The following is a 112919-nucleotide window of genomic DNA, read 5'->3' as shown; positions in this document are numbered from 1 at the left end:
CGCGTGACCGCGCTCGGGGTGGGTTTTGTCGGTTTCGCGCTGATTTCGTCCATTCTGGATATGTATCCGTCCATTTCAGAAAAGTCCAATTGCGCCGTTGCCGTCAGGCTGGACTGAACGCGAGCAATGGGATTCATGCCAATGCGCTACTCCGCTTTCCGCATCCTCCGCGAGGGGCTGACCGGCAACAAGGGCTGGAAACCCGTCTGGCGCGAGCCCGATCCGAAGCCCGAATACGACATCGTCATCGTCGGCGGCGGCGGGCACGGGCTGGCCACGGCCTATTACCTCGCGAAGGAATTCGGCCTGACCAATGTGGCGGTGCTGGAAAAGGGCTGGCTCGGCTCGGGCAATATCGGGCGCAACACCACGATCATCCGCTCGAACTATCTCCTGCCCGGCAACGAACCCTTTTATGAACTTTCGCTCAAGCTCTGGGAGGGGCTCGAGCAGGATTTCAACTACAATGCGATGGTCAGCCAGCGGTCGATCCTGAACCTGTTTCACTCCGACGCGCAGCGCGACGCCTATGTGCGGCGCGGCAACGCGATGATCCTCGCCGGGGCGGATGCCGAACTTGCCGATGCCGAGCAGCTGCGCGCCGAACTGCCCTTCCTCGATTTCGACAATGCCCGCTTTCCGATCAAGGGCGGGCTCTACCAGCGTCGCGGCGGCACCGTGCGCCATGATGCCGTGGCCTGGGGCTATGCCCGCGGCGCCGATTCCCGCGGCGTCGACATCATCCAGAACTGCGAGGTGACGGGCTTCGATATCGAGAACGGCACCTGCACCGGCGTCCAGACCAGCCGCGGCGCGATCCGCGCGCGCAAGGTCGCGGTCTGCGTCGCCGGCTCTTCGGGGCGGGTGATGGCACAGGCCGGTATGCGCCTGCCGATCGAATCCCATGTGCTCCAGGCCTTCGTCACCGAAGGGCTGAAACCCGTTCTGCCCGGCGTCGTCACCTTTGGCGCGGGGCATTTCTATGTCAGCCAGTCCGACAAGGGCGGGCTGGTCTTCGGCGGCGATATCGACGGCTACAACACCTATGCGCAGCGCGGCAACCTGCCCGTGGTCGAGGACGTGGCCGAAGGCGGCATGGCGATCATGCCGATGATCGGCCGCGCCCGCCTCCTGCGCAGCTGGGGCGGCGTCATGGACATGTCGATGGACGGCTCCCCTTTCATCGACAAGACCCATATCGACGGGCTCTATTTCAACGGCGGCTGGTGCTATGGCGGCTTCAAGGCCACGCCGGCCAGCGGCTTCTGCTACGCGCATCTGCTGGCGCGCGACGTGCCGCATCCCACCGCCAGCCAGATGCGCCTCGACCGGTTCATGACCGGCAACCTGATCGACGAGAAGGGGCAGGGCAACCAGCCCAACCTGCATTGAGAAGGCATCACCGATGATCATTCCCCACCCTCTTCTTGGCCCCCGCGACGCCGCCGAATTCGTCTATCTCGGCGATGCCGCGCTGATCGACCGCCCCGACTGGCAGGCCGAGGACGCGCTCACCGCCTTCCACGATTACGGCTACCTGCGCGACAACCCCGCAGGGCCTCACAAGGAGCTCTGGTATCACGAGCAGGGCGACAGATCGTGGCTGGTCGTGACCCGCGACACCACCACGCATGAAATCACCGCCGTCGAACTGGCCCGTGACGTGGCCCGCAGCCGGGGGCGCAGCGCATGACCCAGCAACACCGAATCAAGGACGGCGGCCAGATCGACCGCGGCACCGACATCACCTTCACCTTCAACGGCAAGGCGATGAAGGGCCACCCCGGCGACACGCTCGCCTCGGCGCTCCTGGCCAATGGTCAGCGCCTTGTCGGGCGCTCGTTCAAATACCACCGCCCGCGCGGCATCCTGACGGCGGGGTCCGAGGAACCCAACGCGCTCGTGCAACTGCGCTCGGGCGCCCATCAGGAGCCCAACACCCGCGCCACCACGGCCGAGCTTTTCGAGGGTCTCTCCGCCACCAGCCAGAACCACCGCGGTTCGCTCGAATTCGACCTGATGGCCGCCACCGACCTTCTGTCGCCCTTCCTTGCGGCGGGCTTCTATTACAAGACCTTCATGTGGCCGCGCGCCTTCTGGGAAAAGCTGTATGAGCCGGTGATCCGCGCCTCGGCGGGGCTTGGCCGCCTCTCGATGCAGGAAGATCCCGACCGCTACGACAAGGGCTTTCTCCATTGCGACCTCTTGGTGATCGGCGCCGGGCCTGCCGGGCTCGAAGCGGCGCTGGCGGCGGGGCGCGCGGGCGCGCGGGTGATCCTCGCGGACGAGGATTTCACCCCCGGCGGCAGGCTCAACGCCGAAACGCTCTCCATTGACGACAAGCCCGGCGCAGACTGGGCGGCCGAGGCCGTCGCCCGACTCGGCGCGATGGACAACGTGCGCCTGATGACGCGCAGCACGGTCTATGGCGCCTATGATCACGGGGTCTATGGCGTGCTGGAACGCTGCACCGATCACCTGTTCGATCCGGGCGGCAAACCGCGCCAGGTGCTCTGGCGGATCTATTCGCGCCGTGCCGTGCTGACCGCCGGATCCACCGAACGCCCCATCGCTTTTGGCAACAATGACCGCCCCGGCATCATGCTGGCGGGGGCCGTGCGCGCCTATGTCAACCGCTTCGCCGTGGCGCCCGGCCAGCGGATCGCGGTCTTCACCAATAACGACGATGGCTGGCGCACCGCCGCCGACCTGTCCGCCGCCGGTATCGACGTGCCCGCCGTGATCGACAGCCGCGATGCCCTTCCCCCGATCGACCTGCCTGGTATCCGCCACATCCGCGCCGCGGGCGTTGTCGATACGGCGGGGCGCAAGGGGGTCAGATCCGTCACCCTGACCGACGGCCAGATGATCCCGGTCGATGGCCTTGCGGTCTCGGGCGGCTGGAACCCCAATGTCCACCTCACCTGCCATCAGCGCGGCCGCCCCGCATGGCGCGACGACATCAACGCTTTCGTGCCCGGCGGCACGCTGCCCCCCGGCATGGCCGTGGCCGGCGCCGCCAATGGCGCGCTGACACTGGCGGCCGCATTGGCCGAGGGCCGCGCCACCGCCAATGCGCAGATCAAGGAACTGGGCTTCAAGCCCGTCCGGGCCGCCGCCCCGCGCGCCGAGGACGAACCGCGCGAAAGCGCCCCGTTCTGGTATGTGCGCGAAAGCACCAAGCGCGCCTGGCTCGACCAGCAGAACGACGTGACCGTGAAGGACGTGAAACTCTCCCATCAGGAGGGCTTCCGCTCGGTCGAGCATCTCAAGCGCTACACCACTCTCGGCATGGCCACCGATCAGGGCAAGACCGCCAATATCCCGGCGCTTGCGATCATGGCTGAATGCACCGGCAAGACGATCCCGGAAACCGGCACCACGATCTTTCGCCCGCCCTATACCCCCGTGCCGCTCGGGGCGCTGGCAGGGCGCGCGCGCGGGCGCGATTTCCGCCCCTTCCGCCTCACCCCCTCGCATGAATGGGCCAGGTCCAACGGCGCCACCTTCGTCGAGGCGGGCAACTGGCTGCGCGCCCAGTGGTATGCGCGCCCCGGCGAACAGGGCTGGCGCGACAGCGTCGACCGCGAAGTGCTGATGACCCGGCAATCGGTCGGTATCTGCGACGTGACCACCCTCGGCAAGATCGACATCCAGGGCCGCGACGCGGGCGCATTCCTCAACAAGGTCTATTGCAACGGCTTTGCGACGCTCGCCGTGGGCAAGGTGCGCTATGGCCTCATGCTGCGCGAAGACGGCATCGCATATGACGATGGCACCACGGCGCGGCTTGCGGAAAACCACTATGTCATGACCACCACCACCGCCAACGCGGTGCTGGTCTTCCGCCGACTCGAATTCGCGCGCCAGTGCCTCTGGCCGGACATGGATGTGCATCTCATCTCGACCACCGACGGCTGGGCGCAATTCGCCGTCGCCGGGCCGAACTCGCGCGCCCTCCTGCGCAAGGTGGTGGATAGCGATCACGACATCTCGAACGAGGCATTCCCCTTCATGGGCTGCGCCGAGATCACCGTCTGCGGCGGTACGCCCGCGCGGCTGTTCCGCATATCCTTTTCCGGGGAACTGGCCTTTGAAATCGCCGTGCCCGCACGCTTTGGCCATTCCATGATGGATGTGCTGATGGAGGCGGGCCGCGAATTCGACGCCGTGCCATACGGCACCGAGGCGCTGGGCGTCATGCGCATCGAAAAGGGCCACGCGGCGGGCAATGAACTCAACGGCCAGACAACGGCGCATAACCTCGGCATGGGCCGCATGGTCAGCCAGAAAAAGGAATGCATCGGCAACGTCCTCAGCCAGCGCCCCGAAATGATCCGCGACGACGCGGTTAAGCTCGTGGGCCTGCGCCCGGTGAACAGCGCCGACAAGCTGATTGCGGGGTCGCATTTCATCAATCGCGGCGATGATGCCACCATGGATAACGATCAGGGCTGGATGACCTCCGTCGCCTATTCGCCCTCGCTCGGTCATTCCATCGGCCTCGGCTTCGTAAAAAGCGGCGACACCCGGCAGGGCGAGATCATCCGCGCCGTCAATCCCCTCAAGACCGGCGAGATCGAGGTCGAGATCGTCTCCGCCCACTTCATCGACCCCGAAGGAGAGCGTCTGCGTGCCTGATTTCACCCTCACATCCGCCCCGCCGCTGGCAGGCCACGACAAGACCTTCGGCGATCTGCGCCTGACCTCGCCCGCCGATCTTGCGCTGGTGTCGCTGGCGCTCCCGCTCGGCGGCGAGGACGCCGCGCAAAAGGCGATCAAATCCGCTTATGGTGCGGCACTGCCCGCACCGGGCAAATCGGTTTGCACCAAGGACGGCGCGCGGCTGGTGCGCCTTGGCCCGGATGCGGGGATGGTGATCTTCACCCACGCCACACCCGATGCCGAGCGCGTCGTCGCCGACCGCTTGAATGGCGCGGCCTATACCACCGACCAGACCGATGTCTGGACCGGGCTGGAACTGACCGGCCCGCCCGCCCGCGCCGCGCTCGAGCGCATCTGCCCGCTTGACCTCCATGACAGCGCCTTCGCCGTCGATGATGCGGCGCGCACCGCGATGGAGCATCTGGGCGTTCTCATCATCCGCACGGGGCAGGACAGCTTCCTGCTCCTGTCGGCCAGTTCCTCGGCAGGATCGTTCCTCCATGCCGTCGAAACCTCGATCGAAAACACGATCTGAACAGGAAACCACGCGGATTCAGGGCTCCGTGTCATATAAGGGAAAGGAAGATCATCCATGTATCTTGAAAACCTTGAGACCGCCCAGCCTGCCGTTTCCGGCCCGCTCAATGCCCGCCGCAGCCTGTCGGGTGAATTCGTGTTCCTCAGTCAGGATTCCTCGGTCGCCTTCGCCGCCGAGGCCTGTATCGACGTGCTGCGCTCCGCCAACCGGCTTCTCGGGCAGGACAGCTATGGCTGGTCCCATATCTGCGCCAGCGAGCGCAGCCCGATGGACGGCCCGATCTGCGGCCCCGATCAGACGCTCGTGCTGATCGGCGGCACCGAAACCCCCTGGCGCCCCGATACGCTCCGCCTCGATGCGCTGCGCGCCTGCATCCGCAACGCCGCGCGTGTCTGCGTCGTCGGCTCCGCCGTCTTCGTGCCCCTTGCCGCCGGTGTCCTCGGTGCGCGCCGCCTTGTCGTGCATCCCAATTTCCGCCCCGGTGTCGAGGAACTGGGCCGCGGCCTGGACCTCAGCAGCAGCGCCACCTGCCATCACAAGGCCCTCTCCAGCGCCATCAGCCCGGCGGCCGCGATCCGCATGATGGTCGAACTGGTGGGCGCGCGCGACGGCGAATTCACCCGCGCCGCCCTCTCGCGCTATCTCGGCCTTAGCGAACCCGAGGCCGAGGCCCTTGTCGGCGAACACTGGCGCTACAAGCGCATGGCCCAGGGCGACGAGGTGATCTCGGACGCGCTCCAGATCATGCTCGACCACCTCGAAGACACCCTGACCGTCGGCCAGATCGCCGATATCCTCGCGGTCTCGCCCCGCAAGCTCGAGCGCGGCTTCAGCGACCTCTTGCGCCAGACGCCGCTCAAGGTCTATCGCGACCTGCGCCTTGACCGGGCTCACAGCCTGCTGGCGCAGACCTCGTTGCCGATGAACGAAGTCTCGGTCGCCTGCGGCTTCTCCAACGTCACGCTGATGAAAAAGTGGTTCCACCGCAAATACGGCCAGATGCCCGATCAGGTCCGCCGCCACGCCTTTTCCGGCTGCGCCGCCGCCTGATCCGGCACCGGCCACGGGGCGCGCGGTCACCCGCCGCCCCTTGCCAGCCCTCCCCCCCTTTGCTTTAACCCCCCGGAACCCTTTTGCCCCGGAGGCCGGCATGGTCGACATCGCCACCCGCGTCTATAACCACCGCTGGAAGATGGACCCGATCGTCCGCTCCCTGATCGACACCGATTTCTACAAGCTGCTGATGTGCCAGTCGGTGTTTCGCAACAAGCCCGACACGCAGGTCACCTTCAGCCTCATCAACCGCAGCAAATCGGTCCGCCTCGCCGAGCTGGTGGACGAGGGCGAACTGCGCGAACAGCTCGACCATATCCGCTCGCTCTCGCTCACGCGCGGCGAATCCACCTGGCTCAGGGGCAACACCTTCTATGGCAAGCGCCAGATGTTCACGCCCGAATTCATGGAATGGTTCGAGGCCCTCCGCCTGCCGCCCTATCATCTCGAAACCCGCGATGGCCAATACGAGCTGACCTTCGAGGGCGCCTGGCCCGAGGTCATGCTCTGGGAAATTCCAGCCCTCGCCGTGCTGATGGAACTGCGCGCCCGCGCCGTGCTGGGCGACATGAAGAAATTCGAGCTTCAGGTGCTCTATGCCCGCGCCATGACCAAGCTCTGGGAAAAGGTCGAACGCCTGCGCCCGCTCGACGGGCTGCGCATCGCCGATTTCGGCACGCGGCGGCGGCATTCCTTCCTCTGGCAGGACTGGTGCGTGCAGGCCATGCGCGAGGGGCTGGGCAAGGGCTTCGTCGGCACCTCCAACTGCCTCATCGCCAAGAACCGCGACCTCGAGGCGATCGGCACCAACGCCCATGAACTGCCCATGATCTACGCCGCACTGGCCCAGGACGACGCCGAACTGGCCGAGGCCCCCTACAAGGTGCTGGCCGACTGGCAGGACGAGCATTCGGGCAACCTGCGCATCATCCTCCCCGACACCTACGGCACCGAAGGCTTCCTGCGGAACGCCCCCGACTGGCTGGCCGGCTGGACAGGGATCCGCATCGATTCAGGCGACCCGGCCACCGGCGCCGAGGTGGCGATCCGCTGGTGGCAGGACCGCGGCGAGGATCCGCGCGAGAAACTGATCATCTTCTCCGACGGGCTTGATGAGGAAAAGATCATCGACCTCCACCGCCAGTTCCACGGCCGCGTCAAACTCAGCTTCGGCTGGGGGACGCTGCTGACCAACGATTTCCGCGGCCTCACGACCGGCGACGCGCTCGCGCCCTTCTCCCTCGTCTGCAAGGCCGTCGCCGCCGAAGGCCGCCCCACCGTCAAACTCTCCGACAACCCGCGCAAGGCCATGGGACCAGAGGACGAGATCGCCCGCTACAAACGTGTGTTCGGGGTAGGGGAGCAGGAAGCGATGGAGGTTGTGGTTTAGGCAGGGGCCGCCTCTCACCAACTGTCACGCGCAGCGCGGGGGCGTAGGCGGCGCACCCCTGCCCCATCACCCCAACCCATCCGCGAACCGAAGCGCCGCCCAGTTCCGCGCCTCATGGACGATCCGCAGGATCACGACGCCCTGTTCCGTTTGCCGATAGAATACCAGGTGCCCCCCTGATTGCATGGATCACACCCCCGGCACGAAACCCGACCGATCACGCCCCGCCTCGGGCGTTTCAACCGCCCGCGCGAAACAGGCGAACAGATTGCCGACATACCTGTCGGCCTGGTCCGGCCCCCATCGTGCGCTGGAATAATCCCAAATCCCGTCCAGATCCGCCTTCGCCTGTCGCGTCAGGCGATACCGTGTCACGTCGGCTTGTCGCGCCTGGACGCAAGGAAGCCTTCAAGCTCGACATCCACCGTTTCACCGGCCCCGGCCTGTCGGTCCGCCTCTTCGAGGCTGGCTTTCAGCCGGTTGAACTCAAGCTCCATTTCCTGCCGCTCCAACATCCGCAACCCCGCGCGCACAACATCACTGGCCGAACTGTAACGGCCACTCTCCACCGCCTTGGTTATGAATTCGTTAAAATGATCGCTCAGCACGACCGAGGTGTTGCGCGCCATGGGCAGTCTCCTTTGCGCGGGAATATACCAATCCTTGGTATCTCGTTCAATCTGCCCATCACACCCTAAGGGCGGACTTCAGCCCGACACCCCGCAACCTCACTCCTCGCCATCCACCTTGCCGCGCAGCGCTTTCACCTCGCCGCGCACCTTCTTGGCCTTGAGCCGCCGTTTCTTCGACCCGAGAGTCGGGCGCGTCGGCACCCGCCGCTTGGGTTTCTCCAGCGCCTTGCGGATCAGCTCGGCCAGCCGCTCGCGGGCGATCTCGCGGTTGCGTGCCTGGCTGCGCGTCTCCTCGACCTGGATCACCAAGGCGCCATCCTTGGTCCATCGCCGTCCCGCGATCCGTCTTAACCGCCGTTTGACAGCATCCGGTAAATGCGGCGAACGCTCCGCCTCGAAACGCAGCTCCACCGCCGTGGACACCTTGTTCACGTTCTGCCCGCCGGGGCCGCTGGCCCGGACGAACTGTTCGGTCAGTTCCCAGTCCTCGATCTCGATCTGGTCGGTGACTTTCATCGCGCTTTTGGCCCTCGATTCCGGGGTTTGTACAGATTATCTGCCCGTTGCCCCGAAAAGGGTACAAAACCAGCGTACAAAACGGACAAATCGTACACAACTCAAAGGGCCGTTCCGATCCCGGAACGGCCCCCTAAAGGCTAGCGGAGGTGGGCCGGTTAGACTCACCAATTCGTGGGGTCATCTCCCCAGGGTCTGCCCTAGGTCGCAACCTCCCGAACTGTCCCGGCACCTCGCTCCAATCCCTTTATAGACACTGGACCACCTCCTTTCGCTTTGTTGAACTCACCTTCAGCGTGACACAGATTTTTTGTTTGTCAAAACAAAATGAAGTGGTCCGCGCGGATTTTTCCGCAGCATATGGTTACTCTGCCTGCAAGACCGCCACGCATTGCGCGGGCAGGTCCTTCATGGTCAGTTCCCGGCGCGGTTTGGGCTTGGGGGCGTTCGGATCGGGCGGCGGCGGGTTCAGGATATTGTCCACCCATTCCTGCGCATCGGCACAGCCATCGCCCGGCGGCGGCGGGTCCTGATTGACGCAACCCCTTGCATTGTCGGGACATTTCAGCCTGACATGGAAATGATAGTGATGCCCGTACCAGGGGCGAACCTTGCGCAGCCAGCTCTTGTCGCCGGTCTCGTCCTTGCACATCCTGACCTTTGCGCCGGGGAAAACGAAGATCCGCGCCGTGCGCGGATCCTGCGCCGCCGCCTTCAGGATCTCATGATGCGCGCGGGTCCAGCTGTCATTGGTGAAGGCCCCCTTCGCCCGCCGCATCGAGATCGACGAGATCGATTCCCGCTCCGCCCGGCTCAGGTTCAACCGTTTGGCCGGAAGCATCCAGATATCCACATCCATCCCGATCTGGTGGCTGGCATGCCCGGTCAGCATCGGCCCGCCCCGCGGCTGGCTCATATCGCCCACGTATAGCCCGCTCCAGCCCGGTTGTGCGGCTGCGGCGCGCGATAGTTTTTCAATGAAATCAATTGTTTCAGGATGCCCCCAGTTGCGGTTCCGGCTAAGGCGCATCGCCTGCCAGGTGGGGCCGCTCTCGGCCAGCTGGGCGCCCCCTGCAAGGCAGCCGTTGGCATAGGTTCCGAAGGGTTCCGCCCCCTGGCGCGAGGACCGGCCCTGCTTGCCGAACAGCTGCTTGGCGTGGACGCCGATCATGGCGGGCGGGATGTTCTGGGTGGACACGACCTGCCGGGTGGCGCCGGTCTGTTGCTGTGCGGGCGGCGCGCTGCACCCGGCAAGAACCAGCCCCGCGGCGATCAGTCTGAGGTAACGGACCATGTTTCCTTGTCCCCTTCCGATTTCACCCAGATTAACAACACAAGGCCGATCAGGAAAAGCCCGATCACCGGAGACACTCCGATGCGCGCACTTCCACTCATGGCCGTCACCGTCCCGATCAGCGCCGGCGCGACAAAGGCCGTGGCGCGCCCCGACAATCCATAAAGCCCGAAACTCTCGGTCGGGGCGGCGGGGTCAGTATGGCGCACCATCAATGATCTGCTGGCCGCCTGAAGCGTGCCGCCGAAACCGCCGATCAGCACGCCACAGCCAAAGAACACCATGTCAGGCAGGCGTGATCCCGCCTCCAGCGAGAGTCCGAAGATCTGGCTGCGATCCATGCCCACCACGGTGACGCACACCGCGATCAGGGCCCAGATGGCGGTGATGATCACCGGCTTGGGGCCAAAGGCGCGGTCCGCCAGCCCGCCGACCCAGCTGAACAGCGCCGCCGAGATTGCCCCGACGATCCCGAATATCCCGACCGAAACGATATTCCAGTTCAACACCAGCACCGCATAGGTGCCGCCAAAGCCGTACAGCCCGTTCAGCGCATCGCGATACATCATCGACGATCCCAGATAGGCCGAAAGGCTCACCCGCTTGCGCAGCGCCTTCACCGACTTGACCAGCAGGCGCACCGCGTCGCCCACGCCCTTGCCCTGCGCGGGCGGGCCGACATCGCGTACCCAGAGGAAATAGGGGATCATGAACAGCGCATACCACAGCGCCACGAAGGGGCCGACGAAGCGCGTGCCCTCCTTCTGCGCGGCGTCAAAGCCAAAGGCCGGATCCAGCCCGATCAGCGTCTTGCCCGAGGGCTGCTCGACTAACAGAAGCAGCATGATCGCCAGCGACAGGACGCCCCCGGCATAGCCGAATGCAAAGCCCGAACCCGACAGCGCGCCGACCTCCTCGTCCGACCCCAGCGACGGCAATTGCGAGTTGATGAAGATCAGCGCGTATTCCGCCCCGATGAAGCCGATCCCGAAAGCGGTAAGCGCCCACCACATGTTCGACCCGTCCGGCAGCGTCCACCAAAGCCCCGTGGCTCCGATCACGTAAAGCCCCGAGAATGCGACGATCCAGGGCAGGCGCCGACCGGTGGTATCCGCAAGCGCCCCCATCATCGGTGCGCCAAGCCCGATCACCAGCCCCGTTATCGTCAGGCAAAGCGACCAGAGACTTTGCGCGCGGGCATCCGCGATGTTCTCGCTCAGCCCCGTATTCATGAAATACTCGGCCGCTGTCGCGGCAAAGAACGGTCCGAAGATGAAGGTCACAAGCAGGGTGTGATAAGGCTGGCTGGCCCAATCGAAAAAGAACCACCCCCAGATACGCTTACGCTGTGAAATGCCCGGCATACTCAACCCTCGTTGGTGCCGATATGACAGGCTGGCGCGCGGGCTTGCAAGCTATTCCTGCATCGGCGGCCAGGGCCGCGTGTTGTCCGCCTCGATCCAGGCGCGCACCCAGTCCGGCACTTCGGGACAGGCGGCCTCCTGACCGGTTTCGGCCATGACGTCCTGCGGTGGAACGATCCCGTCACGACCGGTCACGGCGGTGCGCAGCAGGATGTGGTTCGCGCATTCCCCCGAGGCTTTCCACATGGATTGCTCGATATAGATGAACTTGTCGTCCCACCAAACGGCGCGCGATCGCATGTCGATCGTCTCGAACGCGCGGATGCGGCGCCGGTAACGCACCGATCCGCCCGCCACCACCAGCCCCCAGGCCTTGCGTCTGAGCGCCGGGATCAGCCCGACGCGTTGCGCGAGTGGAATGCGCCCCAGATCGAACAGCGTCAGGGTGCGCCCGTTGTTCAGCTCCATCCACAGGTCGATATCCCAGGGCATGCAGATATGGCGCGACTCGTGGGTGCCGGTCAGCGGAAGCGGCGGGTCGTTGCGATGTTTGAACATCTGCCAGACCATGCGCAGAAACGGATACATGAAAGCTCTCCTTGCTGATCGGGGTTTTCATCGTCACGGGCGGCGGCGTCAACCGCAACCCCGCGTCAGACTTGCGCTTTCGGGCGGGCGCGCTTACGTCTTGGGCGTTTCGTGACGAAGGGCAAGCCGATGCAATCCATTTTCCAGATCCTGATGCTGATCCTCGACGTGCTGTGGTTCTTCATCATCGCGCATGTGATCATGAGCTGGCTGATCAATTTCCAGGTGCTCAACCTGCATCAGGAATTCGTGGCGCGCATCTGGGACATGCTTAACCGCCTGCTCGAGCCCCTCTACCGGCCCATCCGGCGCATCCTGCCGCCTATGTCGGGGATCGACCTTGCGCCGCTGGTCGCGCTGATCGCGGTCTATGCCCTGCGCATCATCCTGACGAACAACATGATGGCGTTTTACTGACAGAACCCTTGTTCCCCGAATCCGACTGTGAAAAAGTCCTGCCCAGAGCAGATTGACAAGAATTGCAGGACTTAAATGCCAGGCGCTGCCACGCTTTTGCGCGACGTGTTCGGATTCGATGCCTTCCGCCCCGGGCAGGAAGACATCGTGACGGCCGTGGCGCGCGGTGAAAACGTGCTGGCGATCATGCCCACGGGCGGCGGCAAATCTCTGTGTTTCCAGCTTCCGGCGCTTTTGCGCGACGGTGTGACCGTGGTGATATCGCCGCTGATCGCGCTGATGCGCGACCAGGTGCGCGCCCTGCGCGAGGCCGGGGTCGAGGCCGGCGCGCTCACCTCGGGCAATACCGAAGAGGAAACCGCCGCGGTCTGGGAGGCGCTGGAGGCAGGCCGGCTCAAGCTGCTCTACATCGCGCCCGAACGCCTGGCCGCCGGGTCCGCGATGGGGATGCTCCGCCGGATCGGCGTCAGCCTCATTGCTGTGGACGAGGCGCATTGCGTCAGCCAATGGGGCCATGATTTCCGCCCCGATTACCTCAGGATCGGCGAGTTGCGCCGCGCGCTCGATGTGCCGCTGGCGGCCTTCACCGCCACTGCCGATGCCGAAACCCAGGTCGAGATCGTCGAAAAGCTGTTCGATGGCCAGCCGCCCCAGAGCTTCCTGCGCGGGTTCGACCGCCCCAACATCCACCTTGCCTTCGCGCCCAAGGACAGCCCCCGCAAGCAGATCATGGATTTCGCCGCCGCCCGCAAGGGCCAGTCCGGCATTGTCTATTGCGGCACCCGCGCGCGCACCGAAAGCCTTGCAACCGCACTGCGCCAATCCGGCCACAACGCCTGCCACTATCACGGCGGGATGGAGCCGCAGGACAGGCGCGACGTGGAAACCCGGTTCAACACCGATGACGGGCTGATCGTGGTTGCTACGGTTGCCTTCGGTATGGGCGTGGACAAGCCCGATATCCGCTGGGTGGCCCATGCCGACCTGCCCAAATCGATCGAGGCTTATTACCAGGAAATCGGCCGCGCCGGGCGCGATGGCGCACCGGCCGAAACCCTGACGCTGTTCGGCCCCGACGATATCCGCCTGCGCCGCGCCCAGATCGACGAGGGGCTGGCGCCCCCCGAACGCCGTATGGCCGATCATGGCCGCCTCAACGCGCTTCTGGGTCTGGCCGAGGCGCTGGAATGCCGCCGCGCCACGTTGCTGCGCTATTTCGGCGAAACAGCCACGCCCTGTGGCAATTGCGATCTGTGTGACACCCCGCCCGAAACCTTCGACGGCACGCTGGCGGTGCGCAAGGCGCTTTCGGCGATCCTGCGCACCGAGGAACGTTTCGGCGCCGGGCACCTGATCGACATCCTGACCGGCAACGAGACCGACAAGGTGCGTGACCGGGGCCATGATTCACTGCCCACCTTCGGGGTCGGGCGCGATCTGGACCGGCGCACATGGCAGGGCGTGTTCCGCCAGATGATGGGCCATGATCTCGTGCGCCCCGACCCAGAACGCCACGGCGCGCTGCGGATGACCGACCGCGCCCGCCCGATCCTGCGTGACGAAGACTCCATCACCTTGCGCCGCGACACGCTGGTGTCGAAATCGCAGCGCCCTGCCGCCAAGGCGCTTGTCTCGGACGAGGACGCGCCGCTTCTTTCGGCGCTCAAGGCCAAGCGCCGCGCTTTGGCCGAGGCCGCCAAGGTGCCCGCCTACGTGGTCTTCAACGACCGCACTCTGATCGAGATGGCCGAAACCCGCCCCGCCAGCCTTGACGAGATGGCCCGCATCAGCGGCGTGGGCGCCAAGAAGCTCGAACGCTATGGCGATGCCTTCCTCACGGTCATCAATGGCGAGGCCGCCGCCATGCACCCGACCCGCCGCAAGCTGGCAGGTCGCGCCGCGGGCTCGCTCTATGATCGCCTGCTGGAAGTGCAGGCCGATCTGTCGCGTGGCGAGGCGGGCATCGACAAGCCGCTCAGCTGCTCGGCCTCGGTGCTGGCGCGTGTCGCCTCCTCGCGCCCAAGCGATCTCGAAGGGCTGGCCCGCATCCTTGGAGAACGGCGCGCCGAACGTTTCGGCCCCGCCTTTCTGGACGTTCTCCACGGGGCGGACTAAATCAGCCCCGAACCGAAACACAGGAAACCCCAACATGCTGGTCGTCGTCTCGCCTGCCAAGAAGATGAACACCGATCCCGTTCCGGGGATCGAACCCACGCGCCCCGCCTTTCAGGCGCAGGCCGATGAACTGGCCGAGGTGGCGCAAGGGCTATCGGTCGATGACCTGCGAAAGCTGATGAAGATCAGCGAGAACCTCGCCCGTCTCAACCGTGACAGGTTCTGCGGCTTTGAGGACCTGCCCGAGAAACCCGCCGCTCTGACCTTTGCGGGCGACACCTATCTGGGGCTCGAGGCCTCCTCGCTCGATGCCGATGAACTTGCCTGGGCGCAGGATCATTTCCGCATCCTGTCGGGCCTCTACGGCATTCTTCGCCCGCTTGACGCGATCCGCCCCTACCGGCTGGAAATGGGCAGCCGCCTGAAAACCGAAAAGGGCAGGACGCTCTATGATTACTGGGGCGACAGGATTGCCGGGGCGCTCAATGAACAGGCCCAAGCGGTGCGCTCGGACGTGCTCGTGAACTGCGCCAGCCAGGAATATTTCGGCGCCGTCGATCTGGATGCGCTGAAGCTGCGCGTGATCACCCCGGTCTTCATGGAGGAAAAACCGGGCGGCCCCAAGATCGTCAGCTTCTATGCCAAGCGCGCCCGCGGCGCGATGGCCCGCTTCATCATCCAGCACCGCCTGACGGACCCCGAGGCGCTTTGCGATTTCGACACTGGCGGTTATCGCTACGTCGCCGCCATGTCCTCACCCGCAAGGCCGGTATTCCTGCGCGCCCCGTCGGATTGATCCGGCATCTCGGGCGGGCGTGCCGCCTTCGGGCGCGCCTCGCGGATCTGGCCCAGGATCGCTTCCTTGCGCAGCGGCTTCGTCAGGTAATGATCGAGTCCGGCACCGATGATCCCGGCCTCGTCCCCGTCCATCGCATGCGCCGTCATCGCCACGATGGGCACATGCCCGCCGCCACGTTCCTCGATGGCGCGGATATGCGCGGTTGCCTCCTTGCCGTCCATCCCCGGCATCGAGATGTCCATGAAAACGATATCGGGCCGGAACGACTGGAAAAGCGCCACCGCCTGCGCCCCGTCCTCGGCGAATTCCAGCTCGATATCCAGCGCCTGCACCATCTTTGAAAAGACCAGTCGGTTGGTGCGGTTGTCCTCGGCAGCCAGCACCCGCATCGCGCGCGACGCTTCGGCCTCCTCCGCCACCTCGGGTGCCACCGATTGCAGCGCCGCCAACAGGTCCGGGCGCGAAACCGGTTTTTGCACCACGGCCTGCACGAACCGCCGCGCGGGGTCCTGCTCGGCGCTGCCGATGGATGCGCTCAGCACGATGACCGGCATGTCGTGACCGCCCTCGCGCAGCGCCTCGGCCAGTTCCATCCCGTCCATCTCCCGCATGTGATGATCGCTCAGCACCAGGTCGACCTCTTCCAGCCGCTCCAGCGCCGCTGCGGCACTGGCGCAGGCGACCGTCTCAAGCCCGAGCACCCCAAGCTGCTTTTCCAGAACTGCCCGGCTGGTCTCGTTCGGCTCCACGATCAGCACCCGCCTGATTCCCGGCGGGACGCGCAGCAATTCGGTATCGAGCGGCGTCTCGACGGGCAGGGTCAGCGCGATACCAAAGCTCGATCCGCACCCCTCGGTCGATTCCACCCAGATATCGCCGCCCATCAACGCCACCAGCTTCTTCGAGATCGAAAGACCCAGCCCCGTGCCCTCGAACTTGCGGTTCTGGGCATCCTCGACCTGGTTGAATTCGCCGAATATGTGCTGGACCTTGTCGGGCGCGATCCCGATGCCGGTATCCTCGACCGTGATGTGCAGCTTCGCCTGTCCGTCCGCCTCGAAGGGCATGCCGACCACCCGGACCAGAACATGACCCTCGCTGGTGAACTTCATCGCGTTGCCCATGAGGTTGGTCAGCACCTGCCGGATACGCCCCGGATCGCCGGTAAAGCGCGAGGGCAGGAACATGTCGTAATCCACCAGCAGGTCCAGCCCCTTGCTTCGCGCATTGGCCTGCATCAGCATCACCAGTTCCAGCACCGCGCGTTCCAGGTCGAACGCTTCCTGGTGCAGAACCAGCTTGCCGGCCTCGATCTTGGAGTAATCCAGCACATCGTTGATGATCACCAACAGCGCTTCGCCCGAATTGCGGATCGTGTCGGCGTAAAGCCGTTGTTCCGCCGTCAGTCCGGTTTCCATCAGCAGTTCGGCCATGCCCACCACGCCATTCATCGGCGTGCGGATCTCATGGCTCATATTCGCCAGGAACGAGGATTTCGCCCGGCTCGAATCCTCGGCCCTGCGCCGTGCTTCCTTCAGTTCCTTTTCGTAGCGGATCGTGTCGGTGATGTTCAGCGCCAGGTTCACCACGTCGCCATCCTGCCCGCGCTCGTCGATCAGCTTGATATAGGCGCCGTTCCACAAGCGGATCACCTCGGGCGCGGGGTCGTTGCCTTGCCAGCGGTCCAGCATCCTTTCGCGCCACTCTGCCGGGTCGGTCTTGCCGATATCGACAATACCTTCCTCGGTCAGGATCTGAAGGATCTCGACATAGCGGATGCCGGGGCGCACCGCCTCGAGACCGTCGAACACCGACAGCCAGGCGTGGTTGGCCGCGATCAGCAGGCTTTCGGCATCGAACACGGCGAACCCGTCCTGGAACGCCTGGATCGAATGCCACAGACGGCGCTCGGCGATCTCGACCTTCTGGTTGGCGGCGGTCAGGTCGGATTTCACGCGGCGGTTCTCGTCGCGCACGGTTTCGACCTCTGCACGGGTCGAGACGATCTCGTCCGAAAGCCGCATCGCATGCTTGCCAAGTTTGCGGTTGGCGGCCTGGAGCTCGGCCTGCTTCTGCTCCAGAAGCCGCTGCGCCGCCAGCCGCGCGCGGCGCTCTTCCGCCAGTTTGTTGGCAAGGCTCATGCCTTATCTCCGTCAACCCTGTCACCCGAGAACAGGCAGAGCATCTGCCACTATGGTGAAAATCCTGTTAAATCGCGCCCTCCGCGCGGGCTTGATGCCGCCCCCTCTCGCGGCCTAACCTGTGGTGCAACCAATCATTCGCAGGAGGCGCGCAAGCAATGACAGGTCAGCAGGTGGCCACCGCCCATTGGCGCGCGCTCGATGGCGAGGGCGAGGACAAATGCACCCTCTCGCAGACCGATCACGGCTGGGTTCTTCTGGGCCATGCGCGGTTTCGCGATGAATCCGGCTTTGCGGCTCTCGATTACATCCTGCGCTGCGATCGCGGCTGGCAGACCCAGAGCGCCGATATCGCCGGGGTCCATGAAGGTCGCGAAATCCGCATTCAGCTGGAATGCGACAAGGGCCACTGGCTCATGAACGGCGAAGCCCAGCCCCAGGTAGGGCAGGCCTGGGACCTCGACCTGTCCTTTACTCCGGCCACGAACCTCATGCCCCTGCGGCGCCTCGCCGAGCAAAGCGCGCCCAGCCTGACGACCCGCGCCGCATGGCTGCTCTATCCCGGAACCCGGCTCGAACCGCTCGATCAGACCTATTCCGCGGGCGGCACGCTGGCGCATGTGCTCTACCAGGCAGAGCAGACCGGCAGTTCATTCCACCTCGATGTGGACTCATCGGGCTTTGTCACGCTCTATCCCGGCCTTTGGGAAGGCACGGTCGAACCCGCCTGAACCGGCCCTCAGATCCGCTCCAGCGCCAGCGCGATCCCCTGACCGCCGCCAATGCACATGGTCACAAGCGCCCGCTTGCCGCCGATGCGCTCAAGCTCGTAAAGCGCCTTGATGGTGATGATCGCGCCGGTCGCGCCGACCGGATGGCCAAGCGCGATGGCACCGCCATTGGGATTGACCCGCGCGCCATCGAGACCAAGCGCCTTGTTCACCGCCAATGCCTGCGCCGCGAAAGCCTCGTTCGATTCGATCACGTCGAAATCCCCGGCGCTCAGTCCGGTGCGTTCCAGTAGCTTCTCGACCGCAGGCACGGGGCCGATGCCCATTACCTCAGGGCGCACGCCGGCCGTGGCATAACCCAGGATTCGCGCGCGCGGTTTCAACCCGGAGGCCTCGGCCGCCTCGGCGCGGGCCAGCACCATCGCCGCCGCGCCGTCATTGATGCCGCTGGCATTGCCCGCCGTGACCGTGCCGTCCTTCTGAAAGGCGGGACGCAGCCCGGCCAGAGCCTCGGCGGTGGTCGACTTGGGGTGTTCGTCGGTGTCAAAAGCGACGGTGTCGCGCTTCACGCGCACCTCGATCGGGACGATCTGGTCCTTGAAATGACCCGCCTCGATAGCCGCCGCCGCGCGCGTCTGGCTTTCCAGCGCAAACGCGTCCTGCGCCGCGCGGTCGATGTCATGCTCGGCGGCGACATTCTCGGCGGTGACGCCCATATGCCCGGTGCCGAACGGACAGTTGAGCGCGCCCAGCATCATGTCGAGCGTGCGCACATCGCCCATCTTGGCGCCCCAGCGTTGGTCGGGGACGATGAAAGGCGATCGGCTCATGTTCTCGGCGCCCCCCGCCAGTGCGAAATCCGCATCACCCAGCATCAGCGACTGCGCCGCCGAGACGATGGCCTGCGCGCCTGACCCGCACAGCCGGTTCACGTTCATCGCCGGTGTCGTGTCGGGGATGCCCGCGTCGATGGCGGCGACCCGGCTCAGATACATGTCTTTGGGCTCGGTGTTGATCACATGGCCAAAGACCACATGGCCGATCTGGTCCGGCTCGACGCCCGCGCGCTCCATTGCCGCGCGGACCACGGTTGCGCCCAATTGGCTGGGCGGGGTGCCCGCCAGCGATCCGCCGAATGTGCCTATCGCGCTGCGCGCACCATCCAGAATCACGATCTCGGTCATGGTGTCGTCCCTGCTGTGATGAAATCCTGTCCCGACCCTATCGGTGCGGGCGCGCGAATGGCAACCGGGACGTCCCGTCAGACCTCGGGATTGGCGGGCAGGCGCATCCGCCCGCCGCCGCTCAGAAGGCAGCATTCGCGCCCCTCGAACACCGCCGGAAACAAAGGGCGGCCCCACCCGGCACCGCCGTCAAGATTGACACGGTTGCCGTAGTGATGCGGGAAATCCAGCGCGGTGTGACCGTGCACCACCAGCCACGGGTGGCGCTCTGGCCAGCTCAGAAAGGGCTCGCGGATCCACATCAGGTCCTCGGTGCTCTGCTTGGCCAGCGGCACGCCGGGGCGGATGCCCGCATGCACGAACAACAACCCGCCCGACTCATGCCAGAGCGGCAGCCCGGCGATGAACTCGCGATGCGCCCTTGGCACCGCCGCGCAGGCATCCTCTAGAATGTCGGCGATCTTGCGCTCCGCGGTCGCGACACCATAGCTCGCCATCGTTGCATCGCCGCCCAGCCGCGGGTCGAACCACGGCAGTCCGGGATGACCCTTGCTGGCATGGGCATCCCCCTGATCGAGAAACCGGCTCACGTAATCATCGTGATTGCCCTTGAGCACGATCCAGTCCCGGCCCTGCGCGATCCCTTCGATGATGATGTCGATCACACCCCGGCTGTCGGGCCCGCGATCCACCAGGTCGCCCAGGAACACCACCTTCGCTCCCGCGCCGCCATCGGCGTCGATACGGGTCAGGGCCTCTTCCAGCATGGCCCTCTGACCGTGAATGTCTCCGATGACGTAAACCGCTGCGTTCATCGGTCGAGCATCGCGCAGCCACTGCCGGGTTGCAAAGGAAAAACGGCCCGGACCAAGCGGGCCGGGCCGTCTTCAATCGGGTTCCGAAAGGCCTCAGCCCACGTCGAATTCCAGCGGGCGTACCTGTTGGAACTTGCCGGTATCTTCCAGCGTCTTGATGATCGTCGCGTCAATCGGCGCATCGACATACAGCAGCGCGATCGCCTCGCCGCCCGCATTCGAGCGCCCAAGCGTGAAGTTCGCGATGTTCACGCCGCGCTCGCCCATCAACTGGCCAAGCGTGCCGATGATCCCCGGCTCGTCGCGGTTGGTGGTATAAAGCATATGCGCCCCGATCTCGGCATCGATGTTGATGCCCTTGATCTGGATGAAGCGCGGCTTGCCGTCGCTGAACACCGTGCCACCGATCGAGCGCTCGCGCTTGTCGGTCACGACCGTGAGCTTGATATAGCCCTCGAAGGCGCCCGACTTGTCCTGCTTGGTGGTGCTGATCTTGACGCCGCGCTCCTTGGCGACGACCGGGGCCGACACCATGTTCACGTCCGGGTTGACCGATTTCATGATCCCGGCAATGGCGGAACAGGTCAGCGCCTCAAGGTTCATCTCCGAAACGACACCGTCATAAAGGATGTTGATCGCCTTGATCGGCTCGTCCGTCATCTGACCGATGAAATTGCCCAGATGATCTGAAAGCTTGATCCAGGGGCCCATCACCTTGGCCTCTTCGGCGGTGACCGAGGGCATGTTGAGGGCATTGGTCACGGCGCCGGTCAGCAGGTAATCCGACATCTGCTCGGCCACCTGCAGCGCGACGTTCTCCTGCGCCTCCGTGGTGGCCGCGCCCAGATGCGGGGTGCAGACCACGTTGGGCAAGCCGAAAAGCGGGTTCTCGGTGGCGGGTTCCACGGCGAAGACGTCGAAACCGGCCCCGGCCACATGGCCGGATTTCAGCAGATCGGCCAGCGCCTCTTCATCGACCAGTCCGCCACGTGCGCAGTTGATGATCCGCACGCCCTTCTTGGTCTTTTCAAGGTTCTCACGGCTCAGGATGTTGCGGGTCTGATCGGTCAGCGGCACATGCAGCGTGATGAAATCGGCGCGCGCCAGCAGTTCGTCCAGCTCCACCTTTTCCACGCCCATCTTGTCGGCCTTCTCCTGCCCGAGGAAGGGATCATAGGCCACGACCTTCATCTTGAGACCGCGCGCGCGATCACAGACGATGCCGCCGATATTGCCCGCACCGATCACGCCCAGGGTCTTGCCGGTCAGCTCGGTGCCCATGAACTTGGATTTCTCCCACTTGCCGGCCTGAGTCGAGACGCTGGCCTCGGGGATCTGGCGCGCCACGGCGAACATCATCGCGATGGCATGTTCTGCGGTGGTGATCATGTTGCCGAAAGGCGTGTTCATCACGATCACGCCCTTCTTGCTGGCCGCGTCCTTGTCCACGTTGTCGGTGCCGATCCCGGCGCGGCCCACCACCTTGAGATTGGTCGCAGCCTCGAGGATGGTCGGCGTGACCTTGGTGGCCGAGCGGATGGCAAGGCCGTCATACTGGCCGATCACCTCGGCCAGCTTTTCCTTGTCCTTGCCCAGATCGGGCATGAAATCCACGTCGATGCCACGGTCACGAAAGATCTGGACGGCGGTTTCGGAGAGTTTGTCGGAGACGAGTACCTTGGGAGCCATTTTCCTGGTCCTTTGAAAATTTGGGAGGGGGGTGGCGCGCGGAACAACCGCGCGCCCTGAAGTCTGATCACGTCCGAAGAGCCCTTCGGCTGCGCCTCACGCGGCGTCGGCCAAAGCCTCGATCTCGGTCTCGAAGGCCCATTTGATCCAGGGCATCAGCGCCGCGACATCGCTGGCTTCCACCGTGCCGCCGCACCAGATCCGCAGACCCGGAGGCGCATCGCGATAGGCACCGATGTCATATGCCACGCCTTCGGCGTCCAGCCGCTTGACCACGGCCTTGGCGAAAGCCGCGCCATCGGTGATCCGATCATCGGTGAACTTGAGGCAGACGCTGGTGTTCGAGCGGTATTCCGGCTGTTCGACCAGGAAGGCCAGCCACTCGTTTTCCGCAACGAAGGCCTGCACGGCGGCCAGGTTGGCATAGGCGCGTTCGCGCAGCCCCTCAAGCCCGCCGACCTCGCGCGCCCAGTCCAGCGCGAGCAGGTAATCCTCGACCGCCAGCATCGACGGCGTGTTGATCGTCTCGCCCACGAAAATCCCCTCGATCAGCTTGCCGCCCTTGGTCAGGCGGAAGATCTTGGGCAGGGGCCATGCCGGGGTGTAGGTCTCCAGCCGCTCGACCGCGCGGGGGCTGAGCACCAGCATCCCATGCGCCGCTTCGCCGCCCAGAACCTTCTGCCAGCTGAAGGTGGTCACATCCAGCTTGTCCCAGGGCAGGCGCTGGGCGAAGGCCGCCGAGGTGGCGTCGCAGATCGTCAGCCCCTCGCGGTCGGGTTTGATCCAGTCGCCATTGGGCACGCGCGCGCCGCTGGTGGTGCCGTTCCAGGTGAACACCACGTCATTATCCGTATCGACCCCGTCAAGATCGACGATCTCGCCATAGGGGGCCTCTTTTACCTCGGCATCGAGCTTCAGCTGCTTGACCACGTCGGTGACCCAGCCCGCGCCGAAACTTTCCCAGGCCAGCATCTCGGCCTTGCGTGCGCCCAGCAGGTTCCACATCGCCATTTCCATGGCGCCCGTATCCGAAGCCGGAACGATTGCGATCCGGTAGTCGTCGGGAATGCCGAGGACTTCGCGCGTGCCCTCGATGGCGGCCTTCAGCTTGGCCTTGCCGACGGCGGCGCGGTGGCTGCGGCCCAGGGGCGCGTCTGCCAGCTTGTCCAGTGCGAATGCGGGGGGTTTGGCGCAGGGGCCAGAGGAAAAACGCGGATTGGCCGGCCGCGTCGCCGGTTGTTGCATAGCCATTTGTGCTATCCTTCCAGATAAGCGCCCCTCGTTGGGGAGGGGTGTCCCACGCACGGAGATACGGCCAGGGGGGGCGCTTCGCAAGTGCAGAAATGACGCATCCGCGCCGCTTGGGCGATTAAATGCGACGCGTGCGGCTATTATCGGAAACCTGTGCTCCGGGCCGAGGCCGGGGGGCCAGCCCCCCGGGACCCCCCGAGGTATTTGAGGCCAGATGAAGGGGCGGGCGGGCACGTCGTCTTCTTTGAAGCTGGAACCTTGGGCGGCGCTGCGCTATGCCAAAGCCGCATCGCAATCCAGAGGCCGCCATGTATATCGCCACGCTGATCGCGCCCGCGGGCGCGCTTGATCCCGCCCTTGTCGACTCGCTGCGCAACGCATGGGGCGGGGGGGATGCGCAATGGCTTGCGCCCGACGAGGCGGCGGAATTCGCGATGGCGGTGATCCCTGCGAACCGCTGGGATGTCTGGTCCGACCTTCAGCAGCAACAGGTCGACCTGGTGGTCCAGCCCGCCGAGGGGCGGCGCAAATCCATGCTGCTGGCGGATATGGACAGCACCATGATCGAGCAGGAATGCATCGACGAGCTGGCCGAGGTCGCCGGTGCCGGCACGCATGTCAGGGAGATCACCGCGCGCGCCATGAATGGCGAGCTTGATTTCGAGGGCGCGCTGATCGAACGCGTGGCGCTTCTGAAGGGGCTGGATGCGGGCATGATCGACGAGGTCCTGGCGTCGCGCATCTCCTACATGCCCGGCGGCAAGGCCCTGGTGGCGACGATGCAGGCCAATGGCGCGCATTGCGTTCTGGTGTCGGGCGGGTTCACGGCGTTTACCGCAAAGGTCGCCGCCGATCTCGGGTTTGACGAGAACCGCGCCAACACATTGCTGATCGAAGCGGGCCGCCTGACCGGCGAGGTCGCGAGGCCGATCCTCGGGCGCGAGGCCAAGATCGACGCATTGCGCGCCATCAGCGCGCGGCGCGGCATCGGCCATGCCGATGTGATCGCGGTGGGGGACGGGGCGAACGACCTGGGGATGCTGGGCCTGGCGGGCACCGGGGTCGCGCTGCATGCGAAACCCTCGGTCGCGGCGCAATGCGACATCCGCATCAATCACGGCGATCTGACGGCGCTGCTCTATCTTCAGGGCTATGCGCGCGACGGCTTTGTCGGCATCTGACGGGCGCGCCGCTTGCGGCGGGCCGCGCGCCGCCCCATATGGGCGACAACCGGAACTCAGGCAGGCAGTCAGGCAACCATGACATCACGACAGAAGATCGGCGCCCTGATCGACAAGCGCGGCGTCCAGAATTTCATCCTTGCCGTGATCCTGTTCAACGCCGCCATCCTGGGGATGGAGACCTCGGACGAGATCATGGCCGTCGCCGGACCGCTGATCGTCACCCTGGACACGATCTGCCTTGCCATCTTCGTGATCGAGATCGCCGCCAAGATCTATGCCCGCGGCGCCGGTTTCTTCCGCAGCGGCTGGGGCATCTTCGATTTCGTGATCGTCGGCATCTCGCTCATACCCGCGGCACAGGGCCTCAGCGTCTTGCGCGCCCTGCGCATCCTGCGTCTTTTGCGGGTGCTGTCGGTCACGCCCTCGCTGCGGCGCGTGGTCGAGGGGCTGATGAGCGCATTGCCCGGCATGGGCTCGGTTTTCCTTCTGATGGGGATCATCTTCTATATCGCCTCGGTCATGGCGACCAAGCTGTTCGGCGCGACCTTCCCCGAATGGTTCGGCACGCTGGGGCGTTCGGGCTACTCGCTGTTTCAGATCATGACGCTGGAAAGCTGGTCGATGGGCATCGTGCGCCCGGTGATGGAGGTCTACCCCCACGCCTGGCTGTTCTTCGTGCCGTTCATCCTCGTGACGACCTTTGCGGTGGTGAACCTTGTTGTCGGCCTGATCGTCAATTCGATGCAGGATGCCCACCACGCGGAAGACGCCGAGAAAACCGACAGCTATCGCGATGAGGTCTTCGCCCGCCTCGAGCGGATCGAGACGCTGCTCCAGGATCGCGGCAAGCGCTGAAACAGGCCGGGTTGCTGCGCCTACTCGCCCAGTTTCGCGTGTACCTCGTCAAGGTCGATCTCGCCGATCGGCATCTTGTTGGAGGGGTCGTCGAAATCGTATTTGAACAGGTTGAAATCGCGGTGATAGATCTCGCGCATGAGGTGCATCGAGAGATCGTCGAAATAATCCTCGACCGGGTGCGCGCGCTTGGGGCCGTGGCCTTCGGATTCGTTGAAACGCGGGATCTTCTTCAGGTCGACCTTGTGCGGGGTGTTGAGCGCATCGAGAACCTGCTGCATGCCGTCGTTGAAACTCTCGGTCCAGACGATCCGGTCATACTTGCCGCCATTCACGATGAAGGTCGACACATGGCCCGACATGGCTGACCAATGGATATCGGGCTCCATCGGGCGACGCCAGCGGATGGTGTCGCGCGTGAACAGCAGGAAGCGGCGGAAGCTCTTGATCTGGTCGAATTCCTGCTTGCCGTCATCTCCGCCAACCTCGATCCCGTATTTCTGGATCAACAGCGGCACCAGCTTGCCGCGATAGCGTTTGCCGTTGCGCTGAATCCCGCAGATCTTGTCGAAAAAGCTGGACAGGATGCGGGTATAGGGATTGCGCACGCAGGTGAACGCATAGGAACTGTGGGTCTTCACATTGGCGCTTATCAGCGGCTGGCTTTCGTCGCGCGACCACTTGTGCAGCCCCTCGGTGGCGTCATGGATGTCGCCGTCGAAGAATGCCCCGTGATCCGAATAATACATGATCTGACCGATGGTTGAGCAGGCGCATTTGGGCACCACTCGGTAGACCACGCTTTCGCTTTCGGTCATCCATGTTCCGGGAAATCCCATGCCAGCCGTCTCCAAACCATGCGGCCAACGTATCGCCGCGCCTGTTACTAACCCGTTCAAAAAAGCAGAGAAAGCCTGTTTATTCAATTCCCGTTCACGTCTATCAATGTAAACGGTTCTGGCAGCTTTCGGTAATCTGTTTTCAATATGGCAAAAATCGCGTTCATACTTCTGTGTCACAAGGATCCGGACGCGATCATTGGACAGGCCCGGATGCTGACGGCGGCCGGGGACTACATGTCGATCCATTTCGACGCCCGCGCCAAACCCGAGCATTTCGCCCGCATCAAGGCGGCGCTTGCCGACAATCCCAACGTGACCTTTGCCCGCAAGCGTATCCGCTGCGGCTGGGGCGAGTGGTCGCTCGTGCAGGCCACGCTGAACGCGCTCGAGGCGGCGATCGACGCCTTTCCGCGCGCCACCCATTTCTACATGCTCTCGGGCGATTGCGCGGCGATCAAATCGGCCGCCTATACCCATGATTTCCTTGATTCACACGATGTCGACTACATCGAGAGCTTCGATTACTTCGAAAGCGACTGGATCAAGACCGGGATCAAGGAAGAGCGGCTGATCTACCGGCATTTCTTCAACGAACGCCGGCAGCCCAAACGATACTACGCCACGTTCGCGCTGCAGAAATGGCTGGGCCTGACGCGGGCGATCCCGCATGACATACAGGTGCAGATCGGCAGCCAATGGTGGTGCCTGCGCCGCCGCACGGTGGAATGGATCCTCAATTTCACCCGCACCCGGCGCGACGTGATGCGGTTTTTCCGCACCACATGGATTCCCGACGAGACATTCTTTCAGACCGTGGTGCGCCACCTTGTCCCCGAGAACGAGATTCGCACCCGCACGCTGACCTTTCTCATGTTCACCGATTACGGGATGCCGGTGAATTTCTATAACGACCATTACGATCTGCTGCTCAGCCAGGACGCGCTCTTTGCCCGCAAGATCAGCCCCGAGGCAGTCGAGCTCAAATCGCGCCTCGGCGCGCTCTATGCAGACGACACCGCGCGTTTCCAGATATCGGACGAGGGGCGCAGCCTGTTCAAGTTCCTGACCGGGCGCGGCCGGATCGGACGGCGCTTCGCCAGCCGCTTCTGGGAAACCGAAAGCACCCTTGGGCGCGATCGTGAACTGATGATCGTGGTGTGCAAGAAATGGCATGTCGCCAAGCGGCTGGTCGACCGGATGCGCAAGGTCACCAATGTCCCCGCCATCGAATACCTGTTCAACGAGGAGAACACCGCCTTGCCCGATCTCGGCGGCATTCAGGCCAGCCTTGAAAAGCGCACGCGCCACCGCCGGGCGCTGATGCGGATGCTGTTCGACTATTACGATACCGACCGGCTGATCGTCTGCATCGACCCGGCCAGCCTCGATCTGCTGCATGATTTCGCCAGCGACCGCTCGACCACGAAGATGCTCGAGGTGCAGTGCAATTTCTCGGATGAATTCCTGACCGGCCATGCCACGCGCGTCGGCCTTGCCGGTGAACAGACCCCGGCCGAGACGCTGGAACGCCTGTTGCCCACCATCCGCGGCGACATCAATTTCGAAAGCGACCGCATCCGCGACGCCGAATTCGACAACCTGATGATCCTGCGCGAGGGCGATCAGCCCGAACAGCATGCCAGCCTGATCGCGCGCTTTCTTGATATCTCCCCCGACAAGGCGCTAGAGGTTGCCCGAAGCGAGCATCTCTTTGCCGACTGAGGAACCGACGCCATGCCCTATGCCTATGACGACCAGAACATCTTTGCCAGGATCCTGCGTGGCGAGATCCCCAACGATACCGTCCTTGAAACCGAGCACAGCCTTGCCTTCAACGACATCGAGCCCCAGGCGCCGGTGCATGTGCTGGTGATCCCGCGCGGGCCCTATGTCTGCTACGATCATTTCGCGCAAGAGGCCTCGGATGCCGAGATCCTCGATTTCACCCGCGCCATCGGCGAGGTGTGCCGGATGAAGGGCGTGGCCGAAGGCGGCTTTCGCATGATCGCGAACGCGGGCGAGGCCGGTGTTCAGGAAGTGCCGCACCTGCATGTCCATATCCTTGCGGGCCGCCCTCTGGGACGGATGCTCCAGAAACCGGACTGACCCGCAAAGTCAGGGGCAGGCCTCAGGCGGCGTTCAGCGCCGCGCGGGTGCGCCCGATCGCCAGCGCCGCCTCGGCGGCCTCTCGTCCCTTCTGGGCGAAATGCGCGGCGAAGACGGCGTTGTGATGCGCCGTATCCTGGTATTGATGCGGCGTCAGCGACACCGACAAGACCGGCACGCCACTGTCCAGCCCCGCGCGCATCAGCCCGTCCACCACGGCCTGCGCCACGAAGTCATGGCGATAAATGCCGCCATCCACGACCAGCGCCGCCGCCACCACCGCGCCATAGCGCCCGGTTGACGCCAGATCCCGCGCCAGCAGCGGCATCTCGAACGCGCCGGGCACATCGAAGACATCCACCTGTTCGGGCGCGATGAGGTCATGAAACCCCTCAAGCGCGCGGTCCACGATATCGGCATGCCAATTGGCCTTGATGAATGCATAGCGGGTGTGTGTCATGGCAGGTCCCTTTCCTTGTCGACACGTCTCACCCAAGGCGCAGCACGACAGGAAGGCGCGGGGCGCGCATGATTGCCCCGCCGGTCCTGACGTTCTCTTCCATCCGGACTGTAACCGTCGGCTCTGGAGTCACACCAGATCTGCTGACCCCCGGACATGATCCATGATACCGGGGCGCTCGCGGGCTCGGGATGCGCCGGTTGGCGCGCCTCTTACCGCCGGTGGGGAATTTCACCCCGCCCTGAGAACAGCACCGATCATTTCAGCAAAGCCACGCGCTGGCAAGGCGCATGACGTGAAACGCCCGCGTCACCAGGGGCGACACGGGCGCGGGGGATCGTCGAAGCGGCGCGCGCGCGGAAGGGATGCGCGCGCGCCCTTCTCGGGCGGGCCGGGGATTACCCGCCCGATTTCTCGGGCAGCTTGCCTGCTTCCATGGCGGCGGTCAGCTCTTCTTCGGTCAGGCTGCCATCGGCATTCGTGTCGACCGCCGAGAACGTGCCGGCCTCCGCATCGGGATAGGCCTGCTGGAATTCCGACATGGTCACGGCACCGTCGCCATCGGCATCCATGTCGGCCATGTTGGCCAGTGCGGCGCCCGGCAGTGCGAGAGCGAGAGCGAAGGTTGCTGCGGTCGTTGTCTTGAACATGGGAAATGTCCTTCTTTCACGTTGTCATTGACGAGGGCGCGATTGCCCTCTGCCATGCAACGTGGGGCCGGGCGGGCCATATGTCTGCGTGCTGCGTGCTTCGCCCCCGAAATCTGCGGAAACAGGCCGGAATCATCGCTTGCGATCAGCACCTTACCGCCACTGACCATGCCGTCGCACGGCAGCGGCGGGAACCCGCCCGGCGCAAGGGCGCTTTTGCGCAAGGACCCGCAGACTCTCCGCCGCGGCGTGACAGGCGGGAACCTGCCGCGCGCCGCGCGCCGACTCAGAACAGGCCGGCGACGGGCCTGATCGTGCCGGTTTCGATTCCCCGGCAGTTGAGGATCGGCGCATTCATGAATGTGCGTGCCGCCGGATGGTCGGCGTCCAGAACCCCGAGCCGCGACAGGATCGCCGTGATCGTGCATTCCGCCGCGCGGGTGCCGCCATCGGCGCATTTCATCGCCACGCCCAGCTTGCGCCCCGGTATGATCGCGATAAAGAATCCCTCGGCCCCGGTCTTGAGCGCGACCGGCTCCTTGCAGGCGCGCATCAATTCGGTGCAGGCGCGGGCTTCTCCCGCCACCAGCTCGGGATGCTTCACCATCGCCTGCCACAGCTGCACCGCCGCGTTCTCGCGCGAGCCGCCATCCTCTTGTGCACTGGCGAACCACGCCATCGCGCGGGCCATACCCTTGAGCGAGGTCGCGAAATTGGGCGCCGAACAGCCGTCGATCCCGAAACAGGGGCTGGTCTCGGCGGTCACATCCTCGAAGGCCTCGAGGCAGGCACGCTGCATCGGGTGGTCGGGCTCCACGTAATCCGGCCCCCAGCCCATATGCTGCGTCAGCGTCAGGAACCCGGCATGTTTGCCCGAACAGTTGTTATGCACCTGGCAGGGTTGCGCATAAGCGCGGATCAGGGCGTCCCGCGCCGGTTCGTCCTTGGGCATATGCGCGCCGCAGCGGAAATCATCATCGCTCAGGCCCAGGTCCGCCAGCCACGCATTCACCCGGTCGGTATGGATCGCCGCGCCGTTATGCGACGCGCAGGCCAGCGCCAGATGCTCCGATGTCAGACCGCGCGCCTTCGCCGCGCCGCTTTCCACCAGCGGCAGCGCCTGTATCATCTTGGCCGAACTGCGCGGATAGATCACCGCATCCGGGTCGCCCCAGGCCTCCACGACCTCGCCCGCAGCGTCGCAGATCACCGCATGGCCGCGATGGATGCTTTCCACCAACGGACCGCGCAGAACTTCGGTCATTTCAACTGGGTCGGTCATCTGGGCCTCCGGTCGCTTGGTCTGTGCGGTTTTCCGCCAATTGCGTCTTTCATGTCTCGCCTGTTTCAGGCTAATATTGCTATGTCGAGTAGGAAAGGGCGGTGCAAGGCACAACTCCACCAACGGAGGGTCGCACGTCCGCAATTTGAGGCTAGGACAGCTTGGAGGCTGGACATATGGTATCACGTATCGCATGCGGCTGCGCTGGCGCATTTCTCACGCTGGCGGCAACCGGCGTATGGGCGCAGCAGGAAAGCACCAATCAGGTCGCCGCCGAAACGGCCTGGAGCGTGTTTGAAGATAACGATCCGCGCGAATGCTGGGCGGTCTCGTCCCCCACTGAAACGGTGAACACCAAGGACGGCCGCGTCGTTGCGGTCCGGCGTGGCGACATCCTTCTGATGACCTTCTTTCGCCCCGAGGCAGGGGTGAACGGCCAGGTGGCCTTCACCGGCGGTTATCCCTTCGCGGGCGGCTCCACCGTCACCGTCACCGTGGACGGCGCCGAATTCGAGATGTTCACCGAGGGCGAATGGGCCTGGCCCGCCAACACCTCCGATGACGCCAAGATCATCGCCGCAATGAAACGTGGCGCGGATGCGGTGCTTACGGCGCGCTCATCGCGCGGGACGACCACCAAGGATACGTTCTCGCTTCTGGGATATACCGCCGCGATGGAAGAAGCCCAGAAACGCTGTCAGTAGCGTTCTGCCGTCATTCCGGCCCGCTCAGTCCCGCGGTGCGGCCGCGCGGCTGAGCCGGTCATTGATCGCGGCACCGAGCCCGGTCTGCGGGATCGGCGACACCGCGATCACCGTCGCGCCGCGCGCATCGAGCGCGTGCAGGTGATGAAACAGGTTCGCCGCCGCCTCGCGCAGATCGCCGGTTTCCGACAGGTTCAGATCACACTCGACCGGGCCGAAACCCAACAGCAGCTCGCCCTCGCGCCTGTCGTCTGCATTGAGCCGCACCCCGGCTCCCGGCGCATAATGCGATGCCAACTGTCCCGGCGCGCTGATCTTGCCGTCGGCTTCGCCCCGCAGCACCGGCGCGCCCAGAACCGCTTCGATCTCCTCGCTGGCGATGCCGCCGGGACGCAGCACCACGGCCTGCGTCGTGCCATCCGGCCCGTCCCTGAACCCCAGGATCGTCGATTCCACGCCGACCCCGCAGGCCCCGCCATCCATGATCGCCTCGATCCGCCCGCTCAGCCCCTCGGCCACATGCCGCGCACAGGTCGGGCTGATCCGCCCCGACGGATTGGCCGAAGGCGCGGCCACCGGCCCGCCGAAAGCCTTCAGCAGATCGCGCGCCACCGGATGCGCGGGCACCCTGATCGCCAGCGTCGCAAGCTCCGCCGTCACCAGCGGCGACAACCCGGAACCCGCCCTGAGCGGCAACACCAGCGTCAGCGGCCCCGGCCAGAACGCCTTTGCCAGCCGCGCCGCGTGTTCGGGCCATTCCACATAGGTCCGCGCGGTCTCGGCGCTGTTCACATGCACGATCAGCGGATTGAACCGTGGCCGCCCCTTTGCCTCGAAGATACCGGCCACGGCGCGGTCGTTGCGCGCATCCCCGCCCAGCCCGTAAACCGTCTCGGTCGGAAACGCGACCAGCCCGCCATCGCGCAGAATCTCGGCGGCGCGCGCATGGCCGGTCTCGTCGGGGGCAAGGAGTTCGGTGATCGGGCTCATGCGATTTTCTGACGTGGCGTTCGGGTTGCTGGCAGAGGCGGCGCGGGTAGGCTAGGCTCGGACGCAATGCATATAGGGGCGCAGCATTTATGCCAAGCCGCCCCAACGCACAAGGACAGGAGGAAGGGTGATGCCATATCGCGCACCCGTTCAGGATTACCAGTTCATTCTCGATCACGTCGTCGGCCTCTCGCGGGTCGCCGCCACGGACCGCTTTGCCGAGGCCACACCTGACATGACCGCCGCCATTCTGACCGAGGCGGGCCGCATGTGCGATACCGTTCTCGCGCCACTGCAGCGCGCAGGCGATCTTCACCCGGCGCGGCTCGAGAACGGCGTCCTGCGCAGCTCGCCGGGTTTCGCCGAGGGCTACAAGGCCATCGCCGAAGGCGGCTGGGTGTCGATCGCCGCCGACCCTGAATATGGCGGCATGGGCCTGCCGATGGCCCTCACCGCCTCGGTCAACGAAATGATGAGCGCCGCCTGCCTGTCGCTGCAACTTCACCCGCTGATGACCCAGGGCCAGATCGAGGCGCTGGAGCATCACGCCAGCGACGAGTTGAAGGCGCTCTACCTGCCCAAACTGGTCAGCGGCGAATGGGCCGGCACCATGAACCTGACCGAATCTCAGGCCGGGTCGGATGTCGGCGCGCTCGCCACGCGGGCCGAACCGAATGGCGATGGCAGCCACGCGATCACCGGGCAGAAAATCTATATCAGCTGGGGCGACAACGACTTTTGCGAGAATGTCTGCCACCTCGTGCTGGCCCGCCTTCCGGGGGGCGCGCCTGGAACCAAGGGGATCAGCCTCTTTCTGGTGCCCAAGTTCATTCCCGATGAAAACGGCGCGCCGGGGCGCGCCAATGACCTTTCGGTCGTCAGCCTCGAACACAAGATGGGCCTGCATGGCAGCCCGACCTGCGTGATGCAGTATGACGGCGCGACCGGCTGGCTGGTGGGGCGCGAACATGACGGGATGCGCGCCATGTTCACCATGATGAACAACGCCCGCCTTGGGGTGGGCGGGCAGGGCATCGGCGTCGCCGAAGCCGCCTTCCAGCACGCCCTGGCCTATGCGCAGGAGCGCAGGCAGGGCCGCAGCCCGATCGAGGACGGCACCGGCACGATCATCGACCACGCCGATATCCGCCGGATGCTGACGGTGATGAAGGCCGAAACCTTCGCCGCGCGCGCCATTGCGCTCGATTGCGCCGTCGCCATCGACATGGAAACCGCTACCGAGGCGCCCGAATGGGCGGCGCGCGCGGCGCTTCTCACCCCCATCGCCAAGGCCTTCGGTACCGATACCGGCATCAAGGTCGCCGATCTTGGCGTGCAGGTGCATGGCGGCATGGGCTATATCGAGGAAACCGGCGCCGCGCAGTATCTGCGCGATGTGCGCGTCACCGCGATCTACGAGGGCACCAACGGGATTCAGGCGATGGACCTTGTCGCCCGCAAGCTGATGGACGATGGCGAGGCCGCGCATGCGCTTCTCGACGAGATCGAAGCGCGCGCAGAAGCCGCCCGCGCCCGCCTTCCCGACCTTGCCGAGCCGGTTTGGCAGGCCTCCGAAACCCTGCGCGAGGCGCTCGACTGGATGCTTGCGGCCACCGATCCCAACCAGCGTTTCGCCGGGGCCACGCCCTTCCTTGCCGGTTTCGCCCGGGTGCTCGGCGGGCATTACCACCTTGCCGCCGCGATGGCCGAGGACAGCGCCGGCGCACGAACGCATCTCGCGCGATTCTACATCACCCGCCTCCTGCCCGAACATCAGGGCCTGCTGGCCCATGCCACCTCCGGCGCCGACGGGCTCTATGCGCTTTCGCCAGAGGATCTTTCGGCCTGATGGATGGCGCCGCGGAACCCCTGCGCTACCCCTGGCGCGAGTCCCCGGACGAGGGCGAGGCGATCACCGTCGCCCCCGGCGTGCTGTGGATTCGCCTGCCGTTGCCGATGGCGCTCGATCACGTCAATGTCTACGCCCTCGACGAGGGCGACAGCTGGACCGTCGTCGATACCGGAATCCAGTCCGCCCGCAGCACCGCTCTCTGGGAAAAACTGCTGACCGGCCCGCTTCAGGGGCGGCCCGTGTCGCGCGTGATCCTGACCCACCACCACCCCGACCATATCGGCATGGCGGGCTGGCTGATGGAGCGTTTCGGCGCCGAACTCGTAGCCACCCGCACCGCCTGGCTTCTGGCGCGGATGCTCATCCTCGATGTCGAGCAACGCCCCAGCGATCAGGCGCTGGCCTACTGGCGCCGCGCCGGAATGGACCCCGCGATCTACGAGGCGCGCAAATCCGCGCGACCGTTCAATTTCGCCGATAGCTGCCACCCGATCCCGGTGGGCTATACCCGCGTGAAACAGGGCGACACCCTGCGCGCGGGCGGGCGCGCCTGGGATGTTCACATCGGTCACGGCCACGCGCCAGAGCACCTGACCCTCTGGAGTCGGGATGACAATCTCGTGATCGCCGGCGATCAGATCATCGCCTCGATCAGTCCCAATCTGGGTGTCTATCCGACCGAGCCCGATGCCGACCCGGTGGGCGAATGGCTCGAATCCTGTGGCCGGCTGGCGGCGCTCGCGCATGAGGATCACCTCGTGCTCTCGGGCCATAAACTGCCGTTCACCGGCCTTCCCGTGCGGATGCGCCAGCTGATCGAAAACCACCACGGCGCGCTGGATCGCCTGCGCCTGCATCTCGCCAGCCCCAAAACCGCCGCCGAATGCTTCGCGCCCCTCTTCAAGCGCCGAATCGACGAAGGCACCTACGGGCTGGCGCTGGTCGAGTCGGTTGCGCATCTCAATCACCTGTATCACGCTGGCGAAGTGACACGCAGCACGCGCGCCGCCGATGGCGCGTGGCTCTGGCAGGCGAAAGGATAGGCGCATATGGATGACGAGATCCGAACCTCGGCGGAATATCACGAAAGCGACGCGCTGCCGCGCCGTCACGAGGTCCATTCCGACCCGGACACCCCGCCCTGCGAAGACCTGCCCGAAGGTATGCGCCGCAAATCCCTCGAACAGAAAAGCCCCGCCGAATGGGCCTATGAGCGCCTGATTCTCTACATCAAGAATTTCGAGGAACAGCTCGACAACGCGCATGAGGTGGCAATGGGCTTCACCGGCGGCGACGCGGGCGTGCTGCGCATCGAGGGGATGGGCTATTTTGAGCCCGATATCGTGACCTTCTACGGCACCGATGCCAGCGGTGCGCGCAACCAGCTTGTGCAGCATGTCAGCCAACTCAATGTGATGCTGCGCGCCCTGCCCAAACGGGTGGAGCAGGATCCACCGCGCCGCATCGGTTTCCGCCTTTTCGAGGATCTCGCATAAGGCCTCTCGCCCGCGTCAGCTTGGAGGGTGACAGCCCTCAAGAAATGCAGTATCCAACTTGCTGATTTTCATCGCAACGGCGAACATGAAGGACACGGGAAACATGGCTGAACACAAGCATGGCGATATGAACATCGAAGTGCAGGAAAAAACCTTCGACGGTTTCGTCAGGATTGTTGCCTGGTCCTGCGTCGGGATCATCGGCTTCCTGGTCTTCCTGGCCCTCGTCAACGGCTGATGAAACCGCCGGTGCCGTCACCGGCACTGGTAAGGGCACCGTGACCGGCGCGGGCAAGGGGATAGTGATGCGTGGTTGGGTTTTTGCGGTTTGTGCTGCGCTGGGGTTGTCGGGCTGCACCGCGGCCGAAGTCTGGGCACCTGACGAGGCCGTGGCGAAAGCCAGCTACCAGCACGACGGGCCGCCGCGCCTGACCCTCTACACGATGATCAACAACCGCACCGGCGCCGGAGCGCACAGCTCGCTGATGGTCAACGCCTCCGAGCGGGTGATCTTCGATCCCGCCGGGTCGTTCAAGCATGAAACACTGCCCGAACGGAACGACGTGGTCTATGGCATCACCCCCCAGGTCGAGGATGTCTATACCCGCTATCACGCGCGTGAGACCTTCCGCGTCCATGTCCAGAAGCTCGATGTCAGTCCCGCCACCGCCGAACGCGTGTTGCAGCTGGCCAAGACTAACGGCCCGGTCCCTTCGGCGCATTGCGCGCGCGCCACCTCGACCCTGCTCGCACAGATTTACCCCGAGTCGATATCGACCACATGGTCACCGATCCGCCTGTCGGAATCCTTCGCCACCCTGCCCGGCGTCACCGGACGGGTGCTGCGTGAATATGACAGCGACGATAACAGCAAGGTGCTGGACGACTGGGATCCGAACCGCGTCGCCAAGGCGGCAGCAGCGGGCGGCTGATCTCCCGGCCCGCGCGGCCCCGGTCAACGCTTCGGCCCTATCCCAGCAGGTAAAGCCCGCCATAAAGCGTGGATGCGCCCAGAAAGATCGCCAGCAGCATGTTGCGCGTCAGAACGCCCGCGGTGATGGTGACCAGCGCTGCCGCAAGGCGCGGCGCATCGGGCGCGCCGCCTGTCGCCTGCGGCCAGACCACCAGCGGTGCCACCAGCCCCGGCAGGACCGCCACCGCCGTATAGCGCAGGTGCCGCAGGATCCAGGAGGGCAAGGGCCGGTCCCCGATCAACCCGGTGAACACGAAGCGCAGCCCGAAACTGCCCAGCCCCAGCACGATCATCACCAGCCACAATTCGCCCTTGTCGATCATGCCGCGCGCCTTTCCGCCCTGCGCTTGTCGATCAGCTCGACCTGCGCGCCCGTCATCATGCCCAGCACCCCCGCCACCAGCAGGCCAAGGTTGAACGGCAGGAACGCGAAAACCAGCGCGCTCAGAACCGAAACGAAGCCCGCCGCCACATGGGCGCGGGTGCGCATCATCGGCCCGATCAGCGCAAGGAATGTGATCGGAATCGCGAAATCCAGCGCCAGCCCCTCGGGAATGGCCGTGCCGATCATCGCGCCGACCCCGGTGAACAGGTACCAGGGCGGGCAGATCGGTGCCGCCACCCCGAAGAAATAGGTCAGCCGCTGCCCGATGGTCCAGTCGCGCCGCTCGTCGAATTTCAGCACCGAACAGGCATAGGTCTGATCGACTGTGAAATAGGCCGCCCAGGCCCGCTGCGCCAATGTCGCCTCGCCCAGATAGGGCGTCAGCGAGGCCGAATACATCGCCATGCGAAGATTGACCGCCAGCGCCGAGACCATCACGATCAGGGTCGGGGCATCGTTGCGCATCAGCTCGATCGCCGTGAACTGCGCCGCCCCCGCGATCACCAGGAACGAGAACGCCACCGTCTCGAACACATTGAGCCCCGCCTCGGTCGCCACCACCCCGAACAGGGTCGAGAACGGCACGATCACGAGGATGAAGGGCGAGCCGTCCCGCACACCCTGCCAGAAGATGGATTTCGAGGTTTCCGTCGCCACGTCTACGTCCTAGATTGCCCGCATGACACCCGCCTAGACCGAACCCAAGGGAGATGCAATTGACGAGATCCGGCGACATGATCGCGCCCGATCCGTCGGGCCGCCGGGCCATGCGTGGCCGCGCATGATCCAGCCGCCTGGTGTGATCCTGGCCGGTGGGCGGGCCAGCCGCATGGGCGGCGGCGACAAGGGGCTTCTGCCCCTTGGCGGGCAGACCATCCTCGATCATGTGATCGAGCGGCTCGAACCGCAGGTGGCGGGCATGGCGCTCAATGCCAATGGCGATCCGGCGCGCCTTTCGCGCTTTGCCCTGCCAATCCTGCCCGACAGCATCGCCGGTCATCCCGGCCCACTGGCGGGTGTCCTGGCCGGGCTCGACTGGGCGGCGGGGCAGGGGGCCGAAACCATCGTCACCGTCGCTGCCGACACGCCCTTCTTTCCCTGCGATCTCGTCGCGCGCCTGCTGCTCGCCGCCGAGGGCATGACCCATCCGCTCGCGCTGGCCGCCACGCCCCGCCCCGAGGGCGAAAGCACCCGCTCCATGACCCGCTCGGGCCTCCTGCGTCACCCGACCTTCGGGCTCTGGCCCGTGGCGCTGCGCGACGATCTGCGCGCGGCGCTTGCGGGCGGGCTGCGCAAGGTGGCTCTCTGGGCCGACACCCATGACGCCCGCCTGGCGCTGTTCGATACGCCGGGCGATCCCTTCTTCAACGTCAACACACCCGAGGACCTTGCCCTTGCACAGGCCATGACGGAGACCGGCACATGAATATCTACGGTGTCGTCGGCTGGAAGAACGCGGGCAAGACCGGGCTGATGGAACGGCTCGTCACCGAGATCGCTGGTCGTGGCTTCAGCGTCTCCACCGTCAAGCACGCCCATCACACCTTCGACGTGGACCACCCCGGCAAGGACAGCCACCGCCACCGCGTCGCCGGGGCGACCGAGGTGCTTCTGGCCTCGCGCAACCGCTTCGCCTTGATGCATGAATTGCGCGATACGCCCGAGCCGCCGCTTGCCGCGCTGCTCGACAGGCTGTCGCCGGTCGATCTGGTCCTGATCGAAGGCTACAAGCGCGATGCCCATCCCAAGATCGAGGCCCATCGCGCGATCAACGGCAATCCCCTGATCGCGCCGGACGATCCCACCATCCGCGCGGTGGCCAGTGATACGCCGCTGATGCTTGACCGCCCGGTCTTCGACCTCGACGACACCGGCGCAATCGCCGATTTCATCCTGTCCGAGGTCGGGCTTTAAGCGCCGCCTAATCCCTGTTCAGAAACTCGCGTCGACACCGGGCAGGTTCAGCGCCCGGATCAGGTCGCGCAGCTCCTGGCGGGCGGCGACATTCGAGATGTTGAGCTGCTTAACGCCCACGTCCTTGAGATCCAGAAGGGTCAGCCCCCTCGGAAACAGCTCGCGGAAAATCACCCGCTCGTTGAACCCCGGCGCGGTGCGGAATCCGATGCGCTTCGCCAGATTGTCCAGCGCATCGCCCATCTTCTTCTTGTTGACCATCTGCTGCGCCCCAAGCCGGTTGCGCACGACGACCCAGTCGATCGGCTTCAGCCCCGCCTGGGCGCGCAGCTGGCGGGCATTCCAGACCATCTCGGAATAGACCGAGGGGCCAAGGATGCGCTTCCCGTCGCTGTCCACATGCGCCAACAGGTCGAAATCCACGAAACTGTCATTGAGCGGCGTAATCAGCGTATCGGCCAGGCTGTGCGCCACCTGGCTCAGCCTCGTATGCGATCCGGGGCAGTCGATCACGATGAAATCGCTGTCCGGCTCCAGCTCGGCCACCGCCGCCGACAGGCGCCGGTCATAGACGTTCTCGCCGGGCTTCAGGCTGTCCTGATCGACCTCGGGCAGATCGTGGTAATAGGGGCTGGGCAGGGACAGGCCGGACTTTTCCAGGAACCGCTTGCGGTTCGCCGCATAGCTGCCGAATGTCTTCTGGCGCAGGTCCAGGTCCAGCGCGCTGACCTTGTGGCCCATCCGTGCCAGTGCCGTGGCGACATGCATCGAAACGGTGGATTTGCCTGCGCCGCCCTTCTCGTTGCCGACGACGATGATATGGGCCATGTGTCCTGGTTCCTCTGTCCCTGCTCGGGGCCGTTTTTGATTGAACGCACTCTATCCGCGAGGGACGGTTTTGCAAAGACTGTGTTGCCGCGCCGCCGCGTGTTGCGGCCCTTGTGGCATAGCTGCCGCGCCTTTGTCCCGCGGAACGAAAAACGCCGTCCCGGTGCGGGACGGCGTCCGATCTTGCAACGGATTCTCCGGCTTCAGAAGCCGAGGCCCGAATACTTGTTCTTGAACTTCGACACGCGGCCGCCGGTGTCCATCAGGCGCGAGGTGCCGCCCGTCCAGGCCGGGTGTACCGACGGGTCGATGTCCAGCGACAGGGTGTCGCCTTCCGCGCCATAGGTCGAGCGCATCTGCACAACGGTGCCATCGGTCAGCTTGACGTCGATGAGGTGATAATCGGGATGGATGTCGTTTTTCATCGTGCCACTCCTTATGCCGACTTGTCGGTTTTCTTGGGCTTGTAAGTGCTGTCCTCGGCGATCCGGGCCGACTTGCCCCGGCGCGAGCGCAGGTAATACAGCTTGGCACGGCGGACGCGGCCACGGCGCACCACCTCGATGCTGTCGATATTCGTCGAATAGAGCGGGAACACGCGTTCCACGCCTTCACCGAAGGAAATCTTGCGCACGGTAAAGCTGCCGGCGATGCCGGCGCCGTTCTTGCGGCTGATGCAGACGCCTTCAAAGTTCTGCACGCGCGAACGTGTGCCTTCCGTGACTTTGTAACCGACACGGATCGTGTCACCGGCCTTGAAATCCGGGATGGTCTTGCCAAGCTCTGCGATTTGCTCGGCATCCAGTTGAGCGATCAGGTCCATCGCCATGTCTCCTATCTGCTTGCGGTTTTATCCGCAAAGTTTGGTGCCGCCTCAGAGCTCTCGGTCTTCGTCCGGGTCCCTACCATGTGTATCACGATAAGCCCGCCAGAGATCAGGTCGTCGTTCCTTTGTCAGCCTTTCGGCCATTGCGCGCCGCCAGGAGGTGATATGCCCGTGATGACCCGAAAGAAGAATCTCGGGGATCGGCAGGCCCTTCCAGACGGCTGGTCGCGTATACTGGGGATGTTCAAGCAGACCTTCGGAAAAGGACTCCTCTTCCGTCGATGCCTGATTCCCAAGCACGCGCGGTATAAGTCGGACTGTCGCATCAATCAAGGCCTGAGCGGCGATCTCGCCCCCCGTAAGGACGAAATCGCCCAATGAGACCTCCTCGATGCCGTAATGTTCGATCACGCGTTCGTCCATGCCCTCGAAACGCCCGCAGATCAGCGTGACGCCGGGGGCCTCGGAAAGGCGCTGCGCCATCGCCTGATCGAACCGCCGCCCGCGCGGGCTCAGATACAGGATCGGCGCGCCCTCGGGTGCCTCGCTCATCGCCTTCTCGATCGCGCGCCCCATCACGTCGGGGCGCAGCACCATGCCCGCGCCGCCGCCTGCGGGCGTGTCGTCGACATTGCGGTGCCGGCCTTCGCCGAACTGGCGCAGATCGGTCGTTTCAAGCTGCCACAGCCCGTCCTTCAGCGCCCTCCCGGTCAGGCTTTCGCCCAGCACACCGGGAAAGGCCTGCGGAAACAGGGTGATCACCTGCGCGCGCCACGCCCGCGCAAGGCGCGGGTTGTGGTCCATCAGCTCCTGCGGCTGCAGGCTGGCGCGGATGGATTTGCGGCCGTGGGATCTGGATGCATCGCTCATGGCGCATGGGCTTAGCCCCCGCGCGTGTCCAAGGCAAGGCCGCGTCGCGCGCCCGCGTTGCTCACGCCGACCCGCGCGGCATCGGCAGCCGCGCCTTGTTATAGGGTGCCCAGTCGGTGATCTCGGGATAATAGGTCTTGCGCCACTCGCGCACCCTCGGGTTCATCACCCGCCGCCAGACCGGCGGGATCATCGCCGCCATCGTCATGATCGGATAGCCATAGGGCAGTTGCGGGGCTTCGCTCTCGTCATAGTTCTGCAACAGCGGAAAGCGGCGGTCGGGCTTGTAATGGTGGTCCGAGTGGCGCTGCAGGTTGATCAGCAGCCAGTTCGACGCCTTATGCGCCGCGTTCCAGCTGTGATGCGGTTTGACATGCTCGTATTTGCCATCCCCCAGATGCTTGCGCGTCAGCGCGTAATGCTCGACGTAATTGACCAGCTCAAGCTGCCAGATCGCAGCGCCCGCCTGCCACAGGAACAGCAGCAGCCCCGTCCAGCCCCCCACCAGCAGCGCCAGCAGCAGCATGAAGGCCTGCAGGCCCAGGTAGCGCCAGAACGGGTTTTCAGGCGCGCTCCAATGCTTGCCCTTGCGCGCCAGCATCGCCTTTTCCGAGCGGAACGCCGAGATCGGCGACTCGCGCAGCACACGCAGGAAATAGCGGTGGAACCCCTCGTTATAGCGCGCCGTCACCGCATCGCGGGAGGTGCCCACATAGGGATGATGCACCCTCAGATGTTCCGAACGGAAATGCGAATAGAGCACCATCGACAGCAGCGCATCGCCCAGGAACCGCTCGCCCCGGTCCTTCTGATGCATCAGTTCGTGGCTGTAGACGATCCCGACCGTCCCGGTGATCACCCCGACGCCGAAGAACAGCACGATGGTTTCCAGCGGCGACAGATGCGCATCCCCCGGCCCGGTCACATACCAGATCATCCAGAACAGCAGCGCGAACTGCACCGGCGCCCAGATGATCGTGATCGCCTTGTACCAGCTCAACTGGTCCTCGCCGGTCTCGAGGTCCGCATTCTCCAGGTTCAGCCCCAGGAACGCATCGAGGATCGAGAACAGGTACCACGTAACCACCGGCAACAGGATCACCGTCCAGCCCCCGTAGAGCGCGGCGAAGATCGCCACGGGCACAAGGATCAGCGACATCCAGAACGGCGCGGCATTGCGGAACTTGGCAACTTGATCGGACGGAATCATGCACTGGTCTCCCGTGAGGCATTGACACATCTGGCGCACGTTTCAGCGCGCATTCTCCAACCTTCCTCGGGCAAGGTCAAATACCTTGCGCATCACCGTCGGCAGATCCGAGGGGCGAAACGCCGCAGCCGGGTGGAATTCGCCGCGCACCGCCGTCCGCCCCTCGGGCACATCCGCCACGCAGACCTTCAGCCGCAGCTCGAAATGGGTGAACACATGGCGCGCCTCCTCGGGCAGCTCCTGCCAGTCCGCGTCCAGCGGCGGCGCGGGTTCGGGCGCGTCGTTCCACTCGCTTCCCGGCCAGCCCAGCATCCCCCCGAGCAACCCCTTGTCGGGCCGCCGCTCCAGCAGCAACGCTCCATCCGCCCGCCGCGCCACATAGGCGATCCCGTGGCGCACCGGCCTTGGCTTCTTTGCCGCCTTGCGCGGCAGGTCCCCCTGCACCCCGGCCGCGCGGGCCGCACAGGGCGCGCGCCAGGGACAGATCCCGCAGGCCGGCGTGCGCGGGGTGCAGATCGTCGCCCCCAGATCCATCACCGCCTGCGCATAGCAGCCAGGCCGCGCCTCGGGCGTCATCGCCGCCGCGGCCGCCCTGATCTCGGGCTTGGCGGCGGGCAGCGGCGTGCGGATGTCGTGCACCCGCGCCATCACCCGTTCCACATTGCCATCCACCACCACCTCGGGCGCATCAAAGGCGATCGCCGCGATCGCCGCCCCCGTATAGGGGCCGATCCCCGGCAAACCCTCCAGCGCTGCGCGCTCCTGCGGGAACACCCCGCCCAGCTCATGCGCCACCACGCGGGCGCATTTCACGAGGTTGCGGGCGCGCGCGTAATATCCAAGCCCCGCCCATTCCCCCATCACCTGCGCCTCGGGCGCATCCGCCAGGGCCCGCACATCGGGCCAAAGCGCGGTGAACCTCTCGAAATATCCGATCACGGCGGCCACGGTGGTCTGTTGCAGCATCACCTCGGACAACCACACGCGATACGGGTCGGGCCGCACACCGGCCGCACGCGCGCCCGGCCCCACCCGCCAGGGCAGGTCGCGTGCATGCCTGTCATACCATTCCAGGATCTCCGCCGCCCCGGCCTGCTCACACATTCTTTATCCCCCTCGGACGGTTTTCGCTCTGGCATGGCCCGCCACATGCCCTAAGATAGGCGCCAATTCGAGGATGCCACCATGCCAAAGCGCGAAAGCACCACACGGGGTTTCAAGCGCACCGCCCAGCTTGTGCAGGGCCGGGTGCGCCGCGCCTCTGAATCGCGTGGCTTCGCGCAATCGCGCCTTCTCACCCATTGGCCCGAAATCGTCGGCGACGATATCGCCGCCATCGCCCGGCCCGTCAACATATCCTACGGGCGGCAGGGGCTTGGCGCGGTGCTGACCGTGCTGACCACCGGCGCCCAGGCGCCGATGCTGGAAATGCAGAAACAGACCCTGCGCGACAAGGTGAACACGGTTTACGGCTACAACGCCATCTCCCGCATCCGTGTGACGCAGACCGCGCCCACCGGATTTTCCGAAGGCCAGGCCAGCTTCGACCACCGCCCGAAATCCGCCGCGCCGCCCGCGCCCGACCCCGAAACGCAGACCCGCGCGCATTCGCTTGTCGCCCCGATCGGCGACACGGGCCTCAGAACGGCGCTTGAAGCCCTCGGGCGGAACGTTCTATCCAAGACGAAACGCTGACACTCAAAAGGGGATCACCATGACCCGACTGACCGCAATCGCGGCCCTCTGCCTTGTTCTTGTCGCCGGTGGCGCCTACTGGCTCACCGCAGGTTCCGCCAAGGCGCCCGACCTGCCCTTCGCCGCCAATGCGCAGGACGCCGATGTCGACACCTCCTCTATCGTCGAGATGAATCTCGGCAATCCCGACGCGCCGGTCACGGTGATCGAATACGCTTCCTTCACCTGTCCGCACTGCGCCGACTTCCACGCCAACCAGTTCAAGCAGCTCAAGGCGAACTATATCGACAGCGGCAAGATCAACTTCATCCACCGCGATGTCTATTTCGACCGCTTCGGCCTCTGGGCCTCGATGGTCGCGCGCTGCGGCGGCAAGGACCGCTTTTTCGGGATCATCTCGATGATCTACGACCAGCAGAAGGACTGGATCGGCTCGGGCGACGCCGTCGGCATCGCCGAACGCCTGCGCAAGATCGGCAAGGTCGCGGGGCTTGACGCCGCGCAGGTCGATGCCTGCCTCGCGGATCAGGACAAGGCCAAGACCCTTGTCGCATGGTTCCAGCAACATGCCGATGCGGACAATATCGATTCGACCCCCTCGCTGGTGATCAATGGCGAGAAATACTCGAACATGCCTTACGCAGAGCTGAGCGCGATCATCGACGAGAAGCTGGCCGAGTAATGACGTCGCCTCTCTCCGGCCTCAAGGTGGTCGAGCTCGCCCGCATCCTGGCCGGCCCCTGGGCCGGTCAGACCCTCGCCGATCTGGGGGCCGAAATCATCAAGGTCGAAAGCCCCGCTGGTGATGACACCCGCCAGTGGGGGCCGCCCTTCATCGAGCGCGAGGGCGACCGTTCCGCCGCCTATTTCCATTCCACCAATCGCGGCAAGGCCAGCATCGCCATCGACTTCCGCACGCCCGAAGGGCAGGCGCAGGTGCGCGACCTGATCCGCGACGCCGATATCGTGATCGAGAATTTCAAGGTCGGGGGCCTTGCGAAATACGGGCTCGATTACGACAGCCTTGCCGCCATCAATCCCGGCCTCATCTATTGCTCGATCACCGGTTTCGGGCAGGACGGGCCTTATGCCCATCGCGCCGGCTACGACTACATCATTCAGGGCATGTCCGGGCTGATGTCGATCACCGGCCACCCCGAGGGCCAGCCGACCAAGGTCGGCGTCGCCGTGACCGATGTGTTCACCGGCGTCTATGCCGCCACCGCGATCCTGGCCGCTCTCCATCAGCGCACCAGCACCGGTCGCGGCCAGCATATCGACATGGCGCTGCTCGACGTGGCGGTTTCGGTCACTGCCAACCAGGCGATGAACTACCTTTCCACTGGCACGCCGCCGGGGCGCCTTGGCAATTTCCATCCCAACCTCTCTCCCTACCAGGTGTTCGACTGCTCTGACGGCTACATCATCGTCGCGGTCGGCAATGACGCGCAGTTCGCGCGCTTCTGCGATCTTCTGGGATGTCCCGATCTGGCCGCCAATCCGGATTACGCGACAAATCCCGCACGGGTATCCAACCGCAAACAGCTTGACGAAATCCTGACAGACCGTTCGCGGACCTTTTCCAAGGCCGACCTCCTCGCCACCTGCGAGGCGCATGGCGTGCCTGCCGGGCCGATCAACGACCTCGCCGAGGTCTTCGATGATCCCCAGGTTCAGGCCCGCGGGATGCGGGTCGATCTCGACGGGGTGCCCGGCGTGCGCTCCCCCTTCCGGTTCTCGGATGCCGAACTGTCGCTGAACCGTCCCTCACCCCGCCTGAACGAGGACGGCTGAGGCGCGGATTTCGGGCGTCGGAATCCGGGGGGTTTCGGGTTCTGTACGGAATCTCCGGCGCGATCTCGGATTTCTGTGCAAAACCGCCGTACAAAACGGACGTTTCGTACATAAGTCGGGCCCGCTCAGCCGCGCTTCAGCCCGGCGCGTTCCAGCGCGCTGTCAAGCGCTGACCAATCGTCGATCTGCAACCTCACGGGCAGGGTCAGGACCTTCTGCCTGAACCCCTGCGGCAGGCGCACAGCATCCTTTTCTGTGGTCACCAACTGCGCCTTCAGCAGCTTCGCCTCCGCCTCCAGCCGCCCCATCAGGGCCTGCGTCAGCGGCTGGTGATCCTCCAGCGCCTCCGCTCGCGCAAGTTCGGCCCCAAGCCCTTGTAATGTCGCAAAGAATTTCGCCGGATGGCCAATGCCCGCAAAGGCCAGAAACCGTGTTCCGGCCCAGTCCATCCCGGTCTCCAGAGGCGCAAGATGGCCGGTCATATGCGGCACTTCGATGGCCTCGCCCCAGCTCTCGCGGAAGCTCTGCTGCTGCGCGCTGCCTCCGATCGACAGCACCATGTCGGCACGCTTGAGACCCGCCCCGACCGGCTCTCTCAGCGGTCCCGCCGGAATGCAGCGGCCATTGCCGAACCCCGTCGCGGCATCCACGACCACGATTGAAATATCTTTTCGGATCAATGGGTTCTGGTGCCCGTCGTCCATCACAAGTACATCCGCCCCGGCCGCGACCGCCTGTTTTGCCGCCTTCGCCCGATCCTTGGCAATCCAGACCCGCGTGAACGCCGCGAGCAGCAATGGCTCGTCGCCAACATCTTGAGATGTATGGGTTTTTTCCAGAACTTCGACCGGCCCTTCCAGCGCGCCGCCATGCCCGCGCGACACGACATGCACGGTTTTGCCCATGTTCTGCAGGTATTGCACCAAGGCAATCACCGTCGGCGTCTTGCCCGTGCCCCCCGCATTGATGTTGCCCACACAAATCACTGGAATATCAGGGGCATAGACCGGATTCTGTGCGACCCGTCTCGCCGTTGCGGCACCGTAAAGCGCCCCCAGCGGCGCCAGGATCCGCGCCATCAGCGCCGGTTTCCCGGCTGGCGTGAACCAAAACCCCGGCGCCCGCATCACCGCGCCTCCATGATGTCGAGCGTATCCTGGACGAGATCAAGAATTTTGTCAGTGACTCCAGCACTTTGCGAGGCCACGTCCCACGCGGCATGCGCCATCGCGGCCGACTGATCCGCCGGGATCAACCGCTTCACCGCCGTCCCCAACGTCTCCGCATCCCGCACGATCCGCGCCGCCCCGGCCTCTGCAAACCTTGTGTAGCTCGACAAATACCGCCGCACATACGGCCCGTAAAGAATGGCCGACCCATGCGCCGCAGGTTCATTGGGGTCGCGCCCCCACTGCCCCGACTGCAGCGAACTGCCCATGAACGTGATCGGTGCCAGGCGATACCAGAGTCCCATTTCACCATAGGTATCCGCCAGCAGAACCTGTGTGGTCTCCTCGGGCATCGCGCCCTGGGACCATACCACATGGCGTCGTCCGTCTTGTTCCAGACGGTCCCTGAAGGCCGGGCCGTCATCCGGCTCGTCCGGCACGACCACCAGAAGCGCCCGATGCGCCAGACGGCTGACCGCCTGATGCGCCTCGAGCACGGCGTCCAGCTCAGGTAGCTGCAACATCGCTGCCAGCCACACCGGCCGCCCCCGCAGCAGCGTGGCCAGCTCCTCACGGTCGGATTCGCTGTAAGGCAAGGCCAGTGCGCCTTCCTGGAAAGGGCCGGTCACCGAGATTTCGGCATCCTTCACGCCAAGGCGGCGCAGGAACCGAGCCGTGTTCGCCGAGCGCGACAGGATCAGCGCAAAGCGCCCAAGCAGCGCGCGAGGCATGTCTGGAAACCAGCGCCACGACGACTTTTCCAACAGCGTTTCCTCGGCGTCGATCAGGTAAAGCGGCACATCGCGGGCGTCCGCCTCGGTGATGAAGGCCGGTTGCAGGTCCCCCCCGGTCCACAGGCAGATATCGGGCCGCCAGTGATCCAGAAACGCCTTCGCGGCGGGCACCGTATCAGGCGGAAGGGCCTCGTGCATGACGATCTTCGACTTCAGAGGCTCGGCACTGAAGTCGCGCGACGTGATCAGCATGTGCAGGCCAGGGCGATGCATCGCCAACCGTTCGGCAAGCTGTTGGAGCGCGTCCAGATGCGCCGGTTCGGTGGCATGCGCCCAGACAAGCTCGCCGTCGGGGCGCGTGGTCGCGGGGGGGGCGGGTTCATGAGCCGCTCGGCGCGCAAGCGCGAGATATGCCGCAAGGCTGAGCGACCGCCGCATCGTGGTTTACCCCAGTTCTTCGGTCGACGAGGCCTCGGAATCTTCTTCGCGCAGGCGGTGCAGATGCGCGATGTAATAGCGCATATGTGCGTTATCGACGGTACGCTGCGCCTCGGCCTTCCATGCATGATAGGCTGATTCATAATCCGGGAAGATCCCGACAATATGCAGGTCGTCGACATCCTTGAAGACATTGCGGCTGGGATCGACCAGCTCTCCTCCGAAGACGAGGTGCAGGCGTTGGGCCATGAGAATATCCTTGTCCGGGTTGCGCTGCGGCGCAGGGTATTCGATTGCAGGTCAGGGTCAAGCGAATGGCGCGCTCGGCGCGGGTGCCTTGACGGGGCGGGGAAAACCCGCCACCAGACACCATCGCCAACCGGATGCCGCCCATGCCCAAGCCCTTTCTGATCCTGCAACTGCGTCCCGAAGCCGAGGCCGCCGACGATGAATTCGCGGCGATCCTGCGCAAGGGTGGGATGACCGAGACCGAGACCCGACGGATCCGTCTCGATCAGGAACGCCTGCCCGATGCGCTGTCGCTGGATGATTTCTCCGGTGTGATCGTGGGCGGCGGACCGGGCTGCGTCAGTGACGCTCCGGCTGACAAATCCGAGATCGAAGCCCGGATCGAGGCCGATGTCCTGTCCCTAATGCCGCGCGTGACCGAGCGGGACTTCCCTTTTCTGGGCTGTTGTTACGGCATCGGGATCATGGGCAAGCACCTGAAGGGCGATGTCGGCAAGGCGCGCTACGGCGAGCCGGTCGGTACCTCTGATTGCACCGTCACCGAAGCAGGCCGCGCCGATCCTTTGCTCGATGGGATTCCCGACCGGTTCGAGGCGTTCGTCGGCCACAAGGAGGCCCTTCAGGCGCTGCCGGAGTCCTGCGCGCATCTGGTGGCCTCGCCTGCGTGTCCCTTCCAGATGGTGCGCCACGGTCAGAACGTCTATGCCACGCAGTTTCACCCCGAGGCGGACGCCGCCGGTTTCGAGACCCGCATCAGGATTTACCGGCACCGGGGTTATTTTCCGCCCGAAACCGCAGATGACCTCGTGGCCATGTGCCGCGCTGCGGATGTGCACGCGCCCGAGCGCATACTGCGCAATTTCGTCGATCGTTACCGCGCCGAGGTCTGAAACCTGTTGGCGTCATAGGGCTTCATATCAAGGTTCGGGCGCTGCCCGCCGATCAGTCCCGCCACGATGCGCCCGGTCTTTGGCCCGGCGGTCAGACCCACATGCTGATGCCCGAAGGCGGCAAAGACGCCCGTGCCGCCCAACTCACCCATCAGCGGCAGGCTGTCGGGGGTTGTCGGGCGAAAGCCCATCCACTCCTTGATGCTGTCATAGCGGAGATCGGGAAACACCGCCTTGGCATGTTTGCGGATCAGTTCGATCGGTCCACGCGACGGCCCTTTCTCGATCCCGCCCAGTTCCACAGTTCCGGCACAGCGCAGCCCCGTCGCCATCGGGTTCACCGCGAACTTCCCCTGCGAGATCATCAGCGGGTTGCGCGGCATTTGCGACGGGTTCCTGAAATGCAGGTGATAACCGCGCTCGGCCTCCAGATGCACCTTGATCCCGAGCTTTCGCATCAGTGGTTTCGACCAGATCCCTGCCGCCAGAACCGCGTGATCGCAGGCAATCGGCCCCTGATCCGTTTCCACGGCCCGGATGCGCCCATCCGAAAGCGTAATGTCCATGACCTCGGCCTGCCGGTATGTCCCGCCCTCGTCGCAGAGCACCTTGGCAAGGTCCGCCATATATGCGCCCGGGTCGGTGATATGCCCGTGCCCCTTCAGTACCGCAAGGCATTGGGTTGCCGGCCCCAGCATCGGTTCGATCTCGCGCACCGCATCGCCCTCGAAAATGTCGGGTTCCATGCCGCAGCTGCGCTTGAAGCCCCAGGCGTAGTCGTCATCGTCAAACGCGGCGCGCGTCGGGTAGGCGTAGCCGAAATCGCTGCCCGCCACCCATTTTTCGGCGCGCGTGCCTTTGGTCAGTGCGACGTGCTGGTCGACGCTGTCGGTCACCAGCGGGATCAAGGCTTCAATAGCGCGTCGGCAATCGCGGGCATTGGCCTTGGCGACAAAGCGCGCCAACCAGGGGGCAAGCCTTGGAAGATAACTCCACTGCATGAACAGGGGCGATCCCGGATTTACCAGGTATTTCAAGCCAGTGGTCAACAGATCGGGCGTATTGACCGGCACCATCGCCCATTGCGCCAGCAAGCCGGCATTGCCATAGGACGCCCCCGCCCCCGGACCTTCGCGATCCACGAGCGTCACTTCATGTCCCGCGCGACGCAACCAGATCGCCGCGCTGAGCCCGCAGATTCCTGCGCCGATAACGATGATCTTGGTGGGTGCGGTCATTTCGGTCCGTGTCCAACTGGCTGCCTGATGCGCCACTTAAACTCGCCGCCGGATGACGGGCAAGCAGAAGTCGCTTGCCGCGCGGGTTCGTCCCAAAACGAAAGACCCCGCCTGATGGCGGGGCCTTGATACTGTCACTGCTGAGCGCGGTTCAGCCCTGGCGGGCTTTGAAGCGACGCTGCGTCTTGTTGATGACGTAGACGCGGCCTTTGCGGCGCACGACACGGCAATCGCGGTGCCGGTTCTTCAGCGAGCGGAGCGAATTGCGAACCTTCATGGTCGTCTCCTGTCTGTCGCGGCGCGGGCCAGCGCCTGTGGTTGCGGGTGCCTTGCGCCGTGGCGCCGGGCGATGAATTCATGGTGGGCGATACAAGGTTCGAACTTGTGACCCCTTCGATGTCAACGAAGTGCTCTACCGCTGAGCTAATCGCCCATGAATGCCGAAACGGTCCAATGCCCCAAGGAAAAGGGGCGCGGGAGTCCGCGCCGGTGAGACGCGTCTATAAAAGGAGTCGGAAAGGGGATCAAGGGCTTTTAGAACGCTAATTTCGCTCTATGATGGCCGCGACAGGAGAAACGATGCCGAAAGCCGCCTATCATCTGAGTCATCCCCAACGGCGAACGACCTCGGTGGTGTTTGCATCGCCTCACAGCGGCCGCGATTATCCCTGGTCGTTCCTGCGCCGCACGAATCTCGACGAACACTCCGTGCGCAGCTCCGAGGACGCCTTCGTCGATCAGCTGTTCGAGCCCGCACCGCGCTATGGCGCACCGTTGATCCGGGCCGGGGCGCCGCGGGCATTCGTCGATCTCAATCGTAGCGCTGACGAGCTGGACCCCGCCCTGATCGAAGGCGTGCGCCGCACCGGCCATAACCCGCGTGTGGCCTCTGGCCTCGGGGTGATTCCGCGCGTGGTGGCGAACGGACAGGCGATCTACACCGGCAAGATCAGCATGGCCGAAGCGACGCGCCGCATCGACACCTATTGGCGACCCTATCATGAGGCCCTCGCGGCACAGCTGGATCAGGCGCATCTGATGTTCGGTCAGGCGATCCTGGTCGATTGTCACTCCATGCCGCATGAGGCGATGGATTCGGTCGCCCGGAGCGGTGTGCGACGCCCCGAAGTGGTGCTCGGCGACCGTTTCGGTGCCGCTGCCGCGCCCGAGATCGTGGACCGCGTCGAAGCCGCGTTCAGCGCGGCAGGCCTCGTGGTGACGCGCAACACGCCCTTCGCGGGCGCTTTCGTGACCCAGCATTACGGCCGCCCGTCGCGCGGCCGCCACGCCGTTCAGATCGAGATCGACCGCGCGCTCTACATGAACGAACAGCTGATCCGCCCCAACGGCCATTTCGACACGTTCCGCAAGATTCTGGACGGGATCGTCGCAGAGATCGCCGCGATCGGACGCCCTGCGGCTCAGCAACCGCTCGCTGCCGAGTAGCCTCGCGCGCGGCACCTAGCGAAGTGATCGCCCCTTCAGGATCGCCTGCGCACCGAACCTTGCGCGAATCCGATCCGTCGCCCGTTCGGCCTGCCCGCGACGCACCGCCTCGGGGTCCAGCAGGTCCCCCGAGAGATCCGCGCCAGCCTCATTGACCAGCTCCGACAGGCCCACCCCGATCAACCGGTAAGGCGCCTGGCTTTCAACCTGATCGAGCAAGGCGCGCACGCTGCGATAGATCATGTCCGCCATCTGCGTTGCGTCCCGCAACGCGATGCGCCGGGTTAACAATGCATGGTCCGCGCGCTTCAGCTTGAGCGTCACCACACGACCCGCGAGGGCGCGCGCCTTGGCGCGGTCCGAGACCTTCTCGGAGAGCCGCCACAGATGCCCGTCAAGGATATCGCAATCGCCGGTATCCTCAGGAAAAGTAGTCTCGTTCGAGATCGACTTGACCGGTGTGTTGGCCGCGATGCGGCGCGGGTCCTGGCCGCGGGCGAGATGCCATAACCGCTCGCCCGTCGCGCCGAAACGCGCGCTCAGGTCGCGGCGGTCCCATCGCAGAAGATCGGCGAATATGCGGATGCCCGCGCTTTCCAATGCGGTTCGGGTCGCGTCTCCGACTCCCCAGATCAGGCTGACGGGACGGTCGCGAAGAAAGGCGTCGGTCTCGGCCTTGCCGATCAGTGAGAAGCCGTTCGGCTTATCCAGATCCGAGGCCACCTTTGCCAAAAACTTGTTATAAGACAAACCGATAGACCCGGTTACGCCCAACTCGTCGCGCATGCGTTTGACCAGTCTGGCCAGCATTACGGCGGGTGGGGCGCCGTGCAGGCGGGCGGTGCCGGAGAGGTCCATGAACGCTTCGTCCAGCGACAGCGGCTCGACCATCGGCGTGAGCTCTTCCATCAGGGCGCGGATCTGGCGCGAGACCTCTGAATATAGCTCCATCCGGGGTTTCAGAACCACCGCATCGGGGCACAGATCAAGCGCCTTGAACATCGGCATGGCCGAGCGAACGCCGCGAATTCTTGCTATATAACAAGCAGTTGACACCACGCCACGCCGTCCGCCGCCGATGATCACAGGCAATCCCGCCAGCGCCGGGTTCTCGCGTTTCTCGACGCTGGCATAAAAGGCGTCGCAATCCATGTGGGCGATGGAAAGTTCGCCAAGTTCGGCATGGGAAACCGTGCGCGGGCTGCGGCAGTCAGGGCAGCGCGCGCCGCTTTCGAATGTGGTCATGCAGTCGCGACAGAGAGCAGGCATCCGGGCCTCTGGATCTGTACGAAACGGACGTTTTGTACGCCGCTATTGTACGCAATTCGGGCGCGCCGGAAAGAGTTTGGTACAGATACCCTTCCTGCCCGCTTCATCTTGCCTCAAATACTCATGCGAGCGGGTTCAGCCGGGCAGTTCGTCAAGGATCGCGCGGGCGGCGCGGGCGGGGTCGGGGTCGGCCCAGATCGGACGTCCGACGACGATGTGATCGGCGCCATCCGCGATTGCCTGCGCCGGGGTCGCCACGCGTTTCTGGTCGCCGAGGTCGGACCCGGCGGGGCGCACGCCCGGCGTCACGATCAGGCGGCTCTCCGATTCGGGCAGGGCGCGGATCATGGCGGCCTCTTGCGGCGAGGCGATGACACCATCGGCCCCGGCCTCGAAAGCGCGCGCGGCGCGTTCGGCGACAAGGTCGGGGACGAGGCCCGGACGCATCAGGCCGGCATCGAGATCGTCGCGGTCGAGCGATGTGAGGATCGTCACTGCCAGAATCTTCATGTTGCTGCCCGACGCGCCCTCTCGCGCGGCGCGCACGACATGCGGGTCGCCATGCACGGTCAGGAAATCGAGATCGAACTGCGCCAGCCCGCGCACCGCCTTTTCCACTGTCGCGCCGATATCAAAGAGCTTCATGTCCAAAAAGATGCGCTTGCCATGTTCCTGCTTGAGCTCATTGGCCAGTCCCAGACCGCCACCGGTCAGCATCCCGAGGCCGATCTTGTAGAAGGACACGTCCTGCCCCAGCATCTCGCTGAGCTTGAGCGCCTGAAGCGCGTCGGGAACATCGAGGGCGACAATCAGGCGGTCATCGGACATGGTGCGGGCCTCTGGTTGTTGGGTCATGGGCGTGGATAGCGCCCTTGTCGCGGCGCTTTGTGCTGTCGTCAAGTCCGGCGGAGGTTTTGGCGCAAAGCACTTGAAGATCGCGCGCGCGTTACCCATTTCGATTAGCGAGGTTCCCGACAGCCGTATGCCTGCAAGAGGGTGCGCAACCGGGGTAACGCTTGTGAAAAAAGGAGACAGACCATGGACTTGAACAAGTTCACGGAGCGGTCGCGCGGATTCATCCAGGCCGCGCAGACGATCGCGATGCGGGAGAGCCACCAGAAACTGGCGCCCGAACATATTCTCAAGGCATTGATGGACGACAGCGAGGGGCTGGCAAGCAACCTCATCAAGCGCGCCGGGGGCGAACCCGCGCGTGTCGTGCAGGCGCTTGACCTGGCGCTGGGAAAGATCCCGCAGGTGAGCGGCGATGCCGGGCAGACCTATATGGACCAGCAGACCGGCAAGGTTCTGGCCGAGGCCGAGAAGCTGGCCCAGAAGGCGGGTGACAGTTTCGTGCCTGTCGAGCGGATGCTGACCGCGCTGGCGATCGTCAAGTCGCCCGCCAAGGACGCGCTGGAGCAGGGCAAGATCACCGCGCAGAAGCTGAACGAGGCGATCAACGACCTGCGCAAGGGTCGCACCGCCGACAGCGCCAGCGCCGAGGACACCTATGAGGCGCTGGAGAAATACGCCCATGACCTGACCAAGGCCGCCGAAGAGGGCAAGATCGACCCGATCATCGGGCGCGACGACGAAATCCGCCGCGCCATGCAGGTGTTGAGCCGCCGGACCAAGAACAACCCGGTGCTGATCGGCGAACCCGGCGTCGGCAAGACCGCCATCGCCGAGGGTCTGGCCCTGCGTATCGTCAATGGCGACGTACCCGAGAGCCTTCAGAACAAGCGCCTGCTGGCGCTGGACATGGGCGCGCTGATTGCCGGTGCGAAATACCGGGGCGAGTTCGAGGAACGCCTGAAGGCGGTTCTGAACGAGGTGACATCGGCCGCCGGTGAAATCATCCTGTTCATCGACGAGATGCACACGCTGGTGGGCGCGGGCAAGGCCGATGGCGCGATGGATGCCGCGAACCTGATCAAGCCCGCGCTGGCGCGCGGTGAATTGCACTGCATCGGGGCGACCACGCTGGATGAATACCGCAAGCATGTGGAAAAGGACGCCGCGCTGGCGCGCCGTTTCCAGCCGCTGGTGATTTCCGAACCCACGGTCGACGACACGATCTCGATCCTGCGGGGCATCAAGGAAAAATACGAGCTGCACCACGGTGTGCGGATCTCGGACTCGGCGCTGGTGGCGGCGGCGACGCTGTCCAACCGCTATATCACCGACCGGTTCCTGCCCGACAAGGCGATCGACCTGATGGACGAGGCCGCGAGCCGCCTGCGCATGGAAGTGGATTCCAAGCCCGAGGAGCTGGACGCGCTGGATCGTGACATCCTGCAAAAGCAGATCGAGGCCGAGGCGCTGCGCAAGGAAGATGACAGCGCCAGCAAGGATCGCCTGGAGAAGCTGGAAAAAGAGCTGGCCGATTTGCAGGAGAAATCCGCCGAGATGACCGCGCAATGGCAGGCCGAGCGTGACAAGCTGGCCAGCGCGCGCGATCTCAAGGAGCAGCTGGACCGCGCCCGCATCGAGCTGGACCATGCCAAGCGCGAAGGCAACCTGACTCGCGCGGGCGAGCTTTCCTACGGTGTCATTCCGCAGCTTGAAAAGCAGCTGTCCGAGGCCGAGAAGGCCGAGGACGAAAGCGGCGTGATGGTCGAAGAAGCGGTGCGCCCCGAGCAGATCGCACAGGTGGTCGAGCGCTGGACCGGGATTCCCACGGCCAAGATGCTGGAAGGCGAGCGCGAGAAGCTGTTGTCGATGGAAGACAACCTGCATGCCCGCGTGATCGGTCAGGATCAGGCCGTCAAGGCCGTGGCCAATGCCGTGCGCCGCGCGCGTGCCGGCCTGAACGACGAGAACCGCCCGCTGGGGTCGTTCCTGTTCCTCGGGCCGACGGGCGTCGGCAAGACCGAGCTGACCAAGGCTGTTGCCGAGTTCCTGTTCGACGATGACAGCGCGATGGTGCGCATCGACATGTCGGAGTTCATGGAGAAGCATTCGGTCGCCCGCCTGATCGGCGCGCCTCCGGGTTACGTGGGCTATGACGAAGGCGGCGTGCTGACCGAGGCTGTGCGCCGGCGCCCGTATCAGGTGGTGCTGTTCGATGAGGTCGAAAAGGCGCATCCCGAGGTGTTCAACGTGCTGTTGCAGGTGCTTGACGACGGTGTGCTGACCGATGGTCAGGGCCGCACCGTGGATTTCAAGCAGACGCTGATCATCCTGACGTCGAACCTCGGCAGCCAGGCATTGAGCCAGATGCCCGAGGGCGCGGATGCCGCCGATGCCAAGCGCGACGTGATGGACGCGGTGCGTGCGCATTTCCGGCCCGAGTTCCTGAACCGTCTCGACGAGATCGTGATCTTCGACAGGCTGACGCGCGACCAGATGGACGGCATCGTGGATATCCAGATGCGCCGGTTGCTCAAGCGGCTGGCCGGGCGCAAGATCTCGCTGGAGCTGGACGAGGCGGCGCATAAATGGCTGGCCGATCAGGGTTATGACCCGGTCTATGGCGCGCGCCCGCTCAAGCGGGTGATCCAGAAGGCGTTGCAGGACCCGCTGGCCGAGGCGCTTTTGGCCGGCGAGATCAAGGACGGCGAGACGGTGCCGGTCAGTGCCGGCGCCGATGGCCTGATCATCGGGCAGCGGCTTGGCAGTTCCGACCGCCAGCCGCCCGAGGATGCGGTCGTTCACTGATCGCGACGCCCTGCACGGGCATAGCGGCCCCCGGAGCGATCCGGGGGCCGTATTGTTTCCTGAGGACGGGCAATCTGGTTGCTTTCTTGACCAATGACGCAAGAATGTCCAATGGTCGGGCAGTGATCGAGAGGGTGGTATGAGTGAACAGAACCTGGAGCGTCCCGAGCTGACCTTCTCGCCCGAGGTGGCCGACTGGGTGCGCGAGCATTACGCGGCGGCGCGGGTCATTCTGGAATATGGCAGCGGCGGGTCGACGGTGCTGGCCTCGGAAATGCCGGGCAAGACGATCTTTTCGGTCGAGAACGACCGGCGCTGGCTGCGCGCGATGCAGGCCTATCTTGATCAGGCGGGAACGCAGTCGCCGGTGCATCTGCACCTAGCGGGGGTCGGCAAGACCCGCAAATGGGGTCATCCCGTCGATAATTCGCGTTTCCGGCGCTATCATCTCTATCCGCTCGAGATCTGGGATCATCCCGATTTCGTCCATCCCGACCTTGTGCTCATCGACGGGCGGTTTCGCGAGGCGTGTTTCTATGCCGCCATGCTGCGCTGCACCAAGAATACGGTCGTGCTGTTCGACGACTATGTGAACCGGCCGAAATACCACCGCGTCGAGACGTTCATCGAGCCGGTCGAGACGCGCGGGCGCATGGCGAAGTTCGAGCTGCGCAAGAAGGCGTTGCCGCGCGAGGGGCTGACGCAGATCGTCGGGGCGTTTTCGAATGCGTTCTGAGGGTGCGCGGCGGCTGGATAGGATGCGCCAAACTGTGCTAATGGCAACGGCGCCGCAAGGTAGGGTAGCGAGGAGAGGTGGCCCGGAATGATGATTTCGCACAGCCGCAAGTTTGTTTTCGTCAAGACGAAGAAGACCGCGGGTACCTCGATCGAATGTGCGCTGGCGCCGTTTCTCGAACCGGGCGACCTGACCTCGCCGCTGGTGGAACACGAGCCCGGCATACGGAGATATTCAAAGGAATTCGTCCGTATCCTGCGCGAAAAGGACGCCACATTGAGGGCGCGAAATCCGCATCTGCCCTACAGTGTCGTGGCGGATCATTTCGCAAAGGAGACCAAGGGATATTTCCGCTTCTGCGTGGAGCGCAACCCGTGGGACAAGGCGATTTCGGCCTTCTTCTTCTGGATTTCGCGGCATGGCCACGACACGAGCAAGACCGAGGAGGAGAACTTCCTGGCCTTCGCCGAGAGCGAAAGGCTGGGTTTCTTCTCGGACTACGATCTCTACATGAAAAAGGACAAGCCCCAGGTCGACCGCGTTCTGCGCTATGAGAACCTGGCAGAGGAGTTTTCGCAGGTCACGGACAAACTGGGCCTGCCCGAGATTTCCATCGGCAGCGTCCGCGCCAAAGGCGATATCCGGCCCAGGGAATCGCGCAAGCTGCAGCGCTTCTATGGTGCCGATCTGGACAATGGCGCCGCCAAGCGGGTGGAGGCGGTCTTTGCGCGCGAGATCGCGTATTTCGGATACACCACCCCCGAACCGGCCTGAACGCGCGGGGAAAGGGCCGCGCGCTGGCGAAAAGGTTGCAGGCAGATTGACAGATGTAGTGGCCTATCGGCTATACCGACGCAACAAAATGCCCCGCGCGCCGCTGTCCTCTTGCGCAGGCCGCCGGAAACCAGAGGGTGCAAGGGATCAGTATGAAGCGCCACGGCCCTCTCTTTGCCGGGTGGAACGCGGCGTGGGTAAATGTAGCATTCAAGGCAGGGGCAACCGGTGTCGAAGCCAGTCATTTATGAATTGAACGGCGTGAGCCTGCCGCATGACGACGCGATCATCACGCCGCAGGTCGCGGCATCACTGAAGCGCGGCAATTATGAGCGGGCCGAGGTTCTGGCCACGCCGAAATTCCTGGAACCCGAGGATCGCGTTCTGGAGCTTGGGGCGGGGCTTGGTTACATCTCGTCCTATGCGGCCAAGGTCATCGGCGTGTCGCATGTGACCTGCGTCGAGGCGAATCCGAAACTGGCGGACTATATCCGCGGCGTTCATGAAATGCAGGGGCTCGAGAATACCGAGGTGCGCAATTGCGTCGCCCTTCCGGGGGGTGCGAAACTGAACCCCGATAAAACGATGCCCTTCTATATCCGCGAGCCGTTCTGGTCCTCCTCTCTGGATCCGGGCCGGGATGCCATTGCCGTGGAAAACATCGCGCAGGAATACCTTTCGGACCTGATCAAGGATGCCGGCGCCACGGCGCTGATCGTGGATATCGAAGGCGGCGAACGCGATCTTTTCAAGGGCGGCGATCTGGGCAGCGTGCGCAAGATCTATGTCGAGCTGCACACCCGCTATATCCGGCCCAAGGGGATCAAGGCCTGCTTTGACGCCCTGTCCGAACATGGGTTCTATTACGACCAGCGCGTGTCGCATGGCGGTGTCGTCCTGTTCCGCAAGCTGTGAACGGCGCGGCACCCGAAAAAAGGAAGACCACGATGGCGCTTTACGATGTCGCAAGCCTCTGGATCGGGGACGAGCTGAGCTGGATGGAGCAGATCTGCCTGATGTCCTTTCTGGAGCATGGGCATCGCACTGTGCTTTATGTCTATGACGACGTGAAATCCGTGCCCGAAGGCGTCGAAATCCGCGATGCGCGCGAAGTCATGCCGACCGATCAGATCATCTATCACGTCAACACCGGCAGCCCCGCGTTTCATTCGGACGTGTTTCGCCTCAGAATGCTGGCGCAGACGGATTTCCTGTGGATCGATACCGATGCCTATTGCCTCAAGCCATTCGAGAAACAGCCGCACGGGTTCTTTTACGGATGGGGCACCGACAAGCGGCGCATTATCTGTTCCGGGGTTCTGGGCCTGCCCGACGGGTCCGAGACCCTGCGGGCGATGCTGGACCTGACGAAGGACGAATATCCCATTCCCCCCTGGCTACCGGAGGCGCGGCAGGCAGAGCTGCGCGCGCTGAAAGCGGCCGGAAAAGGCGTGCATATGTCGCTCATGCAATGGGGCGTTTGCGGACCCGAGGCGCTGCATTTCTTCGCGCATGAAACGGGCGAGGTGAAACATGCGTTCGACGGGCCGGTGCTGTATCCGGTGCCTTTTGCAGGTACACGCGCGTTTCACCGCCGTCACCTGAAGCAGAGCGTGCTGAATTCGATCACCGACGAGACGCTGTCGGTGCATTTCTATGGCCGGCGCTTTCGCAACATATTCGCACAGAGCGGCGGGCTGCCGCCCGAAGGATCCTATGCTGACGATCTTTGCAAGCGCCACGGGGTGGACCCGGCGCAAACCGCGCACCTTTTCAAGCTGAAGGTGCCCGGACAACCCGGAGCGGAGCAGGACGCCGGGTGATCCACTGAGCGCGTCGCGCGATCACGGCTTTGAAGGCCCGCGGGGATGGGGTAGGCTTTCAGGGACGTTTGGTAAATCAAGCTGCCATCGACCCGACGGCGGCCAGGAGCGGATGTACGATTACCCATGAACAAGAACAGTCTGGCCGAGGTCAAGAACGGTCTGCGCGCAGTGGAAATCGTGAAGTCGCGGTTCAAGAGGCTTCCGCGCGGAGTCATCCAGGTCGGGGCCCATAACGGCCGCGAAGTCCCCAGAATGGCACGTTCGGGTGTAGAGAAGGCGGTGTTGATCGACCCGCTGGACGAGACGTTCGGCACGCTGAGCGATCGGGTTGCGGAAGTGGACGGCTATGTCGCGATCCAGGCGCTGATCGGCGACGAGGACGGCAAGCAGGTCACGTTCAACGTGTCCAGCAATACCGGGGAATCCTCGAGTTTCCTGGAACCCAGCGGCCATACCGAGATCAAGCCCGATATTCATTTCGAGGAAAAGCGCGAGATGACATTGCGCTCTCTGGACAGTCTGCTGCCGGAGCACGAGATCGAGTCCGATGGCTATGACATGATGTTTATCGACACGCAGGGCGCGGAAAAACATGTCATTGCCGGAGCGCTGAACAGCTTGAAGTCAATTGATTTCATCTGGGTCGAGGTCAGCATCGGCGGAATATATGATGGTGATATGCCGCTGTCGCGCTTCGTGGTCTTCCTCGAGGCGCTGGGGTTCGAGCTGGGCTTTTGCGAATTGAAGCGTTTCGGCTGGGGCGATGCGCTTTTCGTGCGCCGGTCGGTCTTCATCAATCAGGATGACGACAGCTCTCAGGGCTGATTTTCGAGGCTGTCGAGGGATCTCTCGACGCGGGCGCGAAAATCGGTGCGGGTCGGGAAACGTTCGGCGTGAAGCGCCAGGAGGGCGCGGGCCTTGTCGGCGCTGTCCGGGATCCTGACGACGGCGGAAATCAGGCGTTGCAACAGCCGCGGGCGCAGGGGGGCGAGCGAGACCATTTCGCCCAGCACATCGGCCTCGCCTTCGGGCAGGTCGGCATGTTGAAGCACATCGGCGATGCGGGCGAGCAGCTTCTCGTCAGACCGAAGGATGTTGCGGTTCTGCGCGAACAGCGCGGCCAGTTCCGGCCCCTCGTTCAGCTTGGCCAGCATCCGGGCGGTGGCGAAGACGGCATCCTCGGTCATCGGTCTGCCGTGATATGTGCCAGTGGCCTCGAAATCGGGGATGTAGCTGACCAGCACGTTGGACATGATCCGGGTCACGATGTCGGGCGAGATGTGGCGGTAATCATTGCGGGCCCAGCAGACATCCGGGTTGGTCAGGGTCACGGTCTCGTAGGACGGGAAATAATCCACGTCGGGCTTGCCGGCGACAAAGGCTTCGGCGGCGGCGCGCTGGACGGATTTGGAATAGGTGTTGGCGAGCATCACATCCATGTCCCGGAAGGTGGAGGCCAGAGGCACGGGCGAGACGGTCAGCAGCATCTTGAGCGGCTTTTCGCGATGCGCCTTGAGAAGTGCGTAGATTCCTTCGAGCGCGTCCAGGATATCGTCATAGCCGAGCACGCGGAATTCAAAGCGTTCGGGCTCGGCTTTGCAGATCCGGGGCGGGGGCGCGATGTTGAGGTAGAGATCCAGTTCCCGGTCATACCAGGCCTCGACATAGCCCAGGGTGACGATGACCACATCCGCCAGTGCCACCTCGGCAATCGCATCGAGGTAGCGCGCGCGCATGTCCATGATGTCGGCCAGCGGGAAGGGCAGGCGGACAAGCCCCAGCTGCGGGTCGCAATAGAGGCCGTCGCCGACCGGGTAGATGATCTTGTCGCCGGGGAAGCTGTCGCGCTCGAGCGCCCATTTCAGCTCGTTCAGGATCGAGTGGGCGGTGTATTTGTTGAGAAAGGTGGATGCCTTGCCGACCGACTCGCCGATCGGTCCGAGGTCGGGCTCGCGGCTGAGCACGGTCATGCCGGCGCGGTGCAGCGCCCCTTCGATATTGCGCGCAAAACAGGAGCCGATGGCGAACACGCTGTCCTGCCGGCCGATGGAGAAGCCGGGAGAGACGGCGGGATCGGCCAGCGGGTAGAGCCGTGTGCCGTCGATTTCGGGCGAGGGGTAGCGGCGCAGGTCGTTTTTGCGCGCGGTCGCGAAGGCATCGTCGGAGGTGGCGCTGTGGATCGCGCTGCTTCGGGCCGGACGGGACGATTTCCTTTTCGCCATTGGTAGCCCCTGAGCCTTTCTGCCATGCGCGCCGTCTTGTCGGTAGAGCCGGGGCGCGGCCCTACCGTTTGTCCATCAGGACGAGGGACGATTTGGGGCGGCTGTTGTCGAGAATGGTGATCCGGCCCAGGCGAGCCAGTTCGGCAAGTTCGTCGAACCGCTCGCGCAGGGTGAGGATGACAGCGCCGGTCTTCGTTACCTGCTCTTCAAAGAATGCGCTGTAGGTCGCCACGGGAAAATGGAAGCCGCAGGACAGCAGGCTGACCGCGAGATTGACCTTGCGCAGGTCCGAGAGCGAATCCTTGTGCGGGTTGAGCGTGGTGATCGCCGCGCTGCCCACGCCGTTTGCCTCGAGAAAGGCGCGTGCCTTGGCGAGGTCGGCATATGCTGCGCCTTCGGGCTGAAATCCGAAATGCCGGTGATCGTTCTCTTCGGTGTCGATCAGCACCATGTCGGCGCCGGTGGCCCGGTGGAACAACAGGTCGACGAGCCCGTAGCCGCAGCCGATATCCGCGATACGCTTGGGCGCGAGACGATCCAGAACCGGGCGCATCGCCTCGAATTCGGTTTCGATGACGGAGAATGCACGTTGGGCGATTTCGGGGCCAAGCCGGTCCACCTGCGCTTCGAGAGGGGCGCTGTTGCCGCGCATCCAGGCCTGAATGAGACGCCCCGGACGCGGGATGTCGTAAAGCACCTCGGATCGTTGCAGGATGAGATTGAGTAAATCGCCCCGGGAGAACATCGAGAAATCCAGCGTCTCGTTGCTGTCCGCTTTCGCCTTCGCTTTTCTAACTGCCACGCGCCCACAAACTCCAAACACAGCACCTGTTCTCGTGCCGATCGATGCACGCCCGGTACTTTCTGGGAAAACAGTATGCCCCGCCCTCGATCCCGTCAACGATCCGGGCCGCCTTGCGCCCGTGGTTGCGCCCGAGTGGTGAAAGCCTGCCACATCCGTGCAGGGCGCGGCGGTGGCGCGACCGCGTCAGTGGTCTGTCTGGGCGACCCGTTCGAGGGTTTTGAACCTGTTCTCGTGCAGCCAGGCGCGAAAGCCGGTCCAGTCGGGGCGGGCCTTCAGGTCTTCGATCTTGGCGCGGTGCCAGTCGCAGGCGCGGGCATGAAGCATCGACAGCACCGGATCGGCCAACAGCGCCTCGAGCATCGGGCGCGCACGCTCGGTATGGGGCAGGATGGTCTCGTCGCGGTCGCGATTGACGTTCATGTCCGACCAGTAATGCTCGGCCTGTTCGAGCGCGATATGATTGGTGCGGCCGCGATCGCGTTTCACGAGGAAGCTTTCCAGCGAGCGGACGGAATAGTGGTGCAGCCGCGCGTATTCATGGCTGAATCCGTCCCAGGCGCGCCATCCCACCTGCTCCATCGGCCGCAGGTTGCCGCCGCAATCGGACCAGCGGACATTCCGGGCCGCATCCTCGGGAATGACCTTGGGGCGGTGGGGGTTGAAGCGGTTGAAGGTGCCGTTGTTGCGAAACAGGGTCTTGAAGCCGATGGCGCGGCCATTGGCGGGGTCGTCCTCGGCGTCAGCCAGGAGGAACTGGCGCGTCACCGGCGTGTCGCTATAGGCCTCGACGCCGCCGCAGCCGAACAGCTTCCAGGTCAGGGAAATCGCATCGCAATCGCCGATCCGCGCGAACAGGTCATCAAGCGTTTCAAGCCCGCCGCGCAGGTTGATGAATTCATCAACGTCCATGCATATCAGCCAATCGGCCTGGCGCACCCAAGGGTGAAAGACCGAGCGGCGCAGCGCCTTGTGCTGGGGGGGCGAGCCATCCGAGACCGGGTTGGGCCGGTGGCTGCAGTAGCCCAGCTCATCCAGCCGGTCCGCCATGAGGTCTGTGCCGTCGTCGCAGTCATTGGTGAAGATCACCGCCCCCGTAAAGCCGATGGTCAGGTTGTGGGCGATCCATTCCAGCAGGAACGGCCCCTCGTTCTTCATCGTGGTCATTATGACATGCGGCCCGCCACAGGCGGGGGCGATGGGAAAGGGCGACGGCGCGGTGCTCATTCGGCGGCCTCTCGTTTGAGTTTGCGGAAGGCCGGGGCGACACGGCGCGCGAGCGCCTCATGCCCGCGTTCGATCAGGCTTGTTTCCAGCGATTTGCGATACCAGGGCAGGAGCCGGCGGTCACGAAACATGCTATAGAAGACAGCGGGTGTCAGCGTGCCGTCGATCGCGTGTTGCATCACCGGCTTGAGCAGGTTGGAGCGGCGCAGGAAGACCGGCGAGAAATGCCCGGCAAACCAGGTCTTGAGGAGGATCACGTTATCGCCCTCGAGCCGCTCTACATGGCGGCGGTCGGGTGCGAAGAACGGATCGTAGAACACGTAGGCCTTTTCGATGTCGTCGATCTCGAAGGCGCAGTCGCTATGGGGCAGCGACCAGTCACGCCGCCGCCCTGTCAGGAAGCGTTCTTCCCAGGGCACCAGATTCTCATCAAGTGTGGTCTGGGGGTTGAAGCTGATGACGGTCGCGCCGGGGGCGAGCGAGGCGAATGCCAGCGCCGCGAAACCGCCCATCGAGGTGCCTGTCAGGAATACCTTGCCGAACTGGCGGAAGAACCCGTCGGCTGACAGTTTCTCGAGATAGGCGATCAGCTGCGGGTCGCGATACCAGTCCTTGCGGCGGGCCATGACCGACAGGTGCGAGCAGTCGTTTGCGCGCAGGAACCGATAGGCCCAGGGTTCGCGCTCGGGCGACAGGTCGTTGACGTTCGAGAGGTTATCGAAGGTCACGACAAGGCGGGCGTCGTCGCGGCGGATGCAGGCGACAGCGTGGTGTTTGAGCCGCGTATAGAAGCCTTCCCTGTCGCCGCCGGTGTGGATCTCGGCGAACCAGGGCGGCAGGGACAAGGCGCCCCCGGCGGGCTTGTCGGCCTTGGGATCGGGGGTAGGGGCGTCAGCCTCGGGCGGCGTTTCCGCCTGTGGCGCGGACTGGGATTGCGCCGTGTCCTCGCCGCTGACGGCTGCCAGCAGGCGACCGATTCCGGTGGATTCGGCGCGCAGCGCGTCCAGCCGGGCGATTTCGCGGGCGCAGAGATCGGCCTGTGCCTCTGCGACGCCGGGCAGGTCCAGCAGGGTGCTGGTTTCCCGCGCGATGGCGTCGCCCCAGGCCAAGAGGCCGGGGTCGGGTTCATGCATTGCGGCGAGGCTGTCGAGCTCGGCGGCAAGCGACTCGGGGTCGGGGTGTTTGCGCTCGGGCAGGGAGGCGATACGCAGGATGCAGGTTTCCACGGACGGCGCGGGGAGCTTCAGGATCGCGGCCCTGGTCGTTCCGATCGCGCCCGAGGTCTCGTTCCATGTCAGGCGGCTGAAGGGTGCGGGCATCGTCGCGCCGTCGCCATTGACCCATTTGGGCGCGCCGCCGCCCTGCACCGGGCCGGTGGGTATCTGAGGGCTGCGCGCGCCAAACAGACCCAGCCGCGCCACGCTGCGCAGCGTAAAGCCCGCTGCGGTGCCGGAGGGCAGGGGGGCGCGTTGCGTCGCGCTGTCGAGCACCCCGCCGGGCGCGTGTGCGATCCGGTCACCGGGGCCAAAGAGATGCACCGGCACGCTCAGCACATCGGCGCCGCCGCAGGCACGCATCAGCGATTGCACGGTCTGCGCGCGGCTGTTGATGCGGAAATACTCGTCCTGCGAAAGAAACAGCCCGTAGCCGCCGCTTTCCCCGGCCTCGATCGCGGCAAAGCGCAGGGCCGTGTTGCGGGGTTCCTCGAGGATTTCGGGGTCCGCCGGGACCGAATGGAGGATGATCGCGCCGGACGCCGCCAGAACATCCAGCAGAGGGGTGTTGCCCGCGGATTTCTCGTCGATGAAGATGTGGAAATGGCTGGCACCGATTGCGCGGTGATAGGCGAGCCATTCAAGAAACTCCGAGCGCTCATCGCGCAGAAAACACCCGATGAGCAGTTTTGGGCCGGATGTCATTTGCTCGCTTACCTCTTCGCGTCTGCCCGGATGGGGACCGCTTGTCACTGTTTCCATCCAGTGTATAAATTTTCATTCAGTCGGGAAAGGTTGATTTATGTCGGAATGCGAATGCCCGCAGCGGGGGCTCTTCATCGGGATGAGGAAGGACCAGCTGGGGGCGCGGCTGTTGATGATGCTCAACAGTATCCGGCTGGCCGAGGATTACGGCACCGATTTCCGCATCAACTGGTTCCCGCGCGGCGCGATGGCGCCCAAGCTCGACACGCCTTCGGACCTGTTCGACGAGGCGTTCATCGCGCGGCATTTCATCGAGAACGACGCCTTCGAGGCGCTGGACGATGTAACGCGTCCGATCTGGAGCTTTCTCAACGACCCCGGCCCCGAGAAGCTGGAGGCGCATCTGGCGGGGGGCGGTCATGTCCTGCTGGACGAGGGGTTCGAGATTGTCGAATTCCCCTGGGAGGATGCGGGCGACCTGCGCGGGCGGTTCCGGGGGTTCATCACCAAGATCGGGTTCAACCCGGTGGTGCGCGACCATATCGCCACGATCGAGGCGGCGATGAACCGGGATGGCGGGCGCACCATCGCATATCACATCCGGCGCGGCGACATTCTCAACGAGGACCCCTGGAAGCACAAGGAATGGCCCGCCAAGATCGAGCCGGATGAACTTTACTCGGCGTATCTCGAAAAGAACCCGGATGCCGGGGCGCTGGTGTTCTCGGATCAGGCCGAAAGCATCGAGCGGTTCACCAAGGCGCATCCCAAGGTGGGCAGTATCGACAACCTGGCGGACCTGTCGCAATGCAAGCCGGTGCAGCGCGACTTCCTTGAGCTGTTCGCCATGTCGCGCGCTTCCGAGATCGTGGCGCCGCCGATCAGCGCCTTCAGCCGCGCCGCCGCGCGTCTGAGCGGGCAGGAGCGCAAGTGTTTTCACGAGGTGATGACGCTGGAGGAACGCGAAAACGCCTATGAAAAGGTGTTCGAGCGGTTTCAGGAAGGGCCGGGCGCCTTCATCACCCCGAGCGAGGCGGCGCATGTCTATGTGAAGCTGGTGCGCCGGCTGCAAGAGCAGAACCGCGATCAGGAGGCATGGGATATCGGCCAGGCGATCCTGGACGCGGGTGCCGATAATGCCTTCATGCCGCTGATGCATGCGATCAACGGGCTTTACCTCAGCAAATGGGACGAGGCGCTCAGGCATGTGGAGCAGGCGCTGGCCGATCCCAAGCAGTGGCAGGAGAATTATATCACCGGGCTGGTGGTGCGTGCGCATGTTCTGGGCGCGCTGGGCAAGCGCACGGGCGCGCGCCGCTCGTTCCTGCGCGCCTTCTGGCAGAAGCCCACGCTGCCCGACGTTCTGGTGATCGGCTCGTTCATGATCAAGCGCCAGCGGCTGCGTCCGGGGCGGGTGCTGCCGTTTGACCGCGACACGTTGCTGTTGCTGCCGATGCGCTATCAGCAGACCAATATCGCGCTGCAACAGAACAAGATCCTGCGCCGCCGCGCCGCCGACCTGTCGGTGATCGCGATCGAATGGCCCTGGTTCGCGATGGACGGCAAGACCAGCCGGTTGCTGAATGCGCCCGAGGAACTGGAACAGATGCGCATGCGCCTCGAGGCGCATGAAAGCTGCGTTCCCGGCAGCCTGCCGTTCAGTTTCTGCGCGCTGCTGGATGCGCGGATGGGCAAGCTGGATGCTGCGCTGGCGCGCAACAGCGAGGCGCTGGCACATGCGCCCGACGTGGCGCTGCTGCACAAGCGGCAGGCCGAGATCCTGATGATGCAGGGCGCGCATGAGGCTGCCCTGACCGAGGTCGCGCGCTGCATGGAACTGGCGCCGGACCATGCCTTTTGGCATTTCCTCAAGGGGCTGATCCTGCAAGCGGCGGGGGACGCTGCGCAGGCGCGAGCCTGTTTTGAAACCGCGTCGGCAATGGATGACAGCACCGCCGAACTGCACGCGTATCTGGCCGATTTCTGCCGCGGTGCGGGCGACGATGCAGGCGCGATCGCCGCGCTGGAGCGCGCCGCCGAGATCGCACCGAACCAGCAGCGCTATCGCAACCGGCGCGACCGGTTGTTGAAGAAACAGGCCTGAAACGAGAACGGGCGGCCGAAGCCGCCCGCCCGATGAGTGGCAAGGCGTCGGGCCTTATTCGGGCATGATCACGCCGTCGATCACATGGATCACGCCGTTCGATGCCTCGATATCGGCCTGCACCACATTGGCGCCGTCTACGGTGACGCCGCCTTCGGTCATGATGGTGACTTCGCTGCCTTCCACGGTCGCGGCCATCATGTTGTTGGTCAGATCGCCCGACATCACCTTGCCCGGCACCACATGGTAGGTGAGGATCGCGGTCAGCTGATCCTTGTTCTCGGGCTTGAGCAGCTCTTCGACGGTGCCTTCGGGCAGCGCGGCAAAGGCTTCGTCGGTCGGGGCGAACACGGTGAAGGGGCCTTCGCCCTTCAGCGTTTCGGCAAGGCCGGCGGCCTGAACGGCGGCGACAAGCGTCTCGAACCCATCCGCCTTCACGGCGGTATCGACGATGTCCATCTTGCCGTGGTTGTCGGCTAGGGCAGGGCCTGCCATCAGGGCGGCGGCGGTCAGTGCGAGGTAAGTTCTGCGAAACATGATTGTTCCTCCTTTGCATGTCGTCGTGGCAATGCCGTCATCGACATCACGCAACTGCTACGGGGAATACGGGCGGCCGGTTCAGCGGGGGTTTCCGCCGACCCCGCTTGACGTGAAAGGCGCGCGGCCTAAGCCACGCGCCTTCCTTGTTTCCAGTCAAACTCTTGTGATCGCGCGCGAGGGCGGCGTGATCTATTCCATGCCGATGGCGGCGCGAACGATCCCGTCGAGCAGCGCCTGCACCTTCTGCATTTCGCCTTCGGGGAAGGCGCTGAAACCGATCGTCACCTCGCCCGGCGTATCGGCGCGTTCGGCGATGAAGATCGAATAGGGGCAATGGGCGATGTTCATCGGGTCGGCCTCCATCACCTCGCGCGACACCTTGGCCGAGCAGAAGCTGTAGGCGTCGGCATTGGTGAACAGCACCACATCCGAGCCCACGTCGGCGCGGGTGCGTTCCAGCATCTCGCCCACATGGCTGACATGGTCGATCACCAGCCCTTCGTTGACGATGGCGGTCTCGAGGCCGAAGGCCACGTCATCGAATGACTGGTCGGTGGTATAGCTGACCACCTCCTGAGCGGCGGCGGCCTGTGCGGCGACGATCAGCGTGGCTGCAAGTGTCCAGAGTCTCATGATTGGTGTCCTTCCAAAGTCGTGCGGTCAGGTGGTGACCGGCCGGGATGCCGGACGGTCCATGACGCCACAGTGCTGCCGCCCATGACGCAAATCAAGCGCAACCGCCGGCACGGGGCGAAGAAGCGCCAACAGGCCACGGCAGGCGGAGCTTGCATAAGCGCGGTGGAGACTGCATACAAATCGCGGATTTTCCTTTCGCCGCGTCCGGTGGCCGGGTGAAGCGGGGCGACCCGGCACCGGCGGGGCCGGGCCGCGCAAGGACGGGCATCTGTAAGCGGTAACGATTCATGCGAAAGGAGACACCGGGGACATGACCAAGCGCGCGCTCATCACCGGGATCACGGGGCAGGACGGCTCTTATCTGGCCGAATTCCTGCTTGAAAAGGGCTATGAGGTGCACGGCATCAAGCGCCGCGCCTCGTCCTTCAACACGCAGCGGATCGACGCGATTTACCAGGACCCGCATGACAGCAACCCGCAGATGTTCCTGCATTACGGCGATCTGACCGATACGTCGAACCTGACGCGGATCCTGCGCGCGGTCGAGCCCGACGAGGTCTATAACCTTGGCGCGCAGTCGCATGTGGCGGTCAGTTTCGAGGCGCCCGAATACACCGCCGACGTGGACGCCATTGGCACCTTGCGGATGCTCGAGGCGATCCGCTTTCTGGGGTTGGAAAAGAAGACGCGGTTCTACCAGGCCTCGACATCGGAGCTGTTCGGCAAGGTTGCCGAAAGCCCGCAGACCGAGGCCACGCCGTTTCATCCGCGCAGCCCCTATGGCGTCGCCAAGCTCTATGCGTATTGGATCACGGTGAATTACCGCGAGGCCTATGGGCTTTATGCCTGCAACGGCATCCTGTTCAACCACGAGAGCCCCCGGCGCGGCGAGACCTTCGTGACGCGCAAGGTGACGCGCGGGCTGGCCAATATCGCGCAGGGGCTGGAGAAGTGCCTTTACATGGGCAATATCGACGCGCTGCGCGACTGGGGTCACGCCAAGGATTACGTGCGCATGCAGTGGATGATGCTGCAACAGGAGGCGGCCGAGGATTTCGTGATCGCCACCGGGCAGCAGCATTCGGTGCGCGATTTCATCACCTGGGCGGCGGCCGACCTGGGGATCACGCTGGAGTTTTCGGGCGAGGGCGTGGGCGAGGTGGGCACGGTTGCGGCGATCCAGGGCGACATGGCCCCGGCCGTCAGCGAGGGCGACGTGATTGTGCGGATCGACCCGAAATATTTCCGCCCCGCCGAGGTCGAGACACTGTTGGGCGATGCGAGCATGGCCAAGGACAAGCTGGGCTGGGTGCCCGAGATCAGCGCGCGCGAGATGTGCGCCGAGATGGTGGCCGACGATCTGGCAACGGCGCGGCGTCACGCCTTCCTCAAGGCGAATGGGTATGATCTGCCGGTGTCTCTGGAAAACTGAGCGCGCGGGGAGGCGGGTATGAAATACTATATCGCCGGGCATCGCGGCATGGTTGGGGGCGCGATCCTGCGTCACCTCGAGGCGCGCGCGGCGAAGGGCGAGGCGATCGAGCTGCTGACCCGGACCCATGGCGAGCTGGACCTGACCGATCAGCGCGCGGTGCGCGCCTTCATGCAGGACGCGCGCCCGGATGTGGTGATCCTGGCTGCCGCCAGGGTGGGCGGTATCCATGCGAATGATACCTACCCCGCCGATTTCATCCGCGACAACCTGATGATCGAGTGCAATGTCATCCACGAGGCCTTTGGCGCGGGCGTGCGCCGCCTGTTGCAGCTTGGATCGTCCTGCATCTATCCGCGCGACGCGGCGCAGCCGATGGCGGAAGACGCGCTGCTGACCGGGCCTCTGGAATCCACCAACGAGCCTTACGCCATCGCCAAGATCGCCGGGATCAAGCTCTGCGAAAGTTACAACCGTCAGCATGGCGTCGATTACCGCAGCGTGATGCCCACCAATCTTTACGGCCCCGGCGACAATTTCCACCCCGAGAACAGCCATGTCCTGCCCGCGCTGATGCGCCGTTTTCACGAGGCGCGCGAAGACGGGCGCGATGAGGTGGTGATCTGGGGCAGCGGCACGCCGCGGCGCGAATTCCTGCATGTGGATGACATGGCCGAGGCATCGCTTTTCGTGCTCGATCTCGACGAGGCTGCCTACAGGGCCAATACGAGCCCGATGCTGAGCCATATCAATGTCGGCTGCGGTGAGGATATCAGCATCCTCGATCTGGCGCGGATGGTCGCCCGCGTCACCGGCTTTGACGGGCGTATTACCTGCGATCCCACAAAACCCGACGGCACGCCGCGCAAGCTGATGGATATCACACGTCTTTCCGCGATGGGCTGGCGTGCGCGTATCGGTCTGGAAGAGGGTCTGCGCGAGACCTACGCATGGTTCCTCGATGCCCGCGCCAGGGGTGATGTGCGGGGCTGACCCCTGCATACGTATGTATGCCCGGATTCCGGTTGTAGCCTTGCGTGGAAGGGCTATTTTCGCGCCAGACCAAGCGCGCCCGCGCCCATTCAATGGAGATCCGACCAAATGACTTACGCGATGAACGCCTTGCAGATCCTCGCGTTGCTGTTCGTTCTTGTCCTGGGCCTTGCGATGGCGTTGGCGCTGGCCTTCTATATCCTCGACAAGACGCAGACCGGCGACGCGATCCGGCGGAACTATCCGGTGATCGGGCGGTTCAGGGGGCTGTTCAGCAAGCTGGGCGAATTCTTCCGGCAGTATTTCTTTGCGATGGACCGCGAGGAGATGCCGTTCAACCGTGCGCAACGCGACTGGGTTTATCACGCCGGCAAGGGCAAGGGGAACACGGTGGCCTTCGGTTCGACCCGCAACCTGTCGATTCCCGGCACGCCGATCTTCGTCAACGCCTGTTTCCCTCCGCTCGATGACCAGTTCGCCACGACCGCCCCGATGGAGATCGGGCCGACGGCGGCTGTTCCCTATCGCGCACGGTCGATCTTCAACATTTCCGGCATGAGCTATGGCGCGATTTCGCGCCCTGCGGTCGAGGCGCTGAGCCGGGGTGCGGCACGGGCGGGTATCTGGCTGAACACCGGCGAAGGCGGGCTGTCGCCGTTTCACCTCAAGGGGGGGTGCGACCTGGTCTACCAGATCGGCACGGCGAAATACGGCGTCTGCGACAGCGAGGGCAACCTGGATGACGAGAAGCTGCGCGCGATGGGTGCGAACCCCTATGTAAAGATGTTCGAGCTGAAGCTGGCGCAGGGCGCAAAGCCCGGCAAGGGCGGCATCCTGCCGGGTGAAAAGGTGAATGCCGAGATCGCCATGATCCGCGGTATCCCCGAGGGCAAGGACAGCATCTCGCCCAACCGCCACCGCGAGATCAACGATTTCGCCGAGCTGCTGGATACGGTCGAACATATCCGCATGGTGACGGGCAAGCCTTGCGGGTTCAAGACGGTGATCGGCTCGTCGGATGCCTGGACCGAACTGTTTGAACTGATCAACGCGCGCGGCACCGACTGCGCGCCCGATTTCATCGCCGTGGATGGTGGCGAGGGCGGCACCGGTGCGGCGCCGATGCCGCTGATCGACCTGGTGGGCATGCCGATCCGCGAGGCGCTGCCGCGCATGGTGGACCTGCGCGACCGGCACGGCCTCAAAGAGCGCATCCCGATCGTCGCCAGCGGCAAGCTGGTCAATCCGTCAGACGTGGCCTGGGCGCTTTGCGCGGGCGCCGATTTCGTGACATCGGCGCGCGGCTTCATGTTCGCGCTGGGCTGTATCCAGGCGCTCAAGTGCAATCGCAATACCTGCCCCACCGGGATCACCACCCACGATCCGCGCCTTCAGGCCGGTCTGGTGGTCGAGGACAAGTTCCAGAAGGTCGCCAATTACGCCCGCTCGGTGATCAGCGAGGTCGAGACCATCGCCCATTCCGTTGGCGTGGCTGAACCGCGCCTGATGCGGCGGCGCCATGTGCGGATCGTGCAGGCGGATGGCACCTCGGTTCCGTTCAACAAGATCCGGCCAAGTTACAACGCGGCCACGCCAATGTGACGGGGCGTGTGGGGGCCGGGACGTGACCGGCGATGGGGTCTCTCTATATAGTGAGAGGTGAAACACCCCGAGGAGACCCGCAATGGCCTATCGCTGGAAGAACGACCTGAGCGCACCCGACGCAACGCCCGAAGCGGTCTTCATGAACCGTCGGCAGTGGATGGCGGGAATGGCCGCGGGCGTCGCGCTAACCGGTTTGAGCGGGCGCGCCCGCGCGGCGGGCGAGGACGCGGGCCTTGAGCCCAACAGCTGGGAAGATATCACCACCTACAACAACTACTATGAGTTCGGCACCGGCAAGGATGACCCCGTCAAATATGCCGACCGACTCAGCATCGCCCCCTGGGAGGTGCAGATCGACGGGCTGGTCGACAGGCCCGGCGCATATGCGTTCAAGGACATCATGGCCCGCATGACCATAGAAGAGCGGATCTATCGCTTTCGCTGTGTCGAGGCCTGGTCGATGGTGATTCCGTGGAACGGGTTCGAACTGGCCGACCTGCTGGACATGGCCGGGGTGCAGGCGGGCGCAAAATACGTGGCGTTCGAGACGGTGCTGGACAAGGACGCGATGCCGGGCACGCGTTACCCGGTGCTGGACTGGCCCTATGTGGAGGGGCTGCGCCTTGACGAGGCGATGCATCCGCTGACCATCATGGCGACAGGCATCTACGGGCGGGACATTCCCAAGCAGAACGGCGCGCCGCTCAGGCTGGTGGTGCCGTGGAAATACGGCTTCAAGTCTATCAAGTCGGTGGTGCGCATCACGCTGACCGATTCCGAGCCCCCGACAAGCTGGAATAAGGCCAACCCGCGCGAATACGGATTCTACAGCAATGTGAATCCCGAGGTGGATCATCCCCGCTGGAGTCAGGCGACCGAGCGCAGGGTCGGCGGCGGGATCTTTTCGCCCCGCATCGAGACACCGATGTTCAACGGCTATGGCGAAGATGTGGCCGGGCTTTATGACGGCATGGATCTGACCCGGTTCTTCTGATGATTGCTGCGCGCATAAATGCCCTGGCGCGGCGGGTTCCCACAGCGGCCATATATATACTGTGTGCGCTGCCGGTTCCTGTGCTCTTCTATATGGGCGCGACTGGCGGCCTTGGCCCGGAGCCGATCAAGGCGCTGGAACAGGAGCTGGGCAAGATCGCGCTTCAGCTTCTGGTGGCCGGGCTGGCGATCACGCCGCTGCGGCGCCACGCGGGAATCAACCTGCTGAGGTTCCGCCGCGCGCTGGGCCTGATGGCGTTCTTTCATGTGGTCGTGCATCTGCTGGTCTGGGCGGTGCTCGATGTGCAGATCGTGGCGCAGATCTGGGCCGACATTCTCAAGCGTCCCTATGTGACGGTCGGCATGGCGGCGTTCGTGCTGATGATTCCCCTGGCGCTGACGTCGAATGACCGCGCGCTGCGCCGACTCGGGCCGCGCTGGCGGGTGCTGCACCGGCTGACCTATGGAGTCGCGGTGCTGGGCGCGATTCACTTTCTGTGGCTGACCAAGGGCTTTCAGATCGAGCCGCTCGCCTATCTGGCGGCGATTCTGGGGTTGCTGGCGCTGCGGATTCGCCGCCTGCCCATGAAAAAGGCGGTTGGTCAGGGGTCGTGACCGCATTTTCGGCGCGAATCTGATCGCCCCCTGGCTCCGATTCACCCCCGACGGGGCGGAATCGGGGGTGTGACCGGGGGTCGGCGAGGAACTTTTCGGGAAATTTCGAGTCGGACGAGGAGAATCCCGGCCGATTCACCCCCTGAATCGCGACGAGTCGCCATGTTTGCGGCAGCGCGGCAGGTGAGTCTTGGGGGTAACCCTGTGGATAACGCTATATGTTGCGCGCAGCCCTGCGGCGAGCGGGGAACAATATTGCGTCAGCGCGCCCCATATTGAAATTAGACGCATGTAACCCCATGTTTTCATGAGAAAAACAGGGAATGTCAAAAAAAGATGACGTTTCCCGAAAAAAGGGGTTGCAGGGTTCGGCGGCAATCCGTAAATACCCCCTCACCGGCGGCGCTGAGGCGCACAACGGAACGCCAGACGGAACGACGGAGCGACGCTCCAGAGGGAAGCGAGGCAGAAATACTTGAGGTAAGTGACGCAGGTTGCGCCAAACGATTTAGGCGCTTCGTGTTGATTTTGTCTCTACGCTCTTTGAAATCGCAAGTATCTGAAGAGATATGTGGGCGGTTTGGTTCTTTCGATGGATCAAATCCTGCATATCAACTACCTAGGGCTTCGGCCCGATGATGGATAGTCAGCTTCACTGTTTGAACGGCAACGTTTCCTTGGAAACGATGTACATCAAACAGATGACTTCATCGGCCCTGCCGGGTCGATGAGATGTGCAGAGGTTCGAACGTCAAGGATAAGCTGGCAACAGCTTTTCAACTTGAGAGTTTGATCCTGGCTCAGAACGAACGCTGGCGGCAGGCCTAACACATGCAAGTCGAACGAGACCTTCGGGTCTAGTGGCGGACGGGTTAGTAACGCGTGGGAACGTGCCTTTCACTACGGAATAGTCCCGGGAAACTGGGTTTAATACCGTATACGCCCTTCGGGGGAAAGAATTTCGGTGAAAGATCGGCCCGCGTTAGATTAGGTAGTTGGTGGGGTAATGGCCTACCAAGCCTACGATCTATAGCTGGTTTTAGAGGATGATCAGCAACACTGGGACTGAGACACGGCCCAGACTCCTACGGGAGGCAGCAGTGGGGAATCTTGGACAATGGGCGCAAGCCTGATCCAGCCATGCCGCGTGAGTGATGAAGGCCTTAGGGTCGTAAAGCTCTTTCGCCAGGGATGATAATGACAGTACCTGGTAAAGAAACCCCGGCTAACTCCGTGCCAGCAGCCGCGGTAATACGGAGGGGGTTAGCGTTGTTCGGAATTACTGGGCGTAAAGCGCACGTAGGCGGATTGGAAAGTTGGGGGTGAAATCCCAGGGCTCAACCCTGGAACTGCCTCCAAAACTACCAGTCTAGAGTTCGAGAGAGGTGAGTGGAATTCCGAGTGTAGAGGTGAAATTCGTAGATATTCGGAGGAACACCAGTGGCGAAGGCGGCTCACTGGCTCGATACTGACGCTGAGGTGCGAAAGTGTGGGGAGCAAACAGGATTAGATACCCTGGTAGTCCACACCGTAAACGATGAATGCCAGTCGTCGGATAGCATGCTATTCGGTGACACACCTAACGGATTAAGCATTCCGCCTGGGGAGTACGGTCGCAAGATTAAAACTCAAAGGAATTGACGGGGGCCCGCACAAGCGGTGGAGCATGTGGTTTAATTCGAAGCAACGCGCAGAACCTTACCAACCCTTGACATCCTGATCGCGGTTACGAGAGATCGTTTCCTTCAGTTCGGCTGGATCAGTGACAGGTGCTGCATGGCTGTCGTCAGCTCGTGTCGTGAGATGTTCGGTTAAGTCCGGCAACGAGCGCAACCCACATCCCTAGTTGCCAGCAGTTCGGCTGGGCACTCTATGGAAACTGCCCGTGATAAGCGGGAGGAAGGTGTGGATGACGTCAAGTCCTCATGGCCCTTACGGGTTGGGCTACACACGTGCTACAATGGCAGTGACAATGGGTTAATCCCAAAAAACTGTCTCAGTTCGGATTGGGGTCTGCAACTCGACCCCATGAAGTCGGAATCGCTAGTAATCGCGTAACAGCATGACGCGGTGAATACGTTCCCGGGCCTTGTACACACCGCCCGTCACACCATGGGAGTTGGGTTTACCCGAAGGCGGTGCGCCAACCTTTCGAGGGGGCAGCCGACCACGGTAAGCTCAGCGACTGGGGTGAAGTCGTAACAAGGTAGCCGTAGGGGAACCTGCGGCTGGATCACCTCCTTTCTAAGGATGATCCTGGCAGATTGGTTCGCCAATCTCGTGGATCACTTAGCAAGATCGATCAGTCAGATCGGTCAACATCAGACGGACCAGGCCGTCCTCATATCTCTTCAGACCAAGGATTTCAGGCCTGCCGGCCTGTTTGGGTCGGTAGCTCAGGTGGTTAGAGCGCACGCCTGATAAGCGTGAGGTCGGAGGTTCAAGTCCTCCTCGACCCACCATTCATCCAGGGCAATGACCTGGGTCTTATGGGGCCTTAGCTCAGCTGGGAGAGCGCCTGATTTGCATTCAGGAGGTCAGGAGTTCGATCCTCCTAGGCTCCACCATCCTTCGATTTGACCGTTAAGCGCCACCCGGCGCTTTGCCGTCCAATCGGACGAATTTGACATCGTTAAGAGAGATACAAATATCAACACTGTTTGGTGTTCGTAAGTACGCGAACATCTCAGTTTGGTGCCCAAGGCCCTCGGGCCGAAGGCGAGCGTATGACGCGGCTGCTTCCTCAACCGCCCATGCGTATGCCGGCTGAAACGAACAGAGTTGTCCAAGTCAAGTACACTAACCAATGTCCCGGAGCGATCCGGGGCGGGAAAGTATGACTTTTGGTTCAGGATAAAGGCGTGTCAACTGACCAGCTGGCATGCCGCGGCGGATGCAAGTCTGTCTTTTTCTGGATCAAATCAAGCGCGAGAAGGGCGTTTGGTGGATGCCTTGGCAGTAAGAGGCGATGAAGGACGTGATACTCTGCGATAAGCCATGAGGAGCTGAGAATAAGCTTTGATCCATGGATTTCCGAATGGGGCAACCCACCTGACAGTTCTCTATTGTTAGCTCTGCTATCAATAGAAAGCTGAACCAGGTACTTATAACCTGAATACATAGGGTTATAAGAGCAAACCCGGAGAACTGAAACATCTAAGTACCCGGAGGAAAGGACATCAATTGATACTCCCCTAGTAGCGGCGAGCGAACGGGGACCAGCCAAGCCTTGAGAGTGACCAGAACATGTTGGGAAGCATGGCCATAGCGGGTGACAGCCCCGTATGGGAAGCTCGATAGGATGTATTAAGTAGGGCGGGACACGTGAAATCCTGTCTGAAGATCGGAGGACCACCTTCGAAGGCTAAGTACTCCTTACTGACCGATAGCGAACCAGTACCGTGAGGGAAAGGTGAAAAGCACCCCGACGAGGGGAGTGAAACAGTACCTGAAACCGAACGCCTACAATCAGTCGGAGCTTGACTGGACTCTAATGACAATCTGCTGCATCAACGTGATCAACGCATCACGGAGGACAGCATGTCGGATCTTGCATTTGTTACGGACGGCACCATCGCGGTGATCGGTCTCATCGTCGGTTTGATCGACATGGGCGCCAATCATTGCACCAACAATGGCTGCTTGGCCAAAAGCGAGGTTCAGCCCTATACGGGGCTTTCACTTGGGGAAACGGTTTTCCAGGAAAACTCGGTCGGCGAGGAATTCGCCTTCCGCAGGGAAACCCGGCATGCATATGGCCCGTTTCAGATGATCTATGGCCTGTCCGCCTCGTCGGACAAGGAGATCTTCGGCGGTGTCGGTTATGCCTACACGCTCAGCAACGCCCGTGAGAATCTGTTTCTGCAGTTTCACACGATGGCCGGCCTTTACGACAAAGGCGATGGCGTCGATCTCGGCGGTCCGATCCAGTTTCGATCGGGCATCGAAGTCGGCTATCAGGCCAGAAGCGGTGTGCGCATGAGCCTTGGTGTGGATCACCGCTCGAACGCGGGGCTCTACAGCACCAACCCAGGTCTCGAGACCGTTCACTTCCGGGTCTCGATCCCAACGAAATGATTGTTATTAGTGTCCAGTCTTGTGACGGCGTACCTTTTGTATAATGGGTCATCGACTTGGTCTATCTAGCAAGCTTAAGCCGATAGGTGTAGGCGCAGCGAAAGCGAGTCTTAATAGGGCGAATGAGTTAGATGGATCAGACCCGAAACCGAGTGATCTAGGCATGACCAGGCTGAAGGTAAGGTAACACTTACTGGAGGGCCGAACCCACACCTGTTGAAAAAGGTCGGGATGAGTTGTGCCTAGGGGTGAAAGGCCAATCAAACTCGGAGATAGCTGGTTCTCTGCGAAATCTATTTAGGTAGAGCGTCATCCGAATACCCTCGGGGGTAGAGCACTGGATGGGTAATGGGGCCCCACAGGCTTACTGATCCTAACCAAACTCCGAATACCGAGGAGTACTAGATGGCAGACACACTGCGGATGCTAACGTCCGTAGTGGAGAGGGAAACAACCCTGACCTACAGCTAAGGCCCCTAATTCATGGCTAAGTGGGAAAGCAGGTGGGACGACCAAAACAACCAGGAGGTTGGCTTAGAAGCAGCCATCCTTTAAAGATAGCGTAACAGCTCACTGGTCTAAATAAGTTGTCCTGCGGCGAAGATGTAACGGGGCTCAAGCCATGAGCCGAAGCTTAGGAGTGCGTATGCACTGGTAGCAGAGCGTAGTGTGACATAGTTCCATTCCTCCTTAGCGCCTTCGGGCGTGTTGGAGGAGAGGAGCTTTCGATGAAGCCGGGGCGTGAGCCATCCGGTGGAGAGATCACTAGTGAGAATGATGACATGAGTAGCGACAAACAGGGTGAGAGACCCTGTCGCCGAAAGTCCAAGGGTTCCTGCTTAAAGCTAATCTGAGCAGGGTAAGCCGACCCCTAAGGCGAGGCCGAAAGGCGTAGTCGATGGGAACCAGGTTAATATTCCTGGGCCAGATGGAAGTGACGGATCTCGAGGGTTGTTCGTTCTTATCGGATTGAACGGGCCGCTTAGAGGTTCCTGGAAATAGCTCCATCGCTAGATCGTACCCTAAACCGACACAGGTGGACTGGTAGAGAATACCAAGGCGCTTGAGAGAACGATGTTGAAGGAACTCGGCAAAATACCTCCGTAAGTTCGCGAGAAGGAGGCCCAGTTTCTACGCAAGTATTGGCTGGGGGCACAAACCAGGGGGTGGCGACTGTTTACTAAAAACACAGGGCTCTGCGAAGTCGCAAGACGACGTATAGGGTCTGACGCCTGCCCGGTGCCTGAAGGTTAAAAGGAGGGGTGAGAGCTCTGAATTGAAGCCCAGGTAAACGGCGGCCGTAACTATAACGGTCCTAAGGTAGCGAAATTCCTTGTCGGGTAAGTTCCGACCTGCACGAATGGCGTAACGACTTCCCCGCTGTCTCCAACATCGACTCAGCGAAATTGAATTGCCTGTCAAGATGCAGGCTTCCCGCGGTTAGACGGAAAGACCCCGTGCACCTTTACTACAGCTTCGCACTGGCATCAGGATTGTGATGTGCAGGATAGGTGGTAGGCTTTGAAGCAGGGACGCTAGTCCTTGTGGAGCCTCCCTTGAGATACCACCCTTCGCACTCTTGATGTCTAACCGCGGTCCGTTATCCGGATCCGGGACCCTGCGTGGCGGGTAGTTTGACTGGGGCGGTCGCCTCCTAAAGCGTAACGGAGGCGCGCGAAGGTTGGCTCAGAGCGGTCGGAAATCGCTCGTTGAGTGCAATGGCAGAAGCCAGCCTGACTGCAAGACTGACAAGTCGAGCAGAGTCGAAAGACGGCCATAGTGATCCGGTGGTCCCGAGTGGAAGGGCCATCGCTCAACGGATAAAAGGTACGCCGGGGATAACAGGCTGATACTGCCCAAGAGTCCATATCGACGGCAGTGTTTGGCACCTCGATGTCGGCTCATCTCATCCTGGGGCTGGAGCAGGTCCCAAGGGTATGGCTGTTCGCCATTTAAAGAGGTACGTGAGCTGGGTTTAGAACGTCGTGAGACAGTTCGGTCCCTATCTGCCGTGGGTGTAGGATACTTGAGAGGAGTTGCCCCTAGTACGAGAGGACCGGGGTGAACGATCCACTGGTGGACCTGTTGTTGCGCCAGCAGCAGTGCAGGGTAGCTATGATCGGAAAGGATAACCGCTGAAGGCATCTAAGCGGGAAGCCCCCCTCAAAACAAGGTATCCCTGAGGGCCGTGGTAGACCACCACGTCGATAGGCCGGAGATGTAAGCGCAGCAATGCGTTCAGTTGACCGGTACTAATTGCCCGATAGGCTTGATTTGATCCAGTAGAAGTCAGACTTCTACGGACAGAAAGTCAGTTTGACTTGGAATTTCGAGGTTTTTTCTCGGTTTGGTGGTCATAGCAAGAGCAAAACACCCGGTCCCATCCCGAACCCGGCCGTTAAGTGCCTTCGCGCCAATGGTACTGCGTCTTAAGACGTGGGAGAGTAGGTCACTGCCAAACCTAGTAAGAACCTCGATGTATCTCTCTTTCGATGCGCCCCTTTCATACGAGATTGCTTGGGGCGACCATTTTTGGCGCGGGATGGAGCAGTCCGGTAGCTCGTCAGGCTCATAACCTGAAGGTCGCAGGTTCAAATCCTGCTCCCGCAACCAAAATTTCCCCATAAAACCAAGCACGTATCGATCGTCTCCGGGCGATTTTTAGTTTTGGCGATCTGGTCGCGGAAGCAGGCGCAAGGCGTTGACCCAGCCCACAGAAATCGGGCCGTTGAGGCGTTCGTCATCCGTCCGGGATAAGGATGGAGCATGAAGCGTGGCTTCTCAGACGAACAGATGATCGGGATGATCCAGAACGTCACGGCGAATACGAAGCTGGTATGGCTGGTATGAAAGCGCCGGAGCTTTCACGTCGCCAGGGCATTGGGGACGCGGCCTTCTACAGTTACAAAGCCAAGTTTGATGGCATGAGCATATCGGATGCCGGGACGCTGCGGGCGCTGGAAGATGAGACCAACGAGCTCAAGTGTATGCTGGCGGGTGTGATGCTGAATGACTCAGCATCGAGGGATCTCGCGACAAGCATACTGACGCCTGATTTATAGCGACGAACTGTGCGTGATGTGGTGGATCGGCACGGCTTGTCCGAGCGCCGGGCGCAGGAACTGGCGGATCTCAACAGGTCAGTCTTGGAGTATCGTGAACGAGACGCGGGCGAAAATGCGATACGCAAGCGGCGGTGAGACTTGGCGAATGAGCATCGTCCGCTCGGCTAGCCGTCTCGACAGCGGTCGCATAGCCCCCAAGTCGCGCTCATTCGCCCAGCCCCGTGATCGGGATGGGCGGGCACATCATCCGATATTGTCGAGGCCTAGGCGAAAAAGAAGGTCCACGGATCGTTTGCTGTCGCGTCCTCGGCCTCCTTGTCCATCTGCTCCTGTGCTGCGGCTTCGAGCGTGCCGGCGTTCATCTCCAGGCCAAACAGGTCCAGCAATGACTCGCCGGTTTCCGCTGCCTCCTGGGTCAGTGGATCGCTCCAGGGTGTCGATTCCGGTTCGGAGGATTGTGACGACATGCCGATCCCGAAAACCTGGTGGAAATCCGCCACGGACGGATCGCCCGGGAGCTGCGGAGCGACGTTCTCCAAGATCACCGTATGACCTTCACTCAGCTTGATCTCGAGGTTGTCCCCGCGAATGCTGGCATTCTGGAGCATGAACTCTTCCCAGAAACGCTGGCCATTCTCGTCGCTCACCTCCAGCCCTTCGATCTCGAGAAAATCCTCGCCCAGGGTAAAACCCTGCACGATGTCGGTCTCGACAGGGTCTAATGGCTCTTCATTGACGCTGAACGAGAGGATCGTCGTTTCGGCCCCCGCTTCCAGCACGTCGTTGCCAGCGCCGCCTGCAAGAAAATCCCTTTGTCCCGATGCGACAAGACGGTCATTGCCGTCGCCTCCGAAAAGGGCGTTGGACCCCTCGCCGCCGAAGATCGTGTCATTTCCGCTTCCGCCAGACAGCAGGTCATCGCCCCAGTCGCCCGTCACGCGGTCATCGCCGGCACCGCCATCGACCCGATCGTTGCCCCAGCCCCCTTTGAGCTTGTCGTCGCCGCTTCCGCCTGAAATCGAGTCATCGCCAAGCCCGCCATTGAGCCAATCGACACCCGCGCTGCCGGTCAGGACGTCATCGGCGTCGTTGCCTTTGATCCAGTCGAGAGGGGCCTGGGCTGCCTCTTCGATGATATCCGGGCTGGTAGTTGTTGAGGCCCCGAATATCTGGTGGAAATCGGCCACTGTCGAGGTTTCGGGAAGTTGCGAGACCAGGCCCTTCAGCACAACGCTATGGCGGTCGCTCAGAGCGATCTCGAGATCGTTTCCTTGAATGCTCGCATTCTCACGCATGAAGTCTTCGCCTGAAAACCCGTCGCCGCGCTCAGAGAAGTCCAACCCGTCAATTTCGATGACATCCTGACCCAGAACGAAGTCATAGACGGTGTCGACTTCCACAGGAGTCCCAATGGCCTGCTCGACCGTGAATCTGAGGATCGTGGTCTCGGCCCCGGCATGGAGCCGGTCATCGCCTGCACCGCCGTCAAGAATGTCGAGCCGCCCGGTGGCGAAAAGGCGGTCGTCACCTGCACCACCAAACAGGACATTGTCGCCATCCCCGCCGAACAGCCGGTCATTGCCATTCCCGCCGAACAGCTGGTCATTGCCCCAGTCCCCGGTGACTTTGTCATCTCCAGCGCCACCGTCGACAATGTCGTCGCCCCAGCCGCCTTTCACAGTGTCGTCTCCGAGTGCGCCCCAGACCGTATCATTACCCAACGTGCCATTGATCTGGTCGGCCGCTTCGGTGCCGATCAAGAGGTCATCCTCCGGCGTGGCCGAGGCCGCGACCTCAGCCAAGGCCAGAAGCGTCTCGAAAGGCGCGAGCTCGAGGAGCGCATCCGTAGCGACAGGTTCAAGCGTCTCGAGCTCGGCTTTCTCCAGGACAATGCGCACAACCTCGTAATCATGTTCAAACGTGACATCGAGGCTCGAGGGGGTATAGGATGCGGTCAGATCGACCGTGTAACTGGATGTCTCGCCAAAACTTCCGATCAAGTCGCCATCGCCGGGGTGATACAGTTGCTCACCTGTGGCCCAGAGATGCGTTACCTCGGCGTTGAGAAAGCTTTCGTCGAACTGGAGGCTGTAATCCAGCTGTTCCCCGGAAAAATCGCTGGCCGCAAGAAAGACGGTTACCTCGGTGTCATTGCCATACACATAGCTGTTTACATGGTCGCCGCCGATATAAGATCGGCCAAGGTCAGCCACGTTCGAGATGTTGTCCTGAAACCCGTTATAGAGAAACTTGCCGGGGATGCTTTCGCCCATGAGGTCGAACAACTTGCCGCCCACAAGCAGTTCATCGCGCCAGCCAAGAGAGCCGCCATTGCTGTGACCGATGGCATAGACCGTACCGACATCCATTCCGGCGGCCAGAAACTGGGCATTGACCTGAAGCAGATTCGTCAGCCCCGGCGCGCCGTATTCAAGCCGATCTTCGGCGCCAGCAGAGGGTGACAGATACCCGCCCAGAAACTCGAATTCCTTGCCGCCGCTGGCCTGTTCCCAAAGGGAAAAGGCATCATCCAGACGATAGCCGTTTGCATCGGCATCCATGCCGCGGCTGATATTGTCGAAGGTCGGCGTGTATTTGTGGAACAGAAGCGTATCGACTTTGTCGATGGCACCGGTGTCGATGAATGCTTCGATGAAATCCACATTGTCCGAAAAGTCGCCTCCATTCTGGCCGGGGTCGGCCTGATGGCGCGCCAGCTGAACGGCCAGCTTGACCTCAATGCCATCGCTGTTGAGGGTCGGGTCGTCGAAAACCGCGCCCATCTCGTCGACCACTGCGGCAAAGACCTTGCCGAACTTTTCGGCAAGCGGGCCGGGGTCGGTCTGATAGGGTCGCCCGTTGGCGTCTGATGTCATCTCTTTCCAGATGTCGGTGGCATAATACTCGCTGCCGACCTCGATGGTGAACCCTTCAGGCACTGCGCCATACTTCCCTGCGACCAGCTTTTCCGCGAAGATGCGCGCATCGGCGCGGGCCTCGGCAAGTCCGGCCTCGTCGCCGTCGTCGAACATTTTTTCCACGTAGCGCGCGGTGGGGGTCACCATAGCAAAGGTGGCGCCGGTCTCGTTGGCGTAGGCGAACATCTCCTTGATGCCCTCGCGCGGGTCGCCATTGTTCCGGTCCCATTCAATCAGGTTCTCGAACTTCAGATCGAAGACATGCTCTCTGGACCCATCCGCGCTGCCATCGACATTGATACCATCTTCAACCGGAATCCCACCCGGCCACCGAATATGCGGCAGCTCCAGCTCCTCGTTGCGTGCGGTGAAATTCGAGAACGGCTCCCATCCAAGAAACTCCGCGCCAAAGGCGCTGGCGGGAATGACCTCGTCGGGATTGACGTAGGTGTTTTCGGCCGTGTTGATCGCAATGGTGTACTGCATGGCTCAGCCCGCGAGCGACATGAGGGCGGCGAAGGACAGGGGCGGCACGACCAGAGCGGACGTATCGTTTGATGCCGCAGGGGGAGTTGGCATTTCCATGACTCATTGCCTTCTGCAAGGTTGGGTTATGCCGACCGATGCAGATTCCGTACCAACTCCTGATGGACCCGGTGGCGAACGGGCCTGTGTATGCTGGGTCGGGGGATAAAAGGGGCGAGGCGTGCCGCTTCGCTTTCGCAAGGCGTATGTGATGCGGCTTTCCGTCATCCGGGCCGGAGACCCGGATCAAGGTGTCCCGGACGTTTCTGAGACAGACCTGCTGCTCAACGCCCCGGACTCATGTGATTTGTCTGCCGAAGACCGTGTCCAGCTCCCGCGACCAAGAAATCCACCACGGTTCATTCCGTACGGCTGCACTCGAGCGGATCTTCCGCGATTTGCCTGCAAGTGTCGAAGGGCGCAGAAACACAGGTGACGCCCGGCAACAGGTCTCGTGATAGCGAGGTGCTATCGCCAGCGGGTACACAGGCCTTCGCCAAGCAAGATGTTCGCAATGTCCCGGCCACCCGCAAGGCGGCAACTGCCCAACCAGCGGTCATAGGAACGTTCCCCGCTCAGGGAACAAGTGACACGCTTGCCCCCGACCAGTGATTTCATCCGACGTGTCGCGCTATCGCCGGCGACCGTCCCGGTCTCTGCGCAGTCCAGTGCGGCGAGACGGATTGCCCTCCCGCCGACTTCGATCGTGTCACCGTCCCGCACATGGGTGACACGGCCATCTGTTTCGCGACTCCCCACCCCGCTATCAGGCTTTATCTCGGCGTGGCCGCGCCAGTTCATCGCGTTCCCCCCACGAAGCGCACGCGGTGGTCTTTGGTTCGGCGTCTCATCGAGCGACCGCGCAATGCCAGGCACTGACCAGTTATGCGGTACATCGCCATGCTTGAGATAGGTTCCAAACGCCAGCGTACCGCCCAACAGAAGCAGGACGAGACGCCGCGCTGACAGGATTCGCTGTGCGCCCTGCCAGGCACCGTGGGGGCGACTTCGCCAATATCTTCGACGAAAGGACATCACCCTATTGTAGCTGCGAATCTGGCGAATCCTTGACTGGCCCCGCCGCTACACGGCCTCGGGTCGAGAAAGGCAGGCGCGCGAGCGCTCAAGCCTAGCGCAGCGTGCCTTCCCAGAGCCCTCGGCGCACAAGTTCGCGCGCCACGTCAAGGGTCGTCGCTTCGACGACGCGGCAGGCGCGGGTCATCACGCGGGCAGGGCTTTTGACCAGGTAAACGGGCCGCGTCATCGTCGGTTCGATGATCGGCGCGCGCAGAAGATCGCCGCGCCTGACGAAATCCTGTGCCGCGACGGGGGCGAAGATCGTGTAGCCCGACCCGCGCGCCACCAGCTCCTTGATCTGGGTCATCGCGTCCATCTCGAGCACCACGTTCAGGCGCACGTCCTGCTGTTTGCAATAGGCCTCGATCTGGTCGCGCAGGCCGTTCGAGGGCAGCACCATGTCCAGTTTCTCGAGCGCACGCAGCGGCACGGGCGTGCCGGGCGGCGTATCGAGCGGCCATGCATCGGGCGCCGAGAAAAAGAACAGCTCCTCGTCCAGAACATGAGTGCCGCGCAGGGTGCTGTTCTTGCGCTGGTTATAGAGAAACCCGATATCCACCGTCCCGTCGAGCAGCCAGTTTTCAAGGTAGCCGCTCATCGCCTCGACAGCACGCAGGCGGATTTCCGGAGTTTCGTGCCAGACGGTTTCAGCCAGGGGAACCGACATGATCATCGAGCAGGAGGGCGGCATGCCGAATACCACACGCCCGCGTACGGTTCCGCCGCGTTCGCGCATGTCCTCGACGCAGCGGTCGAGGCTGTCACAGATCCCGCGCGCATGTTCCAGAAGAACCCGTCCCTCGTCGGTCAGATGCGTGCCCCGCGCCGAGCGCTCGACCAGCTTCACGGACAGTTCCTGCTCCATCCGGTGCAGGTGTTGCGAAAGAGACGGCTGCGCCACGCCGATCGCCTGCGCCGCCGCCGAGATCGACGGGGCCTCTGCCACGGCAAGGAAATAGCGCAGATGCTTGATATCCATGATGTGCCCGTTCGTTCAGCCGAACTCGATGACCTGCCGGATGGCCGTGCCATTATCGAGCTGGTCCATCGCCAGATTGACCTGATCCAGCCGCAGACGATGCGTCAGCATTTTTTCGACCGGCAGCTTGCCCTGCTGATGCAGCGAGAACATCCGCGGAAGATCGCGCTGTGGCACGCAGGAGCCGATATAGCTGCCCTTGAGCGAGCGTTCCTCGGCCACCAGCTTGAGCGCATTGAGCGACATGCGCGCATCCGGATGCGGCAGGCCGGCGGTAACGGTCGTGCCACCCCGGCAGGTGCAGTCATAGGCGGTTTCAAGCGCCTTCACCGATCCCGCCAGTTCGATGGCGTAATCGACGCCGCCCCCCGTCACGTCGCGCACGGCCTCGGTTGTGTGCTCGTCCGACGCGACGGCATGGGTCGCGCCCATCTCCATCGCCGCGTCCAGCTTGGATTGGAACGGGTCGATCACGACAACCTGGCCCGCGCCCGCAGCGACCGCGCCCAGAACCGCCGACAGACCGACACCGCCAAGCCCGACCACCGCGACCTTGCTGCCCGGTGTCACGCGCGCGGTGTTGAATACCGCCCCCGCCCCGGTGAGCATCGCGCAGGAAAACAGCGCCGAGATATGCGTCGGGATGTCGGCCTCGACCTTGACCAGCGACTGGCGTGCCAGAACCGCATGGGTCGCAAAGGCCGACACGCCCACATGATGATGCACAGGCTTGCCATCCATCGACAGGCGGCGATGCCCGGTCATCAGTTCGCCGACGCCGTGATGCTTGGCGGCACGCGTGCAGAGCGCCGGGCGCCCTTCGGAACAGGGCAGGCAGGTGCCGCAGCCGGGTGCGAAGATACAGACCACGTGGTCGCCGGGTGCCAGGTCCTCGATGCCGGGGCCGACCTCCTCGACGATCCCCGACGCCTCGTGCCCCAACACCATCGGCACCGGGCGCGGCCGGGTCCCGTTGATGACCGACAGGTCCGAATGACACACCCCCGCCGCCGCAATCCGGATCAGCACCTCGCCGCGTCCCGGCGATTCGAGGTCGACCTCGCACAGGCGCAGCGCCTCGTTCTTCTGGAAATCGCTCTTGATGTTCTCGCGCTCAAGAACCGCCGCCGTTATCTTCATGACATGCCCTCCCTTGGTGTATCGCGTCTGCGCTCCGTTGCTACGCCCTGTCGCATTCGAACATCCTATCAGCGCCATAGGATTTCGCAGATAGAATGCACTCTGCAATAGCAAAAACCTATATCTGGGATAGCGTCAAGATATTGGCGCAGGCTTTGGCTCCGAGGATACAATCCTCTGCAGGTCCAAGGGGGAGGAGCCTCGACCACGAAGCCGACGATGCAGATGACGCTGCCAGAATTGCGCGCATGCATTGCCCGCAGAGCCGCCTGCGCAAACCTGGCGGCCTGTTGCGACAAGCGGCCCGGAAGACCGCCAAACCAATCGCGATCCCCTGAACGGATCGCTTGAAACGGGAGGAAACCCATATGAAACACCTATTCGTCAAACGGGCCGTCGCCGCCACGCTGGCAGCGGCTTTGCCTATGGCTGCGTTTGCGGCCGACAAGCCCGAAAGCCTCAAGATCGGCATGACCGCGTTCCTGACCGGGCCGGCCTCTGTTTTCGGTGTGCCGGCGCGTGACGCGACCGAGATCCTGGTCGAGAACATCAACGCCGATGGCGGCATCAACGGTGTGCCGATCGAGGTTTCGTTTATCGACGAGGGTGCCGGCGCGGAATCGCTGACATCGGAATACCGCCGCATGGTCGAATCCGGCGGCGCCGAGGTGATGCTTGCCTCGATCTCGTCGGGCAACTGCCAGACGCTTGCACCCCTGGCCGAAGACCTTCAGGTGCCCAACCTGATGTGGGACTGCGGCACGCAGCGCATCTTTGAAGAGAACGACTACAAATACGTCTTCCGCACCCAAGCGAACGCCACGCCCGAAATGCTGGCATCGGTGATCTACCTGCTGAAGACCAAGCCGGACTTCAAGACCATCGCCGTGGTCAACCAGGACTATGCCTGGGGCCGTGACAGCTGGGATATCTTCAGCACCGCGCTGAAGGCCATGAAGCCCGATGTCGAAGTCGTGGCCGAGTTCTTCCCGAAATTCGGCTCGCCCGACTTCTCGACGGAAATCTCGCGGCTCCAGGCGCTGAGCCCCGACGTGATCCTGTCCACCTCCTGGGGTGGCGACCTGGATACCTTCGTGCAGCAGGCCTCTCAGCGCGGGCTGCTCAACAGCTCGACCTTCGTGCTGCCGCTGGCGGAGTCCTCGCTTGAACGGCTCGGCTCGGCGCTGACCGACGGTCACATCGTGGGCGCGCGCGGCGATCACTACTTCCTGCATCCCGAACGCCGCGACGATGCCGATTTCCAAGCCTTCATGAAGCAATACGAGGAAAAGACCGGCGAAGTCAGTGTCTATCCCGTGTTCCACGCCAGCCAGGCCATCGCCGCGCTCAAGACCGCCTATGAAAAGGCGATCGCGGATAACGGCGTCGACTGGCCGAGCGAAGAGCAGCTTCTTGCCGCACTCGAGGGGCTGGAATTCCAGGGTCTCGGGCGTCCGGTCACGCTGCGCGAGGATCATCAGGGCGTCGAGGCGCAGCTGATGGGCACAAGCGTCCAGACCGGCGATTACGACTTCGCCACGCTGGAGAACATCATGATCTTCGACGGTGCCGAACTCACCACGCCGGTCGGCGAGATTTCGACCGAATGGGTGGGCAGTCTCGATGCGGGCTTCATCGACAGCGTCAGCGTCGACACCTACGAGAACTGAGACCGTTCTTTCGATATCGAACTCGGAGAGGGCAGCACATGCCCTCTCCCCGGCTTTCATAGAAATTTCCGGACGGGCACATGAATTTTGCGATCTTCCTGCTGGCGCTGTTTGACGGGATTGCCTATGCGGCGCTGGTCTTCATCGTGGCGCTTGGCCTGACCCTGATCTTCGGGGTCATGCGTATCCTGAACGTGGCCCACGGCTCGCTCTATGCGATCGGGGCCTATGCATCGGTAACGCTGACCGGCTATGCGCTGTCCCTCGGCTTCGCACCGGTGCTGGCCTTTCCGCTGATGATCGTTTCGGCGGTGCTGGTCGGCATCCTGATCGGCGCACCGCTTGAAAAGTTCCTGCTGCGCCGGATCTATGACAAATCCGAGGTGTTGCAGCTCCTGATGACCTTCGCGGTGTTCATGATCCTGGAGGACGTTCAGCGCCTTGTCTGGGGGACGCGACCCTATTTCGACTCTTCGGCGCTTCAGGTTCTGGGCAATGTCACCGTCTTCGGCGTCACCTATACCGCCTACCAGATGATCCTGCTGCCGCTGGTCGCTATCGCGCTCCTGCTGGGGATGCGCTTTTTCCTGCGCCACACCGTGACCGGCAAGCTGATCACCGCAACCACCGAGGACCGCGAGGCGGCCCAGTCGATCGGGGTGGATGCCGATAAGGTGTTCCTGTTCACCTTCGTGATCGGTGCGATCCTCGCGGGTCTTGGCGGCGCGCTTGCCTCGCCGACCACCTCGATCCTGCCGGGGATGGGGGCGGACATGATCGTGCTGTCCTTCGCTGTGGTGGCCACTGCCGGCCTCGGCCAGATCGAAGGCGCCGCGCTGACTGCGCTGATGATCGGCCTCGGGCGGTCCTTCGCGGTTTATCTCTATCCCGAAATCTCCGTTCTGGTGCCTTATCTGATCATGGTGCTGGTGCTGCTGGTGCGTCCCGAGGGCCTGTTCGGAACGCCGGGCGCGCGCAAGATCTGAGGTCGCCATGAGCAGCACAACCGAACAAAGGAAGGTGAATGCCCGCATGAAGAACCCTCTTTTCCTTCTGTGGATCATCGGGATCGTGGCCATTGCCGCCGTGCCCTTCGCAATGCCGTCGCTGCAACTGCTGGTCAGTTTCGCAATGGCCAAGGGGCTCGGGGTGCTGGGCGTCACCGTCCTGTTGCGCGCCGGGCAGGTGTCATTCGGCCATGCGCTCTATTTCGGGATATCGGCCTATGCCGGCGCCTTCCTGATGGCGTCGATGCCGGGCACGGATTTCGTGATCGTGCTGATCGCGGGCACGCTTGGCGCGGTGCTGGCGGGGCTTCTCGTGGGGCTGTTCGTGGTGCGCTATCGCGGCATCTTCTTCGGGATGCTGAACCTCGCCTTTTCGATGATCTTCTGGTCGATCCTCGAGAAATTCTACCACTATACCGGCGGCGCCGACGGCATTCGCCTGCCGCGCCCGATGGTGCTGGGCAATACGCTTGATCACGTTCAGTTTGAACTGGTGCTGTTCTACACGGCCGTGGTTCTGATGGTGGCGCTGGGCTGGTTCACGACGCGCTGGTTCGCCTCGCCCGTCGGGCAGCTTTTCCAGACCATCAAGACCAACGAAACGCGGCTTGAATACCTGGGTGTCTCGCCGCGCCGCGCGCTCCTGTCGGGCTATCTTCTGTCGGCTGTGCTTTGTGGCGTGGGCGGCGTGATGATGGGCATGGCGCAGGGCGTGGTCACACCGGAATATGTCTGGTGGGTGCGCTCGGCGGAAATGGTGTTCATCGCCGTTCTTGGCGGCGCGGGCTCGGTTCAGGGGGCGTTCCTCGGCGCGCTGATCTACGAATTCGTGCGCACCTATGCGTCGGTCTATGCCGGTGACATCTGGCAGATGATCCTTGGCGGCTTCCTGCTGATCATCATCCTGTTCGCACCGGGCGGCCTGATCGCCATCCTGAATTCGCTGTTCAACCGCGGCTCCGGCAAGGGAGGGACCGGCAAATGAGCGACGTTCTTCTGGAAACCCGCAACCTTGTGATCAAGTTCGGCGGCGTCACCGCCGCTGACAATGTCTCGCTCAAGATCCACGCGGGGCGGAACATGGCCATCATCGGTCCCAACGGCGCGGGTAAGACCACGTTCCTCAATATCTGCACCGGCTGGATCAAGCCAACCCAGGGGCAGGTTCTGTTCGAGGGCCGGGACATCACGCCGCTGCCGCCGCGCAAGATCGTGCAGCGCGGCGTCGCGCGCGCCTTCCAGATCCCGCAGCTTTTCACCGAGCACACGGCGCTTGAAAACCTGCTGATCGCGGTCTCGGCGCGTGACCACCTGCGCAACCCGCTGATGGACATGCACGCGATCCCCGAACGCGACGAGATGCTGCACCTGCTGGACATGGTGGGTTGCGCCGATGTGGCCGACACGGTGGTTGTCGAACTCTCGGAAGGGCAGCGCAAGCTGATTGATGTCGCGGTCGCGCTGGCGCTCAAGCCCAAGCTGCTGCTGCTGGATGAGCCCACGTCCGGCGTTGCCTCATCCGAAAAGCACGCGATCATGGAAATCCTGATCGGTGCGCTCAAAGAGGCCGATGTCACGTCCGTCTTCGTCGAACATGACATGGGCATCGTCGAGAAATACGCCGACGAGGTCGCGGTCTGGAACAGCGGCGATGTGCAGCTGCGCGGCACGCCGGCGGAAATTCTGGAACATCCCGATGTGATCCGGGACGTGATCGGGGAGGGTGTCTGATGCTGGAACTGCGTGACGTGAACGCCTCGATCGGGAACATCCCGATCCTGCGCAACCTCAATTTCAGCATCGATGAGGCGCAGACCGTGGCCCTGATCGGGCGCAACGGCGCGGGCAAGACGACGCTCTTGCGCACGATCATGGGGTTCACGCGGGCCAGCGGCGATATCCTGTTCGACGGCAAGTCGATCACCGCCATGCACCCGCCCAAGCGCCCCGGCCTCGGCATCGGCTACGCCCCCGAGGATCGCCGCCTGTTCTCGGCCTTCACGGTCGAGGAGAACATCCTGCTGCCCGCCCAGGCGGCGCGGCTCGACAAGGCGGAAACCAACCGGCGGCTCGAGCGGGCCTATACCGTTCTGCCCGAACTGCGCGAGATGGCCGACCGCTCCGGCGGCACCGTGTCGGGCGGTCAGGGCAAGATGGTCGCGCTGGCGCGTGCGCTGATGCTGGGCACGCGGCTCATCATGCTGGACGAGCCCTTCCAGGGCCTCGCCCCGGCGCTGGCGCAACGCTATGCCGAGGCGCTGCGCACCCTGCGCGATACCGACCGCTCGGTCACGCTGATGATCACCGAATCCAACCCCTCGCTGTTGCGCGGCTTTGCCGATCGCACCCTCGTCATCGAACGTGGCGAGGTGGAGGAGGGGTCGCTTGAACCCGAAGGAACCAACGCATGAAAGACTCCGACACGATGAGCAAACTCGTCACGCCCGAACCGCTGAACCTGATCGGCAATGAATGGGTGCCCGCGCTCTCGGGCCGCGTGATGGATGTGGTCTCGCCCATAGACGGGCAACCCTTCGCGCAGATCGCCGACAGTGACGCGGCCGATATCGATGCCGCCGTCGCCGCCGCGCGCGCGGCCTTTGACGGTGGCGAATGGTCCACCCTGACCGCCGCCGAACGCGGCCGCCTGATGATCCGCCTTTCCGAACGCATCCTCGACCATGTCGAGGACCTCGCGCAGCTTGAATCGCGCGACAACGGCAAGCCCATTCAGCAGGCCCGCGCCGACATGAAGGTGACGGCGCGCTACTTTGAATTCTACGGCGGCGCCGCCGACAAGGTCCATGGCGAGATCGTGCCCTTCCTCAAGGGCTACAATGTCGAGGTCCAGCGCGAGCCGCATGGCGTCACCGGCCATATCATCCCGTGGAACTACCCCGCGCAGATGTTCGGCCGCTCGGTCGCCCCGGCTCTGGCGATGGGCAACGCCACAGTTCTGAAACCGGCCGAGGATGCCTGCCTGACGGCGCTGCGCATCGCGCAGATGGCGCTTGATGTGGGCTTTCCGCCGGGCGCGATCAACATCGTCACCGGGCGTGGGAATGTCGCAGGTCAGGCGCTCGCCGATCACAAGGGGATCGACTTCATCTCCTTTACCGGTTCGCCCGAAGTGGGGGTCATCATCCAGACGGCGGCGGCGCGCAACTTCATCGGCTGCACGTTGGAACTGGGCGGCAAGTCGCCCCAGATCGTGTTCGACGACGCCGATCTCGACGCGGCGCTGCCGGTGCTGCTGAATGCGGTGATCCAGAATGGCGGGCAGACCTGTTCGGCAGGCACGCGGGTTCTGTTGCAGCGCGGCATCTATGACCGCGTCGTGGCCGAACTGAAGACCCGCTTCGAAGCCGTCGCCGCGTCGGATTCGGGCGAGGATGCGGTGCTCGGCCCGCTTATCTCGGCCAAGCAGAAAAAGCGCGTCGAAACCTATATCGCCGAAGCCGACGCGCCGCTTCTGGCGCGCGGCACCGTGCGCGATGATGCGCCCGAAGGAGGCTATTACGTCGCGCCCGCGATCTTCGGCCCCTGCGATCCGCATGCCCGGATCGCACAGGAAGAAGTGTTCGGCCCGGTGCTCTGCGTCATTCCCTTCGAGGACGAGGCCGAGGCGGTCAGGATCGCCAACGACACCGAATACGGCCTGGTCGCCGCCGTCTGGACCCGCGATGGCGGGCGCCAGCAACGGGTCGCCAAGGCCCTGCGCTGCGGGCAGGTCTTCATCAACGGCTATGGCGCGGGGGGCGGTGTGGAACTGCCCTTCGGCGGTATCCGCAAGTCGGGTCATGGGCGCGAAAAGGGCTTCGCCGCGCTGCATGAATTCTCGCATATCAAGACGGTCGTTCACAATCACGGCTAAGCCGGCGCGCGCGCCGCGCCAGACACAGGATCAAAAGGGGTCAGAATATGAGACTTGAAGGAAAACGCACGCTTGTTACCGGCGCAGCTTCGGGCTTTGGCAAGGGCATCGCCGAAACCTATATCCGCGAGGGCGCAAAGGTGGCGGTCGTGGACCTGAACGGCGAGGGCGCCAAGGCCGTTGCCGCGGAACTCGGCGAGAACGCCATCGCCGTAACCTGCGATGTCTCCAAGGGGGATCAGGTGCAGGCGGCGGTGGACGAAACCGTCAAGGCGTTCGGCGGGCTCGATATCGTGGTGAACAACGCGGGCTGGACCAACCCCAACAGCCCCCTGATGGAAACCGACGAGGACACGTTTCGCAAGATCTACGACATCAACGTGCTGTCGATCTTCCACATGACCAAGACCTGCGTGCCGCTCTGGCGCGACAGCGGCACCGCCGGCGTGATGCTCAATATCGGCTCCACCGCAGGCATCCGCCCGCGTCCGGGCCTCACATGGTATAATTCCTCGAAAGGCGCGGTGAACCTGATGACCCGCTCGCTCGCGGTGGAACTGGCGCCCGACAATATCCGCGTCTGCGGCATTGCCCCGGTGATGGGCGCGACCGGCCTTCTGGAACAGTTCATGGGCGTGCCCGACACCCCCGAGAACCGCGCGAAATTCATCGCCACGATCCCGATGGGCCGCCTCTCCGAAGCGCAGGATATCGCCAACGCGGCGCTTTACCTCGGCTCCGACGAGGCCGAATTCATCACCGGCGTCATCCTCGAGGTCGATGGCGGTCGCACGATCTGACTAAGGGGGTGCCCGGCAGGCCGGACACCCTTCCATCGGCGCGTCATGGCCTCAAGCAGACCCTGAGCGCCAGGCCCATTCGCCCTCTTGCCTTCAGCGGTTGCGCGCCCATTGGCGCGGGCCGCTCTGGTGGATCGACGCGCCTCTGGTGTCCACCGCGACCGTCACCGGCATGTCGCGCACCTCGATCTCGTAGATCGCTTCCATCCCGAGATCCTGATAGGCCACGGGGCGCGCGCTCTTGATCGCCTTCGATACAAGATAGGCAGCACCCCCCACGGCAATCAGGTAGACCGCGCCATGCGCCTTGATCGCCTCGATCGCCGCCGGACCGCGCTCGGCCTTGCCGATCATCACCTTCAGCCCCGACGCCGCCAGCAACGGGCCGGTGAACTTGTCCATCCGTGTCGATGTGGTGGGGCCGGCGGGGCCGATCACCTCGTCGCCCACTGCATCGACCGGCCCGACGTAATAGATCGCCCGCCCCTCCAGATCGACCGGCAGCGGCTTGCCCTGATCCAGTTCCTCCAGCATCCGGCGATGCGCCGCATCCCGCCCGGTATAAAGCCGCCCCGACAACAGCAGCGTATCGCCGGGCGACAGCGACTCGAGCACCGTATCGTCCAGCGCATCCAGGTCGACGCGCCGCCCGTCCATGCTGCCATCCCCAAGGTCGGGCCAGAGCGAAAGATCGGGCGTCTCGAACCGGGCCGGGCCGCTGCCATCCAGCGTGAAATGCATGTGCCGCGTCGCCGCGCAATTGGGGATAAGCGCCACCGGCAACGAGGCCGCATGGGTGGGAAAGCTGTTAACCTTCACATCCAGCACCGTCACCAGTCCGCCCAGGCCCTGCGCCCCGATGCCAAGCGCATTGATCCGCTCGTAAAGCTCCAGCCGCAGGGCCTCTTCGGGCGTCTGTGCGCCGCGCGCGCGCAGCGCGGTGATGTCGATGGGCTCATTGAGCGCCTCCTTGGCCATTGCCATCGCCTTGTCGACACTGCCGCCGATCCCCAGCCCGATGATTCCCGGCGGGCACCAGCCCGCGCCAAGCGCCTTGACCGTCTCGACAACCCAGTCGGCCACTGAATCCGACGGGTTGAGCACGGCGAATTTCGTCTTGTTCTCCGAGCCGCCCCCCTTGGCGGATACAGTGACCGATACCTTGTCGCCTTCGACCAGTTCGGTCTGGATCATCGCCGGGGTGTTGTCGCGCGTGTTGCGCCGCTTGCCCAGGGGGTCTTCCACGATGGAGGCGCGCAGCGGATTGGCGGCAAAGTCATAGGCCCGCCGCGTCGCCTCGTCGATCAAGGCCTGTGGCGAGCGCGTCCAGTCGATCGGCGCCTGCACCCCGACCTTGAGGATCGCGTTGACGCTGCCGGTATCCTGGCAGATCGGCCGCTTGCCTATGGCCGCCATGCGCGAGTTGATCAGGATCTGGGTGATCGCGTTGCGCGCCGACTGGCTTTCCTCGGCCTCGAGCGCAGCACCCATCGCCTGCACGAAATCGGGCGAATGATAGTACGAGATATATTGCAGCGCCTCGGCCACGCTGTCGATCAGGTGATCTTCGGTAATGCGTCCCGTCATTGCGCCGCCTTTCCGCGTGCCAGAATCTGGCGCGCGCGCTTGACCACCGGCGCATCCACCATCTGGCCATCCACCTTGATCGCCGCCGCCCCCGTTGCGGCGGCCTCGATCACCCGCCGCGCCCAATCCAGCGCCTCGGCACCGGGCGCAAAGCCGCGCCTTGCCGGGGCGATCTGGGCGGGATGGATCAGCAGCTTGCCGCCAAACCCCATGGCGATCCCATGCGCGCAATCCTCGGCGATCACCGCTTCGTCGCGGATCGCCGTGGTCACGCCGTCCCAGGGCGCCGGAATCCCGGCCAGCCGCGAGGCCAGCACCAGTTCGGCGCGCGCATGCAGAAGCGACTCGCGCTCATGCGCGATGCCCAGGTCGGCGGCATAGTCGATCGACCCGAAGGCCAGCCGCGCACAGGCCCGCGCGACGTTCTCGGCCCGCCTGAGCCCCAGCGCCGTTTCGATCAGCCCCACCACCGGCAAACCGCTCTCTGCCGCCAACGCGGCGCAGGTCTCGGGGTCTTCGGCTTTGGGCAGGATCAGCCCGTCAACCGGCAGCCCGGTCATCATGGCCGCGTCATCGCTGAAAAACGCGCTGTCGGCGGCGTTGATGCGCACCAGCACCGGCACGGCCCCGGACTTGCGCGCGGTCAGGGTGCGCAGCCCCTCGCGCGCGGCCTGCTTGTCGTCCTCGCCAACCGCATCCTCGAGATCGAGGATCACCGCATCCGCCCCCGCACCAAGCGCCTTCTCGAAGCGGTCAAGCCGGGTGGCGGGCAGGAACAGGGGCAGGGCGATCTGGCTCAGGGGCATGTCGGCTGGCTTTCGGTATGGTGTCAGGTCACGGCAAGCGGCGCCAGCAGGGCGCGCATCTGTTCGGGCAGGGCAACGGGGCGGCTGGTCTCGCGGTCCACATAGACATGGACGAAGCGCCCCTGCGCGGCGGCCGTATCTGTCCCGGTGCGAAACACCGCCAGCTCATAGGTGACGCTGCTGCGCCCCAGTCGCGCGACGCGCAACCCCACCTCGATCGCCTCGGGAAAGGCGATCGGGCTGAAATAGGTGCATTCGCTCTGCGCCACCAGCCCGGTGACCGTACTGCGCCGTATGTCCAGTACGCCGCCACGGATCAGGTATTCGTTCACCGCCGTGTCGAAAAAGGAATAATAGGCCACGTTATTGACGTGCAGATAGGCGTCATTGTCCATCCAGCGGGTGCTGATCGGGCAGAAATGCGCGAAATCGTCACGAAGCAGCGGTGTCGGGCGCTCTGTCATGCGGGGCTCCGTTGCGTCCATCGTCCGGTGTCGTTCAACAGCAGCACGTATCGCGCGCGCTTGTCCAGTGCGTTGCTTGTCATGCGCCTAGGACTCGGGCGGATTCAGCCCCGGCACGGGGCCGTATTCACGCTCTTCGCCCACGAAAACCGGACCGGGCGCAGGGAACGAGACCGGCCCGTTCGGGCTGTCCACGCTCACGCGGCGCAGATGCGGATGCTGCGACAGCCCCGCCATGTCATTGACCGTCGCCAGCGCGATCTTGGCTTCGGTCAGCAGTTCGATGGCCTTGTCGGCATCGAACCGGGCAAAGGCTTCGGCAACGATCGCGTCGGTCTGGTCGCGGTTCTGCACGCGCGCCACGTTGGTGGCGAAACGAGGGTCGGTGCCCAGCGACGCATCGCCGATGAAATCGGCGCAGAGCTTGACCCATTCCCGGTCGCTCTGGATCGAGATCAGCACCGGCGCGCCGGTCCTGGGCTGGAAGACGCCATAGGGTGCGATCGAAGGATGCGCCAGCCCGATGCGCCTGGGGCTGTTGCCCCCCTCGTGATTGAGCAGCGGCACCGTCAGCCAATCGGCCATCACGTCGAACATCGACACCGAAATGCGAGCGCCCTCGCCAGTTGCGCCGCGCCGGATCAGCGCCTCGAGGATCGCCGAATAGGCGGTCGCCCCGGTGGCGATATCAACCAGCGACACCCCCACGCGGGCCGGTTCCGAAGGCCCCCCGGTGATCGAGCAGAGCCCGCTTTCCGCCTGGATCAGCAGATCGTAAGCCTTGCGATCCGCGAGCGGCCCGTCCTCGCCATAGCCGCTGATCGAACAGGTAATCAGGCGCGGGTTGCGTTCATGCAGCGATGCGATCCCGAACCCCAGCCGTTCCAGCGCGCCGGGCTTGAGGTTCTGGATCACCACATCGGCCTTGTCCAGCAACGCCGCCAGCGCCGCCTTGCCCGCGTCGGATGCAAGGTCCAGCGTCACGCTTTCCTTGCCCCGGTTCAGCCAGACGAAATAGCTTGATTGCCCCGCCGCCACGTCATCGTAACCGCGCGCGAAATCCCCCTCGGGGCGCTCGATCTTGACCACATGCGCGCCCGCATCCGCCAGCCGCGCAGACGCGAAAGGCGCCGCGACCGCCTGTTCGATGGCGATCACTTCCAATCCCTCCAGCGCCCGCATCAGAACGACCTCGGCAGGTTCAGCAGATGCTCGGCCACATAGCTCAGGATCAGGTTGGTCGAAATCGGGGCCACCTGGTACAGCCGTGTTTCGCGGAACTTGCGCTCGACATCGTATTCGCAGGCAAAGCCGAAACCGCCATGGAACTGGATGCAGGCGTTGGCCGCCTCCCAACTCGCCTTCGCGGCGAGGTATTTCGCCATGTTCGCCTCGGCGCCGCAGGGCTGCCCGGCATCGTAAAGCGCGCAGGCCTTGTAACGCATGAGGTTTGCCGCCTCGATCTCAATATAGGCTTCGGCGATGGGAAACTGCACGCCCTGGTTCTGGCCGATGGGGCGGCCAAAGACCTGCCGCTCACGCACATAATCCGTGACCTTGTCGGTGAACCAGTAGCCATCGCCGATACATTCCGCCGCAATGAGCGCGCGTTCGGCATTGAGGCCCGTCAGGATGTATTTGAACCCCTTGCCCTCTTCGCCGATCAGGTTTTCCTCGGGGATCTCCAGATTGTCGAAGAACAGCTCGTTGGTCTCGTGATTGACCATGTTGGGGATCGGCTTCACATCCATCCCGCCGGCCATCGCCTCCTTGATGTCGACAAGGAAGATCGACAGCCCCTCGGATTTCTTTTTGACTTCGGACAGTGGCGTGGTGCGCGCCAGCAGGATCATGAGGTCGGAATGCTGCACCCGGCTTATCCAGACCTTCTGTCCGTTCACGACGTAGCGGTCGCCTTTCTTGACGGCAGTAGTCTTCAGCTGCGTCGTGTCGGTGCCGGTGGTCGGTTCGGTGACACCCATCGACTGCAGGCGCAACTCGCCGGTCGCCAGCTTGGGCAGGATGCGTTCGCGCTGTTCCTCGGAACCATGCCGCACCAACGTGTTCATGTTGTACATCTGGCCGTGGCAGGCCCCCGAATTGCCGCCGGCGCGGTTGATCTCTTCCATGATGACGCTGGCCTCGGTCAGGCCAAGCCCGGACCCGCCATAGGCCTCGGGGATCAGCGCCGCCATCCAGCCCTCGCGCGTCAGCGCCTCGACGAACTCATCCGGGTAGCCGCGCTCTTCATCGACCTTGCGGTGGTATTCCGCCGGGAACTGGGCGCAAAGGGCACGGACACCCTCGCGGATGTCCTGATAGTCGTCACTGAGGAAATTCATGCATGTCTCGTGTCGTTTATGCTGTACTCACGAGATAACCGCACGGCGACCCATTGTGCAAATATGGGTTTGCGATGCGGGATATAGGTTCGCACTATGGGCGCGGATCGAACGCGGCCGTCACGCCGGTTGAAAGATGCGCACCGACATCGGCTGTGACAGCAGCCAGGCGCCATTCTCACGCGTCGTGTGGCGCTCAAAGGCCAGCCGCAGCGCGTCGGCATTTGCCTCGATCAGCGCCGCGCGTCCCGGATCGACGGCGATCAGGCTGTCGCAGAACCCCTGAAAGCCGCTGTATCGTTCGACGCGGGGGTAATCATAGGCGCTGACCTCGCGCAGCGCGCCGGTCGTGTCCATCGCCGCCTGTGCGGCGTTGCGGATTTCGGCCTCGTCATCGACCACGGCAAGTACCTGGCTCAGCGCCCCGCTTGCCCTCGGCTCGATAACCACCAACCGGCCGCCCTCGCGCAGCACCCGCGCCGCCTCGCTCAGCGCGTGCGCCATTGCAGACATCGGCACATGATGCAGCGCATTCACGCAGATCGCCGCATCGAAGCTGTCATCGGGATAGGGCATCGCCTCGGCCGGCGCGCGGTCTATCGCGTCCACGCCTTCGGGCGCAAAGGGGTCAAGCCCGCGCCACATGGCTCCCGCCTCGCGCAGACGCCCCCCGAGCCGCCCCCTGCCGCAACCGATATCCAGAACCGAACGTCCCGCCAATGGCGCCAGCTCCTCGAGGATGACATCCAATGCGTCGCGTGTCGGTTCTGTCTTGTGGTCCACGATGTCACCTTGCCTTGCGGGTGCCCTCTATCGGCCCCATGATGGCGCAGCTTAAAGCCAATTCGCTCCGGCGTTTCAAGGCACCCGCCCGGCCTTGCCTGCGACGCGATGCGCGGCAATGCAAATTCGCCGTTTCATTTCCCCGGCCTTTCGCGTTTAAATACCGCCGGATTTACAAGAGGTCAGACCATGCGCCCCGTCTTCGTCAACATCCGCTGCAAACCGGGCAGTTCCTACCACGTGGCCGAGGAAATCGCCCTGCGCGAAATTCACTCCGAACTCTATTCGACATCGGGGCCGTTCGACCTTCTGCTCAAGCTCTACATCCCCGAGGGCGAGGACGTGGGCAAATACATCAACGATCACCTGCTCACCATCCAGGGGATCGAACGCACGGAAACGACGCTGACATTCAAGGCGTTCTAGGGCCGTTACCAAGAACAACAACTGGGAGAGACTTATGAAACTCACGACATTCGTGGCCGCGGCCTGTATCGCGGCGCTGGGCGGCGCGGCCTTTGCCGAAGATGGCGCGCTCAAGGTCGGCATGATCACCACCCTTTCGGGCGGCGGTGCCGGGCTGGGCATCGACACGCGCGATGGCTTCCTTTTGGCGGCCAAGCTGGCGGGCGGCGACAAGCTCGACATCGTCGTCGAGGACGATCAGCGCAAACCCGATATCGCCGTGCAACTGGCCGACAAGATGATCCAGTCCGAAAAGGTCGACATCCTGACCGGCATCGTGTGGTCGAACCTGGCGATGGCCGTGGTCCCCGCCGCCACCGCCCAAGGCAAGTTCTATCTCTCGACCAACGCTGCACCCTCGGCGCTGGCGGGCAAGGGCTGCCACCAGAATTACTTCTCGGTCTCCTACCAGAACGACAACCTCCACGAGGCCGCTGGCGCCTATGTCAAGGATGCGGGCTATTCCAAACCCTTCATCCTCGCGCCGAACTACCCCGCCGGGCAAGACAGCCTGACCGGCTTCAAGCGGCTCTATGGCGGCGAGCTTTCGGGCGAGGTCTACACCCAGCTCGGCCAGACCGATTACGCCGCCGAGATCGCGCAGATCCGCGCCTCGGACGCCGACAGCATCTTCTTCTTCCTGCCCGGCGGGATGGGGATTTCCTTTCTCAAGCAATATGCCGACAGCGGGCTTGAACTGCCGGTCGTCGGCCCGGCCTTCAGCTTCGATCAGGGCATCCTGCAGGCGGTCGGCGACGCGGCGCTTGGCGTGATCAACACGAGCCAGTGGAACAAGGATATCGACAACCCCGCCAATGCGCGCTTCGTCGAAGAGTTCCAGGCCGAATATGGCCGCCTGCCCTCGCTCTATGCGGCGCAGGGCTATGACACGGCGAACCTGCTGCTCTCGGCGATGGACAGCGCGGATATCTCGGATGCCGATGCCTTCCGCGCGGCACTCAAATCCGCCGATTTCGACAGCGTGCGCGGCGATTTCGCCTTTGCCGCCAACAACCATCCGATTCAGGACATCTATGTGCGCGAGGTGATCAAGGAGGGCGACGTCTACACCAACAAGATCGTCGGTGTGGCGCTCGAGGATCACGCCAACGTCTACGTGGACGAGTGCAAGATGTAAGACCAACCGGGCGGGCGCCCTGCGTGCCCGCCCGATAGTGCCGGGGCGCCCCATTTCGTGACACCGCTGCTTTTCATCGAACAGGTCCTCAACGGGCTTCAGTTCGGGGTCATGCTTTTTCTCATGGCCGCGGGGCTGACGCTCGTGTTCGGGGTGATGGGGCTGATCAACCTCGCGCATGGCTCGCTCTACATGGTGGGGGCCTTCGCTGCCGCCGCCGTCGCGGGCTGGAGCGGCTCATTCCTTTTGGCACTGGTGGCAGCACTCGCCGCATCCGCCGCCGCCGGGGCGATCGTGGAACTCACCGTGATCCGAAGGCTTTATGATCGCGACCATCTCGATCAGGTGCTGGCCACTTTCGCGCTGATCCTGATCTTTTCGGAAGGCACGCGCTGGCTGTTCGGATCGTTTCCGCTGTTTCTCGATATTCCCGACTGGCTCTCGGGGCCGGTGACCCTGCCGGGCGGTATCGAATACCCGCTCTACCGTCTTGCGATCATCGCAGTCGGGCTCAGTATCGCCACCGGACTGTTCTGGCTGATCGCGCGCACGCGCCTTGGCATCCGCATCCGCGCCGGTGAATCCGACCGCGAGATGATCGCCGCCCTCGGTGTCGACATCTCGCGGCTCTACACCATCGTCTTCGCGCTGGGCGCGGCGCTCGCGGGACTTGCCGGGGCGATGGTCGGCGCGATCCAGTCGGTGCAGGTCGGCATGGGCGAACCGGTGCTGATCCTCGCCTTCGTGGTCATCGTGATCGGCGGCATCGGCTCGATCAAGGGCGCGCTGGTCGGCGCGTTGCTGGTCGGCCTGACAGATACACTGGGCGGGCTTCTCCTGCCCGAAGCCTTCAAGCTCTTCATGGAAACCTCGGATGCCACGGCAACCGGCTCGGCGCTGGCCTCGATGCTGATCTACATCCTGATGGCGGTGGTGCTGGTCTGGCGCCCGCGCGGTCTGTTCGGAGGTGCCACATGAGCCGCGAGCGCATGGTCAACGCCGCGCTGATGGCGCTGCTTCTCGGGGTGCCGCTCTGGGCCTGGGCGACGGACGAGCCCTTTACCATCACCCTCGCCACGCGCGTCGCGATCCTGGCGCTGGCGGGCGTCGGACTAAATATCGCGCTGGGCCTCGGCGGGCTGGTCAGCCTCGGCCATGCGGCCTTCTTCGGGATCGGCGGCTACGCGATGGGCATCCTCGCAAGCCACGCCCAAAGCTACACCCCCCTGATGGAAAGCCCCTTTCTTCTGGAGGGCACCAAATCCATGCCGGTGATCTGGCTGGTGGCGATCCTCGCCTCGGCGCTGGCGGCGCTGGTGATTGGCGCGCTCAGCCTGCGCACCTCGGGCGTCTATTTCATCATGATCACCCTGGCCTTCGGGCAGATGCTGTATTTCTTCTCGATCTCCTGGCCCGCCTATGGCGGCGAGGACGGGCTGTCGATCTACCTGCGCAACGGCTTCCCGGGGCTGAACACGCTGGACCCGATACAGTTCTTCGCGCTTTGCTTTGGCTGCCTTGCCGCGGCGCTCTGGTTCAACGCGCGCCTTGTGCGCTCGCCTTTCGGCCTTGCCCTCAACGCCGCGCGCCAAAGCCCCGAACGGGTCGAAACCGTGGGCCTTGGCACCTTTCGCCTGCGCCTCGTGGCCTTCGTCATCTCGGGCGCGATCACCGGGCTCGCAGGCGCGCTCTTTGCCGATCTCAACCGCTTCGTCAGTCCCGGCATGTTCTCATGGCAGATGAGCGGCGAGATCATGGTCTTCGTGATCCTCGGCGGGGTCGGGCGGCTTTACGGGCCGGTGGCGGGGGCGGCGCTTTTCATCACGCTCGAACATGTGCTCGGCGGGATCAGCCCGTTCTGGCATGTCTGGCTCGGCTTTCTCCTTCTGCTGGTCGTGCTTTTCGCACGGGGCGGCGTCATCGGGCTTCTGGCGGGCAGGCGGGTGGCGCATGACTGATCCCGTTCTTGTCACCAAAGGGCTAACCAAGTCCTTCGGCGCCGTGCGCGCCTCGCATGATGTCAGCCTCGATCTGCGCCCCGGCGAGATCCACGCCGTGATCGGCCCCAACGGAGCGGGGAAGTCCACCCTCATCGCCCAGATCTGCGGCGGCCTGAAACCCGATGCGGGCCGCGTCAGCTTCGCCGGGCGCGACGTCACGCATCTGCCCACCCGCGCCCGCGCCCGCCTTGGCCTTGCCCGCACCTTCCAGGTGTCCGCCCTGGCGATGGAGGACACGGTGCTGCAAAACGCCACCCTCGGCGCGCTTGGCGCAAAGGGCGCGCGCGCCGGGCTGCCAGGCCTCCTGGGCGACGCGCTCGCAGCGGGCGATTTGCGCGACACGGCGATGTCCGCGCTTGAACGCGTCGGTCTTGCCGAACACGCCGCCACCGTCACCTCGGCCCTCTCCCACGGCCAGCGCCGCCAGCTCGAAGTCGCGGTGGCCCTGACCCTGCGTCCGCGCGCCTTCATCATGGACGAACCGATGGCGGGCATGGGGACCGAAGGCTCGCAGCGCATGACCGCCTTCCTCGACGGGCTGCGCGACGAGGCCCCGATCCTGCTGGTGGAACATGACATGGACGCGGTCTTCGCCCTCGCGGACCGGCTCAGCGTGCTGGTCTATGGCCGCATCATCGCCACCGGCAGCGTCGACGAAATCCGCGCCAATGCCGAAGTGCGCAAGGCCTACCTCGGAGAAGACGCGTAGATCCGCGTGCCCGTGCCCGCCTATCGGTGTGGCCCGGTTCGCCTCGTCGTCTCAGTCCTCGGCCAGTCTTGCGCGCCGCCGCGCCATGAAGCCCGGTATCGCAAGGCTTGCCACCAATGCCACCGTCAGTACCAGGAAAGCGGCTGATATCGGGCGGTCGATAAAGGTCGTGATGTCACCGCGCGAAAACAGCAATGCGCGCCTGAAATGCTGTTCCAGCATTGGCCCGAGGATGAATCCCATCAGCATCGGTGCCGGCGGATAACCGTAGGCGTTCATTAGATAGCCCACGATCCCGAACACGATCACCGTCATCACGTCGAAGGGGCTGTTGCTGACCGAATAGACGCCAATACAGATGAAAAACAGGATCGCCGGAAACAGTATCCGCTGCGGCACCGTCAGGATCCTAACCCAGAATCCGATCAGCGGAATATTCAGCACGAGCAGCATCAGGTTCCCGACCCAGAAGCTCACGACCAGCCCCCAGAACAGGTCGGCATTGGTGGTAAAGAACTCGGGCCGTGGCGTGATGCCGTGAATCATCATCGCGCCCAGCAACACCGCCATCCCCGCATCGCCCGGAATGCCCAGTGCCAGGGTCGGAATGAACGCCGCCTGGGTCGAGGCGTTGTTCGCGGCCTCCGGCGCCGAGATGCCCTCGATCGCGCCGCGTCCGAACCGCTCCGGGCGTCTCGAGACGCGCTTCTCGAACGCATAGGCCAGGAAAGCCGCAAGCGTTGGGCCAGCACCCGGCAAGATGCCCACGAACGATCCGATGAACGAGCCCCGCACGGTCGGCTTCCAGCATTCGCTCAGGTCCTTGCGCGTCGGTATCAATTCCCGCAGGCGCACTTTCTGCGGGGTCAGGTCGCGCGGCTTGCCGGCATTCTTGAGAAGTTCGGCCACCCCGAACAGCCCCATCGCCATCGCCACGAGATTGAGCCCGTCCTGCAATTCCAGCACCCCGAACGAATAGCGTATCGTCCCCGAGGTCGGGTCCATCCCCACCGTCGACAACAGCAATCCCGCGACCACTGCGATGATTCCCTTTACCGGTGATCCAAGCGACATCGTGGCTGCTGCTACCAGCCCCAGAAGCATGATCGAGAAATACTCGGCTGAAGAAAACTTCAACGCCATCTGCCCCAGCGCGGGCGCAAAGCTCATCACCAGCACGATCGCGAAACAACCGCCCGCGAAGGAAGTGATCGTCGTGATGAACAGCGCGACGCCCGCGCGCCCCTGCTTGGCCATCGGATAGCCGTCCAGCGCCGTCACCGCCGTTGTCGACGTGCCCGGAAGATTGAGCAGGATCGAGGCCGTGGACCCGCCATATTGCGCGCCGTAAAAGATCCCCGCCAGCATGATAAGCGCGCTCATCGGTTCAAGATGATAGGTGATCGGCAATGTCATCGCTACGGCGGCCAGCGGCCCGATCCCCGGCAGGACGCCGATGAACATGCCGACGGACACACCGATCAGGCAGAACAGCAGCGCCTCGCTTGTGATGGCGACATCCAGTCCGAGCGCGATTCCGGAAAAAAGGTCCATCGATCAACTCCCGAATGCGGCGATCGGAATGCCGATTCCGCGGATGAAGATGAGATAACCCACAAGCGTCATGCCTGCGGCCAGCAAGAATGTTTCAAGCCAGGTCACGTCACGCTCTGCCTGCGCAGAAATCGCGACCAGTGCCACGGTCGAAGGCACGAATCCCACATGGTCGATGAGCAGGACCCAGACCACGATGCCGCCGATGATGAATGCGAAGGGCCGCCAGCGCAGATCCAGCGAAACCTCCGGTTCACGCCGCCCCTGCCATGCCGCGATCACGCCGAAGACCGCCAGCAGCGCACCAAGCAGGATGGGCACGAAACCCGGTCCCATCCGTATGATCGTGCCGAATGCGTAATTCGCGGCGATCGCGATGGCACCAAGGCCGATCGCGGCCCATGCCAACCCCGCTGCGATTTCCTGCCGGTTGCGTCCGGTTCGCTTCATCGCTGCTCCCTTTCTTCTGACTTGGCGCCGGGCTGATCCAGCGCTGCGGCAAGTGAGGCCCCGCCGCATTGATATATCGTTTGGCCGGTAATTGCGCCCGCCGCGTCCGATGCAAGGAACGCCACCGTCGCCGCTACCTCGTCCGGGCGAATCAACCGCCCGATCGGCAGCGCGCGGGGTGGTGCGTCGGCGCGGGCGGGATCGCGAAGCTGCGGCGTGTCTGTCGCTGCTGGTGCGACCACGTTCACGGTCAGCCCGCGCGCAACATGCTCGGCGGCGAGCGAGCGGGCAAGCCCGTCCAGCGCAGCCTTGCTGGCGGCGTAATAGCCGCGCCCCGCACGCCCCTGGGCGGCGCGCGACGACAGCAGCACGACCCGGCCTCGCCCATCGGGCATTCGCGGCATCAGGCTGCGCGCCAGGCGGTTCGCGGCGGCTACATGCAATGTCCACAAGGCCCGCCCCGCATCGGCGTCGGTGTCTGCATTGTCGGCCCGCATGACGCCCGCCGCATGTACGAATGCAATCGGCGCGAATTCAGCCAACGCAGCCTCGGCCTGGGCGATTCCTTCAGGTTGGGCAAGATCGGCCAGGACCATGCTGCAAAGCGCAAGCGTTCCCTCCGGCGGATCGTCACGATCAAGCCCGACGACCCTCCAGCCATCCGACAGAAACCGCCGTGCCACCGCCAGCCCGATGCCCGAGGCCACGCCGCTGATCACGGCAATGGGGCCATGGGCGCTCATCCGAACACCGGCCCGGATAAGGAATCCGGGGCTTTGGGAAAGATATGTCCTGACATGCCGAACCCGTTGCTTGCGTTCCCACTGGAATGGCAATAGCGCACACAACTGTCAACACTATGTGTCTGAATTGGGCATATTCGTCGATGCCGAAGCCAATGGGATCGCCCCTGGATAACCAATGCGGATCAGGCCTATCCGTAGAAACATAGGCGTAACCACATGAAATTACTGCCATGATGAAACAATCAAGACAGGCGTTGACCTCACTCCTGTTCCTGCGCATAGTGTTGACACTTTTGTGAGAGACGGATCATTGAATGCCCGCTGACCCGAAACTGAAGGTGCCTGATATCGAGATCGACGTTCTCGTCGTGGGGGCGGGCGGCTGCGGCCTTGTCGCGGCCATAGCCGCCGACGCGGCGGGCGCGTCCGTCGCCATTCTCGAGAAACAGACCCGGCTCGCAGGCAACACGGCGCTGTCCAGCGGCTCGATCCCTGGTGCCGGAACCCGCCTTCAGGCAGCGGCCGGGGTCTCGGACAGCCCCGCTCTCTTTATCGACGACCTGATGCGCGTCAGTGGCCGGCACGAAGCCGAGCATCTGACCGAACGACTTGCCCATCTCTCTGCCGAGCTGGTCGAATGGCTGATCGACGAGGCGCATGTCTCGCTTTCGCTGGTATCCGGCTACCGCCATGTCGGGCACTCGGTCACGCGCCTGCACGCGCCCCCGTCGCGGCAGGGCGCAGACCTGCTGGCCGACCTCGAAAGGGAGGCCGCCCGACGCGGTATCCCACTGGCGCTGGGCCAGCCGGTGACGGCGCTTCTGGTCGAGAATGGACGCGTCGAAGGTGCGCTAGCACGCGATGCCCAAGGCCGTGAGACCCGCATCGCCGCCAAGGCCGTGATCCTGGCCTCGAACGGCTTTGGTGCAGCTCGCGACCTGATAGCTGAGCACTGCCCCGAGGTCGCCGATGCGCCCTATGGCGGCGCGGCCGGATCGACCGGCGAAGCGCTCCGCTGGGGGCTCATGCTCGGGGCGAAAACGGCGAATATGGGCGCGTTTCAGGGACATGCCGGACTTGCGCAGCGCAGCGGCGCGCTGGTCACATGGACCGTGATTGAACGTGGCGGCATCGTGGTCGACCGCCACGGCACCCGCATCGGCGACGAAACCCTTGGCTATTCTGCCTTCGCCGCGCTGGAACTGGCTGCCGATGAACCGCTGCACATGATTTACGACGCGCGGATCGAGGTCGACGTTACCGCCGGACAGCCCGAATTTGCCGAGATCGCCCGTATGGGCGATGCCATCGGCGCCGATGACGCGCATGCATTGGCGGACCGTCTCGATCTGCCGGGCGCTGCCCTCGAACAGACCTTGTCGCAGGCCGCGCAGGCCGCTTCGGGAGATCGCGATCCGCATGGCCGCGTGGCCTGGGGACTCGGCGCGCTTCAGGCGCCCTATCGCGCGACGCGGGTGACGCCCGCGCTTTTTCACACACAGGGCGGACTGGCCGTGACTGCCGGGGCGCAGGTCCTCGGTCAGGACGGCCAGGCCATCCCCGGCCTTTATGCCGGGGGCGGCGCCGCCGCAGGAATCAGCGGACGAACCGGGGGCGACGGCTATGTCTCCGGGAACGGGCTGCTGTCGGCACTCGGACTCGGCCTTATTGCCGGGCGCAGTGCTGCGACAAGTGCCGCAGGATCGCGTCCCGATCCCGCGACGCAAATCAGAATTCAACAAGGAGAAATGACATGAGAACGACTTTGACTGGAATTCTTGCGAGCGCCGCACTGGCGATCGGTGCCACGGCGGCGGCGGCGCAGGATTTCCCGACCCGCTCGATCACCATCGTGGTGCCGTATTCGCCCGGTTCCACCGACACGATGGCGCGCACGCTGGCCAACGAGATGTCGAACGAACTGGGTCAGCCCGTGGTCGTCGAAACGCGTCCGGGCGCGGGCGGAACCGTTGGTGGCGCCTCGGTCGCAAGCGCCGATCCGGATGGCTACACGCTACTGTTCGCTGTGTCGTCGGTCCAGACGGTCGCGCCGCATCAACGTGATCTTCCCTATGGGTTCGACGACCTCGCACCCGTCGCGCGCGTGGCTGTGGGTCCGAACATGATGGCCGCGCGTACCGGCGCTCCCTTCACGACGATTGAGGAGCTGGTGGCCTATGCCAAGGAGAATCCGGGCGACGTCAGCTATGGCTCGGCGGGCACCGGCGGTGCAACTCATATCGCGGCCGAGGCCTTTGCGCGTGCGGCGGGCGTCGAGCTGTTCCATATCCCCTTCAACGGCGTGACACCGGCAGTCGCCGCCACCGTCGCGGGTGAAGTGGACTTGGTGCTTGGCTTTGCGTCGGCGATCCTGCCGCAGGACGAGGGCGGTAAGCTGGTTGCACTGGCGCAGCTCAGCAGCGAGCGAACCGAAGTCGCGCCCGACGTCCCGACACTGATCGAAAGCGGCGTCGACCTGGCTCTGCCGCCCAACACGGGCCTCTGGGCGCCGGCCGGCACGCCTGACGACGTGATCGCCACGCTGGCCGCCGCAGTCGAGAAAGCCGCCGGCAGCGACACGTTCCAGTCTTTCGCCAAGAGCGGGCTGACCGCCGTGGACTACGCCGGTTCCGAGGCCTTCACCGAGGTTCTGAAAACCGAGAACGCCTTCTTTGCCGAGCTTCTGCCGACCTTGAAGATGGAGTGATCCGGCCATCCGGCTGCCTTGCCGCAGCCGGGCCGACATGCAAGACGGGGGCGGATGCGAACATCCGCCCCTTTTTCTGTCAGGGGCATGCACATGATCGGCATTCCTCCGGAAACAGTAAGGGCCGAAGCGAAATATCGCTCCGGCCCTTGTCATGTTTGCCGCGGGATCATGGCAGCGGCGCACGCCGCCTGGCGGCTTATCCCGCTTTGCCGGTAACTGCGCGTTCGGGCGTCTCGACGACACCTTCAAGATCGTTGAAACGGCTTTCCAGCGCGCTGAATTCAGGCAGCCCCATCAGGTTCCAGATCTCCTCGATCGAGACCATCAGGTCGGGCCGGTCCACGACCTCGCCGGTCGGAATAGCCTCCAGAAGCGTGGCCAGAACGGTTTCCATCGCCTTCAGCGCAGCCGCCGGAAG

105 protein-coding genes, 4 tRNA genes, 3 rRNA genes and 1 riboswitch (2 of these 113 cut by a window edge) are annotated in these 112919 nt (G+C 63.7%); of the genes, 60 read left to right on the top strand and 52 right to left on the bottom strand.

Annotation, left to right across the window (positions count from 1 at the left end; genetic code table 11):
- On the bottom strand, positions 1-53 hold the beginning of the coding sequence (locus ROH8110_RS09450; protein WP_245962807.1) for a GlxA family transcriptional regulator. 925 nt of this gene lie to the left of the window's left edge; only the first 53 of its 978 coding nucleotides appear in the window; its start codon is at positions 51-53; its stop codon lies off the left edge, out of view.
- An 88-nt stretch (positions 54-141) separates the two neighbouring features.
- On the opposite strand from ROH8110_RS09450, the gene ROH8110_RS09445 reads away from it, so the two are divergent.
- The 6 genes from ROH8110_RS09445 (at position 142) to pncB (ending at position 7646) form a co-directional block, all read left to right on the top strand.
- Positions 142-1392, top strand: a complete 1251-nt coding sequence (locus tag ROH8110_RS09445) for a sarcosine oxidase subunit beta family protein (protein ID WP_085817497.1) — start codon at positions 142-144, stop codon at positions 1390-1392.
- Between the two features lie 13 nt (positions 1393-1405).
- A complete protein-coding gene (locus ROH8110_RS09440; protein WP_085817496.1) occupies positions 1406-1693 on the top strand; it encodes a sarcosine oxidase subunit delta in 288 nt (95 codons plus the stop codon).
- Complete coding sequence (locus tag ROH8110_RS09435) at positions 1690-4641, top strand: sarcosine oxidase subunit alpha family protein (protein WP_085817495.1); 2952 nt, start codon at positions 1690-1692, stop codon at positions 4639-4641. The genes ROH8110_RS09440 and ROH8110_RS09435 overlap by 4 nt, the downstream gene beginning before the upstream one ends.
- Positions 4634-5200 (top strand): sarcosine oxidase subunit gamma, encoded by a 567-nt coding sequence (locus tag ROH8110_RS09430; protein ID WP_085817494.1) that lies wholly within the window; start codon positions 4634-4636, stop codon positions 5198-5200. Before ROH8110_RS09435 ends, ROH8110_RS09430 begins: the two co-directional genes overlap by 8 nt.
- Positions 5201-5257: 57 nt before the next feature.
- Positions 5258-6253: a helix-turn-helix domain-containing protein gene (locus ROH8110_RS09425; protein ID WP_085817493.1), complete on the top strand. Its 996-nt coding sequence runs from the start codon at positions 5258-5260 to the stop codon at positions 6251-6253.
- Positions 6254-6353: 100 nt separating this feature from the next.
- Positions 6354-7646, top strand: a complete 1293-nt coding sequence (gene pncB, locus ROH8110_RS09420; protein ID WP_085817492.1) for a nicotinate phosphoribosyltransferase — start codon at positions 6354-6356, stop codon at positions 7644-7646.
- 189 nt (positions 7647-7835) lie between these two features.
- Here the strand turns inward: pncB and ROH8110_RS19000 are convergent, their stop codons facing one another.
- From ROH8110_RS19000 to ROH8110_RS09390, 6 genes are all read right to left on the bottom strand, one after another.
- Entirely contained in the window at positions 7836-8021 is a 186-nt protein-coding gene (locus ROH8110_RS19000; RefSeq protein WP_085817491.1) for a type II toxin-antitoxin system RelE/ParE family toxin, read from the bottom strand.
- Positions 8018-8275 (bottom strand): type II toxin-antitoxin system ParD family antitoxin, encoded by a 258-nt coding sequence (locus ROH8110_RS09410; RefSeq protein ID WP_085817490.1) that lies wholly within the window; start codon positions 8273-8275, stop codon positions 8018-8020. The genes ROH8110_RS19000 and ROH8110_RS09410 overlap by 4 nt, the downstream gene beginning before the upstream one ends.
- A 99-nt stretch (positions 8276-8374) precedes the next feature.
- Positions 8375-8794: an alternative ribosome rescue aminoacyl-tRNA hydrolase ArfB gene (arfB, locus tag ROH8110_RS09405; protein ID WP_085817489.1), complete on the bottom strand. Its 420-nt coding sequence runs from the start codon at positions 8792-8794 to the stop codon at positions 8375-8377.
- A 364-nt stretch (positions 8795-9158) separates the two neighbouring features.
- Positions 9159-10088 carry a penicillin-insensitive murein endopeptidase gene (gene mepA, locus ROH8110_RS09400; protein ID WP_085817488.1) on the bottom strand — a complete coding sequence of 310 codons (930 nt, stop codon included), beginning with the start codon at positions 10086-10088 and terminating at the stop codon, positions 9159-9161.
- Positions 10067-11452, bottom strand: a complete 1386-nt coding sequence (locus tag ROH8110_RS09395) for an MFS transporter (RefSeq protein ID WP_085817487.1) — start codon at positions 11450-11452, stop codon at positions 10067-10069. The genes mepA and ROH8110_RS09395 overlap by 22 nt, the downstream gene beginning before the upstream one ends.
- Before the next feature lie 51 nt (positions 11453-11503).
- A complete protein-coding gene (locus ROH8110_RS09390; RefSeq protein WP_085817486.1) occupies positions 11504-12040 on the bottom strand; it encodes an acyl-CoA thioesterase in 537 nt (178 codons plus the stop codon).
- A gap of 129 nt (positions 12041-12169) precedes the next feature.
- On the opposite strand from ROH8110_RS09390, the gene ROH8110_RS09385 reads away from it, so the two are divergent.
- The 3 genes from ROH8110_RS09385 (at position 12170) to yaaA (ending at position 15368) form a co-directional block, all read left to right on the top strand.
- Complete coding sequence (locus tag ROH8110_RS09385; protein WP_085817829.1) at positions 12170-12457, top strand: YggT family protein; 288 nt, start codon at positions 12170-12172, stop codon at positions 12455-12457.
- Between the two features lie 75 nt (positions 12458-12532).
- Positions 12533-14572, top strand: a complete 2040-nt coding sequence (recQ, locus tag ROH8110_RS09380; protein ID WP_085817485.1) for a DNA helicase RecQ — start codon at positions 12533-12535, stop codon at positions 14570-14572.
- A 34-nt stretch (positions 14573-14606) separates the two neighbouring features.
- Positions 14607-15368: a peroxide stress protein YaaA gene (gene yaaA, locus ROH8110_RS09375; protein WP_085817484.1), complete on the top strand. Its 762-nt coding sequence runs from the start codon at positions 14607-14609 to the stop codon at positions 15366-15368.
- Here the strand turns inward: yaaA and ROH8110_RS09370 are convergent.
- Entirely contained in the window at positions 15308-17512 is a 2205-nt protein-coding gene (locus tag ROH8110_RS09370; RefSeq protein WP_085817483.1) for a response regulator, read from the bottom strand. The genes yaaA and ROH8110_RS09370 overlap by 61 nt on opposite strands.
- A gap of 158 nt (positions 17513-17670) precedes the next feature.
- Between ROH8110_RS09370 and ROH8110_RS09365 the strand changes: the two genes are divergently transcribed.
- Positions 17671-18243, top strand: coding sequence for a putative glycolipid-binding domain-containing protein (locus tag ROH8110_RS09365; protein ID WP_085817482.1), 573 nt, complete (start codon positions 17671-17673; stop codon positions 18241-18243).
- 8 nt (positions 18244-18251) lie between these two features.
- On the opposite strand, the gene ROH8110_RS09360 is transcribed toward ROH8110_RS09365, so the two are convergent.
- From ROH8110_RS09360 to ROH8110_RS09345, 4 genes are all read right to left on the bottom strand, one after another.
- Positions 18252-19427, bottom strand: coding sequence for an acetyl-CoA C-acyltransferase family protein (locus ROH8110_RS09360; RefSeq protein WP_085817481.1), 1176 nt, complete (start codon positions 19425-19427; stop codon positions 18252-18254).
- A 77-nt stretch (positions 19428-19504) separates the two neighbouring features.
- Positions 19505-20242, bottom strand: coding sequence for a metallophosphoesterase (locus ROH8110_RS09355; protein WP_085817480.1), 738 nt, complete (start codon positions 20240-20242; stop codon positions 19505-19507).
- A 93-nt stretch (positions 20243-20335) separates the two neighbouring features.
- Entirely contained in the window at positions 20336-21931 is a 1596-nt protein-coding gene (gene serA, locus ROH8110_RS09350; RefSeq protein WP_085817479.1) for a phosphoglycerate dehydrogenase, read from the bottom strand.
- A 96-nt stretch (positions 21932-22027) separates the two neighbouring features.
- Entirely contained in the window at positions 22028-23182 is a 1155-nt protein-coding gene (locus ROH8110_RS09345; protein WP_085817478.1) for a phosphoserine transaminase, read from the bottom strand.
- A gap of 308 nt (positions 23183-23490) precedes the next feature.
- Between ROH8110_RS09345 and serB the strand changes: the two genes are divergently transcribed.
- Positions 23491-24363, top strand: a complete 873-nt coding sequence (serB, locus tag ROH8110_RS09340; RefSeq protein ID WP_085817477.1) for a phosphoserine phosphatase SerB — start codon at positions 23491-23493, stop codon at positions 24361-24363.
- Between the two features lie 78 nt (positions 24364-24441).
- Positions 24442-25221 (top strand): ion transporter, encoded by a 780-nt coding sequence (locus ROH8110_RS09335; RefSeq protein ID WP_085817476.1) that lies wholly within the window; start codon positions 24442-24444, stop codon positions 25219-25221.
- A gap of 20 nt (positions 25222-25241) precedes the next feature.
- On the opposite strand, the gene ROH8110_RS09330 is transcribed toward ROH8110_RS09335, so the two are convergent.
- Positions 25242-26060 (bottom strand): sulfotransferase family protein, encoded by an 819-nt coding sequence (locus tag ROH8110_RS09330; RefSeq protein WP_085817475.1) that lies wholly within the window; start codon positions 26058-26060, stop codon positions 25242-25244.
- 147 nt (positions 26061-26207) lie between these two features.
- On the opposite strand from ROH8110_RS09330, the gene ROH8110_RS09325 reads away from it, so the two are divergent.
- Together ROH8110_RS09325 and ROH8110_RS09320 are read left to right on the top strand one after the other, a co-directional pair.
- Positions 26208-27785: a DUF5928 domain-containing protein gene (locus tag ROH8110_RS09325; protein ID WP_085817474.1), complete on the top strand. Its 1578-nt coding sequence runs from the start codon at positions 26208-26210 to the stop codon at positions 27783-27785.
- A gap of 12 nt (positions 27786-27797) precedes the next feature.
- Positions 27798-28169: an HIT domain-containing protein gene (locus ROH8110_RS09320; protein ID WP_085817473.1), complete on the top strand. Its 372-nt coding sequence runs from the start codon at positions 27798-27800 to the stop codon at positions 28167-28169.
- A 22-nt stretch (positions 28170-28191) separates the two neighbouring features.
- Here ROH8110_RS09320 and ROH8110_RS09315 read toward each other — a convergent pair whose 3' ends face one another.
- From ROH8110_RS09315 to ROH8110_RS09305, 3 genes are all read right to left on the bottom strand, one after another.
- Positions 28192-28629, bottom strand: a complete 438-nt coding sequence (locus ROH8110_RS09315; protein ID WP_085817472.1) for a 6,7-dimethyl-8-ribityllumazine synthase — start codon at positions 28627-28629, stop codon at positions 28192-28194.
- 87 nt (positions 28630-28716) lie between these two features.
- Positions 28717-28882, bottom strand: a riboswitch (FMN riboswitch).
- Between the two features lie 145 nt (positions 28883-29027).
- Positions 29028-29279, bottom strand: a complete 252-nt coding sequence (locus tag ROH8110_RS09310) for an EF-hand domain-containing protein (RefSeq protein WP_085817471.1) — start codon at positions 29277-29279, stop codon at positions 29028-29030.
- A gap of 286 nt (positions 29280-29565) precedes the next feature.
- Positions 29566-30561, bottom strand: a complete 996-nt coding sequence (locus ROH8110_RS09305; RefSeq protein ID WP_085817470.1) for an asparaginase — start codon at positions 30559-30561, stop codon at positions 29566-29568.
- 176 nt (positions 30562-30737) lie between these two features.
- Between ROH8110_RS09305 and ROH8110_RS09300 the strand changes: the two genes are divergently transcribed.
- Positions 30738-31265, top strand: a complete 528-nt coding sequence (locus tag ROH8110_RS09300) for an invasion associated locus B family protein (RefSeq protein WP_245962808.1) — start codon at positions 30738-30740, stop codon at positions 31263-31265.
- A gap of 24 nt (positions 31266-31289) precedes the next feature.
- Here ROH8110_RS09300 and ROH8110_RS09295 read toward each other — a convergent pair whose 3' ends face one another.
- The gene (locus tag ROH8110_RS09295; RefSeq protein ID WP_085817469.1) at positions 31290-32255 is read right to left on the bottom strand and encodes an L-threonylcarbamoyladenylate synthase; all 966 of its coding nucleotides are present in this window, start codon (positions 32253-32255) and stop codon (positions 31290-31292) included.
- 130 nt (positions 32256-32385) lie between these two features.
- Between ROH8110_RS09295 and ROH8110_RS09290 the strand changes: the two genes are divergently transcribed.
- From ROH8110_RS09290 to ROH8110_RS09270, 5 genes are all read left to right on the top strand, one after another.
- Positions 32386-34104, top strand: coding sequence for an acyl-CoA dehydrogenase (locus ROH8110_RS09290; RefSeq protein ID WP_085817468.1), 1719 nt, complete (start codon positions 32386-32388; stop codon positions 34102-34104).
- Positions 34104-35150 (top strand): MBL fold metallo-hydrolase, encoded by a 1047-nt coding sequence (locus ROH8110_RS09285; protein ID WP_085817467.1) that lies wholly within the window; start codon positions 34104-34106, stop codon positions 35148-35150. The genes ROH8110_RS09290 and ROH8110_RS09285 overlap by 1 nt, the downstream gene beginning before the upstream one ends.
- A 6-nt stretch (positions 35151-35156) precedes the next feature.
- On the top strand, positions 35157-35603 hold the full coding sequence (locus ROH8110_RS09280) for a DUF6173 family protein (protein ID WP_085817466.1): 447 nt from the start codon (positions 35157-35159) through the stop codon (positions 35601-35603).
- Between the two features lie 103 nt (positions 35604-35706).
- Entirely contained in the window at positions 35707-35841 is a 135-nt protein-coding gene (locus ROH8110_RS09275) for an aa3-type cytochrome c oxidase subunit IV (protein WP_121143683.1), read from the top strand.
- Between the two features lie 67 nt (positions 35842-35908).
- Complete coding sequence (locus ROH8110_RS09270) at positions 35909-36535, top strand: hypothetical protein (RefSeq protein ID WP_085817465.1); 627 nt, start codon at positions 35909-35911, stop codon at positions 36533-36535.
- A 37-nt stretch (positions 36536-36572) separates the two neighbouring features.
- On the opposite strand, the gene ROH8110_RS09265 is transcribed toward ROH8110_RS09270, so the two are convergent.
- Positions 36573-36899, bottom strand: a complete 327-nt coding sequence (locus ROH8110_RS09265) for an AzlD domain-containing protein (protein WP_085817464.1) — start codon at positions 36897-36899, stop codon at positions 36573-36575.
- Positions 36896-37618 carry an AzlC family ABC transporter permease gene (locus ROH8110_RS09260; protein ID WP_085817463.1) on the bottom strand — a complete coding sequence of 241 codons (723 nt, stop codon included), beginning with the start codon at positions 37616-37618 and terminating at the stop codon, positions 36896-36898. Before ROH8110_RS09260 ends, ROH8110_RS09265 begins: the two co-directional genes overlap by 4 nt.
- A gap of 124 nt (positions 37619-37742) precedes the next feature.
- Between ROH8110_RS09260 and mobA the strand changes: the two genes are divergently transcribed.
- Entirely contained in the window at positions 37743-38387 is a 645-nt protein-coding gene (mobA, locus tag ROH8110_RS09255; protein WP_085817462.1) for a molybdenum cofactor guanylyltransferase MobA, read from the top strand.
- The gene (mobB, locus tag ROH8110_RS09250) at positions 38384-38875 is read left to right on the top strand and encodes a molybdopterin-guanine dinucleotide biosynthesis protein B (RefSeq protein ID WP_085817461.1); all 492 of its coding nucleotides are present in this window, start codon (positions 38384-38386) and stop codon (positions 38873-38875) included. Before mobA ends, mobB begins: the two co-directional genes overlap by 4 nt.
- An 18-nt stretch (positions 38876-38893) precedes the next feature.
- Here the strand turns inward: mobB and ROH8110_RS09245 are convergent, their stop codons facing one another.
- From ROH8110_RS09245 to ROH8110_RS09220, 6 genes are all read right to left on the bottom strand, one after another.
- Positions 38894-39703 (bottom strand): division plane positioning ATPase MipZ, encoded by an 810-nt coding sequence (locus tag ROH8110_RS09245; protein WP_085817460.1) that lies wholly within the window; start codon positions 39701-39703, stop codon positions 38894-38896.
- A gap of 203 nt (positions 39704-39906) precedes the next feature.
- Positions 39907-40128: a 50S ribosomal protein L31 gene (gene rpmE / locus ROH8110_RS09240; RefSeq protein WP_085817459.1), complete on the bottom strand. Its 222-nt coding sequence runs from the start codon at positions 40126-40128 to the stop codon at positions 39907-39909.
- A gap of 11 nt (positions 40129-40139) precedes the next feature.
- Positions 40140-40526, bottom strand: coding sequence for a 50S ribosomal protein L19 (gene rplS / locus ROH8110_RS09235; protein ID WP_085817826.1), 387 nt, complete (start codon positions 40524-40526; stop codon positions 40140-40142).
- 51 nt (positions 40527-40577) lie between these two features.
- Positions 40578-41399: a tRNA (guanosine(37)-N1)-methyltransferase TrmD gene (gene trmD / locus ROH8110_RS09230; RefSeq protein WP_085817458.1), complete on the bottom strand. Its 822-nt coding sequence runs from the start codon at positions 41397-41399 to the stop codon at positions 40578-40580.
- A 61-nt stretch (positions 41400-41460) separates the two neighbouring features.
- Positions 41461-42609: an alkane 1-monooxygenase gene (locus ROH8110_RS09225; RefSeq protein ID WP_085817457.1), complete on the bottom strand. Its 1149-nt coding sequence runs from the start codon at positions 42607-42609 to the stop codon at positions 41461-41463.
- A gap of 42 nt (positions 42610-42651) precedes the next feature.
- Positions 42652-43713: an A/G-specific adenine glycosylase gene (locus tag ROH8110_RS09220; RefSeq protein WP_085817456.1), complete on the bottom strand. Its 1062-nt coding sequence runs from the start codon at positions 43711-43713 to the stop codon at positions 42652-42654.
- An 81-nt stretch (positions 43714-43794) separates the two neighbouring features.
- On the opposite strand from ROH8110_RS09220, the gene ROH8110_RS09215 reads away from it, so the two are divergent.
- From ROH8110_RS09215 to ROH8110_RS09205, 3 genes are read left to right on the top strand one after another with little or no spacing between them, the layout of a single operon-like run.
- Positions 43795-44304, top strand: a complete 510-nt coding sequence (locus ROH8110_RS09215) for a DUF721 domain-containing protein (RefSeq protein ID WP_085817455.1) — start codon at positions 43795-43797, stop codon at positions 44302-44304.
- 19 nt (positions 44305-44323) lie between these two features.
- Positions 44324-44986 (top strand): DsbA family protein, encoded by a 663-nt coding sequence (locus tag ROH8110_RS09210; protein ID WP_085817454.1) that lies wholly within the window; start codon positions 44324-44326, stop codon positions 44984-44986.
- Positions 44986-46098 (top strand): CaiB/BaiF CoA transferase family protein, encoded by a 1113-nt coding sequence (locus tag ROH8110_RS09205; RefSeq protein WP_085817453.1) that lies wholly within the window; start codon positions 44986-44988, stop codon positions 46096-46098. Before ROH8110_RS09210 ends, ROH8110_RS09205 begins: the two co-directional genes overlap by 1 nt.
- Positions 46099-46223: 125 nt before the next feature.
- On the opposite strand, the gene lpxK is transcribed toward ROH8110_RS09205, so the two are convergent.
- The 3 genes from lpxK to ROH8110_RS09190 are packed head-to-tail and all read right to left on the bottom strand — an operon-like array spanning position 46224 to position 48688.
- Positions 46224-47225, bottom strand: coding sequence for a tetraacyldisaccharide 4'-kinase (gene lpxK, locus ROH8110_RS09200; protein WP_085817452.1), 1002 nt, complete (start codon positions 47223-47225; stop codon positions 46224-46226).
- Positions 47225-48439, bottom strand: coding sequence for a 3-deoxy-D-manno-octulosonic acid transferase (locus ROH8110_RS09195; protein WP_085817451.1), 1215 nt, complete (start codon positions 48437-48439; stop codon positions 47225-47227). Before ROH8110_RS09195 ends, lpxK begins: the two co-directional genes overlap by 1 nt.
- Positions 48440-48445: 6 nt before the next feature.
- Positions 48446-48688 carry a DUF4170 domain-containing protein gene (locus tag ROH8110_RS09190; RefSeq protein WP_085817450.1) on the bottom strand — a complete coding sequence of 81 codons (243 nt, stop codon included), beginning with the start codon at positions 48686-48688 and terminating at the stop codon, positions 48446-48448.
- A 143-nt stretch (positions 48689-48831) separates the two neighbouring features.
- Here ROH8110_RS09190 and ROH8110_RS09185 point away from each other — a divergent pair, with 143 nt between their 5' ends.
- The gene (locus tag ROH8110_RS09185; RefSeq protein ID WP_085817825.1) at positions 48832-49578 is read left to right on the top strand and encodes a glutamine amidotransferase; all 747 of its coding nucleotides are present in this window, start codon (positions 48832-48834) and stop codon (positions 49576-49578) included.
- On the opposite strand, the gene ROH8110_RS09180 is transcribed toward ROH8110_RS09185, so the two are convergent.
- From ROH8110_RS09180 to ROH8110_RS09170, 3 genes are all read right to left on the bottom strand, one after another.
- Positions 49560-50816 carry an NAD(P)/FAD-dependent oxidoreductase gene (locus tag ROH8110_RS09180; protein ID WP_085817449.1) on the bottom strand — a complete coding sequence of 419 codons (1257 nt, stop codon included), beginning with the start codon at positions 50814-50816 and terminating at the stop codon, positions 49560-49562. The two genes, ROH8110_RS09185 and ROH8110_RS09180, sit on opposite strands and share 19 nt — an antisense overlap.
- Positions 50817-50967: 151 nt before the next feature.
- Positions 50968-51093, bottom strand: coding sequence for a type B 50S ribosomal protein L36 (gene ykgO, locus ROH8110_RS09175; protein WP_005850168.1), 126 nt, complete (start codon positions 51091-51093; stop codon positions 50968-50970).
- Positions 51094-51174: 81 nt separating this feature from the next.
- Positions 51175-51249: transfer RNA gene (locus tag ROH8110_RS09170), tRNA-Val, on the bottom strand.
- A 146-nt stretch (positions 51250-51395) separates the two neighbouring features.
- Here ROH8110_RS09170 and ROH8110_RS09165 point away from each other — a divergent pair.
- A complete protein-coding gene (locus ROH8110_RS09165; protein ID WP_085817824.1) occupies positions 51396-52262 on the top strand; it encodes an N-formylglutamate amidohydrolase in 867 nt (288 codons plus the stop codon).
- Between the two features lie 15 nt (positions 52263-52277).
- Here ROH8110_RS09165 and ROH8110_RS09160 read toward each other — a convergent pair whose 3' ends face one another.
- Complete coding sequence (locus ROH8110_RS09160) at positions 52278-53531, bottom strand: DNA polymerase IV (RefSeq protein WP_085817448.1); 1254 nt, start codon at positions 53529-53531, stop codon at positions 52278-52280.
- Positions 53532-53666: 135 nt separating this feature from the next.
- A complete protein-coding gene (gene pyrF / locus ROH8110_RS09155; protein ID WP_170156486.1) occupies positions 53667-54386 on the bottom strand; it encodes an orotidine-5'-phosphate decarboxylase in 720 nt (239 codons plus the stop codon).
- Positions 54387-54569: 183 nt separating this feature from the next.
- Between pyrF and clpB the strand changes: the two genes are divergently transcribed.
- The 6 genes from clpB (at position 54570) to ROH8110_RS09125 (ending at position 61352) form a co-directional block, all read left to right on the top strand.
- Positions 54570-57191, top strand: coding sequence for an ATP-dependent chaperone ClpB (clpB, locus tag ROH8110_RS09150; RefSeq protein ID WP_085817446.1), 2622 nt, complete (start codon positions 54570-54572; stop codon positions 57189-57191).
- 139 nt (positions 57192-57330) lie between these two features.
- Positions 57331-57927, top strand: a complete 597-nt coding sequence (locus ROH8110_RS09145; RefSeq protein WP_085817445.1) for a hypothetical protein — start codon at positions 57331-57333, stop codon at positions 57925-57927.
- Between the two features lie 87 nt (positions 57928-58014).
- The gene (locus tag ROH8110_RS09140; RefSeq protein WP_121143675.1) at positions 58015-58701 is read left to right on the top strand and encodes a sulfotransferase family 2 domain-containing protein; all 687 of its coding nucleotides are present in this window, start codon (positions 58015-58017) and stop codon (positions 58699-58701) included.
- Positions 58702-58929: 228 nt separating this feature from the next.
- Positions 58930-59616 carry a class I SAM-dependent methyltransferase gene (locus ROH8110_RS09135; RefSeq protein ID WP_085817443.1) on the top strand — a complete coding sequence of 229 codons (687 nt, stop codon included), beginning with the start codon at positions 58930-58932 and terminating at the stop codon, positions 59614-59616.
- Positions 59617-59648: 32 nt separating this feature from the next.
- Positions 59649-60524, top strand: a complete 876-nt coding sequence (locus ROH8110_RS09130) for a Rossmann-fold NAD(P)-binding domain-containing protein (protein WP_139837397.1) — start codon at positions 59649-59651, stop codon at positions 60522-60524.
- A 126-nt stretch (positions 60525-60650) separates the two neighbouring features.
- Positions 60651-61352, top strand: a complete 702-nt coding sequence (locus ROH8110_RS09125; RefSeq protein ID WP_085817441.1) for an FkbM family methyltransferase — start codon at positions 60651-60653, stop codon at positions 61350-61352.
- On the opposite strand, the gene ROH8110_RS09120 is transcribed toward ROH8110_RS09125, so the two are convergent.
- From ROH8110_RS09120 to ROH8110_RS09105, 4 genes are all read right to left on the bottom strand, one after another.
- On the bottom strand, positions 61343-62749 hold the full coding sequence (locus tag ROH8110_RS09120; protein WP_085817440.1) for a GSCFA domain-containing protein: 1407 nt from the start codon (positions 62747-62749) through the stop codon (positions 61343-61345). The genes ROH8110_RS09125 and ROH8110_RS09120 overlap by 10 nt on opposite strands.
- Before the next feature lie 61 nt (positions 62750-62810).
- On the bottom strand, positions 62811-63551 hold the full coding sequence (locus ROH8110_RS09115; RefSeq protein WP_121143676.1) for a class I SAM-dependent methyltransferase: 741 nt from the start codon (positions 63549-63551) through the stop codon (positions 62811-62813).
- 186 nt (positions 63552-63737) lie between these two features.
- Positions 63738-64778 (bottom strand): glycosyltransferase family 2 protein, encoded by a 1041-nt coding sequence (locus ROH8110_RS09110; RefSeq protein ID WP_085817438.1) that lies wholly within the window; start codon positions 64776-64778, stop codon positions 63738-63740.
- Complete coding sequence (locus ROH8110_RS09105; protein ID WP_085817437.1) at positions 64775-66697, bottom strand: glycosyltransferase family 92 protein; 1923 nt, start codon at positions 66695-66697, stop codon at positions 64775-64777. The genes ROH8110_RS09110 and ROH8110_RS09105 overlap by 4 nt, the downstream gene beginning before the upstream one ends.
- A gap of 139 nt (positions 66698-66836) precedes the next feature.
- On the opposite strand from ROH8110_RS09105, the gene ROH8110_RS09100 reads away from it, so the two are divergent.
- The gene (locus ROH8110_RS09100; protein ID WP_170156487.1) at positions 66837-68801 is read left to right on the top strand and encodes a tetratricopeptide repeat protein; all 1965 of its coding nucleotides are present in this window, start codon (positions 66837-66839) and stop codon (positions 68799-68801) included.
- 54 nt (positions 68802-68855) lie between these two features.
- Here the strand turns inward: ROH8110_RS09100 and ROH8110_RS09095 are convergent, their stop codons facing one another.
- Together ROH8110_RS09095 and ROH8110_RS09090 are read right to left on the bottom strand one after the other, a co-directional pair.
- Positions 68856-69338, bottom strand: coding sequence for a fasciclin domain-containing protein (locus ROH8110_RS09095; protein ID WP_085817435.1), 483 nt, complete (start codon positions 69336-69338; stop codon positions 68856-68858).
- A 192-nt stretch (positions 69339-69530) separates the two neighbouring features.
- Positions 69531-69974, bottom strand: a complete 444-nt coding sequence (locus tag ROH8110_RS09090; protein ID WP_085817434.1) for a DUF302 domain-containing protein — start codon at positions 69972-69974, stop codon at positions 69531-69533.
- A 313-nt stretch (positions 69975-70287) separates the two neighbouring features.
- On the opposite strand from ROH8110_RS09090, the gene gmd reads away from it, so the two are divergent.
- The 12 genes from gmd to ROH8110_RS09030 all read left to right on the top strand — a co-directional run bounded on the left by gmd (position 70288) and on the right by ROH8110_RS09030 (position 82754).
- A complete protein-coding gene (gene gmd / locus ROH8110_RS09085) occupies positions 70288-71409 on the top strand; it encodes a GDP-mannose 4,6-dehydratase (RefSeq protein WP_085817433.1) in 1122 nt (373 codons plus the stop codon).
- 18 nt (positions 71410-71427) lie between these two features.
- A complete protein-coding gene (gene fcl, locus ROH8110_RS09080; protein ID WP_085817432.1) occupies positions 71428-72402 on the top strand; it encodes a GDP-L-fucose synthase in 975 nt (324 codons plus the stop codon).
- A 108-nt stretch (positions 72403-72510) separates the two neighbouring features.
- Complete coding sequence (locus tag ROH8110_RS09075; RefSeq protein WP_085817431.1) at positions 72511-74004, top strand: FMN-binding glutamate synthase family protein; 1494 nt, start codon at positions 72511-72513, stop codon at positions 74002-74004.
- Between the two features lie 82 nt (positions 74005-74086).
- Positions 74087-75001, top strand: a complete 915-nt coding sequence (gene msrP, locus ROH8110_RS09070) for a protein-methionine-sulfoxide reductase catalytic subunit MsrP (RefSeq protein ID WP_085817430.1) — start codon at positions 74087-74089, stop codon at positions 74999-75001.
- Positions 75001-75615: a protein-methionine-sulfoxide reductase heme-binding subunit MsrQ gene (gene msrQ, locus ROH8110_RS09065; protein WP_085817429.1), complete on the top strand. Its 615-nt coding sequence runs from the start codon at positions 75001-75003 to the stop codon at positions 75613-75615. Before msrP ends, msrQ begins: the two co-directional genes overlap by 1 nt.
- Before the next feature lie 777 nt (positions 75616-76392).
- Positions 76393-77859, top strand: a 16S ribosomal RNA gene (locus ROH8110_RS09060).
- Positions 77860-78000: 141 nt separating this feature from the next.
- Positions 78001-78077: transfer RNA gene (locus ROH8110_RS09055), tRNA-Ile, on the top strand.
- Positions 78078-78106: 29 nt separating this feature from the next.
- Positions 78107-78182, top strand: a tRNA-Ala gene (locus ROH8110_RS09050).
- A 352-nt stretch (positions 78183-78534) separates the two neighbouring features.
- Positions 78535-81969, top strand: a 23S ribosomal RNA gene (locus tag ROH8110_RS09045).
- Positions 81970-82038: 69 nt separating this feature from the next.
- Positions 82039-82153, top strand: a 5S ribosomal RNA gene (gene rrf / locus ROH8110_RS09040).
- Together the 16S, 23S and 5S rRNA genes with 3 tRNA genes alongside form the textbook arrangement of a ribosomal RNA operon.
- Positions 82154-82228: 75 nt before the next feature.
- Positions 82229-82305: transfer RNA gene (locus tag ROH8110_RS09035), tRNA-Met, on the top strand.
- Positions 82306-82451: 146 nt separating this feature from the next.
- Positions 82452-82754: a transposase gene (locus ROH8110_RS09030; protein WP_139837396.1), complete on the top strand. Its 303-nt coding sequence runs from the start codon at positions 82452-82454 to the stop codon at positions 82752-82754.
- 266 nt (positions 82755-83020) lie between these two features.
- Here the strand turns inward: ROH8110_RS09030 and ROH8110_RS09025 are convergent, their stop codons facing one another.
- From ROH8110_RS09025 to ROH8110_RS09015, 3 genes are all read right to left on the bottom strand, one after another.
- Positions 83021-86161: a calcium-binding protein gene (locus ROH8110_RS09025; RefSeq protein ID WP_085817427.1), complete on the bottom strand. Its 3141-nt coding sequence runs from the start codon at positions 86159-86161 to the stop codon at positions 83021-83023.
- A 1168-nt stretch (positions 86162-87329) separates the two neighbouring features.
- Positions 87330-88256: a LysR family transcriptional regulator gene (locus ROH8110_RS09020; protein WP_170156488.1), complete on the bottom strand. Its 927-nt coding sequence runs from the start codon at positions 88254-88256 to the stop codon at positions 87330-87332.
- Positions 88257-88271: 15 nt separating this feature from the next.
- On the bottom strand, positions 88272-89396 hold the full coding sequence (locus tag ROH8110_RS09015) for a zinc-binding dehydrogenase (protein ID WP_085817425.1): 1125 nt from the start codon (positions 89394-89396) through the stop codon (positions 88272-88274).
- Between the two features lie 368 nt (positions 89397-89764).
- Between ROH8110_RS09015 and ROH8110_RS09010 the strand changes: the two genes are divergently transcribed.
- The 7 genes from ROH8110_RS09010 to ROH8110_RS08980 all read left to right on the top strand — a co-directional run bounded on the left by ROH8110_RS09010 (position 89765) and on the right by ROH8110_RS08980 (position 96747).
- Entirely contained in the window at positions 89765-91066 is a 1302-nt protein-coding gene (locus ROH8110_RS09010; RefSeq protein WP_085817424.1) for an ABC transporter substrate-binding protein, read from the top strand.
- An 80-nt stretch (positions 91067-91146) separates the two neighbouring features.
- Positions 91147-92052 carry a branched-chain amino acid ABC transporter permease gene (locus tag ROH8110_RS09005; protein WP_085817423.1) on the top strand — a complete coding sequence of 302 codons (906 nt, stop codon included), beginning with the start codon at positions 91147-91149 and terminating at the stop codon, positions 92050-92052.
- A gap of 46 nt (positions 92053-92098) precedes the next feature.
- Positions 92099-93058 (top strand): branched-chain amino acid ABC transporter permease, encoded by a 960-nt coding sequence (locus tag ROH8110_RS09000; RefSeq protein ID WP_085817823.1) that lies wholly within the window; start codon positions 92099-92101, stop codon positions 93056-93058.
- Positions 93055-93804 (top strand): ABC transporter ATP-binding protein, encoded by a 750-nt coding sequence (locus tag ROH8110_RS08995; RefSeq protein WP_085817422.1) that lies wholly within the window; start codon positions 93055-93057, stop codon positions 93802-93804. Before ROH8110_RS09000 ends, ROH8110_RS08995 begins: the two co-directional genes overlap by 4 nt.
- Positions 93804-94484, top strand: coding sequence for an ABC transporter ATP-binding protein (locus ROH8110_RS08990; RefSeq protein WP_085817421.1), 681 nt, complete (start codon positions 93804-93806; stop codon positions 94482-94484). Before ROH8110_RS08995 ends, ROH8110_RS08990 begins: the two co-directional genes overlap by 1 nt.
- The gene (locus tag ROH8110_RS08985) at positions 94481-95947 is read left to right on the top strand and encodes an aldehyde dehydrogenase family protein (protein ID WP_085817420.1); all 1467 of its coding nucleotides are present in this window, start codon (positions 94481-94483) and stop codon (positions 95945-95947) included. Before ROH8110_RS08990 ends, ROH8110_RS08985 begins: the two co-directional genes overlap by 4 nt.
- 47 nt (positions 95948-95994) lie before the next feature.
- Positions 95995-96747 (top strand): SDR family oxidoreductase, encoded by a 753-nt coding sequence (locus ROH8110_RS08980; protein ID WP_085817419.1) that lies wholly within the window; start codon positions 95995-95997, stop codon positions 96745-96747.
- A gap of 93 nt (positions 96748-96840) precedes the next feature.
- Here ROH8110_RS08980 and ROH8110_RS08975 read toward each other — a convergent pair whose 3' ends face one another.
- The 6 genes from ROH8110_RS08975 to ROH8110_RS08950 form a co-directional block, all read right to left on the bottom strand.
- Positions 96841-98334, bottom strand: coding sequence for a fumarate hydratase (locus ROH8110_RS08975; RefSeq protein WP_085817418.1), 1494 nt, complete (start codon positions 98332-98334; stop codon positions 96841-96843).
- Positions 98331-99140, bottom strand: a complete 810-nt coding sequence (locus tag ROH8110_RS08970; RefSeq protein WP_085817417.1) for an HpcH/HpaI aldolase/citrate lyase family protein — start codon at positions 99138-99140, stop codon at positions 98331-98333. The genes ROH8110_RS08975 and ROH8110_RS08970 overlap by 4 nt, the downstream gene beginning before the upstream one ends.
- 23 nt (positions 99141-99163) lie before the next feature.
- On the bottom strand, positions 99164-99604 hold the full coding sequence (locus ROH8110_RS08965) for an acyl-CoA thioesterase (RefSeq protein ID WP_085817416.1): 441 nt from the start codon (positions 99602-99604) through the stop codon (positions 99164-99166).
- An 87-nt stretch (positions 99605-99691) separates the two neighbouring features.
- The gene (locus ROH8110_RS08960; RefSeq protein WP_085817415.1) at positions 99692-100786 is read right to left on the bottom strand and encodes a CaiB/BaiF CoA transferase family protein; all 1095 of its coding nucleotides are present in this window, start codon (positions 100784-100786) and stop codon (positions 99692-99694) included.
- Complete coding sequence (locus tag ROH8110_RS08955) at positions 100786-101946, bottom strand: acyl-CoA dehydrogenase family protein (RefSeq protein ID WP_085817414.1); 1161 nt, start codon at positions 101944-101946, stop codon at positions 100786-100788. The genes ROH8110_RS08960 and ROH8110_RS08955 overlap by 1 nt, the downstream gene beginning before the upstream one ends.
- A 120-nt stretch (positions 101947-102066) precedes the next feature.
- Positions 102067-102729 carry a class I SAM-dependent methyltransferase gene (locus ROH8110_RS08950; protein WP_170156489.1) on the bottom strand — a complete coding sequence of 221 codons (663 nt, stop codon included), beginning with the start codon at positions 102727-102729 and terminating at the stop codon, positions 102067-102069.
- A gap of 189 nt (positions 102730-102918) precedes the next feature.
- Between ROH8110_RS08950 and ROH8110_RS08945 the strand changes: the two genes are divergently transcribed.
- From ROH8110_RS08945 to ROH8110_RS08925, 5 genes are read left to right on the top strand one after another with little or no spacing between them, the layout of a single operon-like run.
- The gene (locus ROH8110_RS08945) at positions 102919-103155 is read left to right on the top strand and encodes an Lrp/AsnC ligand binding domain-containing protein (protein ID WP_085817412.1); all 237 of its coding nucleotides are present in this window, start codon (positions 102919-102921) and stop codon (positions 103153-103155) included.
- Positions 103156-103189: 34 nt separating this feature from the next.
- Positions 103190-104332: an ABC transporter substrate-binding protein gene (locus ROH8110_RS08940; RefSeq protein WP_085817411.1), complete on the top strand. Its 1143-nt coding sequence runs from the start codon at positions 103190-103192 to the stop codon at positions 104330-104332.
- A 57-nt stretch (positions 104333-104389) separates the two neighbouring features.
- Positions 104390-105310 (top strand): branched-chain amino acid ABC transporter permease, encoded by a 921-nt coding sequence (locus ROH8110_RS08935; protein WP_085817410.1) that lies wholly within the window; start codon positions 104390-104392, stop codon positions 105308-105310.
- Positions 105307-106290: a branched-chain amino acid ABC transporter permease gene (locus ROH8110_RS08930; RefSeq protein WP_085817409.1), complete on the top strand. Its 984-nt coding sequence runs from the start codon at positions 105307-105309 to the stop codon at positions 106288-106290. Before ROH8110_RS08935 ends, ROH8110_RS08930 begins: the two co-directional genes overlap by 4 nt.
- Entirely contained in the window at positions 106283-107041 is a 759-nt protein-coding gene (locus ROH8110_RS08925) for an ABC transporter ATP-binding protein (protein ID WP_085817408.1), read from the top strand. The genes ROH8110_RS08930 and ROH8110_RS08925 overlap by 8 nt, the downstream gene beginning before the upstream one ends.
- A 51-nt stretch (positions 107042-107092) precedes the next feature.
- Here the strand turns inward: ROH8110_RS08925 and ROH8110_RS08920 are convergent, their stop codons facing one another.
- The 3 genes from ROH8110_RS08920 to ROH8110_RS08910 are packed head-to-tail and all read right to left on the bottom strand — an operon-like array spanning position 107093 to position 109788.
- The gene (locus tag ROH8110_RS08920) at positions 107093-108595 is read right to left on the bottom strand and encodes a tripartite tricarboxylate transporter permease (RefSeq protein ID WP_085817407.1); all 1503 of its coding nucleotides are present in this window, start codon (positions 108593-108595) and stop codon (positions 107093-107095) included.
- Positions 108596-108598: 3 nt separating this feature from the next.
- Complete coding sequence (locus ROH8110_RS08915) at positions 108599-109045, bottom strand: tripartite tricarboxylate transporter TctB family protein (RefSeq protein ID WP_170156490.1); 447 nt, start codon at positions 109043-109045, stop codon at positions 108599-108601.
- Positions 109042-109788 (bottom strand): SDR family NAD(P)-dependent oxidoreductase, encoded by a 747-nt coding sequence (locus ROH8110_RS08910; protein WP_085817405.1) that lies wholly within the window; start codon positions 109786-109788, stop codon positions 109042-109044. The genes ROH8110_RS08915 and ROH8110_RS08910 overlap by 4 nt, the downstream gene beginning before the upstream one ends.
- Positions 109789-110105: 317 nt before the next feature.
- Between ROH8110_RS08910 and ROH8110_RS08905 the strand changes: the two genes are divergently transcribed.
- Both ROH8110_RS08905 and ROH8110_RS08900 read left to right on the top strand, forming a co-directional pair.
- Positions 110106-111548, top strand: a complete 1443-nt coding sequence (locus tag ROH8110_RS08905; RefSeq protein WP_085817404.1) for an FAD-dependent oxidoreductase — start codon at positions 110106-110108, stop codon at positions 111546-111548.
- Positions 111545-112498: a tripartite tricarboxylate transporter substrate binding protein gene (locus ROH8110_RS08900; protein ID WP_085817403.1), complete on the top strand. Its 954-nt coding sequence runs from the start codon at positions 111545-111547 to the stop codon at positions 112496-112498. The genes ROH8110_RS08905 and ROH8110_RS08900 overlap by 4 nt, the downstream gene beginning before the upstream one ends.
- A gap of 199 nt (positions 112499-112697) precedes the next feature.
- Here ROH8110_RS08900 and ROH8110_RS08895 read toward each other — a convergent pair whose 3' ends face one another.
- Positions 112698-112919 carry the 3' end of an isocitrate lyase/PEP mutase family protein gene (locus ROH8110_RS08895; protein ID WP_085817402.1) on the bottom strand. The gene runs 714 nt beyond the window's last position, so only the last 222 of its 936 coding nucleotides appear in the window; its start codon lies off the right edge, out of view; it ends in the stop codon at positions 112698-112700.

The sequence above is a fragment of the Roseovarius halotolerans genome, assembly GCF_900172255.1.
Lineage (GTDB): Bacteria > Pseudomonadota > Alphaproteobacteria > Rhodobacterales > Rhodobacteraceae > Roseovarius > Roseovarius halotolerans.
The sequence above is the reverse complement of the archived record's forward strand: the minus strand, read 5'-3'. Positions and strand labels throughout refer to the sequence as shown.

Bases quoted from the DNA above. Each gene is read 5' to 3' on its own strand.
- ROH8110_RS08925 (WP_085817408.1), top strand. From the start codon at position 106,283: ATGACTGATCCCGTTCTTGTCACCAAAGGGCTAACCAAGTCCTTCGGC.
- ROH8110_RS09345 (WP_085817478.1), bottom strand. From the start codon at position 23,182: ATGGCTATGCAACAACCGGCGACGCGGCCGGCCAATCCGCGTTTTTCC.
- ROH8110_RS09160 (WP_085817448.1), bottom strand. From the start codon at position 53,531: ATGCCTGCTCTCTGTCGCGACTGCATGACCACATTCGAAAGCGGCGCG.
- fcl (WP_085817432.1), top strand. From the start codon at position 71,428: ATGAAATACTATATCGCCGGGCATCGCGGCATGGTTGGGGGCGCGATC.
- ROH8110_RS08955 (WP_085817414.1), bottom strand. From the start codon at position 101,946: ATGAATTTCCTCAGTGACGACTATCAGGACATCCGCGAGGGTGTCCGT.
- ROH8110_RS08915 (WP_170156490.1), bottom strand. From the start codon at position 109,045: ATGAAGCGAACCGGACGCAACCGGCAGGAAATCGCAGCGGGGTTGGCA.
- ROH8110_RS08970 (WP_085817417.1), bottom strand. From the start codon at position 99,140: ATGCCCCTGAGCCAGATCGCCCTGCCCCTGTTCCTGCCCGCCACCCGG.
- ROH8110_RS09445 (WP_085817497.1), top strand. From the start codon at position 142: ATGCGCTACTCCGCTTTCCGCATCCTCCGCGAGGGGCTGACCGGCAAC.
- ROH8110_RS09105 (WP_085817437.1), bottom strand. From the start codon at position 66,697: ATGACATCCGGCCCAAAACTGCTCATCGGGTGTTTTCTGCGCGATGAG.
- pyrF (WP_170156486.1), bottom strand. From the start codon at position 54,386: ATGACCCAACAACCAGAGGCCCGCACCATGTCCGATGACCGCCTGATT.
- ROH8110_RS09000 (WP_085817823.1), top strand. From the start codon at position 92,099: ATGAAGAACCCTCTTTTCCTTCTGTGGATCATCGGGATCGTGGCCATT.
- ROH8110_RS09305 (WP_085817470.1), bottom strand. From the start codon at position 30,561: ATGACCGACCCAGTTGAAATGACCGAAGTTCTGCGCGGTCCGTTGGTG.
- ROH8110_RS09165 (WP_085817824.1), top strand. From the start codon at position 51,396: ATGCCGAAAGCCGCCTATCATCTGAGTCATCCCCAACGGCGAACGACC.
- ROH8110_RS08965 (WP_085817416.1), bottom strand. From the start codon at position 99,604: ATGACAGAGCGCCCGACACCGCTGCTTCGTGACGATTTCGCGCATTTC.
- mobA (WP_085817462.1), top strand. From the start codon at position 37,743: ATGATCCAGCCGCCTGGTGTGATCCTGGCCGGTGGGCGGGCCAGCCGC.
- serA (WP_085817479.1), bottom strand. From the start codon at position 21,931: ATGGCTCCCAAGGTACTCGTCTCCGACAAACTCTCCGAAACCGCCGTC.
- ROH8110_RS09300 (WP_245962808.1), top strand. From the start codon at position 30,738: ATGGTATCACGTATCGCATGCGGCTGCGCTGGCGCATTTCTCACGCTG.
- ROH8110_RS09245 (WP_085817460.1), bottom strand. From the start codon at position 39,703: ATGGCCCATATCATCGTCGTCGGCAACGAGAAGGGCGGCGCAGGCAAA.
- ROH8110_RS09020 (WP_170156488.1), bottom strand. From the start codon at position 88,256: ATGGATATCAAGCATCTGCGCTATTTCCTTGCCGTGGCAGAGGCCCCG.
- ROH8110_RS09270 (WP_085817465.1), top strand. From the start codon at position 35,909: ATGCGTGGTTGGGTTTTTGCGGTTTGTGCTGCGCTGGGGTTGTCGGGC.
- ROH8110_RS09310 (WP_085817471.1), bottom strand. From the start codon at position 29,279: ATGTTCAAGACAACGACCGCAGCAACCTTCGCTCTCGCTCTCGCACTG.
- ROH8110_RS09325 (WP_085817474.1), top strand. From the start codon at position 26,208: ATGGCAAAAATCGCGTTCATACTTCTGTGTCACAAGGATCCGGACGCG.
- ROH8110_RS09395 (WP_085817487.1), bottom strand. From the start codon at position 11,452: ATGCCGGGCATTTCACAGCGTAAGCGTATCTGGGGGTGGTTCTTTTTC.
- ROH8110_RS08940 (WP_085817411.1), top strand. From the start codon at position 103,190: ATGAAACTCACGACATTCGTGGCCGCGGCCTGTATCGCGGCGCTGGGC.
- mepA (WP_085817488.1), bottom strand. From the start codon at position 10,088: ATGGTCCGTTACCTCAGACTGATCGCCGCGGGGCTGGTTCTTGCCGGG.
- ROH8110_RS09425 (WP_085817493.1), top strand. From the start codon at position 5,258: ATGTATCTTGAAAACCTTGAGACCGCCCAGCCTGCCGTTTCCGGCCCG.
- ROH8110_RS08995 (WP_085817422.1), top strand. From the start codon at position 93,055: ATGAGCGACGTTCTTCTGGAAACCCGCAACCTTGTGATCAAGTTCGGC.
- mobB (WP_085817461.1), top strand. From the start codon at position 38,384: ATGAATATCTACGGTGTCGTCGGCTGGAAGAACGCGGGCAAGACCGGG.
- ROH8110_RS09010 (WP_085817424.1), top strand. From the start codon at position 89,765: ATGAAACACCTATTCGTCAAACGGGCCGTCGCCGCCACGCTGGCAGCG.
- ROH8110_RS09205 (WP_085817453.1), top strand. From the start codon at position 44,986: ATGACGTCGCCTCTCTCCGGCCTCAAGGTGGTCGAGCTCGCCCGCATC.
- msrQ (WP_085817429.1), top strand. From the start codon at position 75,001: ATGATTGCTGCGCGCATAAATGCCCTGGCGCGGCGGGTTCCCACAGCG.
- ROH8110_RS09335 (WP_085817476.1), top strand. From the start codon at position 24,442: ATGACATCACGACAGAAGATCGGCGCCCTGATCGACAAGCGCGGCGTC.
- ROH8110_RS09360 (WP_085817481.1), bottom strand. From the start codon at position 19,427: ATGACCGAGATCGTGATTCTGGATGGTGCGCGCAGCGCGATAGGCACA.
- ROH8110_RS09110 (WP_085817438.1), bottom strand. From the start codon at position 64,778: ATGAGCACCGCGCCGTCGCCCTTTCCCATCGCCCCCGCCTGTGGCGGG.
- ROH8110_RS09275 (WP_121143683.1), top strand. From the start codon at position 35,707: ATGGCTGAACACAAGCATGGCGATATGAACATCGAAGTGCAGGAAAAA.
- clpB (WP_085817446.1), top strand. From the start codon at position 54,570: ATGGACTTGAACAAGTTCACGGAGCGGTCGCGCGGATTCATCCAGGCC.
- rplS (WP_085817826.1), bottom strand. From the start codon at position 40,526: ATGGACCTGATCGCTCAACTGGATGCCGAGCAAATCGCAGAGCTTGGC.
- lpxK (WP_085817452.1), bottom strand. From the start codon at position 47,225: ATGCGGGCGCCGGGGTTTTGGTTCACGCCAGCCGGGAAACCGGCGCTG.
- ROH8110_RS09015 (WP_085817425.1), bottom strand. From the start codon at position 89,396: ATGAAGATAACGGCGGCGGTTCTTGAGCGCGAGAACATCAAGAGCGAT.
- ROH8110_RS08985 (WP_085817420.1), top strand. From the start codon at position 94,481: ATGAAAGACTCCGACACGATGAGCAAACTCGTCACGCCCGAACCGCTG.
- ROH8110_RS08975 (WP_085817418.1), bottom strand. From the start codon at position 98,334: ATGACGGGACGCATTACCGAAGATCACCTGATCGACAGCGTGGCCGAG.
- ROH8110_RS09290 (WP_085817468.1), top strand. From the start codon at position 32,386: ATGCCATATCGCGCACCCGTTCAGGATTACCAGTTCATTCTCGATCAC.
- ROH8110_RS09130 (WP_139837397.1), top strand. From the start codon at position 59,649: ATGGCGCTTTACGATGTCGCAAGCCTCTGGATCGGGGACGAGCTGAGC.
- ROH8110_RS09265 (WP_085817464.1), bottom strand. From the start codon at position 36,899: ATGATCGACAAGGGCGAATTGTGGCTGGTGATGATCGTGCTGGGGCTG.
- yaaA (WP_085817484.1), top strand. From the start codon at position 14,607: ATGCTGGTCGTCGTCTCGCCTGCCAAGAAGATGAACACCGATCCCGTT.
- ROH8110_RS09215 (WP_085817455.1), top strand. From the start codon at position 43,795: ATGCCAAAGCGCGAAAGCACCACACGGGGTTTCAAGCGCACCGCCCAG.
- arfB (WP_085817489.1), bottom strand. From the start codon at position 8,794: ATGAAAGTCACCGACCAGATCGAGATCGAGGACTGGGAACTGACCGAA.
- recQ (WP_085817485.1), top strand. From the start codon at position 12,533: ATGCCAGGCGCTGCCACGCTTTTGCGCGACGTGTTCGGATTCGATGCC.
- ROH8110_RS09025 (WP_085817427.1), bottom strand. From the start codon at position 86,161: ATGCAGTACACCATTGCGATCAACACGGCCGAAAACACCTACGTCAAT.
- ROH8110_RS09190 (WP_085817450.1), bottom strand. From the start codon at position 48,688: ATGGCCCAACGCCTGCACCTCGTCTTCGGAGGAGAGCTGGTCGATCCC.
- ROH8110_RS08960 (WP_085817415.1), bottom strand. From the start codon at position 100,786: ATGCGGGCGCTGGAGGGATTGGAAGTGATCGCCATCGAACAGGCGGTC.
- ROH8110_RS09315 (WP_085817472.1), bottom strand. From the start codon at position 28,629: ATGACACACACCCGCTATGCATTCATCAAGGCCAATTGGCATGCCGAT.
- ROH8110_RS09355 (WP_085817480.1), bottom strand. From the start codon at position 20,242: ATGAACGCAGCGGTTTACGTCATCGGAGACATTCACGGTCAGAGGGCC.
- ROH8110_RS09390 (WP_085817486.1), bottom strand. From the start codon at position 12,040: ATGTATCCGTTTCTGCGCATGGTCTGGCAGATGTTCAAACATCGCAAC.
- ROH8110_RS09145 (WP_085817445.1), top strand. From the start codon at position 57,331: ATGAGTGAACAGAACCTGGAGCGTCCCGAGCTGACCTTCTCGCCCGAG.
- gmd (WP_085817433.1), top strand. From the start codon at position 70,288: ATGACCAAGCGCGCGCTCATCACCGGGATCACGGGGCAGGACGGCTCT.
- ykgO (WP_005850168.1), bottom strand. From the start codon at position 51,093: ATGAAGGTTCGCAATTCGCTCCGCTCGCTGAAGAACCGGCACCGCGAT.
- ROH8110_RS09005 (WP_085817423.1), top strand. From the start codon at position 91,147: ATGAATTTTGCGATCTTCCTGCTGGCGCTGTTTGACGGGATTGCCTAT.
- ROH8110_RS09125 (WP_085817441.1), top strand. From the start codon at position 60,651: ATGAACAAGAACAGTCTGGCCGAGGTCAAGAACGGTCTGCGCGCAGTG.
- ROH8110_RS09295 (WP_085817469.1), bottom strand. From the start codon at position 32,255: ATGAGCCCGATCACCGAACTCCTTGCCCCCGACGAGACCGGCCATGCG.
- ROH8110_RS08980 (WP_085817419.1), top strand. From the start codon at position 95,995: ATGAGACTTGAAGGAAAACGCACGCTTGTTACCGGCGCAGCTTCGGGC.
- ROH8110_RS09370 (WP_085817483.1), bottom strand. From the start codon at position 17,512: ATGAGCCTTGCCAACAAACTGGCGGAAGAGCGCCGCGCGCGGCTGGCG.
- ROH8110_RS09365 (WP_085817482.1), top strand. From the start codon at position 17,671: ATGACAGGTCAGCAGGTGGCCACCGCCCATTGGCGCGCGCTCGATGGC.
- pncB (WP_085817492.1), top strand. From the start codon at position 6,354: ATGGTCGACATCGCCACCCGCGTCTATAACCACCGCTGGAAGATGGAC.
- ROH8110_RS09435 (WP_085817495.1), top strand. From the start codon at position 1,690: ATGACCCAGCAACACCGAATCAAGGACGGCGGCCAGATCGACCGCGGC.
- ROH8110_RS08945 (WP_085817412.1), top strand. From the start codon at position 102,919: ATGCGCCCCGTCTTCGTCAACATCCGCTGCAAACCGGGCAGTTCCTAC.
- ROH8110_RS09120 (WP_085817440.1), bottom strand. From the start codon at position 62,749: ATGGCGAAAAGGAAATCGTCCCGTCCGGCCCGAAGCAGCGCGATCCAC.
- ROH8110_RS09195 (WP_085817451.1), bottom strand. From the start codon at position 48,439: ATGCGGCGGTCGCTCAGCCTTGCGGCATATCTCGCGCTTGCGCGCCGA.
- ROH8110_RS09225 (WP_085817457.1), bottom strand. From the start codon at position 42,609: ATGATTCCGTCCGATCAAGTTGCCAAGTTCCGCAATGCCGCGCCGTTC.
- ROH8110_RS09180 (WP_085817449.1), bottom strand. From the start codon at position 50,816: ATGACCGCACCCACCAAGATCATCGTTATCGGCGCAGGAATCTGCGGG.
- ROH8110_RS09075 (WP_085817431.1), top strand. From the start codon at position 72,511: ATGACTTACGCGATGAACGCCTTGCAGATCCTCGCGTTGCTGTTCGTT.
- ROH8110_RS08920 (WP_085817407.1), bottom strand. From the start codon at position 108,595: ATGGACCTTTTTTCCGGAATCGCGCTCGGACTGGATGTCGCCATCACA.
- ROH8110_RS09285 (WP_085817467.1), top strand. From the start codon at position 34,104: ATGGATGGCGCCGCGGAACCCCTGCGCTACCCCTGGCGCGAGTCCCCG.
- ROH8110_RS09100 (WP_170156487.1), top strand. From the start codon at position 66,837: ATGAGGAAGGACCAGCTGGGGGCGCGGCTGTTGATGATGCTCAACAGT.
- ROH8110_RS08900 (WP_085817403.1), top strand. From the start codon at position 111,545: ATGAGAACGACTTTGACTGGAATTCTTGCGAGCGCCGCACTGGCGATC.
- rpmE (WP_085817459.1), bottom strand. From the start codon at position 40,128: ATGAAAAACGACATCCATCCCGATTATCACCTCATCGACGTCAAGCTG.
- trmD (WP_085817458.1), bottom strand. From the start codon at position 41,399: ATGAGCGATGCATCCAGATCCCACGGCCGCAAATCCATCCGCGCCAGC.
- ROH8110_RS08930 (WP_085817409.1), top strand. From the start codon at position 105,307: ATGAGCCGCGAGCGCATGGTCAACGCCGCGCTGATGGCGCTGCTTCTC.
- ROH8110_RS08905 (WP_085817404.1), top strand. From the start codon at position 110,106: ATGCCCGCTGACCCGAAACTGAAGGTGCCTGATATCGAGATCGACGTT.
- ROH8110_RS09210 (WP_085817454.1), top strand. From the start codon at position 44,324: ATGACCCGACTGACCGCAATCGCGGCCCTCTGCCTTGTTCTTGTCGCC.
- ROH8110_RS09410 (WP_085817490.1), bottom strand. From the start codon at position 8,275: ATGGCGCGCAACACCTCGGTCGTGCTGAGCGATCATTTTAACGAATTC.
- ROH8110_RS09385 (WP_085817829.1), top strand. From the start codon at position 12,170: ATGCAATCCATTTTCCAGATCCTGATGCTGATCCTCGACGTGCTGTGG.
- ROH8110_RS09090 (WP_085817434.1), bottom strand. From the start codon at position 69,974: ATGAGACTCTGGACACTTGCAGCCACGCTGATCGTCGCCGCACAGGCC.
- ROH8110_RS09220 (WP_085817456.1), bottom strand. From the start codon at position 43,713: ATGTGTGAGCAGGCCGGGGCGGCGGAGATCCTGGAATGGTATGACAGG.
- ROH8110_RS09330 (WP_085817475.1), bottom strand. From the start codon at position 26,060: ATGGGATTTCCCGGAACATGGATGACCGAAAGCGAAAGCGTGGTCTAC.
- ROH8110_RS09440 (WP_085817496.1), top strand. From the start codon at position 1,406: ATGATCATTCCCCACCCTCTTCTTGGCCCCCGCGACGCCGCCGAATTC.
- ROH8110_RS08990 (WP_085817421.1), top strand. From the start codon at position 93,804: ATGCTGGAACTGCGTGACGTGAACGCCTCGATCGGGAACATCCCGATC.
- serB (WP_085817477.1), top strand. From the start codon at position 23,491: ATGTATATCGCCACGCTGATCGCGCCCGCGGGCGCGCTTGATCCCGCC.
- ROH8110_RS09280 (WP_085817466.1), top strand. From the start codon at position 35,157: ATGGATGACGAGATCCGAACCTCGGCGGAATATCACGAAAGCGACGCG.
- msrP (WP_085817430.1), top strand. From the start codon at position 74,087: ATGGCCTATCGCTGGAAGAACGACCTGAGCGCACCCGACGCAACGCCC.
- ROH8110_RS09095 (WP_085817435.1), bottom strand. From the start codon at position 69,338: ATGTTTCGCAGAACTTACCTCGCACTGACCGCCGCCGCCCTGATGGCA.
- ROH8110_RS09140 (WP_121143675.1), top strand. From the start codon at position 58,015: ATGATGATTTCGCACAGCCGCAAGTTTGTTTTCGTCAAGACGAAGAAG.
- ROH8110_RS09185 (WP_085817825.1), top strand. From the start codon at position 48,832: ATGCCCAAGCCCTTTCTGATCCTGCAACTGCGTCCCGAAGCCGAGGCC.
- ROH8110_RS08910 (WP_085817405.1), bottom strand. From the start codon at position 109,788: ATGAGCGCCCATGGCCCCATTGCCGTGATCAGCGGCGTGGCCTCGGGC.
- ROH8110_RS09320 (WP_085817473.1), top strand. From the start codon at position 27,798: ATGCCCTATGCCTATGACGACCAGAACATCTTTGCCAGGATCCTGCGT.
- ROH8110_RS09030 (WP_139837396.1), top strand. From the start codon at position 82,452: ATGGAGCATGAAGCGTGGCTTCTCAGACGAACAGATGATCGGGATGAT.